Source organism: Acidovorax sp. NPDC077693, assembly GCF_044542805.1.
Classification (GTDB): Bacteria; Pseudomonadota; Gammaproteobacteria; order Burkholderiales; family Burkholderiaceae_C; genus Acidovorax.
Genome location: NZ_JBITVD010000006.1, coordinates 1 through 111,193 on the forward strand (window position 1 = coordinate 1; position 111,193 = coordinate 111,193).

Below are 111,193 nucleotides of genomic sequence, written 5' to 3' on the forward strand. Positions count from 1 at the left end.
GGCCGCGACCGCAAGTTCCAGGCCATCCTGCCCCTGCGCGGCAAGATCCTGAACGTGGAAAAAGCCCGCTACGAAAAGCTCTTGACCAGCAACGAAATCCTGACGCTGATCACCGCCCTGGGCACCGGCATCGGCAAGGCCGGCGGCACCACCGGGGGCGATGACTTCGACGTGGCCAAGCTGCGCTACCACCGCATCATCATCATGACCGACGCCGACGTCGACGGCGCCCACATCCGCACCCTGCTGCTCACCTTCTTCTACCGCCAGATGCCCGAGCTGGTCGAGCGCGGCCACATCTACATTGCGCAGCCACCGCTGTACAAGGTCAAGGCCGGCAAGGAAGAGCTGTACCTGAAGGATGGCCCCGCACTCGACGGCTTCTTGCTGCGCATCGCGCTGAACCACGCCAGCGTGAGCACCGGCGGCGCCAACCCGCAAGTGCTGGCCGGCGAAACTTTGGCCGAACTGGCGCGCAAGCACCAGGTCGCTGAAAGCGTGATCCACCGCCTGTCCAACTTCATGGACGCCGAAGCCCTGCGCGCCGTGGCCGACGGCGTGAGCCTGAAGCTCGACACAGTGGCCGACGCCGAAGCCAGCGCCGTGGCCCTGCAGGTCAAACTGCGCGAGCTGAACGCCACCGGCACCCCCGCCGAAGTGGCCGGCGAATTCGACGTGCGCACCGACAAACCCATCCTGCGCATCAGCCGCCGCCACCACGGCAACGTCAAGAGCAGCGTCATCACGCAAGACTTCGTGCACGGCGCCGACTACGCCGCCCTGGCCGAAGCCGCCGAAACCTTCCGCGGCCTGCTGGGCGAGGGCGCCAAGGCCCTGCGCGGCGAAGGCGAGAAGCAAAAGGAAGAAAAGGTCGGCGACTTCCGCCAGGCCATGAAGTGGCTCATCACCGAAGCCGAACGCACCACCAGCCGCCAGCGCTACAAGGGGCTGGGCGAGATGAACCCCGAGCAGCTGTGGGAAACGACGATGGACCCGAATGTGCGGCGCCTGCTGCGCGTGCAGATCGATGATGCGATCGAGGCGGATCGGGTGTTCACGATGCTGATGGGGGATGAGGTGGAGCCGCGGCGGGATTTCATTGAGACGAATGCGCTGCGGGCGGGGAATATTGACGTTTGAGCGTCCCTGAGATGGCCATGGCAGCGGCGAACTCGCAGTTTTCGCTGTTTGCAGGGCAGCATGCAGTGTCCACTGACGCGGCACTTGGTTCGGCTCGCCAGTTCAGCGATTTCATCGTCTATGTCGATGAAAGCGGAGACCACGGCATGCAGACGCTGGACCCCGCCTATCCTGTATTCGTCCTCAGCTTTTGTGTTTTTTACAAGAAGCACTACAGCGAAAAAGTTGTTCCCGCGCTTCACCAGTTCAAGTTCGACCATTTCGGCCACGATCTTGTTGTGTTGCACGAGCATGAGATCCGCAAGGAGAAGGGGGACTTCAAGTTCGCCAACCGTGCTGCGAAAGGACTGTTCATCGAACAGCTGCACGGACTGATTGAGCAGAGCAACTTCATCCTCATTAGCTCGGTGGTGAACAAGGAGCAGTTGCGCGCCAAACACGGCGGCTTGCCCTCTAACCCTTACCATTTAGCGCTTGGCTTCTGCCTGGAGACCCTTTTCGAGTTCGTGCAAGAGAAAGGACAGCAGGACCGGTTGACCCACGTCGTTGTGGAATGCCGCGGCAAGAAAGAGGACGACGAGCTAGAGCTGGAATTCCGACGGTTTTGTGATCGTGCAGACAGGCTTGGCCGAGCCTTACCGTTCGACATCATCTTCGCAGACAAGAAGGTGAATTCGGCGGGCCTGCAACTCGCCGATCTGGTCGCCAGACCTGTCGGGCTAAGTGTCCTTCGCCCCGGCCAGCCAAATCGGGCCTTTGAAGTGCTGAAAAGAAAGTTCTTCTGCAGCGGAGGCAGGAAAAGTGTGGGCGAGGGCTATAACGGCTGGGGATTGAAGATACTTCCATCGCCAGAAAGCGAAAAGCCCCGGTGAAACCACCGAGGCTGTGACGCCGACCGGGAACTCCCAATCCACTTAGGCCGCGAGTATAGGCGAAGTCGCGATTTACCTGTCAATTGCGTGGGCTCCGCGTCCGCGTGCTGCAGTCACGATGCTCACAGAGGTCAACGTGTGTTATCCGCTGGGTTTGCCAAGCGTGATGCTGTCGCAGTTCACCAGAACCACAACGCGTGGTTCGACGTCGATCAGATCAATTTGCCATGATCTCCTTCTCCAATTGGCGCAAAAGTTGTTGAATACTCGACGCTACCTCGTGGATCATTGGAACAACGTCGGGCCTTGACGGCATGCCCACCCTCAATCAGCAACGCACCCACAAATACATCGCCGCCCGCCAGCAGCACCCGGCCTGGCTGCTGCTGGCGTCGCGGCGGGCTCCGCTGGTGCTGAGCTGTCTGGATGCCCTGTTCGAGCACCAGCGTGATGGTGTGGCATTTGATGCGGCGGTCCAGGCGTTGGCCGACATGCTGGCAGCGCATGCCAACGATGTGGATTACGAGATCGACAGTGACGACCCCTTGAGCCAGGCACGGCGCGAAGTGCGCGAATGGATACGGCGTGGGCTGGTGGTAGAGCGCGAAGGGCGGGTGTTCGAGACCGACGCGCTCAAGACTGCGCTGCGCTTCATCGCCCAGCTTGACGGGCGCATGATGACTTCCACCGCGTCACGCCTGGCGGTCGTGCAACGCGAGATCGACAATCTGGCCGCCGCGCTCGACCCCGACCCCCAAAGCCGCACCGAGCACCTGCAGCGCCGCATGGCGGACCTGCAACAACAGCTGGACGACGTGCAGGCAGGCCGTATTTCGTTGCTGACGCCCGAGCAGGCCGTCGAAGGCATTCGCGAGGTCTATGCGTTGTCGGTCAGCCTGCGCGCTGACTTTCGCCGTGTGGAAGACTCCTGGCGCGACGCCGACCGGCTGCTCCGCGAAGCCATCATCAGCGCCCGCCACCACCGTGGCGCGGTGATGGACCAGCTGCTCGACGGGCACGCCAACCTGCTCAACACCCAAGAGGGCCGCGTGTTCGACAGCTTCCACCAACAGCTGTCGAACCAAGCGGAGCTGACCGAGATGCGTCAGCGCATCCGCCAGATCCTGGCGCACCCGACCGCAGGCAAGGCACTCGACGGACTGCAACGCAGCACGCTCCAGCTGCTGGTGCAGCAACTCATCAAGGAGGCCAAGGTGGTGCAGGGCGTGCGCGCTCGCAGCGAGCGCGAGGTCAGCCAGTTCATGAAGACCGGCCAGGCGGCTGAAAACCAGCGCGTCGGCCAGTTGCTCAACGAGGTGCTGGAGCAGGCCCTGCGCGTGGACTGGCAGCGCCAGACCATGCGACGCCAGAGCGCGCCCTTGCCGCCGCTGGGCATCGCGGTGGGCCCCGTGCCGCTGGTGGAGCGTCTGCGCGTCAAGTCGCTGGAAGGCGGAGCGCAGGCTGCGCTGCTGCTGACCACCGAATATGCCGACCTGGGCCAAATGGACGGCGATTTCTGGCAGGCGTTCGAAGGGCTGGACCGCGAGGCCTTGCTGCACGATACCCTGCAAGTGCTGGTGGCCAGCGGCCAGCCGATGACGTTGGCGGAACTGGCTGCCGCATTGCCACCCGGAGAGCACGACCTGGAAACACTGGCGCTGTGGCTAGCGATGGCCCGCGAAGCCGGCGTGGAGCTGCAGCCGGCACACGAGCAGATCGACACACAGGGCGGCGGACAGCACTGGCGATTCACCGTGCCATGCGTAGCGCTCGATGGCATGCAACTGGCACAGATGGACTGGGAGCCTTGATGGAGCAAGAACCGGATATTTTCGATCGCATGGTCGCCCCAGTCCGAGCCCCGGCGCTGCAGGGGCCCGAGACGCGACCCGAAGAGGCCCAGCCAGAGCTTCCCGACAGCCACGTCGCCTCAACGCAGAACGCGGCAAGGACTGCAGTCAACGTACGCCAGGCGCTGCAGTTCTTGTTGGCCCACGGCTGGCTCGAATCCGCCACCAAGCCGCATCTGTTCCGCCTGATGGCCGCGCAGACCACACAGATCGACGCGCTGCTGGAGCCGCTGGATCTGTGCCTGCGCATCGATGATGTGCGCGGCCTGGCCTTTCTGGCGGTGGCACCTGGATACGAGAACGACAACGCCGACGAGGGCGAGCCCGATGGCTGGACACACCCGCTGATGCGCCGCCAACGCCTGACGCTGGAGCAATCGCTGCTGCTCGCGATTTTGCGGCGCGAATTCCTGCAGCGCGAGCAGGACAGTGGCATAGGCACCAGCGTGCGCCTGGCAGTCGACAGCCTGCTGCCGCACCTGCAAACCTACCTGGGCGCCACCGGCAGCGACATGCAGGAGCGCAAGCGCCTGGGCCAGTTGCTGGAGGGTCTGCGCACGCATGGCATGGTGTCCGATACGGACGCGCAAGACTGCATCACCATCCGCCCGATGATCGTGCACCTGCTCAACCCCGAAAACCTGCAAGCGCTGCTGCAGCGGCTGCGCGAGGTGGCCGACCAGCCTGAGACGCAGGCATGAGCGAAGAATCCTCCTACATCCTGCAAGAACTGCACCTGTACAACTGGGGCCCATTCGCCGGTCGCCATCAGGCCGGCATTCACGCAGGCAACAGCGCCATCATCGGCCCTACGGGCAGCGGCAAGACCACGCTGGTCGACGCGCTGATGACCCTGCTGTGCGCCAACCCGCGCTACAACCTGGCCTCCACGGGCGGGCACGAAAGCGACCGTGACCTGGTGAGCTATGTGCGTGGGGCCAGCGGCCAGGGCAACGACAGCGGCGACCACATCGCACGCCAGGGGCCGTGCGTGACGGGCATCGCCGCCACGCTCGTGCGTGGTTCGGAATGTGTGACGCTGGGCGCGCTGCTGTGGTTCGACGGCAGCAGCCAGTCTGCTGGCGACATGGACAAACGCTGGATTTTTGCCCAGGGTGCCCACCACAGTCTGGATGCGTGGCTGGAAGAACACCACAGCGGCGGCGCCAAGGCCCTGAAAAGGCTGGAAAAAGACACCGACGGCCTGCTGATGCACACCAGCAAGAACGCCTACCTGGCCAAGCTGCACAGCTTCTTCGAAGTGGGCGCCAACGCTTTTACGCTGCTCAACCGCGCAGCAGGCCTGAAGCAGCTCAACAGCATCGACGACATCTTCCGCGAGCTGGTGCTGGACGATCACTCGGCGTTCGACGACGCGCAGAACGTGGTGGACAGCTTTACCGAGCTGGCTTCCATTCACGCCGATCTGGAACTGGCGAACGCGCAATTCGTTGCGCTGCTGCCGCTGCGTGAACTGGCCGCGCGCGAACAGCAGCAAAGCCGGCAATCGGCCCATTTACAAACCCTGCAGCAACAACTGCCTCACTGGTTTGCAGCACAGGGCACGCAATGGTGGCAACAGCGTGTTCAGCAGCTGCAGACGCAAATAGCACAGCGGGACCAGGAGCTGCAGGCCGCACAGACCCGCGTGAACAGCGCCCGCCAGTATGAGCAGGGCCTGCACGGCATCTATCTGCAGGCCGGTGGGGCAGACATCGCCACGCTGGAAGAAAACATCGCCCTGGCGAACAAGGACCTGGTGCGCAAGCAAGCCCAGTTTGCCCAGTACCAGACGCTAGCGCGCAACCTGGGGCTCGCGGCCGATGCATCTGCCGCCGATTTGCCAGCGCACCAGGCACGGGCTGCAACGGCGTTACAGGAACTCGATGCCGATCAGGCCGCCCTCCAAGCCCAGGCCGAAACCGCCATTGCCGACGAGCGCAATGCCCACAAGCGCACCACCGATCTGGAGGCTGAATACGAGGCGGTGCGTCAACGGCCCGGCTCCAATCTGCCGACGGATTTCCAGCGCTTTCGCAGCGATCTGTCGGAGCATCTGGATGTGCCCGAGGACAGCCTGCCCTTCGTCGCCGAGTTGATCGAAGTGCAGAAAACACAGCAGCATTGGCGCGGTGCCATCGAACGCGCTTTGGGCAGTCACCGCCTGCGCATCCTCGTGCCGACCACCGCCATGCGTGTGGCGCTGAACTGGGTCAACCAGCGCCACAACCGGCTGCATGTCCGCCTTCTGGAAGCACATGAGACCAGCGCCATTCCCAGGCAAGACATGGTCGACGGTTTCGTGCGCAAGCTCAACCTCAAGCCTCACGCACACCAGAATGCACTGCGAACATTGCTGAGCGACCTGGACCGCCATTGCGTCGCCGATGTGGAAACCCTGCAGCGCACGCCGTACGCGATGACGGCACAGGGGCAAATGTCCAACAAGGCCGGGCAGTTCGACAAGCAGGACCAAAAGCGCTTGGACGAGGACTGGATGACCGGTTTCGACAACCGCGACCGGCTGGCGCATTTGCTACAAAAGAAGGAGTTGCTCGCGCTTGAATGGCAGGCGCTGGAGGCCAAAAAGGCTCAAACCTTGCAAGCCCTGCGCTACGCACAAAGCCTGCGCGACTTGTGGGTGGCCCTGCAAAAGCTGCATCTTGAAGACCTGGATACGGCTGCGGCCAGCATGCAATTGGAGCAACGTCAGCAACAACTGCACGCGCTGCTGAACCCGCAGTCGGATACCGCACAGGCCAAGTTGCGCTGGGAAGCGGCACAAACCCAAACCGGTGAAGCCGAGCGAACCTTGCGCACCCTGCAAACCGCACAAACACAGGACATTACCTGGGCGGACAACGCACACAAGCAGCTGGATGCTTTCCAGGCCCGGCTCCGTGGCGCACCTCCTGACAATGAAGATTTTCAGAGTCAGTTGGCCGACCTCGGCCATCGCCTGCCCTTGCTGGATGGCGACAACCTCCAAGCGCAAGAGCGCGATGCCAGCGCTGCACTGCAAGGCAAGGCCAACGAAGCCAGCAGAAGGCTTGGCGCCTTGCACACCGAGATCGTGCGCCAGATGGGCAAAGCCCAAGGCGAAGACCGTGGCGCGCTGGCCGACCACGCGCAGGAGGTGGAAGCCTTGCCCTACTACCTGCAGCGCCTGCAGGTGCTGGAAGAAGAGGCGCTGCCACAAAAGCGCCAGCGCTTCCAGGATTATCTCAACGGCACCTCGCAACAAAACCTGGACGCCCTGCTCAACGGCATCACCACACAGGTCGCCAACATCGAAGACCGCATCGCCGAACTCAACGACACGCTCCAACGCGTGGACTTTCAGCCCGGCCGCTACTTGCAACTGGAGCCGCGCAAGGTCGTTCATCAAAGCCTTCAGGAACTGACCCGATCGCAGGCGTTGTTGCGAACGGAGCGCCTGCGCGAAGACGGTGGCCACAGCCACTACCGCGCGCTGCGCGCCGTCGTCGAAATGCTGCAAACCCATGCCAGCAACCGCCGCAGCAAAGCCGCGCAAGCCTTGCTCGATGCACGCTACAGGCTGCAATTCGCCGTGCTGGTCCAAGACCGCGCCAGCGGCCAGATGCTGGAGCGGCGCACGGGCTCGCAAGGCGGAAGCGGGGGCGAAAAGGAGATCATCGCCAGCTACGTGCTCACCGCGTCGCTGAGCTACGCGCTGTGCCCCGACGGTGCCAACCGTCCGGTGTTCGGCAGCATCGTGCTCGACGAAGCCTTCTCCAAAAGCTCGCAGGCCGTGGCCGCGCGCATCATCCAGGCACTGCGCGAATTCGGACTGCATGCGCTGTTCGTGACGCCCAACAAGGAGGTGCGCCTGCTGCGCAATCACACGCGCAGCGCCGTCGTCGTCCACAGGCGAGGCGCACAGGCGACATTGGCATCGCTGCGCTGGGAAGAGATCGATGACTTTCGCAAGGCCATCGTCCCCCCATGAGATCGCCCGAGGAAATTGCCGCCAAGTGGGCTCGGCAATGGCACAGCGCCGATTGGCGCGAGCGCCAGCTCCTGGGCGGCCCTGCGGCGTGGCCGTTGGTGCTGCCCATCGGCCAACCCGGCACGCAGGTGTTTCTGGACGATGCCGCCACACTGCGTCGCCACCTGCAGCAGTGGCGCAGCATCGAGCAGCAAGGTCTGGGCATCGTGCATTGGCAAGAGCGACGCTACCGCGGCAGCAGCGATACGGTCGCCATGCCGACGCATTGGCAACTCTCCCGGCCCTCGGAATATGTCGCCGCCATCTCCCATTTGAAAGTCGAGGACCATGGGCAGATCAAAGCCGACTACGCACGGCTTTGCGCCATCATCTCGGGAGTCGAGCGCAGCGGTTTCCAGCGCTTGCTGGTGCGCCGGCTGGTGCAATGGCGCGAGACACCGACGGATGCGGTCGTTGCCGCAGCACGCGTCGCGCTGCATCTGGACCCCGGCTGTGCGCAAGGTAGGCCGCTGCGCGCCTTGTCGGTGCAAGGCAGCGACAGCAAGTTCATCGAGCGCCATGCGGGCTTGTTGACCGCCTTGCTCGACGAACGGTATGACGGTGAAGCGAGTCGCCAGGGGATGGTGGGCTTTCTCGGCGCGCTGCCCGAAGACGATCACTGGCTGTTGGTGTGCCCGCTCCACCCGGACCTGCTGCTTTTCTCACGCCAGCGCGTTCGCGCCAGCGAACTCCAGGCCACGCCTTTGCCTTCTCAGCGAATCCTGCTGGTGGAAAACGAACGCTGCCTGCACCAATTGCCTTATCCATTGGCCGGCACCATTGCCATATTGGGCGCAGGACTCAATTTAAGCTGGCTCGCTGCGCCATGGATACAAGGGTGCAATGTCGCCTACTGGGGCGACTTGGACACATGGGGCCTGCACATGCTAGCCATAGCGCGTGGGCATCTGCCGCATCTACGGGCACTGCTGATGGACCAAGCCACTTTCGATACTTTCGTGCACCTGGCCGTGAATGAACCTGTTCACGCAACAGAACATCTCCGTAGCAAGCTGCTATCCCACGAAGCAGTGCTGGACCGGCATCTGCGTAGTCTGAAAAACGGGCGATTGGAGCAGGAGTTCTTGGCTGTAGAGGCTGTTCAATCTGCTGTTCAGGCTTGGGCTGCGACATGAGCACAATTCGACATCAGAGCTACACCTTGATCATTCAGATAGCATGTTTACAGAGTGAGTGGCTCACTCCTGCTTCGTCTGCTTCCAAATCCGATCCGCCCGCTCCCAAGCCGCCTTGGCTGCAGGCTCCGCATCCTTCCAGTTCAAACGGCTGCTCTCGCGTTCGGTGTCCCAGCGCGTCTGCAGATGGTCGCGGGCGTCGTTCCAGTCGCGGTGGCGTCCGTCGATCACGCTTTGATAGCCGTGGCGGTACGCAGGGGCATAGTCGTCGTAGGTGTAGGCATCCGAGTAGTACGGCTCCCGGCCATACGCGTCGCGCCAGTAGGCGTCTTCATCCGTGGGGTTGACGGCTTCGGCCGCGCCCTTGCCGGCCAGGCCGCCCACCACCGCACCAACCACAGCACCCACGGCCGCGCCGATGGGGCCGCCGATGGAGCCAGCGGCTGCGCCCGTGACGGCGCCGCCTGCGGCACCGATGCCCGTGCCGATGGGGTGGGCGCCGGGTTCTTTGGTGATGGGGTCGAGGTTCATGTCGCGGGTGGAGTCTTGGGGATGGGTCATGGTGGTCTCCTGTTGGTAGATGTGCGTGAATACGTCCAGAACTTCATGTTCCCCAGCAATGGGCCACGCTGGCGTAGGCCAAGCGCCACAGGCGGCGACAGGTTTGGAGACCGTGGCACGCATAGTCTTTGCACCCAGCGCCGGCAGGTGACCGCAATGGCAGCGTGGACTGTGCCCACCGGGCCGCCAGCCGCCCAGGCACAATTACAGCCCCATGCGTTCCCCCATTGCCATCGTCGACGTCGACCGTCTGGACACCTGGACCCGCTACCGTGCGGGCCTGTGCGATACCTGTGCGGCCAATTGCTGCACGATGCCGCTGGAGGTGCAGCTGCCCGACCTGGTGCGGCTGGAGCTGGTGGACCCTTTTGAGGCCGAGCATGAGGAGCTGCGGCACATTGCCAAGCGGCTGCAGAAGGCGCGGCTGATCGACCACTTCAACCACAAGAATGCGGTGTTCACGATGGCGCGGCGGGCCAGCGGGGACTGCAACTTTCTGGACCCCGCAACGCGGCGGTGCACGGTGTACGACAAGCGGCCAGAGACGTGCCGCCTGCACCCGCAGAAGAAGAGCCCCAAGCCGGGATACTGCGCCTACGGGGCGCGGGATTTCAAGCGCAAGGGCTGATGAGTGCTGGGCCTGGCCTGCATGCGGGCTGATGGCCCGGCTCAGGCTGCTGCGGGTAGGCCGATGTTGTTATGCGGCATACACACGGCAGCCAATACCAACAGCCTCGCTGGCTACACCGTATCGCGCTGCACAAACCCTGACGCGGGCTCCGACGGGGCAGGCACGCTGCGTGCTTCCACCGCATCCACCCGCGCTTGCGGCGGGCCCTGGTGGGCCCAGTCGATGAGGGACTGCACGGCATCTGCAGGGCCGGTGGCCAGGGCTTCGACGCTGCCGTCGCGGCGGTTGCGCACCCAGCCTTGCAGGCCGCGTTGCTGGGCAGCCTGCACCAGGGACCAGCGGTAGCCCACGCCCTGCACGTGGCCGCGGATGACGAGGTGCTGGGTGACGTCGACGTGGGGGTGGTCGCTGTGGGGTTGCATGGGCGGCACTGTACCGCCTGACGGGCGCGGTGAGCCACAGGCCCGGCGTGGCGGTGGCGCTCGACCCGGGCGGTGCAGCGCGGTAAGCTGTGGCGCAGCCGTGGACTCTGCCCCGCCTCCGCACAACCTGCACACCGCCAACGCTTGGTACACAGGCCCGGGCACCGACACACGCCCTGAACGCCCCACCGCATGACCTCACTCCGCAAAGCCCTGCCCGCCATCGACACCGACCGCTGCACGGGCTGCGGCTGGTGCGTGGCGGTGTGTGCTCCGCATGTGCTGTCGCTGCAGGTGCAGGTGCAGGTGCAGGGCGATTCTGTGTGGGGGCCCAAGCGGTCTGCGCTGCACGATGCGGCGGGCTGCACCGGGTGCGCGCTGTGCGCCATCCGCTGCCCGTTCGATGCGATCCGCATGGTGCGCACGGGTGCTGCGCCTGGCGTGCACAACGGTTGACAGGCGGCTGCGGACGAAGCGGTTTTGTCCCACAGCCGGGGCACGGTGCCTGTGGTGTGATTCAGGGCCCCGGGTTTTGGCCCGGCCGTTCACCCACCACCACTGCATGCACCATGCACAAGGAGTCACGCCATGTCTGAAAAGAAAGCCAGCGTTCACTGGGAGGGCGCCGGCAAGGCCGGCCAAGGCCAGATCAGCACCGAGACCGGCGCGCTGAACAAGTACCCCTACGGCTTTGCCAGCCGCTTCGGCGACGACCGCAAGGGCACCAACCCCGAAGAGATCGTGGGTGCGGCGCATGCGGCCTGCTTCACCATGGCGTTTTCGTTTGCTGCGGACAAGGCGGGCATTGCCACCGAAACCGTGGACACCACGGCCAGCGTGCGCCTGTCCAAGGAGGGCGACGGCTTCGTCATCGACCGCATTGCGCTCACGCTGACGGCCAAGGTGCCGGGGCTGGACGATGCGGCGTTTCAAAAGCTGGCAGCCGATGCCAAGGCCAACTGCCCGCTGTCCAAGGCACTGGCTTCGGTGCCAGAGATCACGCTGACTGCAACGCTGGTGCAGTAACGGAGCGCGCGGTGGTGCGGTAGTGAATGCTACTGCCCACCACAGTCACTTCTGGACAAGCGACGCACGTCCGGCGACGCATCGACAGACAGCTGCACAGCACTGGAACAGTGGTCTGCGCTAGAACACCAGGGCGTGTGGTGCGTCGCTTTTTACAGCACCCCAGAAGCCGCAGCCATCGCCACCAAACCGCATGACGGTCTGCGGGCCGCGTGGCTCGGCACGGTGCCCGAAGGCCTGTCCGACAGGGCCCGTCAGATTGCGGCCCTGCTACACCGCGCGGTGTACCGGTCACACCACGCCGCTGCTACAGTGCCTGTTCCGTGGACTCAGCAGGGGAAACGCCGTGGACAGCACCAGCACCAGCAGCACCACTACCAACGCAGGCAGTGGGAGTGGCAATGACAGTGGCAATAGCAGCAACAACAGCAGCAGCCCTCAGATTCGCATCGGCATCGGCGGCTGGACCTTCGAGCCCTGGCGCGACAACTTCTACCCCGGGGGCCTGGTGCACAGCAAAGAGCTGCAGTACGCCAGCCGCCAGCTCACCGCCATCGAGGTCAACGGCACCTACTACAGCACCTTCAAGCCGCCGACGTTCGCCAAGTGGCATGGCGAGACGCCCGAGGGCTTCATGTTCTCGCTCAAGGCCAACCGCTTTGCAACCAACCGCCGCGTGCTGGCAGAGGCGGGCGATTCGATCACGCGGTTTGTCGAGAGCGGCATCTCCGAACTCAAGGACAAGCTCGGGCCCATCGTCTGGCAGTTCATGCCCGGCAAGGTGTTCGAGCCCGGCGACTTCGAGGCCTTCCTTGCGCTGCTGCCCCAGCAGGTCGATGGCCACCGCCTGCGCCATGTGCTCGACGTGCGGCACGAGAGCTTTGCCACACCAGACTTCATCACGCTGGCCCGCCGCTACGGCTGCGTGCCGGTGCACACCGACTCCGAGAAATTCCCGGCCATCGCAGATGCCGAGGCGGACTTTGCCTACCTGCGGCTGATGCGCAGCCAGGCCGACGTGCCCACCGGCTACACGCCCGAGGCGATTGCCCGTTGGGCAGATGGCGTGCGCGCATGGACGGGTGGCGAGCGGCCCCGCGACGTGTTCGTGTACTTCATCAACGGCGCGAAAGAGCGGGCCCCGGCAGGGGCGATGGAGCTGATGGCGCAGCTGGGTGTGCAGGCGTTCCAATAAAAATAGGCCGCTACCGCGCTACCATCAAGCACTATTAGCTACTAGATTGATAGCAGCATCACGTACGATTCGATGCACATGCAGGCCACTTGCCGACAAGCCGCGCGGCGTCTGCGCGCAACACACTGCACGGCCCGGGCTTGACGCGCGCCCGGCACCCTCAGGTACACTGCGCCTCTTCATGCCGTACACCACCCCCGCCCTCGCCGCACGCGCCACTGCCTTCCAAGGCATGGGCATGATGCAGCGCGCGTTCTTCGCGCGGGCTGTGGGTGCACGCATGATTACCACCATTACCCCCGCGGCCACCTGAGCACGCGCAGGTGGCCGTTTCGGCAGCCACCTGGTGATCGCTCTCTTCTCCCCAAGACGAATGTGAATGAAACCCAGCTCTGGCAGCTGGGTTTTTTTGTTTGTTCGTTCGTTTGATTGTTTTGCAGTCGTTTGGAGAAGCCCATGTTCCGCGATCCCGTCCAGTCCCTAGAAGCCCCGTCGTTCCAGCCCACAGCTGAGGCCCTGCGCCCCCTGCGCGTGGGCATGATCGGCATTGGCACCGTGGGCGCGGGCACCTTCCGCGTGCTGGCGCGCAACCAGGCGCTGATCGCGGGCCGCGCGGGCCGGGGCATCGAGGTGGTGGTGGTCGCAGCGCGCAACCTGGCCCGCGCCGTGAGCGTGGTGGGCAAGGACGTAGCCCTGACCAACGACCCCCTGCAGGTCGCCACGCACCCCGACGTGGATGTGCTGGTGGAGGCCGCCGGCGGCACCGGCCCCGCGCGTGAATGGGTGCTGGCCGCCATCCACGCAGGCAAGCACGTGGTCACGGCCAACAAGGCGCTGCTGGCCGAGCATGGCAACGAGATCTTTGCCGCCGCGCGCCAGCACGGCGTGGCCGTGGCGTACGAAGGCGCAGTGGCCGTGAGCATCCCCATCGTGAAGGCGCTGCGCGAGGGCCTCACGGCCAACCGCATCGAATGGGTGGCCGGCATCATCAACGGCACCACCAACTTCATCCTGAGCAAGATGCGCGACGAAGGCGTGGGCTTTGCCCAGGCGCTGGCCCAGGCGCAGGCGCTGGGCTACGCCGAGGCCGACCCGACCTTCGACATCGAAGGCATCGACGCGGCGCACAAGATCACGCTGCTGGCGGCCAACGCGTTCGGCATGCCGCTGCGCTTTGCCGACGCGCAGGTGGAGGGCATCACCGCGCTGCAGGGCCTGGACGTGGCCTGCGCTGAGCAGCTGGGTTTTCGCATCAAGCTGCTGGGCGTGGCCCGCCGCCGCGAGCACGGCGATGGCGTCAACGGCGATGGTGCCGACGGCGTGGAGCTGCGCGTGCAGCCCGCGCTGGTACCCGCCACGCACCTGCTGGCGCATGTGAACGGCTCGATGAACGGCATCATGGTCAAGGGCGACGCCTCGGGCGTGACGATGTACTACGGCGCGGGCGCAGGGTCCGAGCAGACCGCCTCGGCCGTGATCGCCGACCTGGTGGACATCGCGCGGCTGGATGGCACCCACGCGGCCCAGCGCGTGCCGCACCTGGGCTTTCATGCCCCAGCCATCCACGACCACCTGGCCGTGCTGCCCCGCGCCGCCGTGCACACCCGCCACTACTTGCGCGTGCCCGTGCACCAAGCCCAGCAGGTCGAGGCCGTGGGCGCGTGGCTGGCAGCGCAGCACGTGCCTGTGGCGAAGGTGCAGTTGGCCTGCGCCCAGCACCTGCCCGCCGGCGGCACGCCCCAGGTGCTGGTGCTGACCGACGCGGTGACGCAGGCCACAGTGGACCTGGCCGTGCACGCACTGGGCGCGCACCCGGCAGTGGCCGGGCCGGTGGTGTCGCTGCGGGTGGAGATGCTGGAGGGGTGATGCCGAGGGGTTGCCGCGGGTGGTGCCGAGCTGCACGTCGCGCCCTGCCATCACCACCCCGCACCCACCCCCCACCGTTCACGCTGAGCCTGTCGTGGCGCCGCGCAAGGCTGCGGCAAGCCCAGCCCGAACGGTATGGGTGGGTTCGACGGTGCTTGAAGACCCCAGCAGGCCCCATCGCTTGCCTATCAAGCGCCAAATGCTATGAACATCATAGCAAGCAGTGGCTAGATGCCCGGCCCTCGCTCCACCAGCGCCGCCATGGCCAGCGCTTGCGGCGTGCCTTCCGCCGTCAGCCCCTGAACGACGCCCGCGCGGTCCGTGTCCGTGCGGTTCTGGCTCACCTTCCAGACGCCTTCCCAGCGCTCCACCGCCAGCTCCACGCCCACGATGGCGCCCAGCAGCTTGTGCAGGTAGTCGGCAGGCGCATCGTCCACATGCCAGGGGTGCGGGCGGTGCGATTCATGCGCCTCGGTCAGGGTGTGCAGGATGGCGCGCAGGCGCTCGGGGTTGCCGTCTATGGCGCTCAACGTGCCGTGGGCGTGCACCGTGGCGTAGTTCCAGGTGGGCACCTGCTTGCCGTCGATGGCCTTGGACGGGTACCACGACGGCGACACATACGCCTGCGGGCCGTGGAACACGGCCACCGCGTGCTGCGGCAGCAGCGGCCACACGCCGTTGCCACGGCCCACGTGGCCCACCAGCGTGCCGTGCGGGCCGCGCATGGGGTCCAGGTACAGCGGCACGTGGTTCACGTGCAGGGCGCCCTGGTGCGAGACGACCAGGGTGGCCAGGGGCTGGTCCCGCACCAGGCCTTGCAGGACGGCGGCGTCGGTCACCTGGAACTGGCGGTTGGCGATGGTCATGTCAGGCTCCTTCCCCTTCCACTTCCAGCACGGGCGCGCAGTCGATCTGCGTCTTGACCGAGTTGGCCAGAAAGCACGCCGCGTGCGCCTGGTGGTGCAGGTCGGCCAGGACCTCGGCGGTCGGTGCGTGCGCGGCATCAAAGCGCGTGACGGGCCGCAGCTGCACGTGCGCGACGACCAGGCGACCTTGCGCGTCCTTGGCCATGGTGCCCACGGCGGCATCGGTGTAGCTGTCCACGCGCCAGCCGGCGCGGCAGGCGAAGTCCAGGAACCACAGCATGTGGCAGCTCGACAGTGCGGCCACGTAGGCTTCTTCCGGGTCCACGGCCGCGGCGTCGGAGTAGGGCAGCGGCACCACATGCGGCGACGACGACCCGGCCACTACCGCCCCGCCGTCGAACTGCCAGCTGTGCGCGCGGTGGTAGCGCTTGTCCAGAAAGTCGTCGCTGCCACGGGACCAGGCGATGGTGGCGGTGTGCTCGGCCATAGGATCTTTCTTGTGGGTCCGGGCCTCGCAGGCAGCCCGGATGGTGTCTAAAATGGTTCTTCAGTTTATGGCTGCATTGCCACAACCAAGGGGCCAATTCATGCCGGTTGCCAGAGCCAATCCCAAGACTTCCATCGCCGCTGCAGACGCCGCATCCAGCCCACGCCCGGGCCTGTTGCGCCAGCAGGTGTACGAGCAGCTGCGCGGCGCCATCGAGCAAGGGCGGCTGCCCGCAGGCACGCGACTGCCGCCGTCGCGCGAGCATGCGGCCGGCCTGGGCGTGTCGCGCAACACCGTGCTGTGGGCCGTGCAGCGCCTGCAGGCCGAAGGGTATGTGGAGGCCCGCGTGGGCGACGGCACCTATGTGTCTGAGGCCGCAGGCACGGCGCCCGCGCAGGGGCTGGTGGCGCCGCCGCGCGGGCTGTCGAAGCGCGGGCAGCTCATCGCAGAGACGGCGGCGCGCTGGCGGCCGCCGCATGTGGCGGCGCGGGCGTTCCGCATCGGCGCGCCCGAGGTAGACACCTTTCCGTTCGCGCTGTGGGACCGCCTGGCCCGCCAGGCCAGCCCCGGCCAGCGCAGCGCCCGCGCGCAGTACCTGGACCCTGCGGGCGACCCCCAACTGCGCCAGGCCATCGCGCTGTGGCTGTGGGCGTCGCGCGGCATCCGCTGCGATCCGGCGCAGGTGGTGGTGTGCTCGGGCTCGCAGCAGGGCATCGACCTGATCGCGCGGCTGCTGCTGGACGCGGGCGACGAGGTGCTGGTGGAAGACCCCGGCTACCCCGGCATCCGCGCCAGCCTGCTGGGCCACGGCGTGCTGGCGCGGCCCGTGGCGCTGGATGCACAGGGCCTGCGCATCGCCGAGGGCGCCGCGCAGTGGCCCGGTGCGCGCATGGCCGTGGTCACGCCCACGCACCAGTTCCCCACCGGCGTGTGCATGCACCTGGCGCGGCGCCAGGCCCTGCTGCAGTGGGCCCGCACGCACGACGCCTGGGTGGTGGAGGACGACTACGACGGCGAATTCCAGTACGGCAAGCACGATGGCAAGGCCCAGCGCGTGCCCGCGCTGTGCAGCCTGCCAGGCTCGGAGCGGGTGTTGTACGTGGGTACATTCTCCAAGACCCTGCACCCCGGGCTGCGCCTGGGCTTCGTGGTCGTGCCGCCCGCGCTGGTGGAAGCCTTTGCCATGGCCCGCGCCATCACCGACCGGCACGCGCCGGGCGACGCCCAGGCGGTGCTGGCGCGCTTCATCGCCGAAGGCCACCTGCTGCGCCACCTGCGCCAGATGCGCGAGCTGTACCAGCATCGCCAGCAGGTGCTGATCGATGCCCTGGCCGATGCCAGCGGCGGCGCACTGCAACTGGCGCCCAGCGACCGGGGCATGCACCTGCTGCTGGAAAGCGCGCCCGGCAGCAACGACGAAGCCTTGAGCCGCAGCGCGCTCACCGCCGGGGTGATGCTGGCGCCCCTGTCGCGCTACGCGATGGAGTCGACCCGGCGCGGCTGGCTGTTCGGCTATGCGGGCTACAGCGAGGCCGAGATCGTGGCCGCGGCGCGGGTGGTGGCAGCTTTGTCCTTGCCACACGTGCGCGCGCCGCATACAAACGTGTCGTCCACCCCGCCACACACCCGCAGAAAGACGGCATGACCACTTTGAAGAAAATCGCGTTCACCTCGTGCATGTCGACCGAGGTTTTTTCCGCACGCCAGCCCGTCTGGGAAGACATCGGCTGGCACAAGCCCGACGTGCTGGTGTTGCTGGGCGACTCGATCTACATTGATTGCCCGTGGCCCAAAGGGCCCGACGGCATGGTCACCGAACCCGCATTGCTGAACCCGGGCGATTTTGCGGCGCATGTGCACCGCCTGTACCGCAAGCAACTGGCAGTGCCCGAGTTTCGGACACTGCTGCAGCAAGACGGACTGGCCACTTACGCGATCTGGGATGACCACGACTTCCTGTGGAACGACGCGCGTCAACAGCAGGCCTTGAGCCACCTGGAACACGCGGTCTACTCCAGCAATCTGTTTCAGTGCTGGCGCGACGCATTGGCGGGTGTTGCGCCGTTCCCAGTCACCGCGATGGACCCGCGGGTGCTCAAGAACATCGGCGTGCCGCGAGGGCAAGTGCGCTTCAACGACGCCATGCCTGGCTACCGCTGCCAGGTGCTGTTTGCCGGGTCGGTGGTGCTGCACCTGACGGACGGGCGCTCGTGGCGCGACGGGCCGACGCTGTTGGGCACCCAGCAAAAAGCCACGATGCAGGCGCGCATGGCCGACCATCCGAACGCGCTGCATCTGGTGGCCAGCGGTTCGACCATCAACGGCTGGGAGATCAACGGCTGGAAGCACTATCCCGAAGACCTGAGGTGGCTGTTGGCGTTGGCCGAAACGTATGACGTGCGCGTGCTCAGCGGAGACATCCACGAGATTGATCGCAAGACCACATGGACGGAAAAGGGTGGGCGCCAGCTGCACGAGTACATCGCCTCCGGGGCGGCAGTGGATTTCGCTCCACCGTTGCTCGCCGGGTTTTTCCCAGCCAACATTCCTGTGACAGCCCAGCGCCAGTTCGGGCTGATCACCCTTGAGGATGGTCTGCCTCCCAACGTGCAGTTCTTCAAGGACGGACGGCGACAGGGCGACATCAGCGACCCGGTACCGGGCGCCTGACACCCACGGGCGGTTGCCAGGCCCAGCCATCGCAGTACCGCAGTTAACCCGCTACCGCGCTGCAGTGCCCGCGCCTGCGTCCACCGCCGCCCCGCGCCACCACTGCTTGGACAGCGCAGGCTGCAGAATATCCAGCCGCTCCCCCATCACGGGCGCCACCAGCGGCACGCCTGCCTTGCCGGCCAGCGCGGTGATGCGGTCGAACGGGTCGGTCCACGCGTGCAGCGCCAGGTCGAACGTGCCGTTGTGGATGGGCATCAGGTGGCGGCCCTTCACGTCCAGGTGGGCCTGCAGGCTTTCCTCGGGCTGCATGTGCACGTCGGGCCATTGGGCATCGTAGGCGCCGGTCTCGATCATGGTCAGGTCGAACGGGCCGAAGCGCTCGCCGATGGCCTTGAAGCCGTCGAAGTAGCCCGTGTCGCCGCTGAAGAAGATGCGCGTCGCGCTGGCGCCTTCACCGGCCTGCATCACCCAAGACGCCCACAGCGTGCGGTTGCCGTCCGACAGCGTGCGACCCGAGAAGTGCTGTGCGGGCGTGGCCACCAGCTTCAGGCCGGCGATGGTGGTGCCCTGCCACCAGTCGAACTGCTGCACCTTGGACGCGGGCACGCCCCAGGCGATGAGGCGGTCGCCCACGCCCAGCGGCGTGACGAAGTGCGCGACCTTGGGGGCGAGCTGCAGGATGGCAGCGTGGTCCAGGTGGTCGTAGTGGTCGTGCGAGAGCACCACGCCCGTGATGGGCGGCAGCTCGTCGATGGCGATGGGCGGCGCATGGAAGCGCTTGGGGCCCATGAAGGAAAACGGCGAGGCGCGCTCGGAGAATACCGGGTCGGTCAGCCAGAACTGGCCCTGCAGCTTGAGCAGCATGGTCGAGTGACCCAGGCGCCACAGGCTCAGGTCCGGCGCGGCCAGCAGGTCGGCCTGGGTGAGCGGCAGCACCTGGGGCGGCTTTGCGGGCACCGCATCGGCGGGCTTGTCGGTCATGAAGCGCCACATGATGCCCATCGTCTTGGCAAAACCCGGGGCCTGGCGCGGCGCGGCGTTGCGGAACTTGCCGTCCACCTGCTGGGGCGACTGTTCATACGATGTTGCCGGCAGGGAGGTGCAGGAAAGGATGCTGTAGGCCATGGCGGTGACGACGGTAAGGATGAGAAAGATGCGGGGAATTCGTGGAATACGGCGAAGCATAAGTGCTTTTTCCGAAAAGTGCACTGCACAGTGTAGTTCACTTTTATAAAAAGTAAACTCCCCGGTGTAAAATGGGGCGATGACCGAGCCTGCCACCGTGATTGCCCCCACCCGCCTGACCGACCGCAAACGCGAGGCCATCGTGCAGGCCGCCATTGGCGAGTTCCGCGAGCATGGCTTCAACGGCACCAGCATGGACCGCGTGGCCGCGGCGGCCGAGGTGTCCAAGCGCACGGTGTACAACCACTTTCCCAGCAAGGACGAGCTGTTCGGCGCCATCCTGGACCACCTGTGGGACCGCAGCCATTCGCTGCCCGACGTGGCCTACGACGCGCACCAGCCGCTGCGCGCGCAGTTGCTGGCCGTGCTGGACCAGAAGATGGAGCTGCTCAACGACGCGAGCTTCATCGACCTGTCGCGCGTGGCGATGGCCGAGATGATGCACACCCCCGAGCGCGCCCGGGCCATGGTGGCGCGCCTGTCCGAGAAGGAAGAGGGCCTGCCCCGCTGGATCCGCGCCGCGCAGCAGGACGGGGCGCTGCGCGCGGGCGTGGACCCGCAGTACGCCGCCCACCAGCTGCACGGCATGGTCAAGTCCTTCGCCTTCTGGCCCCAGCTGGCCATGGGCGGCGCGCCGCTCACCGCGCCCGAGCAGCAGCAGGTGCTGGGCGATGCGGTGGACATGTTCCTGGGCTTTTATGCCGTGCCGCGCCAGGGCGCTGCAGCCGTTTGAAGTCGTTTTGATGGCGCCTTGATCCTGCCTTTTTGAAACCGCGAGCCGTTACGCTCGCCGCTCCACCGGTCTCTTCATCCACCCACCCGCAGCGCCACCATGCCCCTCGCCCCCTACCTCGATACCTTCCCCACCGTCGATACCGGCGTCTTCGTGCACGACTCCGCCCAGGTCATCGGCGCTGTCACCCTGGGCCGCGACAGCTCGGTGTGGTGCAACGCGGTGCTGCGCGGCGACGTGAACCGCATCGTGGTGGGCGAATGCAGCAATGTGCAGGACCTGACCATGGGCCATGTGTCGCACCGCAATCCAGCCAAGCCCGAGGGCTCGCCGCTCGTCATCGGCAACTACGTGACCATCGGCCATTCGGTCATCCTGCACGGCTGCCGCATCGGCGACGAGTGCCTGATCGGCATGGGCTCGATCGTCATGGACGACGCGGTGATCGAAGACCGCGTGATGTTGGGTGCTGGCAGCCTGGTCTCGCCCGGCAAGGTGCTGGAAAGCGGCTACCTCTACATTGGCTGGCCCGCGGTGCGCCAGCGTGCGCTGACCGAGGCTGAGATCGCGTACCTCAAATACTCGGCCGAGCACTATGTGCGGGTGAAGAACAACTACCTTGCGGGCGGCACCGCGATGGGGACCTAGCCACCGGACGGACAGGGTCCCGCCGCCCAGGCGCCCCCGCGGGTCCACACGCATCACGATGCCCGCACCAGCCAGCGTTGCCGCTGGCCAGCCCGTTCCGCGATCGCATCGCGATGTGTGCACCCAGCCAATGTCTTTCGCCTGCGCCGATAATCGGCATCCGCCCCATGGCGGCCCCCACCATGCCTGCCGCCGCCCTCTCCCCCACCCCCACGCGCGTGCTCGCCGTCATCCCGCCGATGACGCAGCTGAACACGCCCTATCCGTCCACCGCGTACCTCACGGGCTTTCTGCGCTCGCGCGGCATCACCGCGTTCCAGGAAGACCTGGCGCTGGCCCTGGTGCTGCGGCTTCTGTCGCCCGACGGCCTGAAGGACGTGGCGGCGCGCGTGGCGGCCCTACCTGCCAAGCAGCGCAGCCCGGCCGTGCAGTCGTTTGCCGCGCAGCAGGACCGCTACCTGGCCACCATCGGCCCGGCCATTGCCTTTTTGCAAGGCCGCGACAGCACGCTGGCGCACCGCATCGCCGGGCGGCACTACCTGCCCGAGGGGCCGCGCTTTGCGACGCTGGACGTGTACGTGGACGACGAAGGCGGCGACCCGCTGGGCTGGGCGTTCGGTGCGCTGGGACTGCACGACAAGGCCAAGCACCTGGCCACGCTGTACCTGAACGACCTGGCCGATGTGCTGCGCGACGCGGTGGACGAGCGCTTCGAGTTCGTGCGCTACGCCGAGTCGCTCGCGGGCAGCCAGCCCACGTTCGACCCGCTGGCCACGGCGCTGGCCGCACCGCCCACGCTGGTGGATGACCTGCTGGTGCAGCTTACGCACGAGGCCATCGAGCGCCACCAGCCCACGGTGGTGCTGCTGTCGGTACCGTTTCCAGGGTCCGTGTACGCGGCGTTTCGCATCGCGCAGGCCGTCAAGGCCCGCTGGCCGCACATCGCCACGGTGCTGGGCGGCGGCTTTGTGAACACCGAGCTGCGCGAGCTGGCCGACCCGCGTGTGTTCGACCATATCGACTTCGTGACGCTGGACGCGGGCGAGCGCCCGCTGCTCGCACTGCTGGAGCACCTGCAGGGCCAGCGCGGCCGCCAGCGCCTGGTGCGCACCTTCGTGCGCAACGACGGCGAGGGCGGCGATGGCGCGGTGCAGTACATCAACATGATGGAAGCCGACGTGGCCTTCGCCGAAGTGGGCACGCCCACCTGGGACGGCCTGCCGCTCGACCGTTATCTGTCGCTGCTGGACATGCTCAACCCCATGCACCGGCTGTGGAGCGACGGGCGCTGGAACAAGCTCACCGTGGCGCACGGCTGCTACTGGAAGAAGTGCAGCTTCTGCGATGTGAGCCTGGACTACATCAGCCGCTACGAGGGCGCGAGCGCCGAGGTGCTGGCCGACCGCATCGAGGCCATCGTCCGCGAGACGGGGCAGACGGGCTTTCACTTCGTGGACGAAGCCGCGCCGCCGAAGGCCCTGAAAGCCCTGTCGACCGAGCTGATCGCGCGCAACGCCGGCATCAGCTGGTGGGGCAATGTGCGGTTCGAGAAAACCTTCACGCCCGACCTGGCCGAGCTCATGGCTGACAGCGGCTGCATCGCGATATCGGGCGGGCTTGAAGTCGCATCCGACCGGCTGCTGCAGCTGATGAAAAAAGGCGTGTCGGTGGATCAGGTGGCGCGGGTGACCAAGGCCTTCACCGACGCAGGCATCCTGGTGCATGCGTACCTGATGTACGGCTTTCCGACGCAGACCGTGCAGGACACGGTGGACGCGCTCGAATACGTGCGCCAGCTGTTCGCCAACGGCTGCATCCAGAGCGGGTTCTTCCACCGCTTTGCGTGCACAGTGCACTCACCCGTCGGCAAGAACCCCGAGGAGTACGGCGTGACGCTGGCACCGTTGCCACCGGGCGACTTTGCGAAGAACGACGTGGCCTTCATCGACCCCACGGGCGTGGACCACGATGCGCTGGGCGCGGGCCTCAAGAAGGCGATCTACAACTACATGCACGGCATCGGGGTGGAAGAGGACGTGCGCATGTGGTTCCCGTTCAAGGTGCCCAAGACGACGGTGCGGCGGGATCGGATCGAGCGGGCGCTGCGGGAGCGGGGCTAAATCAGGTTCAGGGGCTTGCGGTGTGGGTCCGCCAACAACCGCAGCTCTGACAGATGCAGGGCTTCGTTCAGCCGGCCGCTACTGTTGAGCGTGTCCCGCATGGCCTGCCAGCCAGCATCGGTCTCTGCGATGGCGGCTTGCCTGCCGTCCGCCAGCGTGCCCAGCAGAACCCAGGTTTCACCGATCAAGGCGTCGTGCGAGAGCAGATCGAGCCGAACCAGTTGGGGCATGAGCTCAGACGACAGAGGTAGCATTGTTGGGCTGGCAACAACACCTGCGCGCGTGCGGCGCCGCGCCATGGCGTCGAGAAAATAACGGTTTATCCGGTCAACCCAGCCCATAGCCCCACGCCCATTCCATTCGGGTTCGAGAATCAAAGGTCGTCGCGTCCACTGCTTCAAAAATCTACCAAGCAGCTTGGTTTCTTTGCCCGTGGAATCCGGATGGCAGGGCAAGGCGTTCAAAGCCGTCAGGTGCACACCGACTAGAAAAATGATCACACGATACGCTTTGCCACTGGCCGTTTTGACACTGCTGGTTGCCGTTTTCTACAACAGCATTTTCAGCGGTATCAGCTCGATAGACATCGGCTCTTTCCAAACGGAAAGTCCGGCCACGTGCCAGCCGTCGGACATTAATCTTGACCCTGCGCGCATCGAGAATTTCTTCCGCCGTGCGGCAGTCGTGAGCAGCCGCGCCATCCACGACGAGCATGACCTCGCACCTTGCTACGTTCAAGGCACGCTGGTTCAGTCGCTGCAGCAGTGCCGCTGGACGATCAGACCGGGGGGAATCGGCACACTGACGTGCGGTACGGATTTCAAGTTCCTGGTGTGCACGCAGTGCGACAGCGACAAGCAGCAGGAATAACCCAAGCGCCACCCCCAGCGCTACAGCCACCATCCAAGCCACCAAGCGGCAGGTTGCACCCCTGCACACAAGGCAGTGCATTGGTCAATTAACGATAAAAACCGGCCCTACCGCTCGTCTGTACTGCGCTAGCAGCTATTTAATTTGTAGCACCTCAGCGTCAGGCTCTCACTTCTGCTTTTGATACGCGTTGTGCGCAGGCACCCCGCGGTCCGTGTCCTGCAGCCCGCGTTTGACGTCCTTGTACGCCTGCTCGATCTCCGGATGGCGTTCGCCGTCGGTCATGTCGGTGGCTTGGTCGCGTTCGTGGGGCAGGCGGGCCTCCGGGCCACCCAGGTCTTCAGGGCCGCTTCCGGGCTGCTCTGTCGGGTTGGTGGTGTTCGTGCGGCGCTCGGTGCGGGCCGGCACGGGGGCGGATGGGGTGACGTCTTTTTCTTGGCTAGGGGATTGGGCCATGGAGCCTCCGGATACTGGTGGGCGTCGCGCTGCGACGGGGCGGCCTGAGAGGCCGATGCACCATGCTATGCAGCGCAATCGCGCGCCCATGTAGGCGGGTGCGCCCACCCGGCGCGGGGCGGTGACCGATCTGCGGCCCGCGCGGCATGCGACACTACTGTATGTCTCAACAGGTGTGGGCCGCGCAGGCCCTTGAATCGTTCGATGCGGTGGTGCAGGCCACCCCGGGTTTTCGCAGCCGCACCGGCCAGCGGCGCATGGCCGAGCAGGTGGCGCACACATTCAGCTCTGCCACGCTGGGCAAGGTGGACAGCGAAGACGGCGACGCCGCCGCGCCCACGCGCGCCATCGCGGTGATCCAGGCCGGCACGGGCGTGGGCAAGTCGCTGGCCTACTGCGCCCCCGCCATTGCACTGGCGCTGTCGCGCGGCACGCGGGTGCTGATCTCCACCGCCACCGTGGCGCTGCAGGAGCAGTTGGTCAACAAGGACCTGCCCGCGCTGGCCGCGCTCATGCCCCAGCCCTTCAAGTTCGCGCTGGCCAAGGGGCGCGGGCGCTATGTGTGCAAGCTCAAGCTCGACCGCCTGGCGGGCACGGGCGAGGCCGAGGACGAATCCGACGACGACGACGATCTGTTTGCCGAAGAAGAAGCCGCCGCCCGCGCCAAGCGCCCGCGGCAGGAGACCGAGGCGCGCATCCAGTTCTACGGTGCCATGGCGCAGACCCTGGCCAAGGGCGCGTGGGACGGCGACCGCGACAGCCTGGAGACCCCGCCCGAGCCCGAGGTGTGGAGCCCCGTGGCGGCCGAGGGCGCATCGTGCACCGGCAAGCACTGCCCCGCCTTCAGCCAGTGCACCTACTACGACAAGCGCAAGGAGCTGGTGGGCGCACAAGTCATCGTGGCCAACCACGACCTGCTGCTGTCGTCCCTGGGCGCGCGCGTGCTGCCCGAGCTGGACAACTGCCTGCTGGTGCTGGACGAGGCCCACCACCTGCCCGCCACAGCGCTGCAGCAGTTCGCGTGCAGCATGGACATGTCGCGCCTGACCTGGATCGACCGCCTCTCCAGCCGGGGCCTGCGCATCGGTGCGCTGCTGGAGGTCGAAGAGATTGCCGACATCCCGCGCCACGCGGCGCAGCTGCGCCAGACGCTGCAGGACCTGGCGCGCATCGTGATGGACGTGTACGGCGCGGCGCTCAAGAGCCAGAAGGACACCTGGGGCCCGGCGCGCGTGCGGGTGCCGCGCGGCGAGCTGCCCGAGCCGCTCATCGCACCGCTGGGCCTGCTGGCCGCCAGCGCCGACGGGTTTCTCGAGGCCCTGCGCGCCATCAGCAAGGCCCTGCGGGCCGAGATGCGCGACAAGCCGGAAGAGGCCAAGCGCCTGTCCACGCTGTACGCGCAGATCGGCATGCTCGCGCCGCGGCTGGAAGAGCTGCACGCCACCGCGCAGCTGCTGCTGCAGGATGCTCCGCCGGGCGCCGACCGCAGCTTCGTGCCGGCCGCCAAGTGGTTCACGCTGGAGGTCGACGGCGACTTCATCGTGGTCAAGGGGCACGCCAGCCCCATCCTGCCGGGCACCACTCTGCGCAACCACCTGTGGAACGCGGTGCGCGGCGCGGTGCTCACGTCGGCCACGCTCAACAGCTGCGGCAATTTCGACTTCTTCCTGCGCGAAGCGGGCCTGCACGGCGACGAGACCACGACCACGCTGGAGGTGCCGAGCCCCTTCAACTACGCCGCGCAGGGCACGCTGATCGCGGCCGAGACGCGCGCCGACCCCAAGAACGCCGCGCAGTTCACGGCCGAGATGGTCGATGCGCTGCTGCACGACATCGCCCGCGTGGAATACGGCGCGCTGGTGCTGTTCACCTCGCGCGAACAGATGCGCCAGGCCGTGGATGCGCTGCCCACCGCCATGCGCAGCGTGGTGCTGGTGCAGAACGCGCTGCCGCGTACGCAGCTGCTCAAGCGCCACCGCGAGCGGGTGGAGAACGGCGAGCCCTCGGTCATCTTCGGCATGCAGTCCTTCGGTGAAGGGCTGGATTTGCCCGGGCGGCTGTGCGAGTCGGTGTTCATCACCAAGCTGCCGTTCGCCCCGCCCGACGACCCCGTGGGCGAAGCCCGCGCCGAATGGCTGCGCGCCGTGGGGCGCGACCCGTTCAGCGAACTGGTGGTGCCCGCCACCGCCATCCGCCTGGCGCAATGGGTGGGACGCGCCATCCGCACCGAAGACGACCAGGCCCACGTGTACTGCTACGACAAGCGCCTGATGCGCACGAGCTACGGCCAGCGCCTGCTCAAGGGCCTGCCGCCCTTTGCACTGCAGCAGCGTGCGCCGCTGTAGCGCCAATAGCCCCGACGACCATCCACCGATTCCCTGACCTGACACCCCGATGCCCCACACCACCCCCGCCTGCCCCCAATGCGGCCAGGAGAATACCTACCCCGACGCCAGCCTGTACGTGTGCCCCGACTGCGGGCTGGAGTGGCCCCAGGCCGCTGCAGCCGCCGACGAAGAGGCTGCGGACGCGGGCGACGCCACCGTGCGCGATGCCAACGGCAACCCCCTGGCCGACGGTGATGCGGTGATCCTGGTGAAGGACCTCAAGGTCAAGGGCTCGTCATCGACGCTCAAGAAGGGCACCAAGATCAAGAGCATCCGCCTGGTGGACGGCGCCGACGGCCACAACGTGGACTGCAAGACGGACCTGGGCAGCATGCTGCTGAAGTCCGAGTTTCTGAAGAAGGCGTGAGCCCCTGTGCAACGCAGCACCGCGGCAGTGAAGGTGGTGGAGGGCGACCTGCTGGACCAGCACGCCGACGTGATCGTCAACGCCTGGAACCGCAACATCATCCCGTGGTGGTTGCTGCTGCCGCAGGGCGTCTCGGGCGCGATCAAGCGGCGGGCCGGGTACCAGCCGTTTCGCGAGCTGGCCCGCCATGGCCCCATACCGCTGGGCGGTGCCGTGCTGACGGGGGCAGGCCGGCTGCCCCACCAGGGCATCATCCACGTGGCGGGTATCAGCCTGTGGTGGGTGTCGTCGCAGCGCTCCATCCAGCAGTCCGTGCTGACGGCCATGGCGTTGGTTCAGCAGCATGGCTTCGGGTCGGTGGCGTTTCCGATCATCGGCGGCGGGACCGGCGGCACCCGCGCAGACCAGGCGCTGCAGTGGATGCTGCAGAGTCTTGAGAGCGTGGATTACGCGGCTGCAGTGACCATCGTGAAGTACACCGCGCGGCGCTGACGCGGGGCTGCGGCGCATGTCAGACAAGCGCCCACGCACAGGCGGGCAGGCAGACGACGCCGGGCACACGCCAACGGGCCGACAGTCGCTTCATACCTCATCGCACTGGAGCCCTTTCATGCCTAGCAACAGCACACCCGCCCACGACACCCTGTGGAAACTCATCAAGGACATCCGCTTCGGGATGCTCACCCACCGCACCGCGTCGGGCATGCTGCACGCACACCCGCTCACCACGCAGAACCGCAGCATCGATGAGCACAACGAGCTGTACTTCTTCATCTCCAAGTCCGGCGAGCTGTACGAGCGCCTGCTGACCGATGGCGAAGTCAACGTGTCGTACGCCGACCCGGGCGATGACAGCTATGTCTCGCTGTCGGGCCAGGCCCGCTTCATCGATGACCTGGCGCAAAAGGAAGCGCTGTGGTCGCCCATGGCCAAGGCCTGGTTTCCGGGCGGCTACAACGATGCCGACCTGGCCCTGCTGGCCGTGCGCATCCGCCACGCCGAGTACTGGGACGTCAAGGAAAGCAAGATGGTCCAGCTGTTCAAGATGGCCAAGGCGGCCGTCACCGGCGAGCCCCCGCGCGAGCTGGGCGAGCACAAGGAACTGACCCTGTCCTGATCCGCAGGCGCTGCCGCACCGCCGGCGCGCCACCTCTGCACACCCACATCCAGCACCAACACCCAGGAGGCTTTATGAGCAGCAAGGAAAACCGCCGTGACGATGGCGACATGAGTACCGACGCCGATCGCACCATCCAGGACAACGAAGGCTCCGGCAAGGTCGCCCAGGCCCACAACAGCACCGGCGACAAACCCGCCACGCAGCTGAACCAGGGCCGCCGCTCCCCCGAGAGCCGCCACGACCGCGACGCCCACATCGGCAGCGGCAACCAGGTGCAGTCGCGCCGGGGTGCCGCAGGCAGCACCGGTGGCGGCGGCAGCCGCGGCGCGGGCTGAGGCGGCGCCGAGCAGCGCTCCACATCGGGGTTTCCATGACCCGCTACGAAAAGAGCCTACGGGCTCTTTTTTATTTGGGGACGAGCACTTGAAAAGATGTCGAAGCCATCCAATTGACATCCATACACCATCCAAAAAACATCCATATGGATGGTAAATCAACAACCGAGAGTACCATGGCATCCACCCCACCTGCACCCGTGGCCGTGCGCGGCAAAGTCCCCGATTCGGAAAAAATCACCATCAACCTGGGGTTCGTGGACCTGGGCCACATCGACCTGCTGGTGTCCGAAGGCTTTTATGCCAACCGCACGGACTTCATCCGCACCGCCATCCGCAACCAGCTGACCGCCCAGGGCGACGCCGTGCGGCAGGTGGTGGCCCGCAAGATGCTTGTGCTCGGTCTGCAGCGATTCGGCCGCGCCGAGCTGGAAGCCGTGCAGGCGGCAGGGCAGGTGCTGGAGATCCGCGTGCTGGGCCTTGTCAGCATCGATAACGACGTACCCGCCCCGCTGGCGGAGGCCACCATCGCCTCCGTCACGGTGCTGGGGGCCTTTCATGCCAGCACCGCCGTCAAGGCGGCGCTGGCCGGGCGCATCCACTGACGGCAGCGCCGCCCACCCCACAACCCCAAGGAACCCCGATGGACTGGAACCACAAACTCAAGCAACTGATGGGTGAAGCCACCCAGCTGGTGCGCACCGGCCATCTGGCGGATGCCACCCGGGCCATTCAACAGGCGCTGGGCCAACCAGCGACGGCGCCTGCCGCGGCGCAAGGCACCCCCGGCACACCGAATGCCCCCGCCCCCAGCACCACCGCGGGGCAGCCGCCAGCGCCCGGTGCCAGCTTTCGCACCGCCACGCCGTGGCGCACCGGCGTGGCGCAGGATGTGGAAGACGCCGTGGTCATCGAGCGAGAGACCCGCCCCGGCGAGGGCCGCGCCGCCACCGACCACACAGGCCGCCAGAGCGCGAGCACCGGGCAAGCCAGCCCAGCCAGCGCTCCATCCACTGCGCACTTTGCAACGCCCTCGGGCCCCTCAAAGGCTGGACCGGCGCGCAACTCCGCCAGCGCCGAGGCACCGGGCAGCTTCACCCGCGTGGCCTTCAGCCACCCCGGCGCGCCGCACAACCTGCACCACTACCACCTGTACGTGCCGCCCGGCGCGGCCACCGGCACGCCCATGCCCCTGGTGCTGATGCTGCATGGCTGCACGCAAAACCCCACGGACTTTGCCACCGGCACCGGCATGAACCACGCTGCCGCACCCGCCCACGCACTGGTGCTGTACCCCGCGCAGCCGAACAGCGCCAACCCCAACGGCTGCTGGAACTGGTTCCGCCCCGAAGACCAGCGCCGCGGCAGCGGCGAGCCCGCACTGCTGGTGGCCATGGTGCGCGACGTGATGGCACGCCACCCGGTGGACGCGGCGCGTGTTTACGTCGCGGGCCTGTCGGCCGGCGGCGCCATGGCCGCCTTGCTGGGCCGCGAGTACCCCGACGTGTTCGCCGCCGTGGGCGTGCACTCGGGCCTCTCGGCCGGCGCAGCACACAACGTGATGGGCGCACTGTCGGCCATGAAGACGGGCGCCAAGCCCAACCCCCGCGGCACCGCGGCGGCAGCACCGGGCCAGCCGGTCACACCGGTGATCGTCTTCCATGGCGATGCCGACCCCACGGTCAGTGCGCGCAATGGCGAGCAGGTGGTGCAAGCCGCACTGGGCGCCGTGGCTGGCGGTGCGGCGGCGTTGGACACCAGCGTGCAGCCAGGCCGGTCTGCCAGCGGGCAGGGCTACACGCGCACCGTGCACCGCCGCCGTGCGACGACCAGGGATGGCGCAGGGGGTACCGGCGCAGTGATCGCAGAGCACTGGGTGCTGCACGGCGCGGGCCACGCCTGGGCCGGCGGCAAAGCGCAGGGCAGCCACACCGACCCGCGCGGGGTGGATGCCACGGGCGAGATGCTGCGGTTCTTTCTGGAGCAGCGGCTCGCGCCCCAGGGTTGACACCGGGGCACATGCCCCGGGTGCGAGAGCCCGCGCCGCGTCTTGGCGACGGGCTGCAGCTGCCTCAATAGGTCACGGTGATGTTGGCATTCCGGGCGCCGACCCTGACATGCTCGGATTCCAGATCACTCTTGAGAACGTTCTTGGTTGCGCCAGCAAGGACGGTGAATGGATTGCCATAACCGGCTGATCCCTTGATGGCGCTGCTGTAGTTGCCGGAGCCGGCTGGATGCTGGTAGTCCACATGCACGCTGGCCTGGGCGACAGGGGCGGCAATGCGCATGCCGGTGGAATTGCCAAGATCGATCTCCCGAGTGGAATCTTGGGCGATGTTGACGGTAATAGGCATAGAGGATCTCCTGAAAGTTGAGGAAAGCCCGGCGACGTGCCAGGCCCGGAGAGCCAATGTAGGCAGGCGAGATCGGAATGGCGATGACAAGCGATTACACGGCGCCACGCCGGGCCCAGCACAAAGCCGCACTCCAGACATCCGGGGGTTAGGCACAAAGCACGCATGGGCTGGCGGAACGTGTAGCCAGCACGGGGGGCACAATCCTTCCTTTTCGCCTCCACCCCCATGCCCCCCATCGCCGTCATCGACTTTGAAACCACCGGCGTCTCGCCCGGCCAGGGTGCACGCGCGACCGAAGTCGCCATCGTGCTGCTGGAAAAAGGCCAGGTGGTGGACCGGTTTCAGAGCCTGATGAAGACGGGCGCGTGGATTCCGGCGTTCATCACGCAACTGACCGGCATCACCAACGCCATGGTGAACGCGGCGCCCGATGCCGCAGGCGTCATGGCCGACGCGGCGCGTTTTGTGGGCGACGCGCCCATGGTGGCGCACAACGCGTCGTTCGACAGCAAGTTCTGGCAGGCAGAATTGGCACTCGCTGGCGTTGCCGCACCGCACCCGTTCGCCTGCACCGTGCTGCTGTCGCGCCGCCTGTATCCCCAGGCGCCCAGCCACAAGCTCGGGACGCTGGTGGACTACCACGGCCTGCCGCGCACCGGCCACGCCCACCGGGCGCTGGCCGATGCCGAGATGGCCGCCGCGCTGCTGGCGCGCATCCAGCACGACCTGCGCACCCAGTGGCGCGTGGCCGAACCAGGCCATGCGCTGCTGATGGCGTTGCAGCGCTGTGCGAAGCCGGGCATAGGAAAACTGCTGGCGCAGCATGGCGAGAGTGCGCCTACCGCGCTGCAGGCCGTGCCGCCCACGTGATCGTTCCGCCAACGCTGGTCAATCAGAGCGGCCGTGCGCCCTTGCACGGCGCTTGCGGGCCCAGACCATGATGCCGGTCACGCTGAGCATGGCGACCACGACACCCACCAAGCCCACGGCAATGCGGTAGGCCAGGCCCCCGATTTCTCCGGTATGCAACACGCGCAGCCAGGCCGATACCTGGTCGCCTCCCAGTCCCCGGCCCTCGAAGTTCGTGAGCAGCACCGCCCCGGTGTCCCCGTCGATCCAGAGATCGGAGCGGCCCACTTCGTCGCGCAGGTCCCAGCTAGTGCGTGTGCGGTACAGGTAGGCACCCTGGGCGGGCCGGTACCACAGGCTGTCCTCACGCAGCACCTGGAACCCCTGGCTCGATGCCAGCGACTGCAGGCTGTCGCGCGCGCGGGCATGCGCCACGCGCCAGTCCAGCCCGGGCTCCCACCGCGGCGAAGGCAGGCGGGGCGGCCGCTGCCGCGCTTCGTCCTGGAAAGAAAAAGCGGTCGACATCACCGGGCGGTAGACAGCCTCGCGCAGGTTGAGCATGACACTGGACCAGGCGAACACGAGCAATGCAACCCACAGCCACAAGCCGAATGCACGGTGCAGGTCCAGTGTGAAGCGGTAGGCGGAGGCACCGCGCTTGATGCCCCATGCCGGACGCCATTTGCGCAGAAATGGCTGGCCCCGAGGCAAGGTCAGCCACAGGCCTGTGAAGCAGTCGAGCGTCCACACGAGCGCGACGGCGCCCATGAACCACTTGCCCCACGGATGCGGCAGGGCCAATGCCTCGTGCAGGCGCCAGACGAAGGGCACGAGGTTTTCGGCGTGCCATCGGCCTTCGGACCACAACACGCCCCATTGCCGGTCGCCCAGTACCGCTCCGGTGTACGGGTCGACAAAAACCTGATCCCGCGTGGGCACGATGGGATCGCCCGAGATGGCGTGGGGCCGCGGCATGAGGAAGAACATCAGCGAGTGACCCGGCTGCGGAAAGCCCAGGTAGTCTGCCCGTGCCGCGGGGTAACGCTGCTGCAGCTGCTCGCGCAGCACGAACGGGTCCTGCAGGCTGCGAACCGTGTCTGAACCGTGCGGCACTGCGACCTGAAACAGCTGCGGGTTGAGCAGGGCCTCGAGCTCGTTCTTGAAAGCGAGCACGCTGCCCGTAAGGCCCGCCGCAGCGAGAAACAACGCCGTTGCCAAGCCTGCCCAGCGGTGCAGCCGCCCAGCCAGGACGCGCACTCCAGCCACTCTTTGCTACCAGCGGTAAGCGACGCTGGCGGCCACCGAACGCGGCGCGCCGTAGTCGCAGCCGGTGACACCGTTGTAGCAGACCGAAGGTATGTAGCGCTTGTCAGCCAGGTTGCTCACGTTGACTGCGTAGTGCCACGGACCCTGTTCATAGCCTAGCCGCAGATCCGCCAAGGTGTAGCCTGGCACGCCGGTGCTGGCACTGGCCGCGCTGCCAGGCTTGGCGGACACGTAGCGCACGCCCGCACCCAGTGTCCAACCGGGCAGCCCCCAGTTGCCCAGCCGGTAGTCCGCCCAAAGCGAGGCCACATGGTAGGGCGACGCAAAGAACCGCCCACCGGCCTCGCCGGGCACATTGCTGCGGGCCACGCGCGCGTCGGTGTAGGTGTAGGCGGCCATCAGCTGCACGGCCTGACCGAGGCGGGTGTGCGCTTCGATTTCCAGGCCGCGCGACACCACTTCGCCGGTCTGTACGGAAAAGCCCGGCTCTACCGGATCGGGCGTGAGCACGTTCTTGCGCTTGAGCTGGTAAACGGCAGCCGACACGGAGGTATCGCGTCCTTCGGGCTGGTAGCGAACGCCGGCTTCGTACTGCAGGCCCTTGTCGGGCGCGAAGGACTTGCCCGATCGGTCGGTGCCGCCCGTAGGGTTGAACGATTGGCTGATGCTCAGGTAAGGCGCGAACCCGCTATCGGTCAGGTAGACCAGACCCGCGCGACCGGTGGTGGCGGTGTTCTTCTGCGTCTGGCCTGCGCCGTTGAAGACATCGTCGTTGCGGAAGCGGTCGTGGCGCCCGCCCACCAGCAGCACCCAGCGGCCGTCGATCTTGATCTGGTCCTGCAGGTAGACGCCGAACTGGCGCCGGTTGTCCTTCAGATGCCGCCAGGTGCTGGTGGTGAAGGGCGCGCCATAAACGGGAGCGAAGACGTCGATGGGCGCCAGCGTGCCGCGCTCGCGCACGGTGTCGTATTCGGAGCGGGCATAGTCAACGCCGCCGAGCAGCGTGTGCTGCACGGCACCGCTGCCCAAGCGGTACTGCAGGTGGGTGTCGGTGGTGAGCACAGCCGTGTGATCGTCGTGCACGCGCGACTGGCGGGCGAGCCTCTGGCGAGTCGGCCCGGCCACCCAGCCTCCGCTCAGGAAGTAGTTCGAGTCCAGGCTGGACTGAAAACGGCGCAATGCGTGGCTCAGTTGCAGGGTGTCCGATAGCGCGTGCTCGACGACGTAGCCCAGGGTGCTGATAGTGGTGTCGAAACGGTTGTAGCCCGGCTCACCAAGGTAGCGGCTGCGGGGAATCTCGCCAAGCGGGTGGTCTTGCAAAGTACCGATGATGGGCAAGGTGCCGGCATCGCTCTGCCGCGACTTCTGGTGGCTGGCCAGCAGCGTGACCGCAGTGGCCGCCGACGGGCGCCAGGTGAGCGCTGGCGCCACATAGATGCGGTCGTCCCGGCCGAAGTCGATGAAGGTGTCGCTCTTGCGTGCCAGGGCCGTGAGGCGGTAGGACCACACGCCTTCGGCGCCGATGGGGCCCGTGAGGTCGGCCGACACCTGGCGGCGCTGGTGGCTTCCCACTTCGAGATTCACTTCGCGGTAGGCCTCGCGCTGGGGCCGCTTGGTCACGGTGTTGACCACTCCGCCCGGTGCCGCGGCGCCGTAGAGGATGGACGATGGGCCTTTGAGAAACTCCACACGCTCCAGGCCATAGGGTTCCTGCTTGCCGTTGTAGATGTTGGCCATGTAGCGCATGCCGTCGCGGTAGAAGCTGCCGAACTGCATGTCGGCCTGGAAACCGCGCAGGAAGAACGAATCACCCTGGCTGGGGTTGATCGCCGCAGCCCCGGAGGCGATGCCGGCGGTGTAGCCCAGGGCGTCCTGCAGCGTCTGCGCGTGCTGGATCTGCATCTGCTGGCTGCCCACGACCGAGATCGATTGCGGCGTCTCGATCAGCGGGGTGTCCGTGCGGGTGGCGGTGGCGCTACGGGTGGCCGTGTAGCCGCGCAGCGGGCTGGTGGCCGTCTCTACCTCGGCGGCGGCGGTGACGCGCACCTGGGGAAGCGTCTTTCCCGCATCGACAGGCAGAGAGTCTTGTACTCCGGCTTTTTGCGGTGCGGCCACCAGCACATAGCCCGCCGGCGTACGGCCGATGGCGTGGCCACTGCCTCGCAGCAATTCGGAGAATCCGTCCTCCACACCGTAGCTGCCCTGCAGGCCCGGGGTGCGAAGGCCCTGCACACGCGCCGCGTCCACCGCGATCGCCACGCCCGCCTGCTGGGCAAATCGGTTGAGCGCCTCCGCCAGGGGGCCGGCGGGAATGTCGTAAGACCGCGCTGCCTGGGCGGCAGGTTGCGCCTGTACGGGCAACGCGGCCGCCGCCAGCCCGGCCAGGGCCATCTGCAGCGCCAAAGGGGCGAGCCGGGCTCTCAGAACCGGGCGTGCGGGGAGGGTGAAGAGCATAGAAGGGATTCCAGGGGTGACGTTGTTCACTGCATGACGCACGAGAACGCCACAGCGGAACCGGAAACTCCCAAAAATCCAAAAAAATCAGGACTGGACGTCTACCAGAACCAGCCAGGGAGTGAGGGTGCGCACGCGCAGCTGCGGGAAGCTGGTGAGCAGCAGTTGCAAAGCCTGGTCGGTGTCGTCCAGTGGCAGCACGGCCGAAACGCGGATGCCCTCGATGGCACTGCGGTCATAGCGGAGGTGACCGGGACGGTGGCGGGCCAGCTCGTTCAGCACCTCGGACAGCGGCCGGTCGTTGGCCACCAGCTGGTGCGCGGCCCAGGCCTGCGCGGCGCTGCGTACATCGACGGGCTGCACTGCGCCGACGCCGTGGCGGGTGATGCGCACGCGTTCGCCAGCATGCACGCGGGTACCCTCGCCGCCGGCTGGGTGGCCATCAGCCTGCTGCACTGCGACGGTAGACTCCAGCATGGTGAGTTCGGTGACCGGCCCCTCGGCCGTATCCATGCGACGCACAGCGAAACGGGTGCCCAGCGCGCGGATGCGGCCCTCGGGCGTCTCGACATCGAAGGGGCGCGGACCGGCAAGCGCCTGGCCGTCGCGGGCCACGTCCACGAGTATCTCGCCCTGCACCAATTCCACGGTGCGGCCGCCCGCACGATAGCGGACATTCACTGCACTTGCGCTGCCGAGGGTAAGGTGGCTGCCGTCGGCCAGGATGTGGGACTGCCACTGTCCCGTGGATGTTCGCAGGCCCGCCAGCAGATAGCCAGCAGGCCAAGCCTGCAGCGCGCACCAGGCCGACACGGCGAGCGCGCAGGCCATGACCACACCAACACGCCGCGCACCGCTGCGCGGGCGTGCCAAGCCGGCGCGCAAGGCGGCCTTGACAGCCTGGGTGGGCTGGGGGGAACCACCGGCACGTTCACGCACAGACCGGACCTGGCCCAGCAGGGATTCCATCTCGGCCGCGGCGGCCGCATGCCGGGGGTCCGTGGCCTTCCAGGCCTCAAAACCGCGCCGGGCCCGATCCCGCTCGTCTGCACCATCGGCCGTGAGCTGAACGATCCACTCGGCAGCCTGGCGGGCCATCTCTTCCTGAGCGACAGGATCAGGGATAGGGGTGCGCATGGATATGCCCGCGATCAGACCGGGGCACCGTTGGCACGGCACTGCAGCAGAACCTGCACCAGGTACCTGCGCACCATGCGATCGGACACACCCAGGCGTGCCGCCACACTGGCATGGCTCTCACCGTCGAGGTAATGCAGAACAAAAGCTTCTCGCGCCTTGGCTGGTGTTCCTTGCAACGCCGTGCTGATCTGCACCAGCGCCTGCACCGCCATCAGCGTGTCTTCCGGGGAGTGGTGGCCGGTTGCGGCACCCGCGGCGTGCGCCAGCTCGGCCAGGTAGGCCTGCTCGACCTGCTGGCGGCGAGCACGGTCTACGAGCAAGCGCTTGGCCGTGGTGGTGAGATAGGCGCGCGGCTCGCGCATGCCCGTCAAAGCATCGCGCGAGGCAATGATGCGCACGAAGGTGTCCTGCGCAACGTCGGCCGCGTTGTGCGTGCAGCCCATGCGCGCACGCAACCACCCAAACAGCCAGCCATGGTGCTTGCTGTACATAGCGTGCAATTCCTGCTGCAGGGCAGATTCGGCGGCTGGCATAGGGCCCGTGTCGTAACGAATGAGAATTATTCACAATTGTATCGCCATGCCCTCAACGTTATGGGGCATCTCGCAGGCCCGCCGCGAATCAAAGAAAATACGCGCTTTTGCTTTGCAACCAGACCACCGCATGACCGACACCACGCCAGCCGCCACGACCGCCACCGACCGTCCCGCACTCCCCGACCACCTGAGCGTGGACCCGCGCAGCCCGCACCACGTGGCTGCGGTGTTCCAGCATGACATCGGCATCCGCTTCAACGGCAAGGACCGCACCGATGTGGAGGAATACTGCGTCGGCGAGGGCTGGGTGAAGGTGCCTGCGGGCAAGACGGTGGACCGCAAGGGCCACCCGCTGATGATCAAGCTCAAAGGCAAGGTCGAGGCTTTCTACAAGTGACACGGGGCCCGCGCGGCTGCGCCGCGCCGGGATCTGCCGCGCGTCTTTTTTCCCCATGCCTGACGACAACGGCGCTCCCTGGGTGATCCATTGCGACGGCAGCGCCGTGCCCAACCCGGGGCGCATGGGCCTGGGTGCCGTGGTGCGTGCACCCGATGGCACGGTGGCGCAGCAGCTGTCCGAGGCCACCACCTTCACCGGCTGCAACAACGAGGCCGAGCTGCGGGCGCTGGCCCTGGCGCTGCGCTGGCTGCAAAGCCAGGGTGGCGCTGCCGGCCGCGCCGTGATGGCCTACAGCGACAACAGCGTGCTGGTGGAACAGCTGGGCACCACCAGCCCCGCCGGGAGTCCGCGGGTGCCTCCCATCGCCAGGCTGGCAGGCTTGTTCGATGAAGTGCGCGCGATGATGCAGGCCTGCGGCGATGTGAGCGTGCAGTGGATTCCACGCCATCGCAACGGTCAGGCCGATGCGCTGGCACGTGGCGCGCTGGGGTTGGCGCCGAAGCCGTCTGCGGGGCATCACACCCGCACGAAGAAGAAACGACAGAAGCGGCGGTGAGGGCGCGCCGTCTGCAAGTCCGTGCCTTGTTCCCTCTTCCCTCGGGGGAGCGAGAGGGGGAGTTCGGCGCACTGCCCCGATCAAGCACCCCCTCTCCCCGGCCCTCTCCCGCGAGGGGAGAGGGAGTGAAGAAAAGTTCCGCGTGCACGCGTTCTGTATGCGGAACCCCAGGCACCCTCAATCCAGCCCCAGCGCCTCCCGGTACGCCGTGATCCTCGGCAGCAGCACCTGGCGGCGTGCCAGGCTGTCGGGCGGCCAGTGGGCGTCGCGCTCGTAGTACTCAGGCACGGCGGGCACGTCGGGTGGCAGCACCACCCAGGGCTGCTTGGACTGGGTGTAGATGTGGATGTCGGGCGGCAGCAGGTCGGGCGCGTCCAGCGTGCCCACGCGCACAAAGGCCACCAGCGGGCCCGCGCCGGAGTAGTGGCTCCAGACCGCCACGCGGCAGTGCGGGCAGCGCGCGATCTTCTGGCCGAAGCCGCTGTCCGACGGTGTGTCCACCAGATCGACCGCGCCCACTTGCAGCGCCACGCGCTCGGTCTCGATCATGGCGTTCAGCGCAAACGACGCACCGCTCTCGCGCTGGCACCAGCGGCAGTGGCAGCAGTGCACGAACAGCGGTGCGGTGAGCATGCGGTAGCGGACATGGCGGCAGGCGCAGCCGCCTTCCAGGGGAAACAACGCAGTGTCAGGGTGTGTCATGGCGCAGCGATGAAGGGATGGCCGGGGATGGCCGGGGATGGCCGGGGATGGCCCCATTCTGGCGAAAACGCGCCACAAAATCACGCGGTCAACGCACACGCTGACACCACCGCCGCTGAGCGCCTGCGTGGCGGGTTCGAGGTGCGTACGGGCGGGGTTGGGATGGACGCATGCAGCGCGACGCCTGTCAGCCACCCGCGCGCGCCAGCAGCAGGGCCTTCTCCTGCGCGTTGCGCGTGAGGCCCGCTGCACGCTCGAATTCCGCACGCGGCGATGGCGCCCTGCAGGGCGTAGGGCCCCCAGGCAAGGCCTGCGCGCGCCAGCTGTTCGGCCTTGTCCAGGGCGGCCAGGCCCCGGCGCACCAGCAGCTGGTCCCACCGCGCGCGGTCCTGGTCCATCAGCAGCACGGGTTTGCCTTCGCCATCGGTGCGTGCGGGCAGGCGCGAGGCCTGGATCTCCAGCAGCGCCACCAGGCCCTGCACCTCGGGCTCGTCGGGCACCAGGCTGGCCAGCACGCGCACCAGGCGCTGGGCCTCACCGCACAGCGCAGGGCGCATCCAGTCGTCGCCCGCCGTGGCGGCATAGCCTTCGTTGAAGACCAGGTAGATGACTTCCAGCACCGAGGCCAGGCGCGGCGCGCGCTCGGCCTCGCCGGGTACCTCGAAGGGCACGTGGGCGGCCGACAGGCTGCGCTTGGCCCGCACGATGCGCTGCGCGACTGTGGGCTCGGGCACCAGAAACGCCCGTGCGATCTCGGCCGTGGTCAGGCCCCCCAGCAGCCGCAGCGTGAGCGCCACGCGCGCCTCGGTGGGCAGCACCGGGTGGCAGGCGGTGAAGATGAGGCGCAGCAGGTCGTCGCCGATATCGTCCTGCTGCGCGGCGACCAGCGTGTCCACCACGTCGGGCGCGTACTGGGCTTCGAGCGCCTCCAGGTCCTTGCCCAGCGCCTCGTGCTCGCGCGCCTGCAGGGCCTGCTGGCGCAGGTGGTCGATGGCGCGGCGCTTGGCCGTGGTCATGAGCCATGCCGCCGGGTTGGCGGGCAGGCCGGTGGCGGGCCAGTGCTCCAGCGCGGCCACCAGCGCATCCTGCGCCAGCTCCTCGGCCCGCCCCACGTCGCGCGTCATGCGCGCCACGCTGGCGATGATGCGGGCGGCCTCGATGCGCCAGACGGCATCGATGGTGCGGTGCAGGGCATCGGCATCGGGACTGCGGGGGTCGTGCATCGGCGGCCTCGGTGAACGCTCAGCCCAGCGCCTTGCTGGCATCCACCATGTGCACGAACTCCCAGCTGTGGCCATCGAGGTCGTCAAAACTGCGCGAGTACATGAAGCCCAGGTCCTGCCCCGGGCGGGGCGAGGTGCCGCCGGCCGCCACGGCCTTGGCCACCAGGGCGTCGACTTCTTCGCGGCTGTCGCATGAGAAGCACAGCAGCACTTCCGACGTGGTGCGCGCATCGGCGATCGCCTTGCTGGTGAAGGTCTGGTAGAAGTCCCTGACCAGCAGCATCACGAAAAGGTTCTCGCCCACCACCAGGCAGGCACCCTGTTCGTTGGTGAAGTCGGGGTTGAACTCGTAGCCCAGTGCGCGAAAGAACGCCTGCGAGCGGGCCATGTTCTCGATGGGCAGGTTCACGAAGATTTGTTGGTGCATGAGAGGCTCCTGAAGGGGTGTGAAGGTAAAGGGAAACGAAAGCTTTGGCAAAGGGGTGGCGGGTTTCACGCTGCGAGCTGGCCCAGCGCCACGGCCTGCAGGTTGTCCAGGCCGTCCTCGAAGTCCTGCCCCACCATGCGGTCCATGTTGAAGACCAGGTGCGCGATCTTGGCGAGGTAGGGCACGGGGCCCTGCATGGCCCAGGTGACGCGGGTGGCGCCCGCACCTTCGGGCTGCAGCGTGAACTCGACCTGGTTGTGGGCTTCGAAGGGCTTGACGAAGTCGAGCTTCATGCCCACGCGGTGGGGCGCCGATGCCTCCACGATCTCCATGCTGCCGGTGCCCACCTTGTCGCCCTGCCAGGCGTAGCGCGCGCCGGGGCCGGCGGTGGTGGCGCTGTACTCACCCTGGATGGCGGGGTCCTTGCGTTCGTATGGATTCCAGGTGTTGAACTGGCGCAGGTCCTGGATGAGTGCGTAGACGCGCTCGGGCGGCGCCGTGATCACACGGCTGCGTTCCACGCGGAAGGTGTCGGGGCGGGTGGCAGCGTAGGCCAGCAGCAGCGCCAGGGCGGCGAGCAGCACGAGGGCGATGGTCTTGATCATGGTGATGGCTCCGGGGCTGGCGGGTCGTGTCAGCCGCGGGCTTCGAGTTCGCGAAAGTGCTCCACGCCCTGCACGGCGGCGAAGTCCTCCATCTCGTACAGGGGGCGCACCTCGATCTCGGCCGCCAGGCCCTCGCCGCGGGGGTTGGGGAAGCGGCGCGTCCATTCCAGCGCCTCGTCGCGGTTGCGCACCTGGATCAGCGTGTACCCCGCGATGAGCTCCTTGGTCTCGGTGAACGGGCCGTCGGTGACGGTCCGTGCACCGGCGGCACCGTAGTGCACGCGCCAGCCCTGCGCGCTGGGCTTGAGGCCGCTGCCGTCCAGCAGCACGCCGGCCTGCGCCAGCTCCTCGTGGTAGCGGGCCATGGCGGCCATCAGGGGTTCGGTGGGCATGTCGCCGCGCTCGGACTCGGCGGTGGCTTTCACGATGATCATGAATCGCATGGGGTTCTCCTGGCAAGGGTTCGGGGTGCGGGCCGCAGCGAATCGCTGGCCTTCATCTGCACGACGAACGAACCTGCGCCAGATCGACACGCTGTCGGCAGATTGCGGGTTTCTACGTAGAAAAAAACTCTGCGCGCCCCTGCGCAAGGGGCTGCTGTGGCGTATCTGCCAAGCCGTGCAAATGGTTACCGGCCGCAGCCGTATGCATCGTTAGGATGCCCCGCGAGGGACCCCCACCAACAATGACCAGCGACAGCAACAACAACGACACCGAACCGACACCCCCGTGGCTGGCCAGCATTCCGCTGGAACCCAGCCACCAGACCCTGGCAGTGCTCATCGTCCACCCGGGCCGGGCGGTGGTGCCGCCCGAGGGCCTGGCCGAGGTGCTGCGTTTCTGGGCCGACGGCCGCGGAGGATGGATCGGCGCGGCCCGGGCCGCCCACGGGCTGTGGGGCTACATCGACGGGGAGGGCCGCTGGCGCGTGCCGCCCACGCTGCACAACGCCCGCAGCTTTTCCGAAGACGGCCTGGCGCGCTTTTGCGATGGCGGGCGGTGGGGCTTCATCGACCTGACCGGCGCGGTCGTCATCCCGCCCGCCTTCGACAATGCCCAGCCGTTTCGCCACGGCCTGAGCGCGGTGCAGGTGGGGCAAGATGCCTGGCGCATCATCAACCGCACCGGCCGCACCACCTGCGACGAGGTCTTTCATGAGCTGGGCGCTTTCGGTGCCAACGGCCTGGCGCGCGCCACGCTGTGGAAGAAATCCCGCAACGAGCGCACCCACGGCTTCGTTGACGGCACGGGCCGCTGGGTGATCGAGCCGCGCTTTCGCGACGCGCGGCCCTTCGGCGAGTCGGCCACGACCGCGGCCACGCTGGACGGAGACCTCTACGGCCTCATCGACGCCAAGGGCCACTGGGTGCTGCAGCCGCGCTACCCGCGCATCGACGCCTTCAACGCCGAGGGCCTGGCCTTCTTCGACGAACCCAACGCCTGGGACAACGGCCACGGCTACCTCAATGAACGCGGCAAGGTCGTGGTCAAGGGCGGGCGCCACCTCTCGCCGCGCATGGCGTGCGGCGTGGCCGCCAACAGCTACGACGGCACGAGCTTCCTCATGGCGGACGGCACGCCGCTGCCCACCCCGCCGCTGAGCTACGGCACGGATTTTTCGACCGAGAGCTGCTACGCCGTGGCTCGCACCGCCGCCGCCCGCAGCGGTGCCACCGCCCCGGCGCACTGGGGCCTGCTGCACCCCGAGGGCCGCTTCGTGCCCGCGCCCGAGCACCTGCTGGAGCCGCTGACCGATGGCGACGGCTGGATGGTGGCGCACCCGCCGGACACGCCGCTGGTGCCTTTTCTCACGCGCGACGGGCAGCTGGCCTTCATCGACGGCGAAGGGGCCATCACCTGGCGCGCCCACTACGACGGGCAGCAGGTGGCGCTGCTCGATGCAGCCGGCACACCGCTGTGGCGCAGCGGCGTGCGCGAGAACTGCTGGCCCCCGGGCCCGTTCTTCAACGCGCCGCTGACCGACCACCTCGAAAACCTGGAAACGCTGGACGGCATCGTGCCCCTGGCGCTGGACCTGCTGGCCGACGCGGAGGCGCGGCTGCACCGACTGGCCGCGGGCGATGAACTCGCGCCCGACGGGCCCGTGGACGGTGAGGACGGCGATGGCGACGACGGTGATTCCGACGAAGACCAGGAGCCCGGCCAGGTACAGGCCGACCGCACGGTGGTCGTGCGCCGCGTGATGCGCGCCTACCTGAGCGAGTCGCACAACGGGCCGTACGAATTCCTGTGCACCGACCTCAACCGCGCGGTCGACGAAGCCCGCGTGGCCATGGTGCAGCAGCTGACCGAGCGCCTGGGCGCCGCGGACCCCAACCCGGAGCACGCCGCCCCGTGGCACCGCCGGGGCGAGTACACCCAGGCCTGGCCCGTGGCGCTGGCCAAGCCGCTGCCGGGCGACAGCGGCGCGCTGCACGAAGCGCGCGAACAATGGCTCACGCTGTACAAGCACTCGGATTCCGGCGACGGCGACGTGTGGTGGGAGCTGTGGCTGATGGCCGCGCCCAGCATCGATGCGCTGCAGCTGGCGCAGCGCACCCGCACGGCAGCCCCCGCCACGCCGGCCGCGCTGCCCGCCCAGAGCGACCCACGGGAAGGCCCGGCCAGCGATGGTCCGGCGCTACCGCAGAGCCAGCCGCCCGATGACGAGCCCGACACGCCGCTGCCCCAGACCCGCGGCGACTGGCTGCGCGCCGTGCAGGACGACCGCTACGCCATCGCCCACGTGCCGGCTGAATGGCTGGACGACGCCCTGGTGGACACTGCGCTGACCGCGAACGTCGCGGCGCTGGAGTCCGTGCCCCCCGCCTGGCAAACCCCTGCGCGGCTCGCAGCCCTGGTGCGCCGCGGCCTGCGCGAGGCGGCCGACATCCCGCCCGAATGCATGACCGCCGAAGCGCTGGCGCTGGCGCGCAGCCTGTATGCCGGCCAGCCCGAGTGGGACTGGCGCGACGAACGCAACAGCCGCATCCCCACCGCATGGGACCACAACAGCCTGTGCGACGTGTGGGGCTGCCTGCTCACGCCCGAGCTGGCGCTCAAGGCCGTGCGCGCCCAGGCGCCGCTCAAGGACCTGGCGCACTGGCTGCGCACCGATGCGGTGGAGCAGGCCGCGCTGCAGGCCGACATCTACAACATCAGCTACATCGACCCGCGCAAGATAACGCCCGCACTGGCCGAGCGCGCCGTGCGGCACGACTACGGCTGCCTGATCGAACACATTCCCGCCGACATGCTCACGCCCGCGCTGTGCCTGGCGTCGGCGCGCGCCAACGGCCTGTCGCTGGACAAGATCCCTGCGCCGCTGCGCACCACCGAGGTGTGCGTGGCCGCGCTGCAGGACCGCTGGGACATGTTCCCCGCAGTGCCCGATGCGCTGCGCGAGGCGGTGACCACGCGGCTGATCGACGACGACCTCGCGCAGGCGCGCCAGGATGGCGAGCCGCGCGAAGGCAGCCACTGGCACGTGCAGCGCGCCTGGGCGCGGCTGTGGGCCGGCGACCACGAAGGCGCGGTGGCCGACGCCCGACTGGGCCAAGGCCGCGTGCGCCACGCAGAGCATGCGCACTACATCCTGGCCAGCGCCTTGCGCGCACTGGGCCGCACGCAGGAGGCGGCCCTGGAAGCCTCCACCGTGCTGTCGCTGCAGTCGCCCTACAGCGCGCAGTGGGACAGCGATGAGGACACGCGCTGGCTGCAGTCCCTGGCCCAAGCCCAAGCCCAGGCCCACGCGGCCGATGACGCCACGCTGATCGCACAGCTGGCCTCCCACCCGCGCACGCTGGCCGACGTGCCGCGCGAACGCATCACCCACGCCATGGTCGATGCCGCCCTGGCGGCCGACGAAGACACGGTGCGCTTCGTGCCCAAGCGCCTGATGACGCCCGCGCGGTACGCGGCAGCCTTGCGGCAGGGCGTGAAAGCGTTCGACCAGATACCTGCCGACATGCTGGGCGAGGACGCCTGCATTGCACATGTGCAGGACAGCGGCAGGCGCCTGGCCGAGGTGCCGCCCGCGCTGCGCACCGTGGCGGTCTGCGCCCATGCGCTGCGCGACAGCAGCAGCGCCCTGGAGCATGTGCCCGAACCCCTGCGCAGCGACGCCCAGGAAGCCGCCACACGCCTGCCGCGCGACAGGGAGGAGGATGACGACGAGGGCCCCCGATCCAGCGGAGCCGGCCACTGGCTGAGCCGCCGCCTCGTCGAGTCCGCCCTCAAGGGCCAGGACACCGCGGCACGCCGCCTGCAGCACAAGGGCATGGTGGCCGCGTTCATGGTGCAGGCCGCCGTGACCGCCCGATCCAGCGAACCGCCCACGCTGCGCGGCCTGGCCGGCTGGTTCGAGCAGCGGGCGGTGCTGGCGCTGGTGGCCAACCTGCTGCTGGGCCTGGCCGCACTGGTCGGCCACACCTTCGTGTCGGTGGCCGCCTGGCGCGCCGAAGGGCCGTGGATGGGGCTGCTCACCTTTGCACTCATGGGCTTTGCCGACGCGTACTGGGCCTGGCGCTTCCTCTTTGCCACGCCCGCCAGCGCGCCGCTGGCCGTGACTGCCATCGTGGTCGTGGTGTATGTGTTCGGGTGGAGGCGTTTGTACCGGCGTGTGGGTCTGGCGTTGGCGGCGCGGGAGGAGAAAGACTGACCCTGGCACGCTCTGTGTCCGCATATCTGGACGTGGCGCCCTGGTATGACAACGGTCAAGTAAGACATTGCAACCCGCGCGTTGGGTTACACCACCGCCCGGATAATCCTTTGCGCCCCAAGCCCCAACCGATGCTCCTATGGTCTCATTGAACAACGCGCGCACGAGAATATGGCTGACTGCAGTTTGCTTTGCAGCCAGCAGCCTGGCAGAAGTGTCAGCCCAAGGCGATCAAGCTGCCGTGGCCAGGTCAGCGGGTGACACGCACCGCTCAACGGAGGTTTTTTTACGGCCTTCGACGGCGGAAATCAGCACTCCCGCAACACTACGAGCCTACCTGCGGACCAAGGACGAGGTACACGGCAGCCGGTATGCGCAGCGAACCAACCGCTTTTGCTTCGTCAAGCAACCTCCCCGCAACGACGTGGAGGGGGACACTGCCAGCCTGTGGATGATTTGGCACGAAGGCGGGGAAATTTTAGATAGCGCTGGAAGCATTGGGCCCGGAGACGATGCGGCATTGCGGGGGCGATCTGAAGCGCTGGCCAAATCGGTCCATCTGGCCACGGACGTGGTCGAGTCCAAAGAACAAATCGCTGGCAGCACCTTTCTGATAGACCGTGCCTGGGTGGACAGCATTATCAATGCGTGCAAAACCAAGGGCCGCACTGTCAGCATTGCACCACTTCGAAGAACCAGGCACTGACTCTCGCCTGCACGGTGCGCTACATCAGGCTCGCATCACATCAAGGAACCCACGTGCCAAGCGCGCTTCTCAAATTCACGAACAACATGACTGCGCCGAGCGTACTCACGCTGGTGGAAGGCAACACGCTCAAACTGAAACTGGAGGGGATTCCCAAAGCCTATGTGCTGAAGACTCTGGTGGACCAGACGCCCATCGTGACAACGGGCGATACCAAACACAACGCACGTGCCGATAGTTGGCAATTCGAGTTCATCGCGAAGCAGGCAGGCCTGGCGCGCATCAGCATCATCTCCAGCCAGGGCTCTTCCGCACTGTCGATCTCTCCCTCTGCCATCACGATCCGGGTGGAAGCGGCCATGAAACTCCCGCCGCTCGACACCGAAGAGGGCATGCTAGTGCGGCTCCTGCTTGCGGAAAGTCGCTCTCCCGAAAAAATGGGCAGTGCCACCGCCGAGGAAGTCAAAAAGGGCATGCAGTGGATGCGCAGGGTGATCGTCAACCGGCTGCGCAGCGACAAGCCGGAGGAGTTCATGGCCCGAGGTGCCAGCGGCATTGTCGACATCGTCAAGGCCGACGACCAAGGCTCAGTGCAGTTTCACGGCTTCAATCAATATCCTCGTCTGGAAGAAGGGATCGCAAAGAACCTAGACGACTCGCTATCGATCGCCAATGACGGAACGCATCCGAAGCGCGCGGCATATGCGCAGTTCGTACAAAGCGCAATCGATGTGGCCAACGAAGCCCTGCCCATGGACCCTTCACCCAACGGCCTGTTCGCGTGGCGGACCAGACGCGCCACCTCACCCAGCGCGGAGTTCAAGCTCTTTGCGATGGCTGCAGGAAACGATTTCTACACCCACACCCGGCTGAAGAAGAAGGACTGAGCCCGCGCTTTCGGCCCGGGCGTAGAGGCAGTCGCTGTCTGCTTTTTCCATGTGCTCAAAGCTGCTCGCTCAATGCGATAAGTCCACGGCGCCAAGTGAATCCCATGAACACCCTTCACGCCAGAACCTGGCTGGCCGCAACCTGTGCTGCTCTATGCAGTGTCGCGAGCGCAGCATCAGCGGTCTCTGCCGAACAGCCTGCCGCTGCTATTCCTGAGGCAGCCATCTCCCGCCCATCGCTTGCGGAAATCAGTTCTCCTGCCGTACTTCGGGCCTATCTGCGTACCAAAGATGAAGTCCGAAACAGCCGGTATGCACAGCAAACCAACCGCTTTTGCTTTCTAAAGCTTGCGCCCCGTACTGGCTTGCAAGGTTCTAGGGGCAACATGTTGATGATCTGGCACAACGGGGGGGAAATACTCAACAGTAGAGGCCGTGTTGCTACCGGAGACGAGGCAGCGTCACTGGGACAAGCGGAGGCGCTTGCCAAGTCAGTCAATCTGGCCACCGACGTCGTCGAGTCCGAAGAGCAAATCGCCGGCAGCACTTTTTTGGTGGACCGCGCCTGGGTCGAGCGCATCGTGAGCACATGCCACAAGACCGGCCGGACCGTGACCATCACGGCTCCGCGAAAGGGCAGGCGCTGACGTCTCGATGCTGCGGGGCTTGCACGCAGCTGCTCAGGGCATTCGGCCACCAAGGCTTGGCAGCCGCGGTGGGCCGGATTTCAGCTCTCAGCCCCGTGATAACAAGGCGCCACTTCCCGCACCTCGATGGTCGCCCACTCCGCCGCGGGGCACGCCTGCGCGATGGCCACAGCCTCGTCGCGGGTGGCGCAGTCGATCAGGAAGAAGCCGCCCACCATTTCCTTCGTTTCGGCAAACGGCCCGTCCACCAGGCGCGACTGGCCGTCGCGCACCTGCAGGCGCACGGCCTGGTCGGTGGAGGCCAGTGACTCGGTGGCGCGCAGCAGGCCGCGGGCCTTGAGGCTGTCGCCAAACTCCAGCATGCGCGCATAGGCCTGCTGCCCGCCGGCCAGCCCCCGCTCGGCGCGTTGGCCGTGGGGTTCCATGATGAGCAGCATGTAGGGCATGAATGGTCTCCAGAAGATGACGATGGGGCGTGCAGCAGACTGTGCTGGCGGGAGTGCGCCATGCTAACAGCGGCAGTTTGCTATTGTTTCAGTAGCTGCTTGCGCTCATCCAGAGCGCGGTAGCAGCCTTTTTCCTTCATATTCTTGCGCACTGCAGCAAGCCTGTGCTATCTTTGGCCCCCTATGCAACGCAGCATGATCCTATCCACCCTATCGCTAAGCCTACTAGTGCTTGGCCGGGGTCTGCCTGCGTTCGCCACCGTTGCCTGACTCGCTCAGCGCAACACCTGATCTCCCCCTGACCCCGGCCCGCGAACCAGCCTTTGCACACGCAAAGGGCTGCAGGGGATGTCACACGTTTTGTTTTTTCATTCATTTCGTCTGACCCGTGCACCGCGCGTTTTTGTCTTCAGCGCACCGCACACACCGTTCGTGGAGCCTCTCATGATTGCCAAGCCCGCCACCAAGTACCAGCCCATCGCCCCGGTTGCATTGACCGACCGCCAGTGGCCCACCCGCAGCATCACCCGCGCGCCCGTGTGGCTCTCCACCGACCTGCGCGACGGCAACCAGGCGCTGTTCGAGCCGATGAACGGTGAGCGCAAGATGAAGCTCTTCCATGAGCTGGTGCGCATCGGCTTCAAGGAGATCGAAGTCGGCTTTCCGGCCGCGTCGCAGACCGACTTCGACTTCGTGCGCCGCCTCATCGACGAGGACCTGATCCCCGACGACGTGACCATCATGGTCATGACCCAGTCGCGCGAGGACCTGATCGCGCGCACGGTGGAGGCCGTCAACGGCGCCCCCCGCGCCATCGTGCACCTGTACAACGCCACCGCGCCTGCCTGGCGGCGCATCGTGTTCGGCATGAACGTGACGCAGGTGATGCAGCTGATCGCGCACCATGTGGGCTATTTGAAGCAGCTCACCGACGCGCAGCCCGCCACGCAGTGGACGCTGCAGTACTCGCCCGAGACCTTCAGCGCCACCGAGCTCGACGTGTCGCTCAAGGCCTGCCAGACAGCCATCGCGGCCTGGAACGCGGGCCCTGGCCGCCCCATCATCATCAACCTGCCCACCACGGTGGAGAACGCGACGCCCAACGTGTTCGCCGACCAGATCGAATGGATGGACCGGCGCCTCACCCCCCGCGAGCACATCACGCTCTCGGTGCACCCGCACAACGACCGCGGCACCGGCGTGGCCGCGGCAGAACTCGCGATGATGGCCGGTGCCGACCGTGTGGAAGGCTGCCTCTTTGGCAACGGCGAGCGCTGCGGCAACGTGGACATCGTGACGCTGGCGCTCAACATGTACACGCAGGGCGTGCACCCGAACCTCGATTTTTCGGACATCACCTCGGTGGCGCGCATTGCCGAGGAATGCACCTCGCTGCCCGTGCACCCACGCCACCCCTACGCGGGCGACCTGGTGTTCACCGCGTTCTCGGGCTCGCACCAGGATGCGATCAAAAAAGGCTTTGCCGCGCAGGACCCGAACGCGCTGTGGGAGGTGCCGTACCTGCCCATCGACCCTGCGGACCTGGGCCGCACTTATGACAGCGTGATCCGCGTGAACAGCCAGTCGGGCAAGGGCGGCATCGCCTTCTTGCTGGAGCGCGAACACGGCGTGGTGATGCCGCGCCGCATGCAGGTGGAGTTCAGCGCCGTGGTGCAGCGCCAGACGGACGCGAGCGAAGGCGAGATGAGCGGCGAGGCACTGTGGGACCTGTTCCAGGCCACCTACCTGCGCGCCCCGGCCCAGGCGGCCATCATCTGCCACAGCCACCGGCTCGATGAAGACGGGCAGGGCATCGAGCTTGACGTGACCATCGACGGCACGCGCCAGCATTTGCGCGGCCAGGGCAACGGGCCGATCGCGGCCACGGTGGATGCGCTCGGCCTGCCGCTGCGCGTGGACCACTACGAAGAGCGCGCCACCGGCACGGGCGCCAACGCCCAGGCGCTGGCCATCGTGGAGGCTGCGATGGAAGGCGTGGCAGGCTCCACCTTTGGCGCGGGCATGAGCCACAACATCGTGACGGCGTCGGTGCTGGCCATCGTGAGCGTGGCCAACCGGCTGGCCGAGCGGCGCCAGGGCGTGGCCGCCACGGGGACGGTGACAGCGGCGTAACCTTGTGGTTGCGGCCGTTGCAAAAAGGATAGCTGCCAGCGCTGGTCCTTCCATCGCTGGTGGCCATCCGGACCAATAGCCCCAGGCCGCGGGCGGAGTCCGGGCAGGCACCGGGGTCCATCCGTTACCCTTCGGGCCATGCGCGTTGTTTCTCACAGACTGGCCCTGGCCGCCTGCACCGCCGCCCTGCTGGCCCTGGCGGGCTGCGGTACCTCGCGGCCCCCATCGTCTTCTTCGTTCCCTTCGTCATCATCGTCGTCGGCGCCGGTGCGCACCACGCCGCCCCTGACCGCGGAGCAGGCGCATGACATCGCCATCCACGCGCTGGGCCTGGTGGGCACGCCGTACCGCTACGGCGGCAACACGCCGGACTCTGGCTTCGACTGCAGCGGGTTGATCGGCTATGTGTACCGCAACCAGGTGGGCACCCCGCCGCCCCGCACGGTGGCGCAGCTCAACAGCTGGGGCTACCCCATCGACGGCAGCGAGCTGCGCGCCGGGGACCTGGTGGTGTTCGGCACCGGCCGCCAGCCCAACCATGCGGGCATCTATGTGGGCGAAGGGCGCTTTGTGCACGCGCCGTCCACCGGCGGCACGGTGCGGCTCGACCAGCTGCAGTCGCGGCATTGGTCGCGGCAGAATGCGGCGTTCCGCAGGCCGTAGCGGCTCCCCCTGAGTCGCCTTCGGCGCCTTCCCCCTGAGGGGGACGACGCCCTTGCTGCGGGGCGGCCCTTGCTCGGCGTCTCTCGCCTGGGGCGCGCCAGTCTTTCCCAATGTCGCCCATGGGTAGAAAGGTGTTCGCCCGAATCTGCCAGCAGCGGCTGTCCAGCGCCGCGCGACAATCGGGGCCACCATGACCCACGCACACCGCTCCGCCACCCCGATCTCCACCCACGATACGACGCGCGTCGATGACACGCGCATCAAGGCCGTGCGGCCGCTCATCACGCCGGCTTTGCTGCAGGAATGGCTGCCCGCGCCCGATGCCGCCCAGAGGCTGGTGGAGACCAGCCGCACCGCCATCTCGCGCGTGCTGCATGGGCAGGACGACCGGCTCGTGGTGGTAGTGGGGCCCTGCTCCATCCACGACCACGGCCAGGCGATGGAGTACGGGCGCCAGCTGAAGGTGCAGGCCGATGCGCTGCAGCAGGACCTGCTCATCGTGATGCGCGTGTACTTCGAGAAGCCGCGCACCACCGTGGGCTGGAAGGGCTACATCAACGACCCGCACCTGGATGGCAGCTTTGCCATCAACGAAGGGCTGGAGCTGGCACGCCAGCTGCTGCTGGATGTGCTGGCGCTGGGCCTGCCAGTGGGCACGGAGTTCCTGGACCTGCTGTCGCCGCAGTTCATCAGCGACCTGGTGAGCTGGGGCGCCATCGGCGCGCGCACGACCGAGAGCCAGAGCCACCGCCAGCTGGCCAGCGGCCTGTCGTGCCCCGTGGGCTTCAAGAACGGCACCGACGGCGGCGTGAAGGTGGCGAGCGACGCCATCCAGGCCGCTCAGGCGTCGCACGCCTTCATGGGCATGACCAAGATGGGGCAGGCCGCGATCTTCGAGACGCGCGGCAACCAGGACTGCCATGTGATCCTGCGCGGCGGCAAGCAGCCCAACTACCAGAAGGCCGATGTGGATGCCGCCTGCACCATGCTTCAGGCGGCGGGCCTGCGCGAGCAGGTGATGATCGACGTGAGCCACGCCAACAGCAGCAAGCAGCACCAGCGCCAGATCACCGTGGCGGGCGAAGTGGCCCAGCAGATCGCCGCGGGCGACCAGCGCATCACCGGCCTCATGATCGAAAGTCACCTGCAGGAAGGCCGCCAGGACATCGTGCCCGGCCAGCCGCTCGCGCCCGGGGTGTCGGTGACGGATGCCTGCATCAGCATGGCGCAGACCATCCCGGTGCTGGAAGACCTGGCGGCGGCGGTGCGGGCGCGGCGCGCACGCGGCTGAACTTCCGGCCCAGCGTTCTGGGTTACGCCGCACCACCGGCTGCAACTACCGCGCTGCCGTGGTGTCGATGTTGCGCGCCGTGGCCAGCAGCGTGGCGCACAGGGTTTCCTGGCCATCTGCATCCACCGCGAACACGTCCGACGCGCACACCGTGAGCAGCCGCGCCGCGTCGATCACGCGCCCGCGCGCCCTGAGGCACACGCCCCGCGCCGGGGCCACGAGCTTCACGGTGGCATCCACCGTGGCATTGACCCAGCCCGGCGGCAGCACGCTGCCGGCCGCCCCCACCGCAGCGAAGTCGGCCACCGCAAACACGGCCGTGGCCTGCAGCTGGCCGGGGCGAAAGCAGAACGCGTCGCTCACCGGGATTTCCACCTCCACCGCGCCCGGCTCGACGCGCACGAAGCGCAGGCCCAGCGTGCGCGCCATGGGCATGGCCAGCACCAGCGATTGCAGCTGGGTCAATGAAGTGGAGGATGGGACTGATGAAATGGACGCCGTGGCGGGACCAGTGGCAGGTGCAGAGGGGGTCATGGTGTTTTCCTGGTGGGGCGGGGGGATCGTGAAGCCGGTGGTGGCGGCGGTGCGGGTGCGGCCGGCGCAGGGGCGGGCCGCACGCGGGGCCACGGGGCCTTGGCTTTGGGTGCCGCAGCCTGGGCACGCCGCGCCGTCGCCTGCTTTGCCCGAAACCACGCCGCGTGCTCCAGCACGCGCTGCTTCTGGGCCTGCAGCCCGGCGATCTGCTGGTCCAGCGCCAGGGCGCGCTCGCGCAGGTCTTGCACCATGGCGTCGATGCACAGCGTGCCGGCGCGGTAGGCGGCCAGGCGCGGCGCGATCTGCGGCAGGGTGAAGCCCAGCTGGCGCGACATGGCGATGAACACGACCTCGCGCTGCAGGGCCACGGGATAGTCGCGGTAGCCGTTGGCGCGCCGGCGCGGGGTGAGCAGCCCCAGCCGCTCGTAGTGGCGCAGGGCATGGACCGAGACCGAGGTGCGCTGGGCCAGTTCAGAGATCTGCATGGCGCAAAGCCTAGCAAGCCTGGCGCTGCACGAAGGTTGCCTGTGCGACTGCTTTTGGGGCAAACCCCCATGCCCAGCGCCGCGGGCAGAGCGCGTCGCGGTGTAGCATTCACCTTTTACCGTCCTGGCCTGGGCACTGCGGCCTGCGGCGACGGTTTTCATCCCCACTGCGAAGACCCTTGACGATGCTTGAGCTCCACGGCAATGCCACCCAGGCCGCTCCAGGCGCCGGGACGGGGTGCGCGCCGCTGGGTCGCTGCACGATAGCTGCCTGACCATGTCATCAGCCCACGCACCCGAAGAGGCAGCGCGGCTTTTGGCACTGCAGTCCTACGCGATCCTCGACACCCCTGCCGAGGAAGGCTTCGACCAGTTGGCGGCCCTGGCCGCGCAGGTGTGCGGCTGCCCCATCGCGGTGGTCAACTTTCTCGACGGCGAGCGCCAGTGGTTCAAGGCGTCGGTGGGCCTGGCGTTTCAGCAGACCGAGCGCGCCATCGCGTTCTGCGCGCATGCGCTGGACGGCCGCCGCGACCCGATGGTGGTGCCCGACGCCGCCCTGCACCCCGTGCTGGCCAGCAACCCGCTGGTGGTGGGCGATCCGCATGTGCGCTTTTATGCCTGCGTGCCGCTGGTCACGCCCGAGGGCTTTGCCCTGGGCACCCTGGCCGTGGTCGACACCGTGCCGCGCACGCTGCAGGACGCACAGATCGACGCCCTCAAGATGCTGGCGGGCCAGGCCATGGTGCAGCTGGAGCTGCGCCGCCAGAAGCGGCTGCTGGCCCACCTGGTGCGCGAGCGCGACCAGATGCACGCCGAGATGGTGGCCCAGGGCGAGGCGCTGCGCGCGGCCGGGCGCATCGCGCGCATCGGCGGCTGGACGGTGGAGCTGCCCGGCCAGCAGTGGACCTGGTCGCAGGAGATCGCGGCCACCTACGGCCTTGCGCAGCGGCAAAGCGGCCTGGCGCAGGTGCTGCAGCTGTACACGCCGCCGTACCGCGGCGTGATGCAGCGGGTGCTGGACGACTGCCTGCAGCACGGCACGCCGTTCGACATCGAGGCCGAGGCGCTGATGCCGGGCGAGCGGCACTTCTGGGTGCGCACCGCGGGGCAGGCGGTGCGCGGTGCCGACGGGCAGATCCTGCGCATCCAGGGCGCCTTCCAGGACATCACCACCCAGCGCCGCGCCCACCAGGCACAGCGCGAGAGCGAGGAGCGCTTTCACCTGGTCTCGCGCGCCACGGCCGATGCGGTGTGGGACTGGAACCTGTTCACCGACCACATCTGGTGGAACGAGGGCATGCAGACGCTGTTCGGCGTGCCGCCCGACCAGCTGCAGGCCGACAGCAGCTCCTGGACGTCGCGCCTGCACCCCGAGGACAGCGATGCGGTGGTCACCGGCATCCACGCGGTGATCGACGGCAAGGGCACGCACTGGTCGAGCGAATACCGCTTTCGCCGCCACGACGGCAGCTACGCCTGGGTGCTGGACCGCGGCTTCGTGATCCGCGACGCCAGCGGCAAGGCGGTGCGCATGGTGGGCGGCATGGCCGACATCAGCCGGCAAAAGCTCGCCGAGATCGATGCGCAGCGCGATGCGCAAAACCATGCCGAACTGCTGCAGGTGCAGCAGCGCATCTCGTCGATGGCATTGCCCCTGCACGAGGCGCTGCAGCTCGTGGCCGACACGGTGCTGCGCCAGACGCGGGCGCGTGGCGCGCTGGTGGAGCTGCTGCGCGAGCAGGAGCTGGTGGCGCAGGCCGCGGCGGGCGACCACGTGCGCCCGGTGGGCCACCTGCTGCCCGTGGACCAGAGCCTGCTGTGGCCCTCGCTGCGCGAAGGCCGCACGGTGGTGTGCAACGACACCGAGGCCGCGGGCTGGGACATGAGCTCGATGCCGCACCGCCACGGCGTGCGCTCGGTGATGGCGGTGCCGCTGCGCACGGCCAGCGGCGTGGTCGGCTCGCTCAAGGTCACGTCCGACCAGCCCCAGGCGTTCTCGCGGCGCGACGTGGCCCACCTGGAGATCCTGACCGAGTCGCTCGGCTCCATGGTGCAGCTGCGGCACGTGGCCGCGCAGCTGCGCGCGTCCGAGCAGCAGTACCGCATGCTGTTCGACGAGCACCCGCACCCGATGTGGGTGTACGACAAGGAGACGCTGCGCCTGCAGGCGGTGAACCAGTCGATGGTGACGCACTACGGCTACACCGAGGCCGAGCTGCTGGCCATGCAGATGACCGACCTGTGGCCCGCCGAGCGCCGCGCGGCCATCAAGGCCAGCATCGACGCGATCCCGATGGACCAGCGCAACCGGCCCGTGGTGAGCCGCCACCTCAAGAAGGACGGCTCGATGATGGACGTGGAGATCACGGCCGGCAGCATCAGCTTCAATGGCCGCCCCGCGCGCCAGGTGCTGGCCACCGACGTGACCGAGCGCCTGCGCACCGAGCGCGAGCTCGCGCGCATGGGCCGTGCGCAGCGCCTGCTCAGCGCCTGCAACGAGACCCTGGTGCGCGCCACGTCCGAGACCGCGCTGCTGCAGGCCATCTGCCAGATCGCGGTGGACATCGGCGGCTACCGCATGGGCTGGGTGGGCTTTGCGCGGGACGATGACCGCAAGTCCATCGAGCCCGTGGCCCATGCCGGCTACAACCAGAACTACCTGGAGAACCTGCACCTGTCGTGGTCGGCCGACGACCCGTACGGCCGCGGCCCGGCGGGCACGGCCGTGCGCTCGGGCAAGCCGGTGATCGTGCAGGACATCCGCGCCGAAGGCGACTTCGCCGACTGGACCGAGCGCATGCTGGAGCACGGGTTCCACGGCGTGATCTGCCTGCCGCTGCAGCAGCGCGACCACGACCAGGACCGCACCTTCGGCCTGCTGTACCTGTACGCGCCCGACATCCTGCAGATCAGCGCGCAGGAGGCCGCGCTGCTGCAGGAGCTGTCCAACGACGTGGCCTTCGGCATCACCAGCCTGCGCGCGCACAAGGCGCAGCAGCGCCTGCAGGCCTCGGTGCTCAAGGTGGCAGCGGCCGTGTCGGCCAGCACGGGCACCGAGTTCTTCGTGCAGCTGGTGCGCAACATGGCCGATGCGCTCGGTGCGCAGGGCGGCTGCGTGGTGCGGCTGCTGCCCGGAAGCGAAGGCCAGCCCGACCGGGTGACCACGCTCGCGGCCGTGCTGGACGGCCACATGCTGTCCAACGACGAATACATGCTGGAGGGCACGCCCAGCCAGATGCTGCTGAACCAGCGCGAGTTCGTGGTGGCCGAGAAGGTCCAGCAGGCGTTTCCGTCCGCACCCATGCTGCGCCTGGTGGGCGCGCAGGGCTATGCGGGCCAGCAGCTGTGCAACGGCGACGGCGAGGTGGTGGGCTTCGTCTTCGTGCTGTTCCGCCAGCCCATCGCGGAAACGGACTTCATCACCTCCACGCTGCAGATCTTTGCCGCGCGCGCCTCGGCCGAGATCGACCGCCAGCTGGCCGACATCCGCATCCGCCACCAGGCGTCGCTGCTGGACAAGGCGCAGGACGCCATCCTGGTGCGCGACCTCACGCACCGCATCATCTTCTGGAACAAGAGCGCCGAGCGGCTGTACGGCTGGTCTCAGCTGCAGGCGCTGGGCCAGTCCATCGAGACGCTGCTCTACGACGACCCCACGCACTTTCGGCACGCCACGCAGGCGGTGCTGGAGCAGGGCGAGTGGACGGGCGAGATCGTGCAGTACCACCGCGACGGCAGCACCATCGAGGTGGAGGGGCGCTGGACGCTGGTGCGCGGCGACGACGGACAGCCGCATTCCATCCTGGCCATCAACACCGACATCCGCCAGCGCAAGGCCAGCGAGCGCGAGATCCAGCGCCTGGCGTTCTACGACGCGCTCACCGGCCTGCCCAACCGCATGCTGCTGATGGACCGCATCGGCCACGCGCTGGCCAACGCGCAGCGCCGCCACCACGGCGGGGCGTTGCTGTTCATCGACCTCGACAACTTCAAGACGCTGAACGACACGCTGGGCCATGACCAGGGCGACCTGCTGCTGCAGCAGGTGGCGCAGCGCCTGAACACCTGCGTGCGCAGCGTGGACACCGTGGCGCGGCTGGGTGGCGACGAGTTCGTGGTGATGCTGGAAGAGCTGAGCGCCAAGCCGCACGAACTGGCGCTGCACGCGCGCGGCGTGGGCGAGAAGATTTTGACCATGCTGGCCGTGCCCTACGCGCTGGCCGGCTACCAGTACCGCAGCACGCCCAGCATCGGGGTGGCGCCCTTCACCGGCGAGCAAACGAGCGTGGGCGAGCTGCTCAAGCAGGCGGATCTGGCCATGTACCAGGCCAAGACCGCAGGGCGCAACACGCTGCGCTTCTTCGACCCCGACATGCAGGCGGTGGTGACGGCCCGCGCGGGCCTGGAGACCGACCTGCGCGCGGCCCTGGCGCAAGAGGAATTCCTGCTGCACTTTCAGCCGCAGATGCACCAGACGGGCCTGTGCGTGGGGGTGGAGGCGCTGGTGCGCTGGGCCCACCCGCAGCGCGGCATGGTCTCGCCCGCGCAGTTCATCCCGCTGGCCGAGGAAACCGGGCTCATCCTGCCGCTGGGCCGCTGGGTGCTGCACACCGCGTGCAAGCTGCTGTCGAGCTGGCAGGACGACCCGGCCCTGGCGCACCTGACCATGGCGGTGAACGTAAGCTCGCGCCAGTTCCGCCATGCGAGCTTCGTGGACGACGTGGCGCGGGTGCTGGCCATCACCGGTGCACCGGCCCACCTGCTCAAGCTCGAGCTCACCGAAAGCCTGCTGGTGGAAGACATGGAAACCACCATCGCCACCATGGCCGCGCTGCGCAGCTACGGCGTGGGGTTCTCGCTGGACGACTTCGGCACCGGCTATTCGAGCCTGAGCTACTTGAAGCGCATGCCGCTCGACCAGCTCAAGATCGACCAGAGCTTCGTGCGCGACCTGCTCACCGACCCCAACGATGCGGCCATCGTGGACACCATCATCGGCCTGTCGCGCAGCCTGGGCCTGCAGGTGATCGCCGAAGGCGTGGAAACGCCCGAGCAGCGCGAGCTGCTCGCCCATGCCGGGTGCATGCACTACCAGGGCTATTTGTTCAGCCGGCCGCTCTCGGCCGACGTGCTGGCGACCTTCCTCCACAAGCCCGCCGAGGCTTGATCCACAGGCCACGGGCAGTCTGTCCCGTGCGCGTTGCCGTCTCCGGGCGGCCAGCCCGGCACACCACGGCGCGCCCAGAGCCTCCAGGGCGGGCTGGCAACGCGCCGGCAGGAGGAGGGGGTGTGCCCGCCGTCCGGCAGGCCTCCAGGCCCCTCTCAGGCCATTGGCTGCGCCTCTTCCCAGCATCAGCCCCCTCCACGACAGCGGCATGCCTGGCGCAAGGCGATCCCACCCGTGCGGTGCCTGGCCCCGGGAAGTTGTCCCTGTCTTCTTCTTTATTTTCTTTATAAATACATAGTCGTAGTAGTAGAGGACGGCTTGCGGTGTGGACAACCGCGTTTTTCCCAGACGCGGCAAGCACTTGCGCGCAGCCCAACCCTGTGGGCCAGCCCCTGTTTCCGCTGTCGCGCCGGCGGGGACAAAAGCCAGGAATCGCTGCGGCCTGTGGACAACCGGGTACTTGTGCCAAAACTGTCCCCAGTTTTACCCACCGGGGTCGCTGTGCCCGGGAATCTGCTGGAAAAGTGGTCCTGGCGCCCTATGGACAAGCGCCAGCAGCTACTGAAAACATAGCAAATTCGACGCACCGGTGCCGCTGACCGGGATCTGTGCCGCCAGGAAGTCCTGCGGCAGGCGCTCTGGATCGTTGTCGGTGAGGCCCTCGCCACCGCTGCGGTGTGGCTGGGCGGGCGCGTGACGGGCCGTCTGGCGAGTGCCGGCTGTGCATGGGCAGGCACCCGCTGATGGACGCCCTCTGGACCGCCCCCACCCTCAGGGGAGCGATGTGCGCCAGATTTGCCGCTCGGGCCGTGGCATCGGCCGCTTTACCGGGTGCGCAAAGACGCTCGTGAAGGCGTCAGCAGGCGGTCCCGGTGTCCCGGATTCGGGGTGTTCTGTTATTCATTGATAGATCTATATATAAATAGCAGTAGTAGTAGAGCCGCCCTGTTTCTGTGGACAAGGCCGGATTTGCCAATGCTGGCGCGCACTTGCGTCGCTTCAAACACTGTGGGACGCCGGGGTTGAACTTCGGGGCCGGCAGACAACAACTTCGGCCGCCGGCATCTTTGTGTGGATAACTGCCCGGTTGTTCGAAAAGTCTCCCCAGACTTATCCACAGGCGCACTGGTGCGGCCAGCCTGTGTTCCGCACCGCGCTGCTTTGCGCCGACCCAAAACAGCGGGCCGTGCTCCCAAGGAAAAAGCCCGGGGTCCTTTGCAGGACCCCGGGCCGTGGGTGGTGGCGTGCCTTGCGGCTGCCGCTGGTTTACTTGGCAGGCATGGCCGCACCGGCCGGTGCGGGTGCGGGCCTGCCCGCGTCGCCGTGGTGGTGGCGCTCGCCGCCCTTGCCGGGGCGGCCTTCGCCGTGGGGGCCGCCGCGGTGTTGGCGGTGCGCCTGGGCGTCAAACGTCTTTTGCTGCTCGGGCGTCAGCGTGGCGTAGAAGGCCTTGGTGGCCTCGCCACGGCGGTCGGCCTCGGCGGCGTGCTGGGCGCGCAGGGCTCGCATGCGGTCGATGCGCTCGGGCGTGGTCAGCTTGTCCATGTCCTTGCGGTCCAGGCGCGCGGTGCGCTCGCCCGGTTGCAGGGCCGTGGTGAAGGTGGTCCAGCCGGATTCCTGTGCGGGCGTCAGCTTGAGCTGGTCCTTCAAGGCCGCCATGCGTTTTGCCTGGTGGGCCTGACGGGCCTGGTGGCGTTCGTGGTGGTCCCGGCGCGGCTCGCCGGCCTGGCGGGCGTGGCGGCCCTCGGGGGCGGTGGCGCTGGCGGCCGCCGGGGCGGCTGCGGGGCTGGCAGGTGCCGGTTGTGCCAGAGCGGGCAGGGCCAGGGCAGCCAGAACAGCGGTGGCGACAAAGCGGCGTGGAAGTTGGAAAGCCATGGTGTGAGTCCTTTCACGGTGGAGGTGGCAGCCCGCTGTGCCAGGTTGGCTCAGCGGTTGAGGGTCAGTGTCCGCCTGCCATGTATCGCCGCCGTGCCCACTGGGTGAGGCTGTGTAAAGTTGTGACAAGAAGATCCGTACGCGGCGCGGACCTTGGGGCGGTATCGACCTCTACCGCTCGTCCATCCGGCGTTGACAGCTATGAAATATGTAGCAATGCTCCCGCCGGATGTACGGAAGCCTGCGGTGCGGCGCGAGACCGGTGCCCGCAGCCCCGACAATGGCGGATTCGCCGTTTGCCCGTTGTTCGCTCAACGCCTAGAAGAGAAGAAGGTTGTCCCGTGTTCAAGAACATGATCGTGTACCGCATTGCCCCCCAATGGCAGGTGGAGTTGACCCAGGTCGAGGAAGCGCTGGCCAAGGCGCCTTTCATGGAGTGCGGCGCCACGCAGGAGAAGTCCCTGGGCTGGGTGCCGCCACGCGGCGATGCCCACGGCCCGCTGGCCGAGTCGGTCGGGGGCCAGTGGATCCTGCGTTTCATGGTCGAGTCCAAGGTGCTGCCCGGCAGCGTGCTGGCGCGTCGGGTGAAGGAAAAGGCCGAGCGCATCGAGCAGGAAACCGGCCGCAAGCCCGGCAAGAAGGAAAGCAAGGAGCTCAAGGACGAGGCCAAGCTCGACCTGCTGCCCATGGCCTTCACCAAGCAGGGCTCGATGTGGATCTGGATCGACACGGCGTCCCGCCTGCTGGTGCTGGACACCTCCAGCCAGGGCCGCGCCGATGAGGTCGTCACGCTGCTGGTCGAGTCGCTGCCCGGCCTGTCGGTGTCGCTGATCAACACCCAGACGAGCCCGCAGGCCGCGATGTCGCACTGGCTCAAGGAGCAGGAGCCGCCCGTGGGCTTCACCGTGGACCGCGAGTGCGAGCTCAAAAGCGCCAGCGAAGAAAAGTCCGTGGTGCGCTACGCCCGCCACGCGCTCGACATCGAAGAGGTGCAGGCCCACATCGACGCCGGCAAGCTGCCCACCAAGCTGGCGATGACCTGGGACGACCGCGTGTCCTTCATGCTCACCGAGGGCTTCCAGATCAAGAAGGTGTCGTTCCTCGACACGGTGTTCGAGGGCACAAAGTCCGACGACAGCGGCTTCGACACCGACGTGGCCATTGCCACGGGCGAGCTGGTCAAGCTGATCCCCGACCTGATCGAGGCCCTGGGCGGCGAGGCGGAAAGCGGCGTGGCCAGCGCTGCGCAGGCGGTGGCGGCGGGTGGCGACAGCGCTCCGTCATCGGCCCCGGGTTCCGGCTCCGGCCTGGCGGCCGCCGTGCCGGCGCCGCCCCGAGGCAAGGATGTGACGGGCCGCGCGATCACCGGGCCGGCCACGGCACCGGTGGACACAGACCCCGAATCGGCGCCGTTCTGACGACCCTCGCCAGGGGCGAGTTCAAGACCGGGGAGGCGATGTCAACGCCCGGCAGGCGCTCTCAGCGCCCGGTGAACCGCGGGCTCTGGCGCGCATGGAACGCGTCGACCCCGCTCTGGAAATCCTGCGTGCCCGCGCACTGCACGAACGCAGCGGCCTCGGCCGCCAGTTGCTCGGGCAGCGTGCGGCCCATTGAATCGCGCATCAGGCGCTTCATCGCGCCGTAGGCCTGGGTCGGGCCGCTCGCCAAGCGCGCTGCCAGCGCGGCGGTGGCCGCGTCCAGCTCCGCCGCCGGCACCACGCGGTTGACGAGGCCCAGGCGCAGGGCCTCGTCGGCGGTGAAGGCGTCGCCCAGCAGGGCGATCTCCAGCGCCTTGCGCACCCCCACCAGCCGGGGCAGCGCCCACGATGCGCCCACGTCGCAGCTGGTGCCCAGGTTGATGTACGCCAGGTTGAAGCGCGTGCCTTCGGCCACCAGCACGTAGTCGGCCATCAGCAGCAGGCTCAGGCCCGCGCCTGCGGCCACGCCGTGCACCTGGGCGATGACGGGGGCGTTCATCTGCGCCAGCAGCGGCAGCGCCTGGTTCAGCGGGGTGAGGATGTCGATGGCGCCTTGCACCGGGTGGGCCCGCAGCGTGGCCAGGTCGCCACCGGCCATGAAGCCCCGGCCGTTGCCGCGCAGCACCACGGCGCGCACCGTGGGGTCGGCGGCAACAGTCTGCACGGCGGTCAGAAAAGCGTTGGCCATGGCCACGTCGATGGCGTTGAGCGCGTCGGGCCGGTTGAAGCGCAGCGTGGCGATGGGGCCGTCGCGTTCCAGCAGCACGGGCGCGGTGGGGTCGGTAGCGGTGTTGGTCATGTCCGAAGGGCTTGTGGTGCTTGGTGGCAGAGCGCTGATAGCTCCTGTTTTGATAGTGGCGGCGCGGCCGGCCCCGCGGCATCGGGGTTTTCCCCCGGTCGGGCGCCGCCGCCAGGGCGCTGCGGCGCCTGGGCCCCGGGCGGACCGGGCGTCGAAAAGGCTCTAATACGCACATGACCAAGACGACGACCATTGCCGCGACGGCCGCGACGGCCGCGACGGCCCCCACGCCCCGGCGCAAAAGTGGTGCTGCCGCGACCGCCGCCGCCCCCGCCGTGGCGGCCCCGGTGTCGCACCGCGAGCGCCAGCGCGAGGCCAAGCGCAACGCCGTGCTGCAGGCGGCGGCGCAGCTGTTCAACGAGCGCGGCTTTCACGCCACCTCGCTCGACGACATCGCCGCGCGCCTCAACGTGACCAAGCCCACGCTGTACTACTACGTGAAGAACAAGGACGAGATCCTGCTGCAGTGCGTGAGCCAGGGCCTGACCATGATGCTGGAGGGCATCGACGCCTCGCGCGCAGCCGGCGGCCAGGCCATCGACCAGCTCATCACCTGCATGCAGGTCTATGCGCGCATCGTCACGCAGGACTTCGGCATGTGCCTGATCCGCATCGGCGACGAGCAACTGCCCCCCGCGGCCCGCAAGGAGCTGCGCCGCCTCAAGTCCGCCGTCGACCAGGAGTTCCGCCGCCTGGTGACCGAGGGCGTGGCAGAAGGTTCGCTCGCACCCTGCGACCCGAAGATGACGGCCTTTGTCATTGCGGGCGCTCTGAGCTGGATCGGCCGCTGGTACCAGCCCGGCGGGCAGTACACGCCCGAGCAGGTGGCGGCGCAGTGCATTGGTACGTTGATGGGTGGGGTGGTGCGGCGGGTGGATGCGGCGCCGCCTGCGGTAGCGGTGGTGCCCTCCAAAAAGAGAAAGGCGAGCGCTGCCTGACGGCTGCAGGCCCACAGCACCCTGGGGCTTTGCCAGCGGGTGACTACTAGGGCGCTGCGGGCGCTGTCATGGACAGGCCGTTGCGGCAGTGCGCTGCAAAGGTCTGCTCCATGGCGTCCAGCAGGGCCTGTTCAGGCGCGGTCGGCAGCAGCTCGGCCTCGATCCGCGTGCGCACCTTTTTCCATGCGCCAGGCAGGGCCGTGGCCATGGCGCGAAAGACCTTGAGCGTATCGGCCAGCCCGAAGCCACAGTCGTCGCAGAAGGCTTCCCAGGAATGGAGTCCCACGGCGTCGAAGTGGTCTTCATCCCCGATGAACAGGGCCAGGCCTGTGTCGCCGTAGGCCCGCACGCACAGCAGGTCGTAGAAGGGTGCCAGCCGGTAGCCGTGTTCGTCGATGAGCACCGACATGTTCTTGGCATGCGCATCCGCGTTGCCGATGAGGTAGTTGAACATCACCCAGCGCTGGAACTGCAGCATGTCTGCGCCGGGCACACGCACGCTGCGCAGTGCGTGGGCCAGCTTGGCCAGGCTTGCCAGGCCGCCAGAGCGTTCGTACTTCCAGCCGTAGCCCTGGCCCAGCAATTGGCAGCCGTCGATCTGGTGCAGGGCGACGATGTTTCCGGCGATGAGCGTGCGGTCATAGCGACGCACCACATACGCGGCTTCGGGCACGCGCACCAGCCACGTGGGCGGTACCGGCAGCTTGAGGGCTTTGGCCAGTTGCATGCACGCGTATTCGTTAACGGCGCTGGGCGCATAGCGGGGCTGGCGTGTGTCGGGCTTGAGGATGTGCGTGGTGGGTGATGCTCCCACGCTGTCGTACAGCTGCAGGGTTTTTTCGTCGAGGCGCAGGCCCATCTTGTCTTGCGCGCCCGCCAGGGACATGGTGGTGGTCGTGTTCGACACCAGCAGGGGCACGGTCTGCCGCGCTGTCAGGCGCTCGCTCAATATGGCGGGGGGCAGCGGGCGGTACTGCTGATGTTGCTCGGGTTGCGCGTTGTCGGGCAGCAGTGCCAGCACGCCTGGCAGCTCCTGCCCCAGTCGGCCCAGCAGGTCGAAGCGAGAGGCGTGGCGCAATTGCAGCGCGGCCATGATGTCTTCCAGCGCGTTGCCCTCGGGCAGCAGGTTGTCGAAGAAATGGAGCACCAGCACGCCGGTGTAGCGCTGCGTCTGCAGGGCGAACTGCGGTGCCAGCGCGAATGCGCCCGGTTGGGCCAGCCACTCGGGGTTGTATTCGAAAAAGAAGTCCGCTGCAGCGTGGCCCAGCCAGCCCATGGGGCGGGCATTCGCCCAGACGCGCAGGCGGATCATGGCGCGCTGTCCTCGGGGGACGGGCCCTGCACGATGGAGGCGTTGCCCATCTCCAAAGCGGCGGGGTCTTCGTGCGGGTGCCACACTGCCGGCCATGTGATGTCCAGTGTCAGCCCCAGTCCCTCCGCCAGCAGCAGCAGCTTGCCCAATGAACAACGTTCTGGCGCACTTTCAGCATCGCGGATGAATGAAGGGCTCACGTTGCAGACGGCTGCAGCTTGGGAGCGTGACAGCCCTTGCCGCCTGCGCTCGGCCTGAAGCCGCGCCGCGAAGTCGGGCAGGTTGCGAAAGTTGAGCTGCATGGTTTTTGACCTTATAGGGGCAAATTACATCACAGATACCGTTGATTGCGCTATTTTTGACCTCATGAGGTCAATTTGCAGTTTTCGTGAATGCCGTTTCGTGAAATTGACCTTATAGGAGCAAAACGATTTTTCCGCTGAATCGATGGATGGACTGAGCCCAGAGGATCGCCGGTGGCCTCCCTGTCGCCTCAGATGCCGTGGTTGCAGTGCCGGACGCCAGTGCCAACAGAGCCGCGAGCGCGCCCTGTCAACGCTCCGCCGCCCCCGCCAGGTCATCCAGGATCGGGCAATCTGGCCGCTCGTTGCCCTTGCAGCACGACACCAGCGTCTGCAGGCTGCGTTGCATGGCCTGCATCGAGGCAATGCGCTCGCTCAGGTCGTCGATGTGGGCCTGGGCGATGCGCTTGACCTGGCTGCTGGCGCGGCTGCGGTCGTGCCACAGGGCGAGCAGCTCGGCGATCTCTTCCATCGAGAAGCCCAGGTCGCGGCTTCTGCGGATGAAGTGCAGGGTGTGCACGTCCGCCTGGGTGTACTGGCGGTAGCCGCTGTCGGTGCGGGCCACGGCGGCCAAGAGGCCCAGGGACTCGTAGTGGCGCACCATGCGGGCCGAGATGCCCGCGCTGCGGGCGGCCTCGCCGATGGTCAGGGGCCGGCCGTGGGGGATGGCTGCTTTGCCAGTGCCTTTGCTGCTGCTGTCCGCAAGGCCCGGGGCGCGGGGGGCGGTGGCGGCGCTCATGGCGCGACGGTATAGCCTTCTTCGGCGATGGCCGCGGCCAGGGCGGCGCGGGGCGTGGTGGCGTTGCCGACTTCCACGCGGCCGGTGCTGCGGTCGATGCGCACGGTGGCGCCGGGGTCGGCGGATTGCACGGCCTGCGTCACGGCGCGCTCGCAGTGGCCGCAGGTCATGCCCTGCACGTCAAAGAGCTGGGTGGAGGAAGCGGCATGGGGGGTGTCGTTCGTGGTCATGGTGGCTCCTGGAAGTCCTGTGGGGGTGGTCCGACGGGTATCGGTAAGGTGTCAGGGTGCCAGCGTAAACCTTCACACGATGGCAAGGTCAAGGCCCATGCAACGACCCCACGGCCTGTGGGCAGGCCGGGCGCGGCTGTGCGGACTGTCTGCTATTGAAAATATAGCTGCCAGCGCACTTCCATCCAGCGGTAGGGGCCTTTTTGTTTGAACGAACTACTTGGGCCGGGGGCGGCGCACGCCGGCGTCGGGCTGCACCAGGCGGCCTGCGCGCAGTTCGGTGATGGCCACGGACAGCGCCTCGGCGGCGCCGCGCACTTCGGCCTGCATGGCGGTATCGCGGTCCAGCACCTCGTGGCTTTGGGCGTAGCTTTCGTAGTAGCCGATGTAGCGGTCCAGGCGTGCCTTGGGGCCGGCGTCGATGAAGCCCATCCAGTCGAGCCAGTCCGACAGGCCCCGGCGCGTCATCTCGATGCCGGCCACGTCGCCGTGCACGGCCAGCGCGTAGGCGCGGCCGGCCAGGTGCTTGGGGTAGTCCCAGCCCGCCAGTTCCAGCGCCTTGGCCTCGGTGGCCTTCTTGCCGTGGGTGGTGGTGGGGTCGGGGTTGCCGCCGTCGGCACACACCAGGCGGTCGATCATGAGCTTGAGCGGGCTCGGGGCCTGGTACCAGTACACGGGGGTGATGATCATCACGCCGTGCGCGGCGGTGAAGCGTTCGTAGATCTCGTTCATCCAGTCGCCGGTCTGGCGCTCGGCATGGTTGGGGTAGCAGCTGCACGGAAAGTGGCACAGCGGCATGGCGGTGGACACGCAGCCCTTGCACGGATGGATGTGGCGCCCGTAGTCGGAGGTGACGCGGCTCAGGTCGAGCAGGTCGACTTCGATCTGCGCGCCCGCCAGCACGTCGCGCGCCATGTTCAGCATGCGCCAGCTCTTGGAGATCTCGCCGGGGCAGGTGCCGTCGTTGCGGGCCGATCCGCACACCAGCAGCGCGCGGGCTGGCGCTGCCTTGTCGGCCCACCGGGTGCGGGCGGCGTCGATGCGCTCCTTGGCCTCGATCCAGTCCACCGACAGGTCGTAGTCCGGGTCGGCATAGCCCGGGCCGGCCTTGCGGGTGCGCGGGGCCTTGCGGCCTTCGTCGTAGTTGCGCCAGGCGATGGCCTCGATGCGGTCGAGCGCATCGGGGGCCTCGTCGGCAAAGCGCGGGTCGCAGAAGTCCTGCAGGAACCGCTCGCGGAATTCGGCGCGCTTCAGTGGGGGCGCGGCCTGGCCGGTGCGGGGTTGCGGGGGCGTGGTGTTTTGGGTGGGTGTGGGGCCGGTCGTCATGCGGCCATTGAGCGCTGCAGGGCGGGGCGGTGCTATCGGACAACATGCCGTGAAGGACTCGGAGCCGCTTGACCTTGCCATCATGTCAAGGTGTACGGTAGAGCATGCACCCCCTGAGATGCTGCGCATTTCCCCGCTCTCCTTCGGGAAGGGGACGCACCCGGTGGCCCGGCACAGCCGGTTCCACGGGTGCACTGGCATCGGCCGCGCTGGTGCGTTGGCGGCGGGCGGCATACGCAACCCAGAACTCATAAATACATGACGACAAACACTATCGGTACCTCTCCCACATCCCTCGCCGCGGTCACGGACTCGCTCGACCTGGGCATCGGCGGCATGACCTGTGCCAGCTGCGTGTCGCGCGTGGAGCGCGCGCTGCGCAAGGTGCCCGGCGTGCAGGACGCCACCGTGAACCTGGCCACCGAGTCCGCGCGCGTGGCCTGGGCGCCGGGCGCGGCGGCCGGTGCTGTAGACGCGGCGGCCATGGAGGCGCTGGTGCGCCGCGCGGTGCGCAACGCCGGCTACGAGCCGCGTGCCGCCGGGCAGGCCGATACTGCCGAAGACCTGTCGCCCTGGGCGGGCTTCCTGCCCGTGGGCATCGGCCTGCTGCTGTCGGCGCCGCTGGTGGTACCCATGTTGGGAGACCTTTTCGGCCAGCAGTGGATGCTGCCCGCGTGGGTGCAGTTCGCGCTGGCCACGCCGGTGCAGTTCATTCTGGGCGCGCGCTTCTACAAGGCCGGCTGGCATGCGCTGAAGGCGCTGGCGGGCAACATGGACCTGCTGGTGGCGCTGGGCACGAGCGCGGGCTGGGGACTGTCGGTGTGGCTGTGGCTCACGGCGCCCGCGGGCCACCCGGGGCAATCTGGGCATGTGCCGCACCTGTACTTCGAGGCCTCGGCCGTGGTGATCACGCTGGTGTTGCTGGGCAAGTGGCTGGAGGCCCGTGCCAAGCGCCAGACCACGGCGGCCATCCGCGCGCTGCACGCGCTCAGGCCCGAGGTGGTGCACCTGTTGACCCAGGCCGGCGAGGTGGATGTGCCCGTGGCCGAGGTGATGGTGGGCGACCGCCTGGTGGTGCGTCCGGGCGAGCGCATCCCGGTGGACGGCACGGTGCACGAGGGCCACACGCAGGTCGATGAATCCATGCTCACCGGCGAACCGCTGCCCGTGGCGCGCGATGTGGGTGCGGGCCTGACAGGCGGCTCCATCAACGGCGACGGCCGCATCGTGATGGCGGTGACCGCCGTGGGCGCCGAGACGGTGCTGGCCCACATCATCCGCCTGGTGGAAGACGCGCAGGCCGCCAAGGCGCCCATCCAGCGCCTGGTGGACGAGGTCTCGGCCATCTTCGTGCCGGTGGTGCTGGGCGTGGCGCTGCTCACCCTGCTGGGCTGGCTGTGGGCCGGCGCGGGCGGGGAGGTGGCGCTGATCCACGCCGTGGCGGTGCTGGTGATCGCCTGCCCCTGCGCGCTGGGCCTGGCCACGCCCGCGGCCATCATGGCGGGCACCGGCGTGGCGGCGAAGCACGGCATCCTCATCAAGGATGCGCAGGCGCTTGAGCTGGCGCACAAGGTGGGCACGGTGGCCTTCGACAAGACCGGCACGCTCACCGTGGGGCAGCCGCGCCTCACCGCCTTCGAGGTGGTGGCGGGGCAGGACGAAAGCGTTGTCCTGGCGGCCGTGGCCGCGGTGCAAAGCGGCAGCGAGCACCCGCTGGCCCGCGCCGTGGTGTCCGCTGCCCGGGCGCGCGACCTGCCCATGGCGCAGCCTGATGCAGTGCACGCCGTGCGCGCCGTGCCCGGCCGCGGCACGGAGGGTGAGGTGCAGGGGGCGAGCTACCTGGTGGGCAGCCTGCGCTGGATGCAGGAGCTGGGCGTTGACCTGGGTCCGCTGGCCGCGCGCGCCCAGGCATTGCAGGCCGAAGGCGCCACCGTGTCGGCCGTGGCCCAGCGCAGTACGCAGGGCGCAGAAGGCACACACGGAGCAGGGGGCCTGGTGCTGCGCGCCGTGATGGCCTTTGGCGACGAACCCAAGCCCGGCGCGCCGGAAGCGCTGGCGCAGCTGAAGGCGCGGGGCATCCGCACCGTGATGATCTCGGGCGACAACCGGGGCGCGGCCGAAGCCATGGCCCGGCGGCTGGGCCTCGACCCCGCGGCGGGCGAGGTGATGGCCGAGGTGTTGCCGGGGGACAAGGCGGCGCAGGTCGTGGCTTTGCAGGCGGGCGGCAAGACAGTGGCTATGGTGGGAGATGGCGTGAACGACGCACCGGCTTTGGCCGCAGCCGATGTGGGCATGGCCATGGGCAACGGCACCGATGTGGCCATGCATGCAGCCGGCATCACCCTGATGCGCGGAGACCCCCGGCTGGTGGCGGCGGCGCTGGACATATCGCACCGCACGGTGATGAAGATCCGCCAGAACCTGTTCTGGGCCTTTGCTTACAACGTGGCCGGGATTCCCTTGGCGGCGCTGGGTTATCTGAGCCCGGTGGTCGCCGGCGCGGCCATGGCCTTGAGCTCGGTCAGTGTGATGGCGAATGCCCTCTTACTGAAGCGGTGGCGCATGTGATAAATACGTACAGCACGGTCATCGATGTCTGGCAAACTGCAACTTTTTGTTGCAGAGCAGCGCGGGGGCGCGGCTCGCGGCTTCTCCATACCGATACAAGGACGACACATCATGAATCTCTTTTCGTTCATGCGGCAGTTCACCATCCGAATGCGCATGCTGGGGGCCATTGCGGTGGTCCTGGGGCTGCTGGGCCTGCTCGGTGGCGCGGGCATGCTGGGCATGTTCCGCATCCACGACATGAGCCAGGACTTCGTGGACAACTCGTTCGCCAAGGTGGGCTACATGGCCGAGTTGCGCGGCGAGATGGGGGCCATCCGCCAGCACGAAAAGGACATGATCATCGGCTATGAAAAGACCGAGGCCGTGAAGGCCGCGCACGCCAAGTGGCTGGCCAGCCAGGAGAAGGCCAAGAAGATCGCCGCGAAGTTCCTGGAAGGCGAGGAAGACGCGGACAATGTGGTGGTGCGCAAGGTCATCGCCAAGCTGGACAGCTACCGCGATCTCTTCGGGCACGTGGCCCGCCAGCTCGAAGCCAGCGGCTACGACACCGCCACCATCGCCAACCGCATGAGCGGCAAGGCCGTGGCCGAGTTCGACCAGGCCGACAAGCTCGTGAGCGAGCTCGACACCGTGCTGCGCGCCGATGTGGACACGGCCATTGCGCAGCAGGCGCGCGTATCGAGCGAGACCAAGTGGCTCTTCGTGCTGGCGGTGCTCATCACCGTGGTGGTGGTGGTGCCGACCACGCTGATGAACATGAACTCCATCTGCAACCCGCTCGAAGAAGCCCGCCGCATGGCGCAGGCGATTGCGGGCGGCGACCTGTCGCAGAAGATCGAGGCCGAAGGCAAGGACGAAGTGGCCGACCTGCAGCGCGCACTGCGCGAGATGCAGCAGGGCCTGGGGTCGCTGGTGGCGCAGGTGCGTGATGCCAGCGGCAACATCGCCACGGCCAGCCAGGAGATCGCCACGGGCAACCAGGACCTGTCGCAGCGCACCGAGCAGACCGCCAGCAATGCACAGGAGGCCGTGTCCTCGCTGTCGCAGCTCACGTCCACCGTGCAGCAGACGGCGTCGTCCTCGCAGATGGCCAACCAGCTCGCCGCATCGGCATCGAACACCGCCACGCACGGCGGCTCGGTGGTGCAGCAGGCGGTCTCCAGCATGCAGGAAATCTCGGCGTCCAGCCGCAAGATCGGCGACATCATCGGCCTGATCGACTCCATTGCCTTCCAGACCAACATCCTGGCGCTGAACGCCGCGGTGGAGGCCGCCCGTGCGGGCGAACAGGGCCGGGGCTTTGCGGTGGTGGCCAGCGAGGTGCGCAGCCTGGCCCAGCGCAGCGCGGCCGCGGCCAGCGACATCAAGGGCCTGATCAACAACAGCGTGGCGGCCGTGGACGGCGGCGTGCGCCATGTGGAAGGCGCGGGCACGGCCATGAAGGAGATCGTGGCCAGCGTGCAGCGCGTGGGCGACATCATCGGCGAGATCACCGCGGCGGCGTCCGAGCAGTCGGCCGGCATCGGCCAGGTCAACCAGTCGGTGGGCGAGATCGACCGCATGACGCAGCAGAACGCGGCGCTGGTGGAACAGTCCGCCGCCGCTGCCGAGTCGCTGCGCGAGCAGGCCGCGCGCCTGTCGCAGGTGGTGCAGCAGTTCCGCCTGGCCGATTCGATGGGGCACAGTGGGGCGCACCACGGCTCACACTCTGCGCCAGTGGCAGCTCCGGCACAGCAGCGGCAGGCGCTGGCGGGCGGTGCGTCGGGCCGGGCACTGCTCTCCCGCTGATACGGCGCACTGACGCGGCCCGCACGACCGGGCACCCAGGCCCTGCAGGCATTCTTGGCTTGCAGGGCTTTTTTCATGGGCGGGCCGCACCAGCGCTTTCGTTCTGGCTTCGGCCTCGGCTGCCGAGCCGGTGGCGTGGCTGGTTGCGGAGTGTTTGACCTGCGTCATGCGCCGCGGCGCGGCTGCATGCCATTCTCGGGCTGTTGTTGTGTTGTCCACCCGGGAGAGTTGCCATGCCGTCCATCAGCCTGCGCACCATTCGCGAAGAGCATGCGTCGCTGGCGGCGGTGCTGCATTCACTGCGCCTGTTGCTCGACCAGGGGCCGGGCGACGCACCCGCCGCGTTCTTCGACGTGATGCGCGCGATGCTGTTCTACATCGACGAGTTTCCCGAGCGCCAGCACCACCCCAAGGAATCGCAATGGCTGTTCCCCAAGGTGGCCGAACGCTCGCCCGATGCCGCTGCCGCCATTGCGCAGCTGGAGCGTGAACACGCAGGCGGCGAGGCGGCGGTGCGCGAGCTGCAGCACCTGCTGCTGGGTTGGGAACTGATGGGCGAGTCGCGCCGCGAGGTGTTTGCGGATGCGCTGCGCAGGTATGTCGGCTTCTACCTGGAGCACATGCGGCTGGAGGAGGCCGTGGTGCTGCCGGCCGCGCAGAAGTGTCTGGCGGAGGCCGACTGGACCGCCATCGACGCCGCGTTTGCAGGCAACGCCAACCCGCTGGCGCACGGACCTGCGCGCGACCCGGCCTATGACCGCCTGTTCACCCGCATCGTGATGCGGGCGCCGAGCCCGATCGGGCTGGGTTGAGCGCAGGACAGCGTCAGAGTGCCGGAGGTTGTACAGACTCGCAGTCTCCCGCACCGCGCTGCCAAATCACCCCACACCGTTCACGCTGAGCCTGTCGAAGCGCCGCGCAGGGCTTCGACAGGCTCAGCCCGAACGGTCGGTGAGATGCCACCCTGCAGAACGATGCAACAGTGTGGATGGCGTGGACTGAGCGAACGGTGCGGAGCGTCAAGCAGCCCGCCGGGCTGTTCCCGTCACGCCGCCAGCGCAGGGTAGTCCGTGTACCCCTCGGCACCGCCGCCGTACAGCGTGGCGCGGTTCACCTCGTTCAACGGCGCGTCCTTTTGCAGGCGCTGCACCAGGTCCGGGTTGGCGATGAACGGGCGGCCGAAGGCCACGATGTCCGCGCCGTTCGCCAGCGCCGTTTCGGCCAGGGCCTTGTCGTAGGCGTTGTTCACCATCCACGCGCCCTGGCCGCCGGCTGTGCGGTATGCGGCCTTGAGCGCGTTGTAGTCGAAGGGGCGGTCCGGAATGTCGCGCGGGCCGCCCGTGGCGCCTTCGATCACGTGGATGTACGACAGGCCCAGCGGGCCCAGCTGGCGCACCACGTAGTCGAACAACGGCTGCGGGTCGGCGTCCACCACGTCGTTGGCGGGCGTGACGGGCGACAGGCGGATGCCGGTGCGGCCGGCGCCGATCTCTGCGGTGATGGCGTTGACCACTTCGAGCAGCAGGCGGGCGCGGTTCTCGATGCTGCCGCCGTAGGCGTCGGTGCGCTGGTTGGCGCCGGTCTTGAGGAACTGGTCGATCAGGTAGCCGTTGGCGGCATGCACTTCCACACCGTCAAAGCCTGCATCGATGGCCGCGCGAGCGGCGCGGCGGTAGTCATCGACGATGCCGGGCAGCTCGGACTGCTCCAGCGCGCGGGGCACCGACGTTTCGGTGAAGGTGGGCACGCCGTCCTTGATGAGCACGGTCTTGGTCTTGGCCTGGATGGCCGACGGTGCGACGGGTGCGGCGTTGCCGGGCTGCAGGTCGGTGTGCGAGACGCGGCCCACGTGCCACAACTGCACCACGATCTTGCCGCCCGCGGCGTGCACGGACGACGTGACCTTCTTCCAGCCGGCGATCTGCTCGGGCGCATACAGGCCCGGCACGTCGGCATAGCCCTGGCCCTGGTGCGAGATGGCGGTGGCCTCGGAAATGATGAGACCGGCGCTGGCGCGCTGCGTGTAGTAGGTGGCCACGAGGTCGGTGGGCACGGCATTGGGCGAGCGGTTGCGCGTGAGCGGCGCCATGGCGATGCGGTTGGCCAGTTGCAGGTCACCGGCTTGGACGGGGTCGGACAGGAATGGCATGGGATGAAACTTCCGGATAGAGCGTGGGATGAAAACGTCGGCAGGGGCCATCGGTCGAAGGCCGAAGGTTAATGCTGCAGCGCAAAACGTGCAGCGCACTGGCGTCAACAAGGGCTCTGGTTTTGTGCTATTGGCCCCAGCGGCCCCGCTGCGGGCCGTGGCGCTGCCCGGCCAGCGCGCTAAAGGCGGCTGCGGCAAAATTGCACGCCATGCCCTCCCATCCTGCACCGCCCGGCGCGGTCCGGCCCTTGGCCACGTTGCCTGCCACTTTGCCCGCGCTGTGGCTGGCGGTGGCGCTCTCCATGGGTGCTGCGGTGTCGCTGGGCATCACACGCTTTGCGTATGCGCTGCTGCTGCCCCCCATGCGCGAGGACCTGGGCTGGACCTACACGCTGGCCGGGGCCATGAACACGGTGAATGCGCTGGGCTACCTGCTGGGCGCGCTGGCCACACCGTGGCTGCTGCAGCGCGTGGCGCCGGGCAAGGTGCTGGTGGCGGGCGCCGTGTTGGCGTCGGTGTTCATGGGGCTCAGCGGCTTTGTTGTGGATGCGGTGCCGCTGCTGCTGCAGCGCCTGCTGGCCGGTGCTGCCAGCGCGCTGGTGTTCATTGCGGGCGGGCTGCTGGCGGCGCGCCTGGGGGCGCATGCGGTGGGGCGCGCAGGGCTGCTGCTGGGGCTGTACTACGGCGGCACGGGCTGGGGCATCAGCCTGTCGGCGCTGCTGGTGCCTGCGGTGCTGGCGGGCGCACCCGGGCCGCATGCCTGGGCGTGGGCCTGGTGGGCGCTGGCCGTTGCCTGCGCCGGTGCCACCGCGGTGCTGCTGTGGCCCGCGCGCCGCCTGCAGGCGCTGGCGGCACCGGCAGCGCCTCCCACGCCGTTCAATCTGCAGCATCCACCCGCCCGGGTGAGCTGGCGGGCCCTGGGGCCTGCGCTGCTGGGCTATGGCCTGTTCGGCGTGGGCTACATCGGCTACATGACCTTTGTGGTGGCGCTGCTGCGCGAGCAGGGCGCCAGCGGCACCGCGGTGACCTGGTTCTATGCGCTGCTGGGGCTGGCCGTGCTGCTGTCCTCGCGCATCTGGGCGGGCCTGCTGGACCGCACCCGGGGCGGGCAGGCGCTGGCGCTGCTCAACGGCCTGCTGGGCGTGGCCACGGTGCTGCCGGCGCTCACGTCCGCGTGGCCGGTGGTGCTGGGATCGGGCTTGCTGTTTGGCGGGGTGTTCCTGTCGGTGGTCGCATCGACCACGGCGCTGGTGCGCCACAACCTGCCCCAGGTGCTGTGGGCCAGCGGCATCAGCGCGTTCACCATCGTGTTCGCGGCTGGACAGATTGTCGGGCCCACGGTGGTCGGCTGGATCGCCGACGGCCCGGGCGGCCTGGCGCGCGGGCTGGTGTTCTCGGCCTGTGCGCTCTGGGCGGGGGCGCTGGTGGCGTCGCGGCAAAGGCCGCTGGCGGGCTCTGGCGCGGGCGGCTGACCGGGGGTGTGGGGCGAGCAGGACCCTGCACAGATGCCGCGCTGGCGGTTAGTTGGTTTTCGCATATCCAAGTGCGAAACCAGTGCAAGCCGCCAACGGCCCGCTGCCTAGAATTTTTCTCTCATGCCATGGGCGGACCCGCGCCGCACCGTGGCCGCATCCGACGCATCCCGAGAGGACATTCCCCCCATGGCAACGACAACACGCAGAAAAAGCATCCAGGCCGCGGCCTTGCTGGTAGGCACGGTATTGGGCTTCAGTGCCCTGGCGCAGACACGCGAGGTGGTCATCGGCTACCAGGACATGGTCGTGCCGTGGCGCCATGCACAGGAAACGCGCGAGGTCGAAAAGCGCACGGGCTACAAGGTCACCTACCGCAAGCTGGGCAGCGGCGCCGAGGTGGTGCGCGCGCTGGCCTCCGGCGCCATCCACATCGGCGAGGCGGGTTCGTCGCCGTTCGCATCGGCCATCTCGCAGGGCGTGCCCATCGAGGTGTTCTGGGTGCTGGACAACATCAACGATGCCGAGGCCCTGGTGGCGCGCAATGGCTCGGGCGTGAACACGCTGGCGGACCTCAAGGGCAAGAAGATCGGCCTGCCCTTCGTGTCGACCACGCACTTCCACGCGCTGGTGGCGCTGCAGGACGCGGGCGTGGACCCCAAGAGCGTGCAGATCGTGAACCTGCGCCCGCCCGAGATCCTGGCGGCCTGGGAGCGCGGCGACATCGACGCGACCTTCGTGTGGGACCCGGTGCTGGCCAAGGCCAAGGCCAACGGCAAGGTCATCGTGACCTCGGGCCAGATCGCGGCCAAGACCGGCAAGGCCACCTTCGACGGACTGGCCGTAACCAAGGCCTTTGCCAAGGAGCATGACGGCTTCCTCGCGCAGTTCGTGCAGGTGCTGGCCGATGCCGACAAGGCCTACACCGGTCACAAGGCTGCCTGGACCGCCGAGTCGGCCGAGGTCAAGTCGCTGGCCAAGTGGAGCGGGGCCGAGGCGCCCACCGTGCCTGCGAGCCTGGCGTTGTACGCCTTCGTGCCGCCTGCCGAGCAGGCATCCAACCAGTGGCTGGGTGGCGGCAAGGACTCGGGCGTGGCCAAGTCGCTGGCGGCCACTGCGGCCTTTTTGAAAGAGCAGGGCACCATCCAGAACGTGCTGCCCGACTATTCCGTCGGTGTGAACCCCGCCTGGGTGCGGCGTGCCAAGTAAGCACGGTGACGGCGCAGAACAAGGCCTGCAGATACGGGGCCTGAACGTGCGCTATGCCGGTGCGCGCCAGGCGTCGCCGGTGCTCGCGCTGCAGGACGTGGACCTCGACATCGCCCGCGGCGAGCTGGTGGTGGCGCTGGGCGCCTCGGGCTGCGGCAAAACCACGCTGCTCAACTGCATCGCGGGCTTCACCGAGGCATCGTCCGGCAGCATCACGCTCAACGGCCGCGCCGTCACCGGGCCGGGCGCGGAGCGCGGGGTGGTGTTCCAAAAGCATGCCCTCATGCCCTGGCTCAACGTGGTCGACAACGTGGCGCTGGGCCTGCGCCTGCGCGGCGTGCCGCGCACCGAGCGTCGTCGATTGGCTACCGAGAAGCTGGCCCTGGTGGGCCTGGAGGCCTTTGCCGACGCGCCCGTGTGGCAGCTGTCGGGCGGTATGCAGCAGCGCGTGGGCATGGCCCGCGCCCTGGCCAGCGACCCCGACGTGCTGCTCATGGACGAGCCGCTGGGCGCGCTCGACGCGTTCACCCGCGAGTCGCTGCAGGAGCTGGTGCTGCAGCTGTGGCAGCGCACAGGCAAGACGATTTTTTTCATCACCCACGATGTCGAGGAGGCGCTGTTCCTGGCCTCGCGCCTCATCGTGATGACACCGCGTCCGGGCCGCATCGCGCAGCAGCACGCGCTGGCCTTCAACACCGACTACCTGGGTGGCCGGGCTGCGCGCGCCGTGAAATCGGATGCGCAGTTCATCGCCTGGCGCGAACGCGTGCTGGACTGGATCGCGCCCGGCGTGGTGGCAAATGCGGAGCCCACGCATGCCTGACGCGATGAGCCAGATCCTGATGGTGCCGGGCATGGGAGGCGACGCGCCCGGTGCAGCCGTGTCCGATGAACCTGCCGCACCGTACGTTGCACCCGCAGCGTCCTCGCTGCGTGCGGTCGCGCCGTTTCGCCTGCCCGGCAGCGGGCCGAGCCGTGCCATCAGCGCCGTGTGTGTGGTCGCGCTGGTGGCGCTGTGGTGGCTGGCCACGCACCTGGCCTGGGTGCCGCCCTTGTTCCTGCCCGCGCCCGATGCCGTGCAGCGCGCTTTTGGCGATGCCTGGCGCGGCAACATCCAGGGCGGCGAGCCGCTGTGGAAGCACCTGCAGTGGAGCGCGATCCGCGTGTTCGGCGCCTTCGCCTTGGCGGCCGTCACGGCCGTGCCGGTGGGCATCGCCATGGGCGTGAGCCGCGTGGCGCGCGGCGTGTTCGACCCGCCCATCGAGTTCTACCGCCCGCTGCCGCCGCTGGCCTACCTGCCGCTGATCGTGATCTGGTTCGGCATCGACGAGACCGCCAAGATCCTCTTGATCTACCTGGCCTGTTTTGCCCCCATCGCGCTGGCCGCCAAGGCCGGCGTGCGCAGCGCCAGCATAGAACAGATCAACGCCGCCCTGTCGCTGGGCGCGGGCCGCTGGCCGCTGGTGCGGCACGTCATCGTGCCCGCTGCACTGCCCGAGATCATGGTGGGCCTGCGCATCGCCATCGGCTTCGGCTGGACCACGCTCGTGGCCGCCGAGATGGTGGCAGCCACCGTGGGGCTGGGGCAGATGGTGCTCAATGCCTCCAACTTTTTGCGCACCGACGTGGTGGTGATGGGCATCCTCGTCATCGGCCTGGTGGCGTGGACCTTCGACTGGTTCATGCGCTGGCTGGAGCAGCGCTTCGTGCCCTGGAAGGGGCGTTAGCCGCCGAGCCGGGCTCGCAGCTGTCGCGCGCCACAGCGCATGAAACTGGCGCGGCCCAAGGCCAGCGCACCCGCGCAAGGGCCGCCCCGCCGCGCTGGGTGCGTCCCCCTCCCGAATCGCGCAGCGAGTCGAGAGAGGGGGAAGGCGCGCAGCGCCTCAGGGGGTGCCTACTACTTGAGCAAGCCTTCGGCCTTCATGGCCTCCTGCACCGCAGGGCGGGCGGCCACGCGGTCACGGTAGGCGGCCAGGTTCGTCAGAGCGGAAATATCCACGTTGGTCGGCTTGGCCCAGTTGGTCACGGTGAACAGGTAGCCGTCGGCCACGGTGAACTGGTCGCCCATCAGGTACTGCTTGTCGGCCAGCTGGCTGTCCACCCACTGCAGGCGCTGCAGCAGCTTCTCGCGCGCCATGGTCTTGTATTCCTCAGGCGTGGCGGGGTTGAACAGGGGGCTGAACCCCTTGTGGATTTCGGTGCCGATGAAGGTCAGCCATTCCTGCAGGCGGTAGCGCTGCAGCGAGCCGTTGGTGGGCGCCAGCATCTTCAGGGGCACTTGGTCGGCGATGTACTGCACGATGGCCGGGCCTTCGCGCAGGCGCGTGCCGTCGTCCAGCTCCAGCATGGGCACATAACCCAGCGGGTTGATGCTGTAGTAGTCGGTGCCGTCCTGCAGCTTGTGGCTCTTGGTGCTGGCGAGCACGGGCGTGAAAGCCAGGCCCGCCTCGTGCAGGGCGATGTGCGGGGACAAAGAGCAGGCGCCGGGGGAGTAGTACAGCTTCATGATGAAAAGGTCCTTCCAAAAAAGTGACGGAGAAACCCGCCATCCTATGCCTTGTGCGTGACGCCTGCTGTCGTTCGGGTGCGCGCGGCTGTGTGGGACGGCCCCTGCGGCATCAGCTGTCGTAACCCGGTGCCTCGCGCTGCACTTTGCGCAGCAGCGCAGGCCAGGCAAACGCGCCGCCCAGGCCGCCTGTCTGCACGCGCATGGCCTGCGCCACGCCGCTCACGATCTGCGGGTTCACGGCCGTGAGCTCGCCGCCGGCCTGCGCATCGATCTGGATGCGGCAGGTGTTCTCGAAGGTGTACATCGACAGGAACGCATCGGCAATCGTCTTGCCCACGGTGAGCAGGCCATGGTTGCGCAGCATGAGGAAGTTGGCCTCGCCCAGGTCGGCCTGCAGGCGCGGCTTTTCCTCGTCGCGAAAGGCCACGCCCTCGTACTCGTGGTACGCCAGCGAGCCCAGCACGAACGTGCTCTGCTGGCTGATAGGCAGCACGCCGCCCTTTTGCGCGCTGACCGCCACGCCCGCGCGGGTGTGGGTGTGCAGCACGCAGCCAGCCTCGGGCCGGGCCTCGTGCACGGCGCTGTGGATCACGAAGCCCGCGGGGTTCACCGGGAAGGGCGAGTCGTGCAGCTTGTTGCACTGCATGTCCACCTTGATCAGGCTCGACGCGGTGATCTCCTCGAACATCAGGCCGTAGGGATTGATGAGGAACTGGTGCTCGGGGCCCGAGACCGACTCGGGCAGCTTGGCGCTGATGTGGGTGAAGACCAGGTCACTCCAGCCGTAAAGGCTCACGAGCCGGTAGCACGCGGCCAGGTCGCAGCGCAACTGCCATTCTGGGGCGGACACGCTGTCCTTGAGCGAGGGAATGCTGAGCATGGGCTTGTCTCCGTGGGTTGTTGGGTACGAAGGTGCACTGTAGGCCGCTGCAGCGCAAACGGGTGTCAGGCAGGCTACACAAGCGGCGTTTGGGGGTGCGCGGTACGGGCTTTCCCGCAATGTCGCAGCCGTTCCATTGCGCTGTGAGAACCTCCAATCGCGGCGCGGGGTGCGTCCCTAAAGTTCATTCATCCATCCCATCAGTCGGTGGGACGGAATAACCGGACTTCTGGAGATCACCACCATGCGCAATCCCACATCGAAGATCGCGAGGCTGCTGGCCTCGTTCGCCGCCGCCACCTGCCTGTCGGCGCTGGGGCTGTCGGCCCACGCCCTGGAGACCGTGGACAAGGGCGCCTTCACCATCGCGTTCTCGGGCGACATGCCCGGCACCGGCTACCAGGACGGCAAGATGGTCGGCTACGACGGCGAGATCCTGCAGCGCATTGCGCAGGCGCTGCAGCTCAAGGTCAAGCCCGCGCTGATGGAGTGGTCGGGCACCATCGCCTCGGTGCAATCCAAACGCGTGGACGTGATGGCCGGCACCATGGGCTGGACCGAGCAGCGCTCGAAAATCATGGCCCTGAGCGACCCCATCCACTACTTCAAGAACGGCATCACGCAGTCGGACAAGACCGACTGGAGCAAGCTCCGGGACCTGGAAGGCAAGAAGGTCGGCACCATCACGGGCTTCTCGTTCATCCCGGAGCTGCGCAAGATCAACGGCCTGCAACTGGCGCTGTACGACACCTCGGACGCCGCGGTGCGCGACCTGCTGGCCGGGCGCATCGACGCGGTGATCGGCGACCCGCCGGTGATGCAGTACGCGATCTCGCAGAACCCGCAGTGGAAGATCAAGTTCAACGCCTTCAGCGACGCATCGCCCGACTACCCGCTGCTCACGGGCCTGGGCCAGGTGGTGTTCGGCCTGAACAAGGACAACCCCGAACTGGTGAAGGCCGTGAACGCCGAAATCGCCAAGCTCTGGGGCAGCTGCGAGCTGCGCAAGATCGGCAAGACCTACGGCCTGGTGCAGGACGTGTGGTACATCCCCGTGGGCCAGAACGCCCGGGCCGGCGTGGACCGCGCAGCGGACTGGAAGCTGCCGTCGTGCAAGGGATGAACTAGCGCCTCGTCGCATCGCCGGTTGCCCGATGGGGTCCCGGCGAATTGCCAAGACGCATGCTGTCACAGGCATGCGGCTTTTGTCTTTGGCCCGGCATTGCGGGGCCGCCAGCCATCGCTGTGGGGCAGCGCTGTGCGCCGTCAGGCCTCCACCGCACCAGCCTGCAGCGCCTTGCGCATGCGCCCCGGCGGCATGCCGTACAGCTGCTGGAAGTGCCGGATGAAATGCGATGCGTCGGCAAAGCCGCATTCATACGCGATGGTGATGACCGGCAGGGCGGTGCTGGTGAGCATCCATTTGGCGTATTTGAGGCGCGCGTTGCGGTAGTACTCCGACGGCGTGGTGCGCGTCTCGGCCAGGAACACGCGCTCGAGCTGGCGGCTGCTCGAATCCACCAGCCGCGCGATGACCGCGATCTCGAGGGGCGTGCCGATGTTCTTTTCCATGAGCACGATGGCCTGGCGCAGCTTGTCGTGGTCGGTGGTGCCGTAGCCCAGCGCATGGCGGCGTGCCACGTGGGTGTGGCCGGCCAAGGGGTTCACCGTCATCTGGTGCACGACCTTGGCCGCGCGGTCGGGGCCGCAGTGCAGGCGCACCAGCTCGGCCGTGAGCTCCACGATGGAGATGCCGCCCGCACAGGTGATGCGGTCGCCGTCGAAGAGGTAATGCGAGTCCGTCACGAAGGGCAGCGTGGGGAACGCCTGCTGCCAGTCCTCCACGTGGTAGGGGTGCACGCAGGCGCGCCGCTGCGCCATGAGCCCCGCATGCGCCAGCGCGAACGAGCCGGTGCAGATGCCGATGAGCGGCTTGCCCAGCGATGCGGCGTACTGCAGGAACTCGCGGTAGCGCGGGTGGGCCGAGGGGATGGCCGGCAGCAGCCCGCCGATGACGGCGATGTAGTCGTAGTCGCAGTCGGACGAGAGCGATTCCTGCACGGGGACTTCCACACCGCAACTGGCGGCCACCGACTGGCCGGGTATGCCCAGGATGGTCCACGAGCAGCGGATCTGCCGGCTCTGGTCGCCCACGTCTGCCGCGTGGCGCAGGCCGTCGCACAGGCCCGCCAGCGACAGCAGCGGGAACTGCGGCCACAGCAGGATGCCCACGCGCAGTTCGGAGGCCGAGGACGCCTTGCGCCGCGGCGCGCTGGGCCGCGACGCCGCGTCGAGCTTGCCGATCAATGCACCAATGTCGCCTGTGTTCTGCGCACTGGTCTGGTGCGCGTTGGCGCCATTTTTGACGCCAGGGGCTTTGCGCTGGGGTGTGGTGGGGGGCATCGGGTTTTCCCTGCATGTCGCATACGTTCAATATAGCTGCGTCCCCCTCCAATGAACAGAGGGGCGCCATTCCTAGCATGGAGGCACTGGGTAGCAAGGACATGCGGGTGCAATTTGCGTGCCGCAGCGCCCGCACACCACTGTCTGGAGAACCATGCTGTGAACGACGACCATCCACCCCTGCTGCGCGTGAGCGGCCTCACCAAGAGCTACGGCCAGACGGAGGTGCTCAAGGGCATTTCCTTCGACCTGAAAAAAGGCGAGACGCTGTCGCTGATCGGGCCCAGCGGCTCGGGCAAGTCCACGTGCCTGCGCTGCCTGAACTTCCTGGAAAAGCCCAACGGCGGCGAGGTACTGCTGCAGGATGAGCGCATCGGCCAGGTGCCTGCGCGCAAGGGCGGCGGCTGGCGGCTGATGAGCGACACCGAGATGGCACCGCAGCGCCGCGAGATCGGCATGGTGTTCCAGCTGTTCTATCTGTGGCCGCACCTCACGGTGCGCGACAACGTGGCGCTTGCGTCCATCAAGGCCGGCGGCATGCGGCGCGACGAGGCCCACGCGCTGGCCGAAGACATGCTGGAGAAGGTGCACCTGCGGCACAAGGCCGACGCCTACCCCGAGCAGCTGTCCGGCGGGCAGCAGCAGCGCGTGGCCATTGCGCGCACGCTGGCGCAAAAGCCCAAGCTCATCCTGTTTGATGAGCCCACGTCCGCCCTGGACCCCGAACTCGTGGGCGAGGTGCTGGGCGTGATCCGCGAGCTGGCCGACGAGGGCCGCTCGATGATCCTGGTGACGCACGAGATCCGCTTTGCGCGCGACGTGGCCGACCGCGTGATCTTCATGGACGGTGGCCACATCGTCGAAGAGGGCCCCGCCGCGCAGGTGATCAACGCGCCGCGCATGGAGCGCACGCGCAGCTTCCTGGGCCAGGTGGGCGGTGGCGCAGGGCTGGGTGCATGACCATGCCCGGACTCGATACCTTCACCCTGATCGCGCTCACGCTGTTGCGCGGTGCGTGGACGGCCGCGCAGGTGGCGGCAGGCGCCGCGCTGATCGCCGCGGGCCTGGGGCTGCTGCTGGCCTTGCTGGTGGTCTTCGTGCGCCACCGTGCGCTGCAATGGGCCATTGCGGCGTACATCGAATGGATGCGCAACGTGCCCGCGCTGGCGCATCTGTTCGTGCTGTATTTCGGCCTGGCGTCGGTGGGCGTGCGGCTGTCGCCGCTCACGGCCGCGGTCGTCGGCCTGGGCCTGGTGGGCGCGGCCATCCTGTGCGACGTGTTTGCCGCGGGCCTGCGCTGCCTGCCGGTGGGCCAGCGCGAGGCGGCATTGGCCGTGGGCCTGACACCCGCGCAGACGCTGCGCTGCGTGCTGCTGCCGCAGATGCTGCGCGTGACGCTGCCGTCGCTGGGCAACTACGCGAGCCAGCTGGTCAAGGACACCTCCATCGCGTCGGCCATCGCGGCGCCTGAAGTGATGTTCTATGCGCGCAACCTGGTGACGTCCACCTTCGAGACGCCGCTGATCTACCTGACCGCCATGCTGCTCTATGCGGCCATGGTGCTGCCCATCAGCTGGGCCTTCACGCGCCTGGAGCGCCACACTGCCAGGGGGGCACGATGACCGCATTCTTTGCAACCTACGCCGAGTACCTCGGCGAGTGGTGGCCGCGCCTGCTGGACGCCGCGCGTGTCACGGCCGAGCTGTCGGCCATCGGCTTTGCCATCGCCATCGCGCTGGGGGCGCTGCTGGTGTGGATGCCGCGCAGCGGCGTGGCCGTGCTGCGCCGCAGTGCGCAGGGCTTCATCGAGCTGCTGCGGGCCATACCGCTGCTGGCGCTGCTCCTGGCGATCTACTTTGCGCTGCCTTCCATCGGCGTGACGCTGTCGGGCTACTGGGCCGGTGCCATCGGCCTCGGGGTGCATGGCGCGGCCTATGTGGCGGAGATCCTGCGGGGCGGGCTGCAGTCGGTGCACGGCGGGCAGCGCGAGGCGGGCCTGGCGGTGGGCCTCACGCCGCGCCGCGTGTTCCTGCACGTCACGCTGCCGCAGGCGGCACGCGTGATGCTGCCGCCACTGCTGAGCAGCTACGTGGCGCTGCTGAAAGACAGCTCGCTGTGCGCGCTGATCGCCACCAACGAACTCATGCTGGCCGCCAAGGCGATCTCCAGCGAGTACTTCCTGCCGCTGCACGTCTTCATCCTGGTGGGGCTGTTCTATTTCGCGATCGCGTTCCCACTGTCCATGCTCTCGCGCTTCATGGAGCGCCGCCTGGCGCAGGGCCGCCGCACGCTGGGGGCTGCATGACGACCACCGATCTCTCGATGCCATCCATGGTCTACGCGCCGGTGGCAGACCAGGCCGCGGCCATCCGTGCGGGCCGCTTGTCGAGCGAGGCGCTGGTGGAGGCGCAGCTCGCGCGCATCGACCGGCATGGCGCGCAGCTGCACGCCTATACCGAGGTCTACGCCGACGAGGCCCGCGCCGCCGCGCAGGGCCTGGACCGCATGGCCCGTGCGGGCGTCTTCGTCGGGCCGCTGCACGGCGTGACGGTGGCGGTGAAGGACCTGTTCGAGGTGCAGGGCAAGGCGATTGCCGCAGGCTCGCGCGCGCAGCCGGCGCGCATCTCCGGCACGAACGCCACGGTGGTGGACCGCCTGCGTGCGGCCGGCGCCATCGTGGTCGGCAAGACGCACACGGTGGAGTTCGCATTCGGCGGCTGGGGCACCAACGCGGTGATGGGCACACCCTGGAACCCCTGGGATGTGCACACGCACCGCACGCCGGGGGGCAGCAGCAGTGGCTCGGCCGTAGCGCTGGCGGCAGGGCTGTGCAGCGCATCCATCGGCACGGACACGGGCGGGTCGGTGCGCATACCGGCCGGGCTGTGCGGCGTGGTGGGGCTCAAGACCACGCGCGGCCTCATCAGCCGCCACGGGCTCATCGAGCTGTGCCCCACGCACGACACGGTGGGGCCGCTCACGCGCACGGTGCGCGACAGTGCGCTGCTGCTGGAAGTGCTGGCCGGTGCCGATCCGCACGACGCGGTGTCGCTGCAGGCGCCCGTGCGCTCGGTGCTGCCGCACCTTGCGCGCGGCGTGCAGGGCCTGCGCGTGTGGACGCTGCCCGAGGCCGAGCGCCACGATGTGGATGCCGACGTGCTCGCGGCCTGCGACGCGGCGGTGCAGGTGCTGGTGTCGCTGGGCATGCAGCGCGTGGAGCGCGCGCTGCCGCAAAGCTGCGCCGAATCCATGCGCGTGGCGGGCAGCCTGATGAGCGCCGAGGGCTATGCCAACCTGGGACCGCTGTTCGAGCAGGACGGGCTGGAGTTCGACCCGCATGTGCGCCGCCGCATCCTGCTGGGCCGCGACATCGATGCAGCGCAGTACATCGCGCTGCTCAAGCTGCGCGAGCAGGCCAAGGCCGACATGCTGCGCGCCATGGAGGGTGTGGATGTGTGCGCCTTTCCGACCAATGCGATCGCCGCCATCCCGGTCAGTGCGGTGGACGAGCTGGCCACGCCGCTGTCGCGCTTTGGCCGCTTCGTGAACCTGCTGGATCTGTGCTCGCTGGCCGTGCCGGCGGGCTTCACGCAGGGCGGCATGCCGGTATCGCTGCAGGTCATCGGCCGGCCGATGGACGAGCCGACGATCCTGCGCGTGGGCCACGCGTTCGAGCAGGCCACCGGCTGGCATCGCGCGGTGCCGCCGGGCTGGGACTGAGCGGCGCACCCCACCCCCTTTGTATTAACCCCAGGAGCTTTTCACCATGCCTGCGTTGTCCCCACGCGCGCCCCGGGCGTGCCTGCTGGCGCTCACCCTGCTGTGCGCCGCGGCCGCGGCCTCTGCACAGACACCGGCCCGAGGCGGCGCTTCGGCGCTGGAGCGCATCGCTCGCAGCGGGGTGGTGCATGTGGGCTACATCCCCACGCCGGGCACCTTTGCGTTCCGCGACGCGGCGGGCGACACGGTGGGCTACTCCATCGACGTGTGCCAGCGCGTGGTGCAGAACCTGCGCAAGGTGCTGGCGCAGCCGGCGCTGCGCGTGGAGTTCCGCCCGCTGGAGGCGGCGCAGCGCATACCGCTGCTCAAGGCCGGCAGCATCGACATCGAGTGCGGTGGCAACACCAACACCGTGGGCCGGCAAAAGGACGTGGACTTCTCGCACACGCTGTTCACCACGGGCGTGCGCTTCCTGGCGCGCCAGGCCGTGCTGATCGACGGCGTGCCCAGCCTGTGGCGGCGGCGCATTGCGGTGAGCAACGGCACCACGGCGCAGGAGACCATGGCGCGCGTGCAGCGCGAGCAGGAGCTGCAGGTCGTGGTGGTGGCCACCGATGCCGAGGGCGTGCGCCTGGTGGAAGAGGGCACGGTCGATGCCTTCGCGCAGGACGACATCCTGCTCTACGCACTGCTGGCCACATCGCCGAAGAAGGGCGGCCTGCATGTCACCGGCCGCCACCTTACGGTGGAGCCGTATGCCTTCATGCTGCCCAAGGACGATGCGCCGCTGCGCGAGGTGGTGGACCGCACGGTGCTCGCGCTCATGCATTCGGGCGAGCTGGCCGCCCTGTACCGCAAGTGGTTCGACACCGATGCGCTGCGCATCCCGATGAGCGCCCACATGCGCGAAAACATCCGCTACCCCAACAAGTACGGCATTCCCTGAACGCGCGGCGGCATTGCCGCAGTGGTCTTTTTTCCAGCCGGCCCTTTCAGTCCTTTCAGTCCCTTCATCCCAGAGCTTTTCATGAACACCAGCATTCCCTTCATCAGCGACCGGCAAGTGGCCGAGGCGCTGGATTTCGCGTCGGTGGCCACCGTGCTCGGCGAGGCCTTTGCCAGCCTGGCCGCGGGTGGTGCCGCCGTGCACCAGCGCCAGCGCACCGATTGCCGTGACCTGCGGCTGAGCACCATGGGCGCGGTGTGGGCCGAGCGCGGCGTGGCCGGGGTCAAGGTGTACCCCACGGTGCGCGGGCAGTTCAGCTTTTCTATCGTGCTGTTCGATGTGGTGACCAACCAGCCGCTCGCAGTGCTGGACGGCAACGAGATCACGCGGCTGCGCACCGCGGCCATCACGGCGCTGGTGGCGTCCAAGGCGGGCCCGCTGCGGCCGCGCAAGCTGGCGGTCTTCGGCGCAGGGCTGCAGGGCCGCGCGCAGGCCGAGGCTTTGAGCGGTTGGTTCGACTTCGGGGAGATCGCGCTGGTGGACCCCGCGGGCGACCCGGCGTGGGCGCAGACGCTGGCGGTGCAGGCGGGCTGTCCGGCGGCCTTCACCACGCCCGAGGCGGCGGTGCGCGGCGCGGACATCGTGGTCACGGCCACGCGCTCGGCCACACCGGTGTTCGACGGCGCGTGGCTCGCGCCCGGCGCCTTCGTGGCCGCCATGGGCATCAGCGCGCCCAAGGGCCGCGAGCTGGACGACACCACCATGGACCGCGCGGGCCGCATCGTGCTGGAATGGCTGCCGCAAAGCCTGGCCGAAGCCGGCGAGGTGGTGCTGTGGCGGGGCCGCACGGCCAGCGCGCCGCTGGTGGACCTGCCCCAGCTCTACGCGGGCGGTGCGCCGTGGCGGCCCGAGGCGCCGGGCATCACCGTGTTCAAGTCCGTGGGCATCGGCCTGGCCGATGTGGCGGTGGCGCAGCTGGCGGTGTCGCGCATCCTGCAGCGCGCGCCCGCACTGGCAGGTACGCTGCCATGAAGGTCTGCGTGATCGGCGCGGGCGTGATCGGCTGCGCCACGGCCTACGAACTGGCGCGCCAGGGCCACGATGTGCACCTGCTGGACGCGGCGCAGGCGCCGGGCCTCGTCACGAGCTACGCCAACGGCGCGCAGCTGAGCTACAGCTATGTGGAGCCGTTCGCGTCGCCCGCCACGCTGCACGCCTTGCCCCAGCTGCTGTTGTCGCGCGGCTCGGCCGTGCGCTTCCACCCGCGCTGGGACTGGCGGCAGTGGGCGTGGGGCTTGCAGTTTCTGCGCGCGTGCTCGGCACGGCAGTCGGTGCGGGGCACGGCGCAGTTGCTGCAGTTGGCGCAGGCCAGCCGCGCGGCGCTGGCGCAGTGGATGGCCGAGGAGGACTGGTCCTTCGGCTTTGAAGAAAACGGCAAGCTGGTGCTGTGCCCCACGCCACAGGCGCTGCGCCAGCAGCAGCGCCAGGTGGCCGTGCAGGCCGTCATGGGCTGCCGGCAGGAGGTGCTGAGCGTGCGCGAATGCCTGGACAGGGAGCCCGCGCTGCAGGCGGCGCCGGGCCTGCCCTGGGCCGGTGGCGTGTGGACCCGCGACGAGTGCATCGCCGACCCGCACCATTTGTGCCGCAGCCTGGTGGGCAGCCTGCGCCAGCGCGGCGGCACGGCATCGTTCGGCGTGGTGGCGCGTTCGTTCGTGCGGCATGCAGGCCGGGTGAGCGCGGTGGCCACGGACCAGGGCGGGATCACCGCCGATGCCTTTGTGCTGGCCACCGGGCCCGCGGCAAGGCCGCTGGCGGCGCGGCTGGGCATCCACCTGCCCATCCAGCCCATCAAGGGCTACAGCATCACGGTGCCGTTTCGGGGCGGCGTGGCGCGGCCCCGCGCGAGCGTGACCGACCTGGGCCGCAAGACGGTGTTCGCACCGCTGGGCACGCACCTGCGCGTGGCGGCCATGGCCGAGGTGGGCGCCACGGGCCTTGAGGTGCCCGCGGACCGGGTGCGGACCATGGTGGACGCCGTGGCGCAGACCTACCCGGGCCTGTGCGACCTGGACGCCCCGGCCGTGTGGGCCGGGCTGCGGCCCGCCACGCCCACGTCGGTGCCCATCGTGGGCCGCTGGCGCGACAGCAACGTGTACCTCAACGTGGGGCACGGCGCGCTGGGCCTGACGCTGGCGGCGGGCAGCGCGGTGGCGCTGGCGGGGCAGATGCAGGGGTGACAGCGCCTGGCCGTCACCTCCCGCGCTGCGCGCGAAGCCGCCGCCGCCCCAGCCAGGCCACCCCGAGCCCTGCCAGCGCCAGCATCCAGGGGCTGTCCACCGGGATGGCCTTGGCAGTGCCGCCGGGTCCTGCCAGGACGTTGATGTTCAGCGTGAAGGGCGAAATCAGGCCATTGGCGTCCGTGACCTGGATGACCACGCTGAAGCTGCCCGCCGTGGTGGGTGTGCCGGTGAGCAGGCCGCCCGCGCCGAGCGACATGCCGGGCGGCAGGGCGCCCGAGCTGATGGCAAAGCTGTACGGCCCTGTTCCGCCCGTCACCAGGATCTGGCTGTTGTAGGGCGTGTTGGTGACCGGCGAGGAGGGCGGGGTGACGGCCAGCACGCCGGCGACGGTGCCGGCGGCGACCAGGTCCCGCTCACGGCCCAGGAAGTCGGAGGCCGTGATGGTGAAGCTGTAGGCGGCGGCGGTGGTGGGTGTGCCGGTGAGCGCGCCGCCCGCCGACAGGTTCAGGCCCGTGGGCAGGACTCCGGTGCTGACCAGGAACTGGTACGGCGCCACGCCGCCGCTGGCGGTGAAGGTCACGCTGTAGGGCGTGCCTTGCACCGGCACCGGAACGGACGCCGGCGTCACGCTGATGCTCTGCGCGGAGGCGGCAGCGCCCCACAGCAGGACGCAGGCGGCGCCCACGGCGGCGACGATGCGATGGCTCCAGGGGAATGCAGCCGGTCTTGCGCGGGCGGTCATTGGTGGCCTCCCCGCTGCTGGCGTTCGGCTTGCTTTTCCAGGGCCGACAGCCGCTGCGCCAGGGCCAGGAGCTCTTCGTCCCTGGCGGCCAGCCTCTGGTGCAAGGCTTGCACCGTCGCGGCGGCCAGGCCCGCCACATCGCTGGGTGCGAGCGTCTTCGGGCTGGCGCCCAGCTGAAAGCGCTGGTGCACGTCTTCCGCCATGGGCCCCAGGTGCAGGCTGGCGCTCAGATCGCTCAGGTAGCGCCAGGCATACACCGGCAGTTGCGCCACTTCGCCAAGGATGGCGTGGACCGGCGCGGCGGTGATGTCGTGCTTGAGCGTGCGGCTGGAGCCCTGGCTGAGCGTGCCGGCCACGGCAAGGTTGCCATTGGATTGCACCGACAGCGCAGGGCTGCCGCTGCCGCTCGGTGCAAGGCTCACGCCCGATGCGGTGGTCAGCTGCGTCCAGTACGCCGTGCCCGTGCCATGCGCAAGGCGCGTGGCGATGTCGCCGTTGTTGCGCAGCTCCATCTGCACGCGCGCGGTCGAGGCCGCGGCTGTCGTGTTGTCGACCCGCAAGCTGCCCGTGCCGTCGGAGCGGCGCAGGGTCAGCGGCGCCGCTGGGCGCGGAGTGCCCAGGCCGACGTTGCCGTCGCCGGCGATGTCCAGGCTGGCGTGCGGCGCCCCGGGCCGGATGCGCAGGGGCAGGCGCGAGCCGCCGGTGACGTCGCGCACGAAGAAGTTGGCTTCGTTGGCGGCAATGTCCCAGGTCTGGGGCGTGAAGCCGTTCAGGCCGTTCTGCTCTTGCCGCAGCGCCGGTGTGTTGTACGACAGCACGTGCAGGTCCAGCACGGGCGCGGCAGTGCGTATGCCCACGCGGCCGAGCGGGCTCACGTACAGGCTGTTGGCGGGTGCACCGGCCATCCACAGCGCCTTGACCTGGCTGGACGTGATGTTGGTGCCTGCAGCATCGGCGATCCCCAGGTAGCTGGCACCGCCGCTGGCGCTGTCGTTGGTGAGCAAGGTCCAGGGAGAGTTGGGGAAGGGTGCGGCGCGGGTGTCGTGGAACCCGATGCGCAGGTTGTTTTCCTTCAGCCGCAGGGTGTCGTTGCCGAAGGTTTCGCCGTTGGTGCAATCCAGGCCTGTGCAGACGCTGCCCTGGATGATGTGGTCGTCGCTGACCACCTGGTCCTTGAGCACCATGCGCTGGCTTGCGCTGGCCGACGTGACGGCCTGGGTGCGGGCGGTGCTGGCGCTGCTGGCGTTGTCGCCGGCCGCACCGGTCTCACCGCGGGGAGGCACCTGCGGCGGCAGCACGAAAGCGCCCCCGGCAACCGTCACGCTGGCGCTGAGTACGGCGCCGACAGGCCCTTCTGGCCGGGTGGGGGCCACCGGGGCCTCTTCGCGCCGGAGGGCGGCGGTGGCGGGGGCGAGCATCAGCTCGTAGGTGTAGCGCCCGTCGGGCAGGGGCGTGTCCTGCAGTGCCAGGGCCAGGGGCTCGCGCAGCACGATGTCCTGCGGCGCGCCGCCTTCGCGGGCAATTCGCAGCGTGGCCCGGCCGTGGGGCACGGCCACGGTCCATTCCAGGCGCTGGGCCTGCAGGCGGGCTGTGATGGGGGTGGCAGCCGGTGGGGTGCCTGCGGCTGGGGTGGTCTGGGCCTGGGCGCTCTGGCCCAGCAGGCAGGCGGCGATGGCCGCGGCCACGGCCAGGCGCACGGCGCGTGGCTGCGGACGGCCGTAAAAGGCGGTTCGGTCGTGGGACATGGACGGCAGCTCCCTCAGCGCGCGGGCTTGGCGGGGGCCGCCATTTGCGCTTCCAGCAGGGAGATGCGGGCCTTGATCGCAGCGATGTCGGCTTCGCGCTCGGTCACCTTGCGCGCCAGTTCCTGCACGGCTCCCAGGGTCACGCCGGCGAGGTCGCCGGGGGCCAGGCTCTTGTCGTCCTGCCCGAGCTGGAAGATCTTGCGGAAGTCCTCTGCCATGGGGCCCACGTGGCGTTCCTGCGCGGGGCTGGCGGTGTAGCGCCAGTGGTAGAGCGGCAGGCTCAGCACTTTCTCCAGCAGGCTGGTGCCGTTGATGGGTTCGATCCCCGTCTTGAGCGTGCGGCTGGAGCCCGTGCTCAGCGTGCCGGTGATGGCCAGGTTGCCGTTGGCCGCGAGCGTGAACTGCGGCGTGCCTGCGCCCTGTGTCGCCAGGGTGAGGGCGGTGCCGGCCGTCATGTCCCAGCCGGTGGCTGCCGCGGTGGTGAAGCGCAGCGTGGCAGGCCCGTTGTTCGCCAGATTCAGCAAGGTGCGCTGGGCCGCGGTGCCGCTGGCCTCCTGCACCAGCACCTGGGCGCTGCCGTCGGTGCGCATCACATGCAGTGCGGCGGCAGGCGATGCGGTGCCGAAGCCGACATTGCCCGATGCAGCGATGTCCACGCTGCTGGTGGGCGCGCCAGGGCGGATGCGCAGGGGCAGGCGCGAGCTGTTCGTAACGTCGCGCACGAAGAAGTTGGCCTCGTTGGACCCGATGTCCCACGTCTGTGCGGTGAAGCCGCCCGCGGAGGACTGCTCCAGGCGGAAGGCGGGCGTGTTGCCGGTGGATGCGTGCACGTCCAGCGCAGGCGTGGCCGTGCGCAGGCCCAGCTGGCCGCTCGCGCTCACGTAGAGGCTGTTGGTGGGCGCCCCGGCGCTCACGGTGAACACCGGGTTGCCGGACGTCGCGTCCTCGATGGCGAGGTAGGAGGCGCCGCCCGAGAAGGTGTCGTTGGCCTTGATGCGCCAGTCGTTGGCGGGAAAGCCCGCGCCACTGCTGGTGTCGTCGAAATGGATGGCGAGGTTGCCTCCCTTTAGCCGCACCGTTTCGAACCCGAAGGTTTCGTTGTTCACGCAATCGAGGCCCGCGCAGAGGCTGCCCTGCACGACCAGGTCGTCGGCCACGACCTGGTCCTTGGTGGTGAACGTGGTGGCGGCTGGTGCGGTGTTGCGCTGCGCGGCGGTGGTGGCATCGGCCCCAGCGCCCACCACCTGGCCCTGCGCCACGGCAAAGGAGCCGGACACGATGCGCTGGTGCAGGGTGGCCTGGGCCTGGGCCGGGTCCATGGTGGCGGGGGGGTCCAGGCTCAGCTCGTAGAAATAGCGGCCATCGGGCAGGCGCGCCTGGCGGGGCTCCAGCACGATGGGGGCACGCGGGAAGACCTGGTCCGTGACGGTGCCGTCGGGCCGTACCAGGCGCAGCTTGGCTGCGCCGTGCGGGGCCTGGGCGGTCCAGGTGATGCGGTCGCTCTGGCGTGCCGCGGTGATGGATGCCGCGGGGGCCTGCGCGGCGCAGGCCGCAGCGACCAGGCTGGCGACCAGCGCCAGGGAGGCTTTGTGGAAAGGGTGCATGGAGGTGGTCTCTGAAGCGGGCCGGGGGCTCTTCGAACTTTTCGAATGTCTGGCGTCGGGGGCAGCGGCAAGGCGCGTGGCTGCGCCGCCGCAGTTACCCGCGGAAACATTCGAGTCTGAATGAGCCCCGCTAACGCGTCAATCGTGAAATGCCAGGGTGTCGTGCGCTCGACGCAGCCCTTCGCCCCTTCTCTGGCCATTCCGGCCTTTCCGGCCTTCCAGCCCTTCCCGCGTTCCCCTCTCTGCCCTGTGGTGGGGGGGGGCTGCCGGCACGTCGCGTGCCGGCACCTGGGGACGGAGCGTTCAGCCTGCTTGCGGAATCGGCGCCCGCATGCCTGCGTTGAGCAAATTCCAGGCATTGATGGTGGCGATCGCAAAGCCCAGGTCGGAGATCTCGGCGTCGGTGAACAGGGCCTTGAGCTTGGCGAACTCTTCGTCGCTCGCGTCGCTGTGCGGCGTGGCGGTGAGGATCTCGGCCCAGCGGAAGGCGGCGCGCTCGCGTTCGTTGAAGAACGGTGCCTCGCGCCAGCCGGCCACGGCGTTCAAGTGGCGCGCTTCCACGCCGTCCTTGACGAGGTAGTTCCAGTGCATGTCCATGCAGTAGGCGCAGCCGTTGATCTGCGAGACGCGCAGGAACACGAGCTCTGCCAGGCGCGCGCCCAGGGCGCCCTTCTTGATGGTTTCGGACACGTTGACCAGGCCCATGAAGGCCTTGGACGAGAGCTGGTGGTAGGGCAGGCGGGCGGTGTGCTGGGACATCAAAAAACTCCTGGGTGTGCCCTGGTGGGGCGGTGGTGGATGAAAGGGGGCGATGGGTGCGCGGCACAGGCCATCGCATTCCATACCTTTCAAGACGTGCGCGTGTTGTCCGGTGTGACAGCGGGCGGCGTTTTTTTGCAGCCTCCACTCCACTCCACAACACAACCACCCATCCATGAACCCTTCGCCACCCCAGCGCCCAGCGCCGTGCCTGTGTCAGTCCAGCGAGAGCGGGATCCCCGCGAGCTTGTCCGGGTTGCGGATCGCGTAGATCGCCACGATGCGCTCGCCGTCGGTCACGAAGGCCTGCGCCGATTCGAGCTGGCCGTCCAGGTAGCGCAGCAGCCCCGGCTCGCCGTTGATGAGCGCCATGCGGTAGACCACCTGCGCGCCCAGGCGGCGAAACAGGGCCCAGTACAGGTTGGCGATGCGAAAGGGGCCGACCAGCGGCTTGGCGAAGGATGGCACCTTGCCGCCACCGTCGCCGATGAGCTGGGCGTCTTCGCTGAGCAGTGTTTCGATGGCGTTGCGGTCGCCGCTGCGCGCGGCCAGCATGAAGCGCTGCAGCAACTGGTGGTGCACGTTGCGCGGCACCTCGAAGCGGGTGCGCGCCTGCTGCACGCGTTCGCTTGCACGGTGCACCATCTGGCGGCAGCTGGCCTCGGTCTTGCCCAGCTGGGCCGCGATCTCGGGGTAGTCGTAGTCGAACACCTGGCGCAGCAAAAAGGCGGCGCGCTCCTCGGGCCCCAGGCGCTCCAGCACGTACAGGAACGCCACCGACAGCTCGCCCGCCAGCTCGGCGGCCGACTCGGGCGTGTGCGCACCGTCCAGCTCCACCAGCGGCTCGGGCAGCCACCAGCCCACATAGGCCTCGCGCTCGGTCTTGAGCGCGCGCAGCCGGTCGATGGACAGGCGCGTGACCACCGTGACCAGCCAGGCCTCGGCGGACTGCAGGGCGGCGGGGTCGGTGCGGCTCCAGCGCAGCCAGGCGTCCTGCAGCACGTCTTCGGCATCGGCGCGCACGCCGAGCATGCGGTAGGCGATGCCGAAGAGGCGGGGGCGCAGGGTGGTGAAGGGGTCGGTGGCGCAAGCGCCGGAGGTCGCTGGAGGGGCTGCGGAGGTCATGGGCTGGTGCCTGGGCTGGGGGTGGTGAAGCAGATCAACCGCCGCTGCGCGTTGTCTGGCCATGTTGACCAGACGGGGGAGACTGCCGGTGTGTGACAGTGTGGAGTGGTTTGCTCCTGTTTTGATAGCTGTTGGCGCTTGCCAGATGAGCGGTAGGGCAGGTTTTGATGGTCAACCGCAGTGCCTGGCGCCCGCGCGGCGGCACGCCGCGGCTCAAGGCCGGGACGGCGCCGCGCCCGGCTGGGTCAGCCGCTCCAGCCGCTCCAGGTACACGAAGGCCGTTGCGGTGCTGGCGCCGCACATCTCGGCCGACGGCATGAGGCCGCCGCACACCGCGGGGCGCTCGGGTTGCCCAAAAATGAGGCAGCGCTCCCCCGCGCCCAGTTGCACGCACCGCACCCCGGCGGGCTTGCCCTGCGGCATGCCCGGGATGGCGGAGCTGATGGAAGGTGCGGTGCAGCAGGCACCGCAGCCGGGGCGGCAGTCCATGGGGGTTGTGGTGGCTGGCGGGGGGGGCTGGGCGGGGCAGGGCGTCAGGCGGGGGCGCCTTCGGGGTGCAGGCGGGCAGAGGCCCACAGCACCTGGTCCACCACGCCCCGCACGCGGTCGCGGTGGGCGGGCTGCACCAGGGCACCCGCCTCGTCGAAGGCACTGCCGGCCGAGCCCAGCGCAAACGCCTTGGGCGCCAGCCAGCATTCGGCGTTGATGAGCAGCGGGGCCAGGTGGCTTTGCGAGCGCAGGCCGCCCAGGGCACCGGGCGATGCGCTGAGCATCCCCACCACCTTGCCGCGGAAGGACTTGCCGCCGTCTTCCCAGTCGGGGTTGCCCTTGACGGGGCTGGACGCCCAGTCGATGGTGTTCTTGAGCAGGGCGGTGTAGCTGCCGTTGTACTCGGGCGAGCAGATCACCCAGGCGGGGTGCCGCCACAGGATCTCCTTGAGCCGGATCACGTCGGCCGGCGTGCCCTGGGCTTCGAGGTCGGCGTTGTACATCGGGATGTCGAAGTCCGACAGCTCCAGCAGCGTGACCGTGGCACCGGCATCGCGTGCGATGGCGGCGGTGGCGTGGGCCAGCTTGCGGTTGAAGGACTGCTGGCGCGTGCTGCCGGCGAAGACGAGGAGGGAGGGAGTGGTTGTGGGCATGGTGCCTGCGATTGGAGCACAGGCGCGCGGCAGGAATCCTGCAAGACGTGCCCGACGGTGGGGATGCCTCAGCGGTCGTGCATGGGTGCGGCCGGCAGCCCGGGCCGGGCCTGTGGCACGCTGCGCCACACCAGCGTGCCCAGCGCGGCGGCAAACGCCGCCAGGCTGAGCCCGGCGCGCCAGAGGTTGGCGGCATTCCACCGGTCGCGCACACCCGCCCAGTCGGCCGGCAGGGCCTGGGGGGTCCAGGATTCGGTGGTGTGGTTCAGCAGCAGGTTCACCTCCTGGGTGAAGAACACGATGCCCAAGCCATAGGCCGCCCCCACCAGCCCCAGCACGCGCCACCAGCCCGCGCGGTGCTCCCGCCAGGCCGTGGCCAGGGCCAGTGCACACCACAGGGGCGGGCCGAAGAAGAGGGTGAAGAACAGCGCATGCCGCACGTTGCGGTTGAGGGCCGACTGCACGGTGGCGTAAATCGCACCGTCCATCTGCAGCAGCGCCAGGTTGACGTTGGCGCTGTAGGTGCCGAAGAAACCGGCCATGAGGCCCAGCCACAGCACGGCCAAGGCATGGGGTGCGAGTGCGAGCGGGGAGCGGCAGGAGGTGGTGAAGGTAGAGGGGCTGTTGGGCATGGTCTGGCGGTGCGGGGAGTGGCGACCTGCCCACTGTCGCAACCTTCGGCATCCAGCGCCTTAACCTTTGATAAGCCCCAGTTCGCTGCGCACCCGTGACAGGGTGACGTCCGTCATGCCCAGGTACGAGGCCAGGTGCCGCAGCGGAATGCGGTCGGCCCACTGGGGACGTTCGCGCACCAGCTTTTCGTAGCGCTGGCGGGCGCCGAGTTGCAAAAACTCCTGCTCGCGCTGCATCTTGCCGTCCAGCAGTGCGCAGAGCGTGCGGTGTTCCAGGCTTGCCCATGCGGGCCAGGTGGCGGCTGGCTCGACCGTGGCCGGCCAGGGCAGGGCCCACAGCACGGTGGCGTCTTCCATCGGTTCCACGTGAAACATTGCCGGTGTTTCGCGCAGCCAAGGGGTGACAGGCCAGCGCATGCTGCCGTCCAGGAAGAAGTTCTTGTTGGACTCTGCCCCTTCGCTGTCCAGGTAGTACAGGCGCAGGGCCCCGCGCTCCACCCACCACAGGTGCTGCCAGCGATCGCCCGCTTGCAGCAGCGGTTGCCCACGCTGCAACTGCAGGCGCTGGGCGCTGGCCCACCAATCCCGAACGGGGGGCGGCGCGGAGCCCAGCAACTGGGTCAGGAACAGGGTAAGGGGCGTAGAAACAGACACGGCCAGCGCAAAGTGGGAAAATCGCGGGTTACCCGCCGGGCTCCGGGCCGTTGTGCCCAGGCTGCCGAGGCGGGCCGAGGGGCTTGCGCACCTGCCAGTCAGCCGCTGCACACCCCCGGGTTTTCATTATCGGGCCCACCAGGCTCTCGGAGTTCTCCATGTTGTACCCCCAGGAATTTGATGTGATCGTTGTCGGCGGTGGCCATGCAGGCACCGAAGCCGCGCTGGCTGCCGCGCGCATGGGGCAAAGAACCCTGCTGCTCACGCACAACATCGAGACGCTGGGGCAGATGAGCTGCAACCCGAGCATCGGCGGCATCGGCAAGGGCCACCTGGTGAAAGAAGTGGACGCGTTGGGCGGCGCGATGGCGCTGGCCACGGACGAGGGCGGCATCCAGTTCCGCATCCTCAACAGCTCCAAGGGCCCGGCCGTGCGTGCCACCCGGGCCCAGGCCGACCGCATTCTGTACAAGGCCGCCATCCGCCGCATGCTGGAGAACCAGCCCAACCTGTGGCTGTTCCAGCAGGCGGTGGACGACCTGATGGTGGAGGGCGACCGGGTGGTGGGCGCCGTAACGCAGGTGGGCATCCGCTTCCGGTCGCGCACGGTGGTGCTCACCGCCGGGACCTTCCTGGACGGCAAGATCCATGTGGGCCTGAACAACTACGCGGCCGGCCGGGCAGGGGACCCGCCCGCCGTGTCGCTGTCGGCGCGGCTCAAGGAGCTGCAGCTGCCGCAGGGCCGGCTCAAGACCGGCACGCCCCCCCGCCTGGACGGGCGCAGCATCGACTTTTCGAAGTGCCTGGAGCAGCCCGGCGACGGCATGCCGGGCGGCGTGAACGAGGGCACGGTGCCGGTGTTCAGCTACATGGCCCATGCGCACGGCGGTGCCGCGATGCACCCGCGCCAGATGCCCTGCTGGATCACCCACACCAACGAGCGCACGCACGAGATCATCCGCAGCGGCTTCGACCGCAGCCCCATGTTCACCGGCAAGATCGAGGGCGTGGGCCCGCGCTACTGCCCGAGCGTGGAAGACAAGATCAACCGCTTTGCCGACAAGGACAGCCACCAGATCTTCCTGGAGCCCGAAGGCCTGACGACCCACGAGTTCTACCCCAACGGCATCTCCACCAGCCTGCCGTTCGACATTCAGTACGAGCTGGTGCGCAGCATGCCGGGGTTGGAGAACGCGCACATCCTGCGCCCCGGCTACGCCATCGAGTACGACTACTTCGACCCCCGTTCGCTCAAGAGCAGCTTCGAGACGCGGCAGATCCAGGGTTTGTTCTTTGCCGGGCAGATCAACGGCACCACAGGCTACGAAGAAGCGGCGGCGCAGGGTTTGTTTGCCGGCATCAACGCCGCGCTGCAGTGCCGAGGCGATGCCCCCTGGCTGCCAGGCCGCGACGAGGCCTACCTGGGCGTGCTGGTGGACGACCTGATCACCAAGGGGGTGACCGAGCCCTACCGCATGTTCACCAGCCGGGCCGAGTTCCGCCTCCAGCTGCGCGAAGACAACGCGGACATGCGCCTGACCGAAGCAGGGCGCCGCATGGGCCTGGTGGACGACGCGCGCTGGGATGCCTTCAGCCGCAAGCGGGACGCTGTTTCACGTGAAACAGAACGCCTGAAGGCCACCTGGGTGAACCCGCGCAGCCTGCCTGCGGCCGAATCGGAGCGCGTGCTGGGCAAGAGCATCGAGCACGAGTACAACCTGTTTGAACTGCTGCGCCGCCCCGACGTGAGCTACGCCAACCTGATGTCGCTGGACGGCGGCAAGCATGCCTCGGCCGATGTTTCACGTGAAACGCTGGGTGCGCTGACCGACTCGGTGCTGGAGCAGGTCGAGATCGCCGCCAAGTACGCGGGCTACATCGACCGGCAAAAGGGCGAGGTGGAGCGCGCCGCCCACTTCGAGAAGCTGCGCCTGCCGCCCGACCTGGACTACCTGCAGGTCACTGCGCTGAGTTTCGAGGCCCGCCAGGTACTGAGCCGCCACCGGCCGGAGACCTTGGGCCATGCGTCGCGCATCACCGGCATCACCCCGGCGGCGATTTCTCTGTTGATGGTCCACCTGAAGAAGGGCGGCTTCAAGGAATTTGCCGTGGCCCCGTCCAAGGCCGAAGGCGAAGTGGCGGCATGACGATGACGGTATCCCACAACGACGCGTTGCGCAGCCAGTTGCAGGCGGGCGCCGAGGCCTTGGGCCTGGGCCTAGAGGATGGGCAGGTCGGCCAGCTGATGGACTTTCTGGCGCTGCTGCAGAAGTGGAACAAGGTCTACAACCTGACCTCGGTGCGCGACCCGCAGGAGATGATGACGCACCACCTGCTGGACAGCCTGGCGGCAGTGGCGCCGCTGCGCCGGCACCTCGCCACCCTGGAGTCGCAGGGCCTGGCGGCGGGCACGGTGCGCCTGCTGGATGTGGGCTCGGGCGGCGGTCTGCCCGGGGTGGTGTTTGCGATCTGCTGCCCGGGGGTGGATGTGAGCTGTGTGGACACCGTGGGCAAGAAGGCGGCTTTCATCCAGCAGGCGGCGGTGTCCTTGAAGCTGCGCAACCTGCACGGGGTGCATGCGCGCGTGGAGACCTTGACGACACCGTTCGACATCATCAGCTGCCGCGCGTTTGCCTCGCTGCCCGACTTCGTGACCTGGTCGCAGGGCGCGCTGGCCACGCCCCACGGCGTGTGGCTGGCCATGAAGGGCAAGCACCCCGAGGATGAGATCGCCGCCTTGCCCGCGGGTGCATCGGTGTTTCACGTGGAACCACTGTCCGTGCCGGGCCTGGAGGCCGAGCGCTGCATCATCTGGTTGAAGCCCGCCTGAAGTTTTTGGGGCGTGTGGACCGGCGGGTGGCACGCGAACGACGGAGCAGGGCAGGGTGGTCGCTTAAACTCGGCTGCTCATTCGGTGGGTGCGCATACCGCGGCACCCACCCAGCACACCGGGAGAGATCATGTTCGGCATCGCAGACTACGGCGCCTTTGTCGCCGCCATCGTGTTGTTCCTGGCCATCCCGGGTCCTGGCAATCTGGCGCTGATCACCTCGACGAGCAAGGGCGGCGTGCGGGGCGGCCTCGGCGCCACGATGGGTGTGATCGCGGGCGACCAGGTGCTGATGTGGGCCGCGGTGGCCGGTGTGGCCACCCTGCTGGCCACCTACCCCACGGCCTTCCATGCGGTGCAGTGGCTGGGCGCGGCCTACCTGGCCTGGCTGGGGTTCAAGATGCTGACCGCCAGGCCCGGTGCCAAGCCGGTCCTGAACATCGAGCCGCGCCACTACTTCAAGCAGGCCGCGCTGATCACCTTGCTCAACCCCAAGGCCATCGTGTTCTACATGGCGTTCTTCCCCCTGTTCGTGGACCCGGCGCGCCACCAGGGCATGCTGACCTTCGGCGTGATGGCCGCCACCGTGGCCGCGCTCACGTTCGCATACGGCCTGATCGCCGTGCTGCTCACCCACTTTCTGGCCGAGCGCATGCGCGCCAATCCGCGCATCGGCCGCGGGCTGGAAAAGCTGGCCGGTGTGTTCCTCATCGGCTTTGGCATCAAGCTGGCCATCTCCAAATAAAACTACACGGACTGCTGCATCCACATGGCCAAGATCTTTTGCGTTGCCAACCAGAAAGGTGGGGTCGGCAAGACCACCACCACCGTCAACCTGGCCGCCGGGCTGGCCAAGATCGGGCAGCGGGTGCTGATGGTCGACCTGGACCCCCAGGGCAATGCCACCATGGGCTCGGGCGTGGACAAGCGCAGCCTGGAGCTCACGGTGTACGACGTGCTGCTCGAATCCGCTTCGGTCAAGGAAGCCGCGGTGCACTCGGACAAATGCGGCTACTGGGTGCTGGGCGCCAACCGGGAGCTCGCGGGCGCCGAGGTAGAGCTGGTGACCCTGGAGCACCGCGAAAAGCGCCTGAAGGCCGCGCTGGCCGAGGTGGACGGCGACTACGACTTCGTGCTCATCGACTGCCCGCCGTCGCTGTCCATGCTCACGCTCAACGGCCTGTGCAGCGCGCACGGGGTCATCGTGCCGATGCAGTGCGAGTACTTTGCGCTCGAAGGGCTGACCGACCTGGTCAACACCATCAAGCAGGTGCACGCCAATCTCAATGCCGACCTGCAGATCATCGGCCTGCTGCGCGTGATGTTCGACCCGCGCATCACCTTGCAGCAGCAGGTGAGCGACCAGCTCAAGGGCCACTTTGGCGACAAGGTGTTCAACAGCGTGATCCCGCGCAACGTGCGCCTGGCGGAGGCGCCGAGCTACGGCCTGCCCGGCGTGGTGTTCGACCCGGCGGCCAAGGGCAGCCAGGCGTTCGTCGAGTTCGCGCAAGAGATGGTCGAGCGCGTGCAGACCATGCCCGCACCGGGGGCGGCAACGGCCGATTCGGTGGTCAAAATGGCCCCTACCGCTTGATAGGCGAGCGCTAGCAGCTACTAAATTAATAGCAATGAAGGCATCCAACATACTGCTCCTGCCCGGCTGGCAGAACTCCGGCCCCGGCCATTGGCAAAGCCGCTGGGAGGCTGTGCACGGCTACCACCGCGTGGAGCAGCACGACTGGATGCGCCCGCTGCGGGGCGACTGGTCGGCCCGGCTGCAGGAGACGGTGGTGGATGTCGACGGCCCGGTGGTGCTCGTCGCCCACAGCCTGGGCTGCATCCTCACGGCGTGGTGGGCCGCGCATTCGCCCCTGGCCCACCGCGTGCGCGGCGCGCTGCTGGTGGCGCCGGGCGATGTGGAGCGGCCCGACCTGGCCGCGCAGATCCACGGCTGGGCACCGATCGCGCGCCAGCCGCTGCCGTTTCCGGCCTTGCTGGTGGGCAGCCGCAACGACCCCTACTGCAGCCTGGAGCGCGCGCAGGGCATGGCGCAGGCCTGGGGCGCCCGGTTCGTCGACTACGGCGAGCGCGGCCACATCAATGCCGAGTCGGGCCTTGCCGACTGGGACGAAGGCCATGGCTGGCTGCAACCACTGCTGCAGGCGCAGCCGGTGGCATGAAGTTCATGCGATGGCCCTTCTTCTTCTTCGGGCGCCGGGGCGCTGCGCAGCCCGCAGCCACCGCCCCTGCAACGCCCCGGCGGCGTGCGGCACCTTTCTGGCTGGGCGATGCCCTGCAGGCGGTGCTGGCCTGGCTGCTGCCCAGCAGCGCCGTGGTGGTGGCGGCGCTGGGCCAGTTCGTGCTGGCCGCCGTGCTGTGCGTGGTGGCCTGTGGCATCTGGCTGCGCCTGTGGCGCGGGCGGGTGCGGGGGCGCGGGGCAGGGCGCCCCAAGGGCTGATGCCGCACGCACAGCGCCGCCTGGCCCCCGCATTCCCTTCGCGAACATCCTCCCGCTGACCCACCTTGCCGCATGTCCCAGATCCATCTGCCTTCCGTCGCCCATACCTTGCCCCATGCCTGGCGCTCCACCGTCGTGGGCCGGGCGGCGGGCGCCAACGTCAAGGTGCTGCGCATGGACGCGCAGGCCTACCCCGACGAAACCCACGACTTCGACGAAGCGCTGCTCGTCCTGGACGGCCAGATGAACCTGGACCTGCAGGGCCGGCGCGTGCAGGTGGGCGCGGGCGAGGTCTACATCGTCCCGGCCGGCGTCCCGCACGCGGTGGCCGAGGGCAGCCACGGCACGCTGGTGATCATCGACCGCTGAGCGGCATTGATCGGCACCCATTCTTTCCATCCATCTTCCGGACACTCACCCATGGTCACCAAGAAACCCAAGGGCCTCGGCCGCGGCCTCGAAGCCCTGCTGGGCCCCAAAGTCGCTGAAAAAGCAGAGCAGGCGCAGGCCGCCGAAGCCGGCCTGCCCAGCACCCTGCCCCTGACCGAGATGGTGGCGGGCATGTACCAGCCCCGCACCCGCATGGACGAAGGCGCGCTGTACGAGCTGGCCGAGTCCATCAAGGCCCAGGGCATCATGCAGCCCATTCTGGTGCGGCGCCTGGCCGATGGGGACAACGCCGGCAAGTACGAAATCATCGCGGGCGAGCGGCGCTTTCGCGCCGCGCGCCTGGCGGGCCTGGACACCGTGCCGGTGCTGGTGCGCGACGTGCCCAACGAGTCCGCCGCGGCCATGGCGCTCATCGAGAACATCCAGCGCGAGGACCTGAACCCGCTGGAAGAAGCCCACGGCCTGCAGCGCCTGGTCCGCGAGTTCGGCCTCACGCACGAGCTGGCCGCGCAGGCGGTGGGCCGCTCGCGCAGCGCGGCCAGCAACCTGCTGCGCCTCTTGAACCTGGCCGAGCCGGTGCAGACCATGCTGATGGCGGGCGACATCGACATGGGCCACGCGCGCGCGCTACTGTCGCTCGACCGCGCCGCGCAGATCACCGCCGGCAACCAGATCGCGGCCAAGAAGCTGTCGGTGCGCGAGGCCGAGGCCCTGGTCAAGAAGATCGGCGCCGAGTTCAGCCTGGTGCCGCAAAAGCCCCAGAAGGAAAAGTCGCGCGACCTGAAGCGGGTGGAAGAAGAGCTGTCCGACCTGCTCATGGCCGAGGTGGAGGTGCGCGTGAAGAAACGCGTCAAGCGCCACGGCCGCGTGGAAGACATGGGCGAGCTGGCGATCCAGTTCGGCTCGCTCGAGGCGCTCAACGGCCTGATTGATCGGCTGCGGAAGTAAGTAAAGTAGATGCCCGCCCGGGCGGCGGGTGGCGCCCTGCGGCGAGCGGATGCGCCAACGCCCGGTGGCCCGGCAGGGGCGCGGCAGGGTGGCGCGCCCCGTCTTGCCGGTGCGATGCGTGAAATAGCGCACACAAGCAGTTTCCACACGTAACTTGCACAGGCAAAATGCATGTGTGCGAGGCCTACACTGCGCTGCGTTCAACACCCCGGGTTGACGATGGCCAGGCCGCTTCAGAACCGCTACGCACATGGCGTGCGTGCTGCAGTCCACGATGGTTTGCCGGGTGATCGATCCACCTTCTGGAATCCACAGACCATGCTCTCTTTCGCGCTTCGTTCGTCCTTGGGCAAGCCCTGCGGCCTGCCGGGGCCCGGCCTTGCCGCCTGTGCGCCCGCGAACGAGACAGGCGCTCCCCGTTCCGCCCTGCACGGCCCTGCCGGGCGCGTTGAGGGGCGTGCTGCAGCCCGCCGCGGCCACGCTGCGCGCCGGCAGTTGTTCAACCTTTGACACACCAGCGATGCCGTCCCTGCGCATGCCCTGGCCCCTGCCCGCGTTGGTCGCGTGGGCCTGCGCGTGGCTGGTTTTCGTCGCGCTGCAGCGCGCGGCCGTGCCGCCCGTGGCTGCGCTGGGCGTGGCCTGCGTGCTGGGCACGGCGGCCAGCCTGCTGGGCGGCAGCTGGTGGCGCCGCGGCCTGATTGCCGCGGGGTTTCCGCTGTCGCTGGCGCTGCTGGGCGCGGCCAGCCTGCCCACCTGGGCCTGGCTGGTGCCGCTGATCTTGCTGCTGCTGGTCTACCCGCTCAATGCCTGGCGCGATGCCCCGGTGTTCCCCACGCCCCCGCATGCGCTCAAGTCGCTGGCCTCGCAGGCGCCGTTGCCGCTCGATGCCCGCATCCTGGATGCCGGCAGCGGGCTGGGCGATGGCCTCAAGGCCCTGCGCCAGGCCTACCCGGCCGCGCAGCTCGAGGGCATCGAGTGGAGCTGGCCCCTGCGCCTGCTGTGCGCGCTGCGCTGCCCCTGGGCGTACGTGCGCCGCGCCGACATGTGGGCCGAGGACTGGAGCCCCTACCGCATGGTGTATGTGTTCCAGCGGCCCGAGAGCATGGCCCGCGCCGCCGCCAAGGCCCAGGCCGAGCTGGCCCCCGGCGCGTGGCTGGTGAGCCTGGAGTTCGCGGTGCCCGGCGTGCTGCCCAGCGTGCAGTTGCGCGTGCCGGGCGGGCGCGTGGTGTGGCTCTACCGCATGCCGCTACACCGTGCGGAGGCTTGATATGTGCGGTTGCAACACGATCACTGTCGGTTACAGAAAAGATACAAGCTTTTGCTACATTGCGTGTCTGGCTACAACCCCATACAAAACAACCAAGAAACTCACAGCCAGAGGGGGTCGCCAGCAGCACGTTCATGCGCCGAGAGGGGGCGCACGTGCCGCCAGCACCGTCCTCATCCGGCCGTCCCACCCTGCAGACACCCGTTGTTTTCAACGCCGTCATGGTGCGCACGCTTGCGGCGGCGCCATCGTGGCGCGGGGTCGTCCTGCGTGCGGGCCGTGCCGGGGTTTTCTGGTGCGCAACCGACCGTCCTGCTAGGAACATCCATGACCACCCAACTGTCCCGTTTTCGCCCACGCCTGCTGTGGGTGCTGACGCTGAGCGCCGCCCTGACCGGCTGCGCCACCATGCAGAGCCACGACAAGCTCGCCACCGACATGCAGGCCGCCGGACGCACGGGCGGCATTCCCGCGGCCATCGCGCAGCTGGAAAGCACGGCCAAGACCGAGGATGAAAAGACAGCGCTGCTCTACAACATGGAACGTGGCGAGCTGTTGCGCATGGACCGCCGCTACCCCGACAGCACCAACGCCTTCCTGCTGGCCGACACCAAGGTCAAGGAATGGGAAGAGACCGCCAAGACCAACCCCAGCAAACTCATGGGCACCGTGGGCGCCGCGCTGATCAGCGAACGCCTGAAGGTCTACGAAGGCCAGGACTATGAAAAGGTGTGGGTCACCACGCGCCTGGCCCTGAACCGCATGGCCGTGGGCGACTTCGAGAACGCCCGCGTGGACATCAAGCGCACGCACGAGCGCGAAGCCATCATTGCCGAGTTCCGCGCCAAGGAAACCCTGGCGGCCGAAGAAGAAGCCAAGTCCAAGGGCGCGACCTCGGGCGGCAAGGAACTCAACGGCTACCCCGTCGAGACGCTCAGCGACCCTGAAGTGCTGGCGCTCAAGAACGGCTACTCCAACGCCCTGAGCCACTACCTCGCGGGTTTCCTGTACGAAATGCTCAACGAGCCCGGCCTGGCAGCACCTGGCTACCGCAAGGCCATCGAACTCAAGCCCGAAACCGGCGTGCTCGAAGAAGGCCTGCGCGGCCTGGACACGCGCACCGGCTTCACCTGGAAGCGCCGCCAGCGCATGACGGACGTGCTCTTCATCGTCGAAGCCGGTGACGCGCCCGCCCGCAAGCCCAAGGCGTTCACGCTGCCCGTTCCCACGGGCCGGGGCCTGGTCACGGCCAGCATCTCCTACCCGGTGATCGAGCCCTCCAAGGACGCGCTGCTCACCACGATCTCGGCCGCCGGCACCAACCTCAAGCTGGAAAAAGTGGTGGATGTGAACGTGATGGCCCGCCGTGCGCTCAAGGACGAAATGCCCGGCATGGTGCTGCGTGGCTTTACCCGCGCGGTGGCCAAGGGCGTGCTGCAAAACGAGCTGCAAAAGCGCGGCGGCCTGGTCGGCGGCCTGATCGGCGCAGCCGCCTCGGTGGCCACCGAGCAGGCGGACGACCGCATGTGGCGCATGCTGCCCGGCCGCGTGTACGTGGCCCGCGGCTACCTGCCTCCGGGTGAGCACGTGGTGACGGTGAACGGCCGCGCACTGCCCCAGCCCATCAAGATCGACGGCCAGTACGCCCTGGTGCCCCTGCGCATGTACGACAACAGCGTGCTGACCGGCGACGTGGCCATGCTGGGCCAGTTGCCCGCCGTGGCCGCTGCATCGCAGCCCGCTGCAGAGCCTGCCGTCACGACCCGCACCACCACGACGACCACCACCAACAACCGCGCCCGCCAGGTGCCCAAGTCGGCGGTCAAGTCCACCTCGACCAAGCCCGCGCCTGCCGCGAAGAACTGAAAACCACCATGTCCCATATCCAAGGAGCCTCTGGCATGAGAACCCGTATCGCCCTTGCTGCCGCAGCACCTGCCATTGCGTGCGCGGCGCTCACCCTGACCCTGGCCACCGCGGCCAGCGCCCAGCTGCACGACCCGGCCACCCCGCTGGCCGTGGCCTCCAAGGTCGCCCTGCGCGGCGAAGCCAACAGCATCGCCGTGCGCGAAATGCGCATCGTGCGCAAGAACGACATCCTGGTGGTGCAGGCCGACATGGCCAACATGGGCCGCACCGACCGCACCGTGTTCTACCGATTCAAGTGGCTGGACAACGTCGGCAACCAGGTGGGCGACGGCGAATCCTGGAAGCAGATGAGCGTGCTCGGCCTGGGCCAGCAGACCGTGAAAAGCGTGGCCCCTACCGCCGCAGCGGTCGACCTGCGCCTAGAGATGAACGTCGAGCCGCGCTGACATGACACACCCCCTGAGTCGCTGCGCGACTTCCCCCTCTCTCACGCTTCGCGTGGGAGGGGGACGCAGCCAGCGCGGCGAGGCGGCCCTTGCGCGGCTACCCGCGCTCGGGGCACGCCAGTTTCAAGCGTTGCAGTCAGCGCAAAGCGCTATGTATCACTAAGGAATCAACACCATGAGCATCAACACCATTCAGCGCACTGCGCTCGTCCTGGCCTTCGCCGCCAGCACCCTGGCCCTGTCGGCCTGCCAGAACCTGTCTTCGCCCACCGTGCGTTTTGACCGCCAGGTCAACTACGGCGACGCCAAGGCTGTGGAGCTGGTGACCAACGAGTTCGGCTCCACCGACCTGCAGATGATTGCCGAGAAGATGACCGGCGGCCTGCTGGAAACCGGCATCTTCCAGGGCCGCCCCACGGTGACCATCTCGACCGTGAAGAACAAGACCAGCGAATACATCGACACCACCAACGTGATGAGCTCGATCCAGACCGCGCTGGTCAAGTCGGGCAAGGTGCGTTTCGTGCGCTCCATCAACGAGATGCAGCAGGGCGTGGACGAGCTGCAGCGCCAGAACCAGAGCGGCCTGTACAAGCAGGGCACCACCGCCAAGGTCGGCCAGATGACGGCGGCCAAATACACCATGGAAGGCGAGCTGACCAGCATCGTCAAGCAGAACAACGCCACCAAGGACGTGTACTACAAGTTCACGCTGAAGCTGTTTGACGTGCAAGAAGGCACGATCGAATGGCAGGACGAAAAAGAGATTCGCAAAACAAGCAAAAGGTAAGAAGCCCCCCTGAGTCGCTGCGCGCCTTCCCCCGAGGGGGACGCCACCCGTGGCCTGGCGGAGCCAGTTCCACGGTGGCGCTGGCGGGCGGCGCGCTCACTTCATGCGGCGTGGGGTCCCTCCGGCGCCGTCCGAATGAATCATTGAAGACGCTCACAAGGAGCACACCATGCAACGCAGAACCACTTTGCACACGGCCCTGGCCGTGATCGCCGCCACCACCATGGCCTGGGGCGGCACCGCCCTGGCGCAGCAGCCCGGCGCGGCGCCCAAGATCGCCGTGACCGACCTGGCCTACGCCCAGCGCGTGTCCGAGTACTTCCTGGCCGGCACCTACCAGCGCAGCAGCCAGATGAGCGCGCAGGCCAGCCACGGCGGCGGCCACAGCCACGGCATGTACGGCGGCTCGGGCTCGTACTCGGGCCAGCAGTCCATGCAGGCGTCCGAGCAGGCCAGCGGCACCTACGTGGCCGGCCGCTACAGCTACATCGAGCAGCGCGAACTGGGCGGCTACACCAACGACATCAAGGGCGCCATCCTGCAGGGCACCTACTTCCGCCTGATCCAGGGCAAGGGCTTCGACGCAGGCAAGCCCCAGCCCTCCAAGGCCGAGCAGGTGCTCAACCAGGTGCAGGGCGGCAAGATGGCCACGCCGCAGGTGCAGCCCCAGGTCAATGACGTGATCAGCCGCATCAAGAAGGGCGAGTTCAACGGCGCCGACTACGTGTTGTTCGGCGTGGTGTCGAGCATCGACTTCACCGACGCGCTCTCGCCCCTGCAGGGCACCACCAGTGCCACGCGCCAGTACGGCCTGCAGCTCCTGGCGGACTTCTCGCTGATCAACACCAAGACGTACGAGATCAAGGCTGCGTTCTCCGCCCAGGGCGAGGGCAACGACACCAAGATCCTGTCGATCCGTGGCGACATCGCCCCGCCCAACCGCGCCAAGGTGATCCGCGAGACCTCGCTGTCGCTGGCGCAGGACGTGTACCAGCAGATGGCCATGCAACTGGGCTACACCGACGCCCACCTGGCGCGCGGCGTGCGCCCGGCACCCGTGTACCAGCAGGGCGGCCAGCCCATGCCCGTGCCGCAGCCGCAGCAGCCTGAGCAAGTCATCATCTTGAAGTAACCCCCTGAGCGGCTTTGCCGCTTCCCCCAAGGGGGGGCGCCACCCGTGGCCTGGCGAAGCCAGTTCCACGGTGGCACTGGCCTGGGGCGTGCCAGTGCGGGGCGCTGTGCCATAGTGTTTGACGGCATTTCTGAGGACATTGCGGCCATGCCAGACTTCGGTGTGCACCACGCCCGGCAACCACCGCTCCGAACCCTTTCCTTTCGGTCGTTCGCCGCATCGCTGCGGCCCCGGGCCAGCCTTGCGCTGGCCTTTTGCATGGCGCTGGGTGGTGTGGCGGGGCTGCTGACCGGGTGCGCGGGGCCGGTGCAGGTTGATGCACCGGCAGTGTCCGAGACCATGGCGGGCGGGTATGAACCCGCTTCTGCCGATGACGCCGACGCTGCTGCAGTGGCTGCAGCGCAGGGCGAGCACTTCGTGCGCCGGTCGCTGCCAGGTGCGGACGGGGCCACGACGCTGCAGGTCCTCACGCGCGACGCGCGCACCGCGCCGTTACGTTACCGCGTGATCGTCATCCCGGGCTCCGGCTGCGCGGGCATGGGGCCGATCGCCGAGCGCTACTTCGCCGGTCTGCTGCACGCGCAGGTGCTGGTGCTGCACAAGCCCGGTGTGGACCCGCAGGCACGCACGGCCCCGGGCGATTGCGCGCGGGACTTTGTGCAGCAGGACCGCCTGTCCACCTGGC

At 68.1% G+C, this 111,193-nt stretch carries 105 protein-coding genes and 2 pseudogenes (1 of these 107 cut by a window edge); 67 read left to right on the forward strand and 40 right to left on the reverse strand.

Annotation, left to right across the window (positions count from 1 at the left end):
- The 6 genes from ACIGHN_RS09390 to ACIGHN_RS09415 form a co-directional block, all read left to right on the forward strand.
- Window positions 1-1,140: toprim domain-containing protein (locus tag ACIGHN_RS09390; RefSeq protein WP_396504148.1), on the forward strand; the 1,140-nt coding region annotated here is incomplete at its 5' end.
- A gap of 17 nt (window positions 1,141-1,157) precedes the next feature.
- The gene (locus tag ACIGHN_RS09395; RefSeq protein ID WP_396504149.1) at window positions 1,158-2,012 is read left to right on the forward strand and encodes a DUF3800 domain-containing protein; all 855 of its coding nucleotides are present in this window, start codon (window positions 1,158-1,160) and stop codon (window positions 2,010-2,012) included.
- 314 nt (window positions 2,013-2,326) lie between these two features.
- The gene (locus ACIGHN_RS09400; RefSeq protein ID WP_396504150.1) at window positions 2,327-3,823 is read left to right on the forward strand and encodes a DUF3375 domain-containing protein; all 1,497 of its coding nucleotides are present in this window, start codon (window positions 2,327-2,329) and stop codon (window positions 3,821-3,823) included.
- Window positions 3,824-3,852: 29 nt separating this feature from the next.
- Complete coding sequence (locus tag ACIGHN_RS09405; protein ID WP_396504151.1) at window positions 3,853-4,563, forward strand: DUF4194 domain-containing protein; 711 nt, start codon at window positions 3,853-3,855, stop codon at window positions 4,561-4,563.
- On the forward strand, window positions 4,560-7,832 hold the full coding sequence (locus ACIGHN_RS09410; protein ID WP_396504152.1) for an ATP-binding protein: 3,273 nt from the start codon (window positions 4,560-4,562) through the stop codon (window positions 7,830-7,832). The genes ACIGHN_RS09405 and ACIGHN_RS09410 overlap by 4 nt, the downstream gene beginning before the upstream one ends.
- Window positions 7,829-9,007 (forward strand): Wadjet anti-phage system protein JetD domain-containing protein, encoded by a 1,179-nt coding sequence (locus ACIGHN_RS09415; RefSeq protein WP_396504153.1) that lies wholly within the window; start codon window positions 7,829-7,831, stop codon window positions 9,005-9,007. Before ACIGHN_RS09410 ends, ACIGHN_RS09415 begins: the two co-directional genes overlap by 4 nt.
- Window positions 9,008-9,243: 236 nt before the next feature.
- Here the strand turns inward: ACIGHN_RS09415 and ACIGHN_RS09420 are convergent.
- Window positions 9,244-9,568: pseudogene (locus ACIGHN_RS09420) on the reverse strand (hypothetical protein); the annotation flags it as partial.
- Window positions 9,569-9,782: 214 nt separating this feature from the next.
- Between ACIGHN_RS09420 and ACIGHN_RS09425 the strand changes: the two are divergent.
- The gene (locus ACIGHN_RS09425; RefSeq protein ID WP_396504154.1) at window positions 9,783-10,196 is read left to right on the forward strand and encodes a YkgJ family cysteine cluster protein; all 414 of its coding nucleotides are present in this window, start codon (window positions 9,783-9,785) and stop codon (window positions 10,194-10,196) included.
- Between the two features lie 113 nt (window positions 10,197-10,309).
- Here the strand turns inward: ACIGHN_RS09425 and ACIGHN_RS09430 are convergent, their stop codons facing one another.
- The gene (locus ACIGHN_RS09430; RefSeq protein ID WP_396504155.1) at window positions 10,310-10,621 is read right to left on the reverse strand and encodes an acylphosphatase; all 312 of its coding nucleotides are present in this window, start codon (window positions 10,619-10,621) and stop codon (window positions 10,310-10,312) included.
- A 192-nt stretch (window positions 10,622-10,813) separates the two neighbouring features.
- Between ACIGHN_RS09430 and ACIGHN_RS09435 the strand changes: the two genes are divergently transcribed.
- The 5 genes from ACIGHN_RS09435 (at window position 10,814) to ACIGHN_RS09455 (ending at window position 14,708) form a co-directional block, all read left to right on the forward strand.
- Window positions 10,814-11,077 (forward strand): ATP-binding protein, encoded by a 264-nt coding sequence (locus ACIGHN_RS09435; RefSeq protein WP_396504156.1) that lies wholly within the window; start codon window positions 10,814-10,816, stop codon window positions 11,075-11,077.
- A gap of 132 nt (window positions 11,078-11,209) precedes the next feature.
- Window positions 11,210-11,647 (forward strand): OsmC family protein, encoded by a 438-nt coding sequence (locus ACIGHN_RS09440; protein WP_396504157.1) that lies wholly within the window; start codon window positions 11,210-11,212, stop codon window positions 11,645-11,647.
- 346 nt (window positions 11,648-11,993) lie between these two features.
- Window positions 11,994-12,842, forward strand: a complete 849-nt coding sequence (locus tag ACIGHN_RS09445) for a DUF72 domain-containing protein (RefSeq protein WP_396504158.1) — start codon at window positions 11,994-11,996, stop codon at window positions 12,840-12,842.
- Window positions 12,843-13,023: 181 nt separating this feature from the next.
- A complete protein-coding gene (locus ACIGHN_RS09450) occupies window positions 13,024-13,155 on the forward strand; it encodes a hypothetical protein (RefSeq protein WP_396504159.1) in 132 nt (43 codons plus the stop codon).
- 143 nt (window positions 13,156-13,298) lie between these two features.
- A complete protein-coding gene (locus ACIGHN_RS09455; RefSeq protein WP_396504160.1) occupies window positions 13,299-14,708 on the forward strand; it encodes a homoserine dehydrogenase in 1,410 nt (469 codons plus the stop codon).
- A 227-nt stretch (window positions 14,709-14,935) separates the two neighbouring features.
- Here ACIGHN_RS09455 and ACIGHN_RS09460 read toward each other — a convergent pair whose 3' ends face one another.
- Both ACIGHN_RS09460 and ACIGHN_RS09465 read right to left on the reverse strand, forming a co-directional pair.
- Window positions 14,936-15,574 (reverse strand): FMN-binding negative transcriptional regulator, encoded by a 639-nt coding sequence (locus ACIGHN_RS09460; RefSeq protein WP_396504161.1) that lies wholly within the window; start codon window positions 15,572-15,574, stop codon window positions 14,936-14,938.
- Between the two features lies 1 nt (window position 15,575).
- Window positions 15,576-16,061 (reverse strand): OsmC family protein, encoded by a 486-nt coding sequence (locus ACIGHN_RS09465; RefSeq protein ID WP_396504162.1) that lies wholly within the window; start codon window positions 16,059-16,061, stop codon window positions 15,576-15,578.
- A gap of 100 nt (window positions 16,062-16,161) precedes the next feature.
- Between ACIGHN_RS09465 and ACIGHN_RS09470 the strand changes: the two genes are divergently transcribed.
- Complete coding sequence (locus tag ACIGHN_RS09470) at window positions 16,162-17,706, forward strand: PLP-dependent aminotransferase family protein (protein WP_396504163.1); 1,545 nt, start codon at window positions 16,162-16,164, stop codon at window positions 17,704-17,706.
- A complete protein-coding gene (locus tag ACIGHN_RS09475; protein WP_396504164.1) occupies window positions 17,703-18,731 on the forward strand; it encodes a hypothetical protein in 1,029 nt (342 codons plus the stop codon). The genes ACIGHN_RS09470 and ACIGHN_RS09475 overlap by 4 nt, the downstream gene beginning before the upstream one ends.
- Window positions 18,732-18,782: 51 nt before the next feature.
- Here the strand turns inward: ACIGHN_RS09475 and ACIGHN_RS09480 are convergent, their stop codons facing one another.
- A complete protein-coding gene (locus tag ACIGHN_RS09480; RefSeq protein WP_396504373.1) occupies window positions 18,783-19,859 on the reverse strand; it encodes an MBL fold metallo-hydrolase in 1,077 nt (358 codons plus the stop codon).
- A 139-nt stretch (window positions 19,860-19,998) separates the two neighbouring features.
- Between ACIGHN_RS09480 and ACIGHN_RS09485 the strand changes: the two genes are divergently transcribed.
- From ACIGHN_RS09485 to ACIGHN_RS09495, 3 genes are all read left to right on the forward strand, one after another.
- Window positions 19,999-20,652: a TetR/AcrR family transcriptional regulator gene (locus tag ACIGHN_RS09485; protein WP_056410779.1), complete on the forward strand. Its 654-nt coding sequence runs from the start codon at window positions 19,999-20,001 to the stop codon at window positions 20,650-20,652.
- A 99-nt stretch (window positions 20,653-20,751) separates the two neighbouring features.
- Window positions 20,752-21,300 (forward strand): gamma carbonic anhydrase family protein, encoded by a 549-nt coding sequence (locus tag ACIGHN_RS09490; RefSeq protein ID WP_396504165.1) that lies wholly within the window; start codon window positions 20,752-20,754, stop codon window positions 21,298-21,300.
- Between the two features lie 239 nt (window positions 21,301-21,539).
- Window positions 21,540-23,420: a radical SAM protein gene (locus ACIGHN_RS09495; protein WP_056411601.1), complete on the forward strand. Its 1,881-nt coding sequence runs from the start codon at window positions 21,540-21,542 to the stop codon at window positions 23,418-23,420.
- On the opposite strand, the gene ACIGHN_RS09500 is transcribed toward ACIGHN_RS09495, so the two are convergent.
- Window positions 23,417-23,884, reverse strand: coding sequence for a hypothetical protein (locus tag ACIGHN_RS09500; RefSeq protein ID WP_396504166.1), 468 nt, complete (start codon window positions 23,882-23,884; stop codon window positions 23,417-23,419). The genes ACIGHN_RS09495 and ACIGHN_RS09500 overlap by 4 nt on opposite strands.
- A 28-nt stretch (window positions 23,885-23,912) precedes the next feature.
- Here ACIGHN_RS09500 and ACIGHN_RS09505 point away from each other — a divergent pair, with 28 nt between their 5' ends.
- A complete protein-coding gene (locus ACIGHN_RS09505) occupies window positions 23,913-24,290 on the forward strand; it encodes a hypothetical protein (RefSeq protein WP_396504167.1) in 378 nt (125 codons plus the stop codon).
- 168 nt (window positions 24,291-24,458) lie between these two features.
- Here ACIGHN_RS09505 and ACIGHN_RS09510 read toward each other — a convergent pair whose 3' ends face one another.
- Window positions 24,459-24,746 carry a hypothetical protein gene (locus ACIGHN_RS09510; RefSeq protein ID WP_396504168.1) on the reverse strand — a complete coding sequence of 96 codons (288 nt, stop codon included), beginning with the start codon at window positions 24,744-24,746 and terminating at the stop codon, window positions 24,459-24,461.
- A 161-nt stretch (window positions 24,747-24,907) separates the two neighbouring features.
- Here ACIGHN_RS09510 and dinG point away from each other — a divergent pair, with 161 nt between their 5' ends.
- From dinG to ACIGHN_RS09545, 7 genes are all read left to right on the forward strand, one after another.
- Window positions 24,908-27,091: an ATP-dependent DNA helicase DinG gene (gene dinG / locus ACIGHN_RS09515; protein WP_396504169.1), complete on the forward strand. Its 2,184-nt coding sequence runs from the start codon at window positions 24,908-24,910 to the stop codon at window positions 27,089-27,091.
- Between the two features lie 49 nt (window positions 27,092-27,140).
- Entirely contained in the window at window positions 27,141-27,500 is a 360-nt protein-coding gene (locus ACIGHN_RS09520; protein WP_396504170.1) for a zinc ribbon domain-containing protein YjdM, read from the forward strand.
- A gap of 6 nt (window positions 27,501-27,506) precedes the next feature.
- Entirely contained in the window at window positions 27,507-27,992 is a 486-nt protein-coding gene (locus tag ACIGHN_RS09525) for a macro domain-containing protein (RefSeq protein WP_396504171.1), read from the forward strand.
- Between the two features lie 118 nt (window positions 27,993-28,110).
- Window positions 28,111-28,617: a pyridoxamine 5'-phosphate oxidase family protein gene (locus ACIGHN_RS09530; protein WP_056410764.1), complete on the forward strand. Its 507-nt coding sequence runs from the start codon at window positions 28,111-28,113 to the stop codon at window positions 28,615-28,617.
- A gap of 74 nt (window positions 28,618-28,691) precedes the next feature.
- Window positions 28,692-28,955, forward strand: a complete 264-nt coding sequence (locus tag ACIGHN_RS09535; RefSeq protein WP_396504172.1) for a hypothetical protein — start codon at window positions 28,692-28,694, stop codon at window positions 28,953-28,955.
- 176 nt (window positions 28,956-29,131) lie between these two features.
- Window positions 29,132-29,560: a hypothetical protein gene (locus ACIGHN_RS09540; RefSeq protein ID WP_056171770.1), complete on the forward strand. Its 429-nt coding sequence runs from the start codon at window positions 29,132-29,134 to the stop codon at window positions 29,558-29,560.
- 38 nt (window positions 29,561-29,598) lie between these two features.
- Window positions 29,599-30,963 carry a PHB depolymerase family esterase gene (locus ACIGHN_RS09545; RefSeq protein WP_396504173.1) on the forward strand — a complete coding sequence of 455 codons (1,365 nt, stop codon included), beginning with the start codon at window positions 29,599-29,601 and terminating at the stop codon, window positions 30,961-30,963.
- A gap of 64 nt (window positions 30,964-31,027) precedes the next feature.
- Here the strand turns inward: ACIGHN_RS09545 and ACIGHN_RS09550 are convergent, their stop codons facing one another.
- The gene (locus ACIGHN_RS09550; protein WP_396504174.1) at window positions 31,028-31,312 is read right to left on the reverse strand and encodes a hypothetical protein; all 285 of its coding nucleotides are present in this window, start codon (window positions 31,310-31,312) and stop codon (window positions 31,028-31,030) included.
- Between the two features lie 228 nt (window positions 31,313-31,540).
- Here ACIGHN_RS09550 and ACIGHN_RS09555 point away from each other — a divergent pair, with 228 nt between their 5' ends.
- The gene (locus ACIGHN_RS09555) at window positions 31,541-32,185 is read left to right on the forward strand and encodes a PolC-type DNA polymerase III (RefSeq protein WP_396504175.1); all 645 of its coding nucleotides are present in this window, start codon (window positions 31,541-31,543) and stop codon (window positions 32,183-32,185) included.
- A gap of 18 nt (window positions 32,186-32,203) precedes the next feature.
- On the opposite strand, the gene ACIGHN_RS09560 is transcribed toward ACIGHN_RS09555, so the two are convergent.
- From ACIGHN_RS09560 to ACIGHN_RS09575, 4 genes are all read right to left on the reverse strand, one after another.
- Window positions 32,204-33,421, reverse strand: a complete 1,218-nt coding sequence (locus tag ACIGHN_RS09560; protein WP_396504176.1) for a PepSY-associated TM helix domain-containing protein — start codon at window positions 33,419-33,421, stop codon at window positions 32,204-32,206.
- 15 nt (window positions 33,422-33,436) lie between these two features.
- Window positions 33,437-35,884, reverse strand: coding sequence for a TonB-dependent siderophore receptor (locus ACIGHN_RS09565; RefSeq protein ID WP_396504177.1), 2,448 nt, complete (start codon window positions 35,882-35,884; stop codon window positions 33,437-33,439).
- 87 nt (window positions 35,885-35,971) lie between these two features.
- Window positions 35,972-37,021 (reverse strand): FecR family protein, encoded by a 1,050-nt coding sequence (locus tag ACIGHN_RS09570; RefSeq protein ID WP_396504178.1) that lies wholly within the window; start codon window positions 37,019-37,021, stop codon window positions 35,972-35,974.
- Between the two features lie 14 nt (window positions 37,022-37,035).
- On the reverse strand, window positions 37,036-37,515 hold the full coding sequence (locus tag ACIGHN_RS09575) for a sigma-70 family RNA polymerase sigma factor (protein ID WP_396504179.1): 480 nt from the start codon (window positions 37,513-37,515) through the stop codon (window positions 37,036-37,038).
- Between the two features lie 172 nt (window positions 37,516-37,687).
- On the opposite strand from ACIGHN_RS09575, the gene ACIGHN_RS09580 reads away from it, so the two are divergent.
- Window positions 37,688-37,957 carry a DUF3297 family protein gene (locus ACIGHN_RS09580; RefSeq protein ID WP_396504180.1) on the forward strand — a complete coding sequence of 90 codons (270 nt, stop codon included), beginning with the start codon at window positions 37,688-37,690 and terminating at the stop codon, window positions 37,955-37,957.
- A 55-nt stretch (window positions 37,958-38,012) separates the two neighbouring features.
- Window positions 38,013-38,516 carry a reverse transcriptase-like protein gene (locus tag ACIGHN_RS09585; protein ID WP_396504181.1) on the forward strand — a complete coding sequence of 168 codons (504 nt, stop codon included), beginning with the start codon at window positions 38,013-38,015 and terminating at the stop codon, window positions 38,514-38,516.
- Window positions 38,517-38,693: 177 nt separating this feature from the next.
- Here the strand turns inward: ACIGHN_RS09585 and ACIGHN_RS09590 are convergent, their stop codons facing one another.
- From ACIGHN_RS09590 to ACIGHN_RS09610, 5 genes and pseudogenes are all read right to left on the reverse strand, one after another.
- Window positions 38,694-39,218, reverse strand: coding sequence for a GFA family protein (locus ACIGHN_RS09590; protein ID WP_396504182.1), 525 nt, complete (start codon window positions 39,216-39,218; stop codon window positions 38,694-38,696).
- A gap of 251 nt (window positions 39,219-39,469) precedes the next feature.
- Window positions 39,470-40,441, reverse strand: a pseudogene (locus ACIGHN_RS09595) (RNA polymerase sigma factor); the annotation flags it as partial.
- Window positions 40,442-40,460: 19 nt separating this feature from the next.
- The gene (locus ACIGHN_RS09600; protein WP_396504183.1) at window positions 40,461-40,868 is read right to left on the reverse strand and encodes a VOC family protein; all 408 of its coding nucleotides are present in this window, start codon (window positions 40,866-40,868) and stop codon (window positions 40,461-40,463) included.
- Window positions 40,869-40,933: 65 nt separating this feature from the next.
- A complete protein-coding gene (locus ACIGHN_RS09605; RefSeq protein ID WP_396504184.1) occupies window positions 40,934-41,473 on the reverse strand; it encodes an SRPBCC family protein in 540 nt (179 codons plus the stop codon).
- A 29-nt stretch (window positions 41,474-41,502) separates the two neighbouring features.
- Entirely contained in the window at window positions 41,503-41,916 is a 414-nt protein-coding gene (locus ACIGHN_RS09610; protein ID WP_056171577.1) for a YciI family protein, read from the reverse strand.
- Window positions 41,917-42,158: 242 nt separating this feature from the next.
- On the opposite strand from ACIGHN_RS09610, the gene ACIGHN_RS09615 reads away from it, so the two are divergent.
- The 4 genes from ACIGHN_RS09615 to ACIGHN_RS09630 all read left to right on the forward strand — a co-directional run bounded on the left by ACIGHN_RS09615 (window position 42,159) and on the right by ACIGHN_RS09630 (window position 48,373).
- On the forward strand, window positions 42,159-46,133 hold the full coding sequence (locus ACIGHN_RS09615) for a WG repeat-containing protein (RefSeq protein ID WP_396504185.1): 3,975 nt from the start codon (window positions 42,159-42,161) through the stop codon (window positions 46,131-46,133).
- A gap of 139 nt (window positions 46,134-46,272) precedes the next feature.
- Window positions 46,273-46,839 carry a hypothetical protein gene (locus tag ACIGHN_RS09620; RefSeq protein ID WP_396504186.1) on the forward strand — a complete coding sequence of 189 codons (567 nt, stop codon included), beginning with the start codon at window positions 46,273-46,275 and terminating at the stop codon, window positions 46,837-46,839.
- A gap of 86 nt (window positions 46,840-46,925) precedes the next feature.
- A complete protein-coding gene (locus ACIGHN_RS09625) occupies window positions 46,926-47,726 on the forward strand; it encodes a hypothetical protein (protein WP_396504187.1) in 801 nt (266 codons plus the stop codon).
- Between the two features lie 104 nt (window positions 47,727-47,830).
- Window positions 47,831-48,373, forward strand: a complete 543-nt coding sequence (locus ACIGHN_RS09630; protein ID WP_396504188.1) for a hypothetical protein — start codon at window positions 47,831-47,833, stop codon at window positions 48,371-48,373.
- Between the two features lie 80 nt (window positions 48,374-48,453).
- Here ACIGHN_RS09630 and ACIGHN_RS09635 read toward each other — a convergent pair whose 3' ends face one another.
- Window positions 48,454-48,819 (reverse strand): YciI family protein, encoded by a 366-nt coding sequence (locus ACIGHN_RS09635; RefSeq protein ID WP_396504189.1) that lies wholly within the window; start codon window positions 48,817-48,819, stop codon window positions 48,454-48,456.
- Window positions 48,820-49,263: 444 nt separating this feature from the next.
- Here ACIGHN_RS09635 and leuA point away from each other — a divergent pair, with 444 nt between their 5' ends.
- From leuA to ACIGHN_RS09650, 3 genes are all read left to right on the forward strand, one after another.
- Entirely contained in the window at window positions 49,264-50,952 is a 1,689-nt protein-coding gene (gene leuA, locus ACIGHN_RS09640; protein WP_396504190.1) for a 2-isopropylmalate synthase, read from the forward strand.
- Between the two features lie 138 nt (window positions 50,953-51,090).
- The gene (locus tag ACIGHN_RS09645) at window positions 51,091-51,615 is read left to right on the forward strand and encodes a C40 family peptidase (protein ID WP_056171593.1); all 525 of its coding nucleotides are present in this window, start codon (window positions 51,091-51,093) and stop codon (window positions 51,613-51,615) included.
- A 190-nt stretch (window positions 51,616-51,805) separates the two neighbouring features.
- Window positions 51,806-52,906: a 3-deoxy-7-phosphoheptulonate synthase gene (locus tag ACIGHN_RS09650; RefSeq protein ID WP_396504191.1), complete on the forward strand. Its 1,101-nt coding sequence runs from the start codon at window positions 51,806-51,808 to the stop codon at window positions 52,904-52,906.
- A 45-nt stretch (window positions 52,907-52,951) separates the two neighbouring features.
- Here the strand turns inward: ACIGHN_RS09650 and ACIGHN_RS09655 are convergent, their stop codons facing one another.
- Both ACIGHN_RS09655 and ACIGHN_RS09660 read right to left on the reverse strand, forming a co-directional pair.
- Window positions 52,952-53,341, reverse strand: coding sequence for a PaaI family thioesterase (locus tag ACIGHN_RS09655; protein WP_200912377.1), 390 nt, complete (start codon window positions 53,339-53,341; stop codon window positions 52,952-52,954).
- 95 nt (window positions 53,342-53,436) lie between these two features.
- Window positions 53,437-53,925, reverse strand: coding sequence for a MerR family DNA-binding transcriptional regulator (locus tag ACIGHN_RS09660; RefSeq protein WP_396504192.1), 489 nt, complete (start codon window positions 53,923-53,925; stop codon window positions 53,437-53,439).
- A 277-nt stretch (window positions 53,926-54,202) separates the two neighbouring features.
- Here ACIGHN_RS09660 and ACIGHN_RS09665 point away from each other — a divergent pair, with 277 nt between their 5' ends.
- Window positions 54,203-59,092 carry an EAL domain-containing protein gene (locus tag ACIGHN_RS09665; protein ID WP_056410710.1) on the forward strand — a complete coding sequence of 1,630 codons (4,890 nt, stop codon included), beginning with the start codon at window positions 54,203-54,205 and terminating at the stop codon, window positions 59,090-59,092.
- Between the two features lie 1,266 nt (window positions 59,093-60,358).
- On the opposite strand, the gene ACIGHN_RS09670 is transcribed toward ACIGHN_RS09665, so the two are convergent.
- A complete protein-coding gene (locus ACIGHN_RS09670; protein WP_396504193.1) occupies window positions 60,359-60,964 on the reverse strand; it encodes a Spy/CpxP family protein refolding chaperone in 606 nt (201 codons plus the stop codon).
- A gap of 341 nt (window positions 60,965-61,305) precedes the next feature.
- On the opposite strand from ACIGHN_RS09670, the gene ACIGHN_RS09675 reads away from it, so the two are divergent.
- Window positions 61,306-62,382: a recombination-associated protein RdgC gene (locus ACIGHN_RS09675; protein ID WP_396504194.1), complete on the forward strand. Its 1,077-nt coding sequence runs from the start codon at window positions 61,306-61,308 to the stop codon at window positions 62,380-62,382.
- 61 nt (window positions 62,383-62,443) lie between these two features.
- On the opposite strand, the gene ACIGHN_RS09680 is transcribed toward ACIGHN_RS09675, so the two are convergent.
- Complete coding sequence (locus ACIGHN_RS09680; protein WP_396504195.1) at window positions 62,444-63,241, reverse strand: enoyl-CoA hydratase/isomerase family protein; 798 nt, start codon at window positions 63,239-63,241, stop codon at window positions 62,444-62,446.
- A 173-nt stretch (window positions 63,242-63,414) separates the two neighbouring features.
- On the opposite strand from ACIGHN_RS09680, the gene ACIGHN_RS09685 reads away from it, so the two are divergent.
- On the forward strand, window positions 63,415-64,179 hold the full coding sequence (locus tag ACIGHN_RS09685; RefSeq protein ID WP_396504196.1) for a TetR/AcrR family transcriptional regulator: 765 nt from the start codon (window positions 63,415-63,417) through the stop codon (window positions 64,177-64,179).
- Between the two features lie 46 nt (window positions 64,180-64,225).
- Here the strand turns inward: ACIGHN_RS09685 and ACIGHN_RS09690 are convergent, their stop codons facing one another.
- The 5 genes from ACIGHN_RS09690 to ACIGHN_RS09710 form a co-directional block, all read right to left on the reverse strand.
- Window positions 64,226-65,491 (reverse strand): HipA domain-containing protein, encoded by a 1,266-nt coding sequence (locus tag ACIGHN_RS09690; RefSeq protein ID WP_396504197.1) that lies wholly within the window; start codon window positions 65,489-65,491, stop codon window positions 64,226-64,228.
- Entirely contained in the window at window positions 65,488-65,793 is a 306-nt protein-coding gene (locus ACIGHN_RS09695) for a helix-turn-helix transcriptional regulator (RefSeq protein ID WP_082485704.1), read from the reverse strand. The genes ACIGHN_RS09690 and ACIGHN_RS09695 overlap by 4 nt, the downstream gene beginning before the upstream one ends.
- 250 nt (window positions 65,794-66,043) lie before the next feature.
- Window positions 66,044-66,532 carry a Cu(I)-responsive transcriptional regulator gene (cueR, locus tag ACIGHN_RS09700; RefSeq protein WP_396504198.1) on the reverse strand — a complete coding sequence of 163 codons (489 nt, stop codon included), beginning with the start codon at window positions 66,530-66,532 and terminating at the stop codon, window positions 66,044-66,046.
- The gene (locus tag ACIGHN_RS09705; RefSeq protein WP_056410694.1) at window positions 66,529-66,762 is read right to left on the reverse strand and encodes a heavy-metal-associated domain-containing protein; all 234 of its coding nucleotides are present in this window, start codon (window positions 66,760-66,762) and stop codon (window positions 66,529-66,531) included. The genes cueR and ACIGHN_RS09705 overlap by 4 nt, the downstream gene beginning before the upstream one ends.
- 216 nt (window positions 66,763-66,978) lie before the next feature.
- Window positions 66,979-68,088, reverse strand: coding sequence for a flavodoxin family protein (locus ACIGHN_RS09710; protein WP_396504199.1), 1,110 nt, complete (start codon window positions 68,086-68,088; stop codon window positions 66,979-66,981).
- A gap of 258 nt (window positions 68,089-68,346) precedes the next feature.
- On the opposite strand from ACIGHN_RS09710, the gene ACIGHN_RS09715 reads away from it, so the two are divergent.
- The 3 genes from ACIGHN_RS09715 to ACIGHN_RS09725 all read left to right on the forward strand — a co-directional run bounded on the left by ACIGHN_RS09715 (window position 68,347) and on the right by ACIGHN_RS09725 (window position 73,259).
- Window positions 68,347-70,656, forward strand: coding sequence for a heavy metal translocating P-type ATPase (locus ACIGHN_RS09715; protein ID WP_396504200.1), 2,310 nt, complete (start codon window positions 68,347-68,349; stop codon window positions 70,654-70,656).
- Window positions 70,657-70,767: 111 nt separating this feature from the next.
- Window positions 70,768-72,447, forward strand: a complete 1,680-nt coding sequence (locus tag ACIGHN_RS09720) for a methyl-accepting chemotaxis protein (protein WP_396504201.1) — start codon at window positions 70,768-70,770, stop codon at window positions 72,445-72,447.
- Window positions 72,448-72,680: 233 nt separating this feature from the next.
- On the forward strand, window positions 72,681-73,259 hold the full coding sequence (locus tag ACIGHN_RS09725) for a hemerythrin domain-containing protein (RefSeq protein WP_056410683.1): 579 nt from the start codon (window positions 72,681-72,683) through the stop codon (window positions 73,257-73,259).
- A 233-nt stretch (window positions 73,260-73,492) separates the two neighbouring features.
- Here the strand turns inward: ACIGHN_RS09725 and ACIGHN_RS09730 are convergent, their stop codons facing one another.
- Entirely contained in the window at window positions 73,493-74,596 is a 1,104-nt protein-coding gene (locus tag ACIGHN_RS09730; RefSeq protein WP_396504202.1) for an alkene reductase, read from the reverse strand.
- Window positions 74,597-74,805: 209 nt separating this feature from the next.
- Between ACIGHN_RS09730 and ACIGHN_RS09735 the strand changes: the two genes are divergently transcribed.
- The 4 genes from ACIGHN_RS09735 to ACIGHN_RS09750 all read left to right on the forward strand — a co-directional run bounded on the left by ACIGHN_RS09735 (window position 74,806) and on the right by ACIGHN_RS09750 (window position 79,004).
- Window positions 74,806-76,068: a YbfB/YjiJ family MFS transporter gene (locus ACIGHN_RS09735; protein WP_396504203.1), complete on the forward strand. Its 1,263-nt coding sequence runs from the start codon at window positions 74,806-74,808 to the stop codon at window positions 76,066-76,068.
- Between the two features lie 189 nt (window positions 76,069-76,257).
- Complete coding sequence (tauA, locus tag ACIGHN_RS09740) at window positions 76,258-77,277, forward strand: taurine ABC transporter substrate-binding protein (RefSeq protein WP_396504204.1); 1,020 nt, start codon at window positions 76,258-76,260, stop codon at window positions 77,275-77,277.
- Window positions 77,267-78,100 (forward strand): taurine ABC transporter ATP-binding protein, encoded by an 834-nt coding sequence (locus ACIGHN_RS09745; protein WP_396504205.1) that lies wholly within the window; start codon window positions 77,267-77,269, stop codon window positions 78,098-78,100. Before tauA ends, ACIGHN_RS09745 begins: the two co-directional genes overlap by 11 nt.
- A 31-nt stretch (window positions 78,101-78,131) precedes the next feature.
- A complete protein-coding gene (locus ACIGHN_RS09750; RefSeq protein ID WP_396504374.1) occupies window positions 78,132-79,004 on the forward strand; it encodes an ABC transporter permease subunit in 873 nt (290 codons plus the stop codon).
- Between the two features lie 170 nt (window positions 79,005-79,174).
- Here ACIGHN_RS09750 and gstA read toward each other — a convergent pair whose 3' ends face one another.
- Window positions 79,175-79,783 carry a glutathione transferase GstA gene (gene gstA / locus ACIGHN_RS09755; RefSeq protein WP_056171625.1) on the reverse strand — a complete coding sequence of 203 codons (609 nt, stop codon included), beginning with the start codon at window positions 79,781-79,783 and terminating at the stop codon, window positions 79,175-79,177.
- A 112-nt stretch (window positions 79,784-79,895) separates the two neighbouring features.
- The gene (locus ACIGHN_RS09760) at window positions 79,896-80,666 is read right to left on the reverse strand and encodes a class II aldolase/adducin family protein (RefSeq protein WP_396504206.1); all 771 of its coding nucleotides are present in this window, start codon (window positions 80,664-80,666) and stop codon (window positions 79,896-79,898) included.
- A gap of 244 nt (window positions 80,667-80,910) precedes the next feature.
- On the opposite strand from ACIGHN_RS09760, the gene ACIGHN_RS09765 reads away from it, so the two are divergent.
- A complete protein-coding gene (locus ACIGHN_RS09765) occupies window positions 80,911-81,789 on the forward strand; it encodes an ABC transporter substrate-binding protein (protein ID WP_396504207.1) in 879 nt (292 codons plus the stop codon).
- A gap of 143 nt (window positions 81,790-81,932) precedes the next feature.
- Here ACIGHN_RS09765 and ACIGHN_RS09770 read toward each other — a convergent pair whose 3' ends face one another.
- On the reverse strand, window positions 81,933-83,069 hold the full coding sequence (locus ACIGHN_RS09770; protein WP_396504208.1) for a GlxA family transcriptional regulator: 1,137 nt from the start codon (window positions 83,067-83,069) through the stop codon (window positions 81,933-81,935).
- Between the two features lie 51 nt (window positions 83,070-83,120).
- Between ACIGHN_RS09770 and ACIGHN_RS09775 the strand changes: the two genes are divergently transcribed.
- The 7 genes from ACIGHN_RS09775 (at window position 83,121) to ACIGHN_RS09805 (ending at window position 89,972) form a co-directional block, all read left to right on the forward strand.
- Entirely contained in the window at window positions 83,121-84,029 is a 909-nt protein-coding gene (locus ACIGHN_RS09775) for an amino acid ABC transporter ATP-binding protein (RefSeq protein WP_396504209.1), read from the forward strand.
- Window positions 84,026-84,691 (forward strand): amino acid ABC transporter permease, encoded by a 666-nt coding sequence (locus ACIGHN_RS09780; RefSeq protein WP_235503864.1) that lies wholly within the window; start codon window positions 84,026-84,028, stop codon window positions 84,689-84,691. Before ACIGHN_RS09775 ends, ACIGHN_RS09780 begins: the two co-directional genes overlap by 4 nt.
- The gene (locus tag ACIGHN_RS09785) at window positions 84,688-85,374 is read left to right on the forward strand and encodes an amino acid ABC transporter permease (protein ID WP_396504210.1); all 687 of its coding nucleotides are present in this window, start codon (window positions 84,688-84,690) and stop codon (window positions 85,372-85,374) included. The genes ACIGHN_RS09780 and ACIGHN_RS09785 overlap by 4 nt, the downstream gene beginning before the upstream one ends.
- Complete coding sequence (locus ACIGHN_RS09790) at window positions 85,371-86,789, forward strand: amidase (RefSeq protein ID WP_396504211.1); 1,419 nt, start codon at window positions 85,371-85,373, stop codon at window positions 86,787-86,789. The genes ACIGHN_RS09785 and ACIGHN_RS09790 overlap by 4 nt, the downstream gene beginning before the upstream one ends.
- Window positions 86,790-86,835: 46 nt before the next feature.
- A complete protein-coding gene (locus ACIGHN_RS09795) occupies window positions 86,836-87,735 on the forward strand; it encodes an amino acid ABC transporter substrate-binding protein (RefSeq protein ID WP_396504212.1) in 900 nt (299 codons plus the stop codon).
- Between the two features lie 81 nt (window positions 87,736-87,816).
- Window positions 87,817-88,767: an ornithine cyclodeaminase family protein gene (locus ACIGHN_RS09800; RefSeq protein ID WP_396504213.1), complete on the forward strand. Its 951-nt coding sequence runs from the start codon at window positions 87,817-87,819 to the stop codon at window positions 88,765-88,767.
- Window positions 88,764-89,972, forward strand: coding sequence for an FAD-dependent oxidoreductase (locus ACIGHN_RS09805; protein ID WP_396504214.1), 1,209 nt, complete (start codon window positions 88,764-88,766; stop codon window positions 89,970-89,972). Before ACIGHN_RS09800 ends, ACIGHN_RS09805 begins: the two co-directional genes overlap by 4 nt.
- Window positions 89,973-89,985: 13 nt before the next feature.
- On the opposite strand, the gene ACIGHN_RS09810 is transcribed toward ACIGHN_RS09805, so the two are convergent.
- The 9 genes from ACIGHN_RS09810 to ACIGHN_RS09850 all read right to left on the reverse strand — a co-directional run bounded on the left by ACIGHN_RS09810 (window position 89,986) and on the right by ACIGHN_RS09850 (window position 98,378).
- Window positions 89,986-90,717: an Ig domain-containing protein gene (locus ACIGHN_RS09810; RefSeq protein WP_396504215.1), complete on the reverse strand. Its 732-nt coding sequence runs from the start codon at window positions 90,715-90,717 to the stop codon at window positions 89,986-89,988.
- Window positions 90,714-92,462 carry a tail fiber domain-containing protein gene (locus tag ACIGHN_RS09815; RefSeq protein WP_396504216.1) on the reverse strand — a complete coding sequence of 583 codons (1,749 nt, stop codon included), beginning with the start codon at window positions 92,460-92,462 and terminating at the stop codon, window positions 90,714-90,716. The genes ACIGHN_RS09810 and ACIGHN_RS09815 overlap by 4 nt, the downstream gene beginning before the upstream one ends.
- A 14-nt stretch (window positions 92,463-92,476) precedes the next feature.
- Entirely contained in the window at window positions 92,477-94,066 is a 1,590-nt protein-coding gene (locus tag ACIGHN_RS09820; RefSeq protein WP_396504217.1) for a tail fiber domain-containing protein, read from the reverse strand.
- A 303-nt stretch (window positions 94,067-94,369) separates the two neighbouring features.
- A complete protein-coding gene (locus ACIGHN_RS09825) occupies window positions 94,370-94,825 on the reverse strand; it encodes a carboxymuconolactone decarboxylase family protein (protein ID WP_056410631.1) in 456 nt (151 codons plus the stop codon).
- Window positions 94,826-95,041: 216 nt separating this feature from the next.
- On the reverse strand, window positions 95,042-95,950 hold the full coding sequence (locus ACIGHN_RS09830) for an RNA polymerase sigma-70 factor (protein ID WP_396504218.1): 909 nt from the start codon (window positions 95,948-95,950) through the stop codon (window positions 95,042-95,044).
- A gap of 213 nt (window positions 95,951-96,163) precedes the next feature.
- Window positions 96,164-96,439 carry a YkgJ family cysteine cluster protein gene (locus ACIGHN_RS09835; RefSeq protein ID WP_396504219.1) on the reverse strand — a complete coding sequence of 92 codons (276 nt, stop codon included), beginning with the start codon at window positions 96,437-96,439 and terminating at the stop codon, window positions 96,164-96,166.
- A 44-nt stretch (window positions 96,440-96,483) separates the two neighbouring features.
- Window positions 96,484-97,092 carry an NADPH-dependent FMN reductase gene (locus tag ACIGHN_RS09840; protein WP_396504220.1) on the reverse strand — a complete coding sequence of 203 codons (609 nt, stop codon included), beginning with the start codon at window positions 97,090-97,092 and terminating at the stop codon, window positions 96,484-96,486.
- Window positions 97,093-97,160: 68 nt separating this feature from the next.
- Window positions 97,161-97,724 carry an anthrone oxygenase family protein gene (locus ACIGHN_RS09845; RefSeq protein ID WP_396504221.1) on the reverse strand — a complete coding sequence of 188 codons (564 nt, stop codon included), beginning with the start codon at window positions 97,722-97,724 and terminating at the stop codon, window positions 97,161-97,163.
- A gap of 60 nt (window positions 97,725-97,784) precedes the next feature.
- Window positions 97,785-98,378 carry a Crp/Fnr family transcriptional regulator gene (locus ACIGHN_RS09850; RefSeq protein WP_396504222.1) on the reverse strand — a complete coding sequence of 198 codons (594 nt, stop codon included), beginning with the start codon at window positions 98,376-98,378 and terminating at the stop codon, window positions 97,785-97,787.
- Between the two features lie 158 nt (window positions 98,379-98,536).
- On the opposite strand from ACIGHN_RS09850, the gene mnmG reads away from it, so the two are divergent.
- From mnmG to ACIGHN_RS09920, 14 genes are all read left to right on the forward strand, one after another.
- Window positions 98,537-100,525 (forward strand): tRNA uridine-5-carboxymethylaminomethyl(34) synthesis enzyme MnmG, encoded by a 1,989-nt coding sequence (mnmG, locus tag ACIGHN_RS09855; RefSeq protein WP_396504223.1) that lies wholly within the window; start codon window positions 98,537-98,539, stop codon window positions 100,523-100,525.
- A gap of 2 nt (window positions 100,526-100,527) precedes the next feature.
- Window positions 100,528-101,208, forward strand: coding sequence for a 16S rRNA (guanine(527)-N(7))-methyltransferase RsmG (rsmG, locus tag ACIGHN_RS09860; protein WP_396504375.1), 681 nt, complete (start codon window positions 100,528-100,530; stop codon window positions 101,206-101,208).
- 130 nt (window positions 101,209-101,338) lie between these two features.
- Window positions 101,339-101,953 carry a LysE family transporter gene (locus ACIGHN_RS09865; protein ID WP_396504224.1) on the forward strand — a complete coding sequence of 205 codons (615 nt, stop codon included), beginning with the start codon at window positions 101,339-101,341 and terminating at the stop codon, window positions 101,951-101,953.
- A 24-nt stretch (window positions 101,954-101,977) separates the two neighbouring features.
- On the forward strand, window positions 101,978-102,802 hold the full coding sequence (locus ACIGHN_RS09870; RefSeq protein ID WP_056410612.1) for a ParA family protein: 825 nt from the start codon (window positions 101,978-101,980) through the stop codon (window positions 102,800-102,802).
- A gap of 34 nt (window positions 102,803-102,836) precedes the next feature.
- The gene (locus ACIGHN_RS09875) at window positions 102,837-103,388 is read left to right on the forward strand and encodes an RBBP9/YdeN family alpha/beta hydrolase (protein WP_396504225.1); all 552 of its coding nucleotides are present in this window, start codon (window positions 102,837-102,839) and stop codon (window positions 103,386-103,388) included.
- Complete coding sequence (locus ACIGHN_RS09880; RefSeq protein ID WP_396504226.1) at window positions 103,385-103,666, forward strand: hypothetical protein; 282 nt, start codon at window positions 103,385-103,387, stop codon at window positions 103,664-103,666. Before ACIGHN_RS09875 ends, ACIGHN_RS09880 begins: the two co-directional genes overlap by 4 nt.
- Window positions 103,667-103,738: 72 nt before the next feature.
- Window positions 103,739-104,035, forward strand: coding sequence for a cupin domain-containing protein (locus ACIGHN_RS09885; RefSeq protein ID WP_056410606.1), 297 nt, complete (start codon window positions 103,739-103,741; stop codon window positions 104,033-104,035).
- Between the two features lie 51 nt (window positions 104,036-104,086).
- Window positions 104,087-105,004 carry a ParB/RepB/Spo0J family partition protein gene (locus tag ACIGHN_RS09890; RefSeq protein WP_056410603.1) on the forward strand — a complete coding sequence of 306 codons (918 nt, stop codon included), beginning with the start codon at window positions 104,087-104,089 and terminating at the stop codon, window positions 105,002-105,004.
- Between the two features lie 520 nt (window positions 105,005-105,524).
- Window positions 105,525-106,271 (forward strand): hypothetical protein, encoded by a 747-nt coding sequence (locus ACIGHN_RS09895; protein ID WP_056410600.1) that lies wholly within the window; start codon window positions 105,525-105,527, stop codon window positions 106,269-106,271.
- A 327-nt stretch (window positions 106,272-106,598) separates the two neighbouring features.
- Window positions 106,599-108,137, forward strand: a complete 1,539-nt coding sequence (locus ACIGHN_RS09900) for a COG3014 family protein (RefSeq protein ID WP_396504227.1) — start codon at window positions 106,599-106,601, stop codon at window positions 108,135-108,137.
- Between the two features lie 35 nt (window positions 108,138-108,172).
- Window positions 108,173-108,586 (forward strand): YcfL family protein, encoded by a 414-nt coding sequence (locus ACIGHN_RS09905; RefSeq protein ID WP_056171663.1) that lies wholly within the window; start codon window positions 108,173-108,175, stop codon window positions 108,584-108,586.
- Between the two features lie 175 nt (window positions 108,587-108,761).
- Window positions 108,762-109,376: a penicillin-binding protein activator LpoB gene (gene lpoB / locus ACIGHN_RS09910; protein ID WP_056410595.1), complete on the forward strand. Its 615-nt coding sequence runs from the start codon at window positions 108,762-108,764 to the stop codon at window positions 109,374-109,376.
- Window positions 109,377-109,545: 169 nt separating this feature from the next.
- A complete protein-coding gene (locus ACIGHN_RS09915) occupies window positions 109,546-110,508 on the forward strand; it encodes a hypothetical protein (RefSeq protein WP_396504228.1) in 963 nt (320 codons plus the stop codon).
- 147 nt (window positions 110,509-110,655) lie between these two features.
- Window positions 110,656-111,193: the 5' end (the start) of an alpha/beta hydrolase gene (locus ACIGHN_RS09920; RefSeq protein WP_396504229.1), read on the forward strand. 599 nt of this gene lie beyond the right edge of the window; 538 of the gene's 1,137 nt are visible here — the first part of the coding sequence; the start codon lies at window positions 110,656-110,658; its stop codon lies off the right edge, out of view.

Coding starts and splice junctions, on each gene's coding strand:
- ACIGHN_RS09395 (WP_396504149.1), top strand. CDS start 1,158: ATGGCAGCGGCGAACTCGCAGTTTTCGCTGTTTGCAGGGCAGCATGCA.
- ACIGHN_RS09400 (WP_396504150.1), top strand. CDS start 2,327: ATGCCCACCCTCAATCAGCAACGCACCCACAAATACATCGCCGCCCGC.
- ACIGHN_RS09405 (WP_396504151.1), top strand. CDS start 3,853: ATGGTCGCCCCAGTCCGAGCCCCGGCGCTGCAGGGGCCCGAGACGCGA.
- ACIGHN_RS09410 (WP_396504152.1), top strand. CDS start 4,560: ATGAGCGAAGAATCCTCCTACATCCTGCAAGAACTGCACCTGTACAAC.
- ACIGHN_RS09415 (WP_396504153.1), top strand. CDS start 7,829: ATGAGATCGCCCGAGGAAATTGCCGCCAAGTGGGCTCGGCAATGGCAC.
- ACIGHN_RS09425 (WP_396504154.1), top strand. CDS start 9,783: ATGCGTTCCCCCATTGCCATCGTCGACGTCGACCGTCTGGACACCTGG.
- ACIGHN_RS09430 (WP_396504155.1), bottom strand. CDS start 10,621: ATGCAACCCCACAGCGACCACCCCCACGTCGACGTCACCCAGCACCTC.
- ACIGHN_RS09435 (WP_396504156.1), top strand. CDS start 10,814: ATGACCTCACTCCGCAAAGCCCTGCCCGCCATCGACACCGACCGCTGC.
- ACIGHN_RS09440 (WP_396504157.1), top strand. CDS start 11,210: ATGTCTGAAAAGAAAGCCAGCGTTCACTGGGAGGGCGCCGGCAAGGCC.
- ACIGHN_RS09450 (WP_396504159.1), top strand. CDS start 13,024: ATGCCGTACACCACCCCCGCCCTCGCCGCACGCGCCACTGCCTTCCAA.
- ACIGHN_RS09455 (WP_396504160.1), top strand. CDS start 13,299: ATGTTCCGCGATCCCGTCCAGTCCCTAGAAGCCCCGTCGTTCCAGCCC.
- ACIGHN_RS09460 (WP_396504161.1), bottom strand. CDS start 15,574: ATGACCATCGCCAACCGCCAGTTCCAGGTGACCGACGCCGCCGTCCTG.
- ACIGHN_RS09465 (WP_396504162.1), bottom strand. CDS start 16,061: ATGGCCGAGCACACCGCCACCATCGCCTGGTCCCGTGGCAGCGACGAC.
- ACIGHN_RS09470 (WP_396504163.1), top strand. CDS start 16,162: ATGCCGGTTGCCAGAGCCAATCCCAAGACTTCCATCGCCGCTGCAGAC.
- ACIGHN_RS09475 (WP_396504164.1), top strand. CDS start 17,703: ATGACCACTTTGAAGAAAATCGCGTTCACCTCGTGCATGTCGACCGAG.
- ACIGHN_RS09480 (WP_396504373.1), bottom strand. CDS start 19,859: ATGGCCTACAGCATCCTTTCCTGCACCTCCCTGCCGGCAACATCGTAT.
- ACIGHN_RS09485 (WP_056410779.1), top strand. CDS start 19,999: ATGACCGAGCCTGCCACCGTGATTGCCCCCACCCGCCTGACCGACCGC.
- ACIGHN_RS09490 (WP_396504165.1), top strand. CDS start 20,752: ATGCCCCTCGCCCCCTACCTCGATACCTTCCCCACCGTCGATACCGGC.
- ACIGHN_RS09495 (WP_056411601.1), top strand. CDS start 21,540: ATGACGCAGCTGAACACGCCCTATCCGTCCACCGCGTACCTCACGGGC.
- ACIGHN_RS09505 (WP_396504167.1), top strand. CDS start 23,913: ATGATCACACGATACGCTTTGCCACTGGCCGTTTTGACACTGCTGGTT.
- ACIGHN_RS09510 (WP_396504168.1), bottom strand. CDS start 24,746: ATGGCCCAATCCCCTAGCCAAGAAAAAGACGTCACCCCATCCGCCCCC.
- dinG (WP_396504169.1), top strand. CDS start 24,908: ATGTCTCAACAGGTGTGGGCCGCGCAGGCCCTTGAATCGTTCGATGCG.
- ACIGHN_RS09520 (WP_396504170.1), top strand. CDS start 27,141: ATGCCCCACACCACCCCCGCCTGCCCCCAATGCGGCCAGGAGAATACC.
- ACIGHN_RS09530 (WP_056410764.1), top strand. CDS start 28,111: ATGCCTAGCAACAGCACACCCGCCCACGACACCCTGTGGAAACTCATC.
- ACIGHN_RS09535 (WP_396504172.1), top strand. CDS start 28,692: ATGAGCAGCAAGGAAAACCGCCGTGACGATGGCGACATGAGTACCGAC.
- ACIGHN_RS09540 (WP_056171770.1), top strand. CDS start 29,132: ATGGCATCCACCCCACCTGCACCCGTGGCCGTGCGCGGCAAAGTCCCC.
- ACIGHN_RS09545 (WP_396504173.1), top strand. CDS start 29,599: ATGGACTGGAACCACAAACTCAAGCAACTGATGGGTGAAGCCACCCAG.
- ACIGHN_RS09550 (WP_396504174.1), bottom strand. CDS start 31,312: ATGCCTATTACCGTCAACATCGCCCAAGATTCCACTCGGGAGATCGAT.
- ACIGHN_RS09555 (WP_396504175.1), top strand. CDS start 31,541: ATGCCCCCCATCGCCGTCATCGACTTTGAAACCACCGGCGTCTCGCCC.
- ACIGHN_RS09565 (WP_396504177.1), bottom strand. CDS start 35,884: ATGCTCTTCACCCTCCCCGCACGCCCGGTTCTGAGAGCCCGGCTCGCC.
- ACIGHN_RS09570 (WP_396504178.1), bottom strand. CDS start 37,021: ATGCGCACCCCTATCCCTGATCCTGTCGCTCAGGAAGAGATGGCCCGC.
- ACIGHN_RS09575 (WP_396504179.1), bottom strand. CDS start 37,515: ATGTACAGCAAGCACCATGGCTGGCTGTTTGGGTGGTTGCGTGCGCGC.
- ACIGHN_RS09580 (WP_396504180.1), top strand. CDS start 37,688: ATGACCGACACCACGCCAGCCGCCACGACCGCCACCGACCGTCCCGCA.
- ACIGHN_RS09585 (WP_396504181.1), top strand. CDS start 38,013: ATGCCTGACGACAACGGCGCTCCCTGGGTGATCCATTGCGACGGCAGC.
- ACIGHN_RS09590 (WP_396504182.1), bottom strand. CDS start 39,218: ATGACACACCCTGACACTGCGTTGTTTCCCCTGGAAGGCGGCTGCGCC.
- ACIGHN_RS09600 (WP_396504183.1), bottom strand. CDS start 40,868: ATGCACCAACAAATCTTCGTGAACCTGCCCATCGAGAACATGGCCCGC.
- ACIGHN_RS09605 (WP_396504184.1), bottom strand. CDS start 41,473: ATGATCAAGACCATCGCCCTCGTGCTGCTCGCCGCCCTGGCGCTGCTG.
- ACIGHN_RS09610 (WP_056171577.1), bottom strand. CDS start 41,916: ATGCGATTCATGATCATCGTGAAAGCCACCGCCGAGTCCGAGCGCGGC.
- ACIGHN_RS09615 (WP_396504185.1), top strand. CDS start 42,159: ATGACCAGCGACAGCAACAACAACGACACCGAACCGACACCCCCGTGG.
- ACIGHN_RS09620 (WP_396504186.1), top strand. CDS start 46,273: ATGGTCTCATTGAACAACGCGCGCACGAGAATATGGCTGACTGCAGTT.
- ACIGHN_RS09625 (WP_396504187.1), top strand. CDS start 46,926: ATGACTGCGCCGAGCGTACTCACGCTGGTGGAAGGCAACACGCTCAAA.
- ACIGHN_RS09630 (WP_396504188.1), top strand. CDS start 47,831: ATGAACACCCTTCACGCCAGAACCTGGCTGGCCGCAACCTGTGCTGCT.
- ACIGHN_RS09635 (WP_396504189.1), bottom strand. CDS start 48,819: ATGCCCTACATGCTGCTCATCATGGAACCCCACGGCCAACGCGCCGAG.
- leuA (WP_396504190.1), top strand. CDS start 49,264: ATGATTGCCAAGCCCGCCACCAAGTACCAGCCCATCGCCCCGGTTGCA.
- ACIGHN_RS09645 (WP_056171593.1), top strand. CDS start 51,091: ATGCGCGTTGTTTCTCACAGACTGGCCCTGGCCGCCTGCACCGCCGCC.
- ACIGHN_RS09650 (WP_396504191.1), top strand. CDS start 51,806: ATGACCCACGCACACCGCTCCGCCACCCCGATCTCCACCCACGATACG.
- ACIGHN_RS09655 (WP_200912377.1), bottom strand. CDS start 53,341: ATGCCCATGGCGCGCACGCTGGGCCTGCGCTTCGTGCGCGTCGAGCCG.
- ACIGHN_RS09660 (WP_396504192.1), bottom strand. CDS start 53,925: ATGCAGATCTCTGAACTGGCCCAGCGCACCTCGGTCTCGGTCCATGCC.
- ACIGHN_RS09665 (WP_056410710.1), top strand. CDS start 54,203: ATGTCATCAGCCCACGCACCCGAAGAGGCAGCGCGGCTTTTGGCACTG.
- ACIGHN_RS09670 (WP_396504193.1), bottom strand. CDS start 60,964: ATGGCTTTCCAACTTCCACGCCGCTTTGTCGCCACCGCTGTTCTGGCT.
- ACIGHN_RS09680 (WP_396504195.1), bottom strand. CDS start 63,241: ATGACCAACACCGCTACCGACCCCACCGCGCCCGTGCTGCTGGAACGC.
- ACIGHN_RS09685 (WP_396504196.1), top strand. CDS start 63,415: ATGACCAAGACGACGACCATTGCCGCGACGGCCGCGACGGCCGCGACG.
- ACIGHN_RS09690 (WP_396504197.1), bottom strand. CDS start 65,491: ATGATCCGCCTGCGCGTCTGGGCGAATGCCCGCCCCATGGGCTGGCTG.
- ACIGHN_RS09695 (WP_082485704.1), bottom strand. CDS start 65,793: ATGCAGCTCAACTTTCGCAACCTGCCCGACTTCGCGGCGCGGCTTCAG.
- cueR (WP_396504198.1), bottom strand. CDS start 66,532: ATGAGCGCCGCCACCGCCCCCCGCGCCCCGGGCCTTGCGGACAGCAGC.
- ACIGHN_RS09705 (WP_056410694.1), bottom strand. CDS start 66,762: ATGACCACGAACGACACCCCCCATGCCGCTTCCTCCACCCAGCTCTTT.
- ACIGHN_RS09710 (WP_396504199.1), bottom strand. CDS start 68,088: ATGACGACCGGCCCCACACCCACCCAAAACACCACGCCCCCGCAACCC.
- ACIGHN_RS09715 (WP_396504200.1), top strand. CDS start 68,347: ATGACGACAAACACTATCGGTACCTCTCCCACATCCCTCGCCGCGGTC.
- ACIGHN_RS09720 (WP_396504201.1), top strand. CDS start 70,768: ATGAATCTCTTTTCGTTCATGCGGCAGTTCACCATCCGAATGCGCATG.
- ACIGHN_RS09725 (WP_056410683.1), top strand. CDS start 72,681: ATGCCGTCCATCAGCCTGCGCACCATTCGCGAAGAGCATGCGTCGCTG.
- ACIGHN_RS09730 (WP_396504202.1), bottom strand. CDS start 74,596: ATGCCATTCCTGTCCGACCCCGTCCAAGCCGGTGACCTGCAACTGGCC.
- ACIGHN_RS09735 (WP_396504203.1), top strand. CDS start 74,806: ATGCCCTCCCATCCTGCACCGCCCGGCGCGGTCCGGCCCTTGGCCACG.
- tauA (WP_396504204.1), top strand. CDS start 76,258: ATGGCAACGACAACACGCAGAAAAAGCATCCAGGCCGCGGCCTTGCTG.
- ACIGHN_RS09750 (WP_396504374.1), top strand. CDS start 78,132: ATGGGAGGCGACGCGCCCGGTGCAGCCGTGTCCGATGAACCTGCCGCA.
- gstA (WP_056171625.1), bottom strand. CDS start 79,783: ATGAAGCTGTACTACTCCCCCGGCGCCTGCTCTTTGTCCCCGCACATC.
- ACIGHN_RS09760 (WP_396504206.1), bottom strand. CDS start 80,666: ATGCTCAGCATTCCCTCGCTCAAGGACAGCGTGTCCGCCCCAGAATGG.
- ACIGHN_RS09765 (WP_396504207.1), top strand. CDS start 80,911: ATGCGCAATCCCACATCGAAGATCGCGAGGCTGCTGGCCTCGTTCGCC.
- ACIGHN_RS09770 (WP_396504208.1), bottom strand. CDS start 83,069: ATGCCCCCCACCACACCCCAGCGCAAAGCCCCTGGCGTCAAAAATGGC.
- ACIGHN_RS09775 (WP_396504209.1), top strand. CDS start 83,121: ATGAACAGAGGGGCGCCATTCCTAGCATGGAGGCACTGGGTAGCAAGG.
- ACIGHN_RS09780 (WP_235503864.1), top strand. CDS start 84,026: ATGACCATGCCCGGACTCGATACCTTCACCCTGATCGCGCTCACGCTG.
- ACIGHN_RS09785 (WP_396504210.1), top strand. CDS start 84,688: ATGACCGCATTCTTTGCAACCTACGCCGAGTACCTCGGCGAGTGGTGG.
- ACIGHN_RS09790 (WP_396504211.1), top strand. CDS start 85,371: ATGACGACCACCGATCTCTCGATGCCATCCATGGTCTACGCGCCGGTG.
- ACIGHN_RS09795 (WP_396504212.1), top strand. CDS start 86,836: ATGCCTGCGTTGTCCCCACGCGCGCCCCGGGCGTGCCTGCTGGCGCTC.
- ACIGHN_RS09800 (WP_396504213.1), top strand. CDS start 87,817: ATGAACACCAGCATTCCCTTCATCAGCGACCGGCAAGTGGCCGAGGCG.
- ACIGHN_RS09805 (WP_396504214.1), top strand. CDS start 88,764: ATGAAGGTCTGCGTGATCGGCGCGGGCGTGATCGGCTGCGCCACGGCC.
- ACIGHN_RS09810 (WP_396504215.1), bottom strand. CDS start 90,717: ATGACCGCCCGCGCAAGACCGGCTGCATTCCCCTGGAGCCATCGCATC.
- ACIGHN_RS09815 (WP_396504216.1), bottom strand. CDS start 92,462: ATGTCCCACGACCGAACCGCCTTTTACGGCCGTCCGCAGCCACGCGCC.
- ACIGHN_RS09820 (WP_396504217.1), bottom strand. CDS start 94,066: ATGCACCCTTTCCACAAAGCCTCCCTGGCGCTGGTCGCCAGCCTGGTC.
- ACIGHN_RS09825 (WP_056410631.1), bottom strand. CDS start 94,825: ATGTCCCAGCACACCGCCCGCCTGCCCTACCACCAGCTCTCGTCCAAG.
- ACIGHN_RS09830 (WP_396504218.1), bottom strand. CDS start 95,950: ATGACCTCCGCAGCCCCTCCAGCGACCTCCGGCGCTTGCGCCACCGAC.
- ACIGHN_RS09835 (WP_396504219.1), bottom strand. CDS start 96,439: ATGGACTGCCGCCCCGGCTGCGGTGCCTGCTGCACCGCACCTTCCATC.
- ACIGHN_RS09840 (WP_396504220.1), bottom strand. CDS start 97,092: ATGCCCACAACCACTCCCTCCCTCCTCGTCTTCGCCGGCAGCACGCGC.
- ACIGHN_RS09845 (WP_396504221.1), bottom strand. CDS start 97,724: ATGCCCAACAGCCCCTCTACCTTCACCACCTCCTGCCGCTCCCCGCTC.
- mnmG (WP_396504223.1), top strand. CDS start 98,537: ATGTTGTACCCCCAGGAATTTGATGTGATCGTTGTCGGCGGTGGCCAT.
- rsmG (WP_396504375.1), top strand. CDS start 100,528: ATGACGGTATCCCACAACGACGCGTTGCGCAGCCAGTTGCAGGCGGGC.
- ACIGHN_RS09865 (WP_396504224.1), top strand. CDS start 101,339: ATGTTCGGCATCGCAGACTACGGCGCCTTTGTCGCCGCCATCGTGTTG.
- ACIGHN_RS09870 (WP_056410612.1), top strand. CDS start 101,978: ATGGCCAAGATCTTTTGCGTTGCCAACCAGAAAGGTGGGGTCGGCAAG.
- ACIGHN_RS09875 (WP_396504225.1), top strand. CDS start 102,837: ATGAAGGCATCCAACATACTGCTCCTGCCCGGCTGGCAGAACTCCGGC.
- ACIGHN_RS09880 (WP_396504226.1), top strand. CDS start 103,385: ATGAAGTTCATGCGATGGCCCTTCTTCTTCTTCGGGCGCCGGGGCGCT.
- ACIGHN_RS09885 (WP_056410606.1), top strand. CDS start 103,739: ATGTCCCAGATCCATCTGCCTTCCGTCGCCCATACCTTGCCCCATGCC.
- ACIGHN_RS09890 (WP_056410603.1), top strand. CDS start 104,087: ATGGTCACCAAGAAACCCAAGGGCCTCGGCCGCGGCCTCGAAGCCCTG.
- ACIGHN_RS09895 (WP_056410600.1), top strand. CDS start 105,525: ATGCCGTCCCTGCGCATGCCCTGGCCCCTGCCCGCGTTGGTCGCGTGG.
- ACIGHN_RS09900 (WP_396504227.1), top strand. CDS start 106,599: ATGACCACCCAACTGTCCCGTTTTCGCCCACGCCTGCTGTGGGTGCTG.
- ACIGHN_RS09905 (WP_056171663.1), top strand. CDS start 108,173: ATGAGAACCCGTATCGCCCTTGCTGCCGCAGCACCTGCCATTGCGTGC.
- lpoB (WP_056410595.1), top strand. CDS start 108,762: ATGAGCATCAACACCATTCAGCGCACTGCGCTCGTCCTGGCCTTCGCC.
- ACIGHN_RS09915 (WP_396504228.1), top strand. CDS start 109,546: ATGCAACGCAGAACCACTTTGCACACGGCCCTGGCCGTGATCGCCGCC.